At 64.4% G+C, this 114,005-nt stretch carries 102 protein-coding genes, 1 pseudogene and 1 riboswitch (2 of these 104 cut by a window edge); of the genes and pseudogenes, 48 read left to right on the top strand and 55 right to left on the bottom strand.

Translation table 11 applies throughout. The features are described 5' to 3' along the window. On the bottom strand, positions 1–705 hold the 5' portion of the coding sequence (locus tag G365_RS0113190; RefSeq protein ID WP_026345355.1) for a LysR family transcriptional regulator. The gene continues 198 nt to the left of window position 1, outside the view; only the first 705 of its 903 coding nucleotides appear in the window; it begins with the start codon at positions 703–705; its stop codon lies beyond the left edge, outside the window. Positions 706–847: 142 nt separating this feature from the next. Here G365_RS0113190 and G365_RS0113185 point away from each other — a divergent pair, with 142 nt between their 5' ends. Then, complete coding sequence (locus G365_RS0113185) at positions 848–2,056, top strand: MFS transporter (protein WP_169545146.1); 1,209 nt, start codon at positions 848–850, stop codon at positions 2,054–2,056. 58 nt (positions 2,057–2,114) lie between these two features. On the opposite strand, the gene G365_RS0113180 is transcribed toward G365_RS0113185, so the two are convergent. From G365_RS0113180 to G365_RS0113160, 5 genes are all read right to left on the bottom strand, one after another. Beyond that, positions 2,115–3,338 (bottom strand): MFS transporter, encoded by a 1,224-nt coding sequence (locus G365_RS0113180; RefSeq protein ID WP_019645996.1) that lies wholly within the window; start codon positions 3,336–3,338, stop codon positions 2,115–2,117. A gap of 122 nt (positions 3,339–3,460) precedes the next feature. After that, on the bottom strand, positions 3,461–6,712 hold the full coding sequence (locus G365_RS23040; protein ID WP_019645995.1) for an ATP-binding protein: 3,252 nt from the start codon (positions 6,710–6,712) through the stop codon (positions 3,461–3,463). Then, the gene (locus tag G365_RS21510; RefSeq protein WP_019645994.1) at positions 6,709–7,764 is read right to left on the bottom strand and encodes a COX15/CtaA family protein; all 1,056 of its coding nucleotides are present in this window, start codon (positions 7,762–7,764) and stop codon (positions 6,709–6,711) included. The genes G365_RS23040 and G365_RS21510 overlap by 4 nt, the downstream gene beginning before the upstream one ends. Positions 7,765–8,215: 451 nt before the next feature. Then, positions 8,216–8,908, bottom strand: coding sequence for a cytidylate kinase-like family protein (locus G365_RS0113165; protein WP_019645993.1), 693 nt, complete (start codon positions 8,906–8,908; stop codon positions 8,216–8,218). Between the two features lie 295 nt (positions 8,909–9,203). Continuing rightward, positions 9,204–9,977 carry a protein phosphatase CheZ gene (locus G365_RS0113160; protein ID WP_019645992.1) on the bottom strand — a complete coding sequence of 258 codons (774 nt, stop codon included), beginning with the start codon at positions 9,975–9,977 and terminating at the stop codon, positions 9,204–9,206. A 377-nt stretch (positions 9,978–10,354) separates the two neighbouring features. On the opposite strand from G365_RS0113160, the gene G365_RS21505 reads away from it, so the two are divergent. Beyond that, positions 10,355–13,039, top strand: coding sequence for a PAS domain S-box protein (locus tag G365_RS21505; protein WP_081628548.1), 2,685 nt, complete (start codon positions 10,355–10,357; stop codon positions 13,037–13,039). Between the two features lie 505 nt (positions 13,040–13,544). Further along, positions 13,545–15,239: a methyl-accepting chemotaxis protein gene (locus tag G365_RS21500; protein ID WP_019645990.1), complete on the top strand. Its 1,695-nt coding sequence runs from the start codon at positions 13,545–13,547 to the stop codon at positions 15,237–15,239. A 55-nt stretch (positions 15,240–15,294) separates the two neighbouring features. Here G365_RS21500 and G365_RS0113140 read toward each other — a convergent pair whose 3' ends face one another. After that, positions 15,295–17,295, bottom strand: coding sequence for a methyl-accepting chemotaxis protein (locus tag G365_RS0113140; protein ID WP_019645989.1), 2,001 nt, complete (start codon positions 17,293–17,295; stop codon positions 15,295–15,297). 316 nt (positions 17,296–17,611) lie between these two features. On the opposite strand from G365_RS0113140, the gene G365_RS0113135 reads away from it, so the two are divergent. Genes G365_RS0113135 through G365_RS0113120 form a run of 4 tightly spaced genes read left to right on the top strand, consistent with a single transcriptional unit; the run spans position 17,612 to position 22,309 of the window. Further along, entirely contained in the window at positions 17,612–19,147 is a 1,536-nt protein-coding gene (locus tag G365_RS0113135) for an ABC transporter substrate-binding protein (protein ID WP_019645988.1), read from the top strand. Next, a complete protein-coding gene (locus G365_RS0113130; protein WP_019645987.1) occupies positions 19,135–20,094 on the top strand; it encodes an ABC transporter permease in 960 nt (319 codons plus the stop codon). The genes G365_RS0113135 and G365_RS0113130 overlap by 13 nt, the downstream gene beginning before the upstream one ends. Further along, positions 20,091–20,885: an ABC transporter permease gene (locus G365_RS0113125; protein ID WP_019645986.1), complete on the top strand. Its 795-nt coding sequence runs from the start codon at positions 20,091–20,093 to the stop codon at positions 20,883–20,885. The genes G365_RS0113130 and G365_RS0113125 overlap by 4 nt, the downstream gene beginning before the upstream one ends. Continuing rightward, a complete protein-coding gene (locus tag G365_RS0113120; protein WP_019645985.1) occupies positions 20,882–22,309 on the top strand; it encodes an ABC transporter ATP-binding protein in 1,428 nt (475 codons plus the stop codon). Before G365_RS0113125 ends, G365_RS0113120 begins: the two co-directional genes overlap by 4 nt. 87 nt (positions 22,310–22,396) lie before the next feature. On the opposite strand, the gene G365_RS0113115 is transcribed toward G365_RS0113120, so the two are convergent. The 4 genes from G365_RS0113115 to G365_RS0113100 are packed head-to-tail and all read right to left on the bottom strand — an operon-like array spanning position 22,397 to position 26,496. Next, entirely contained in the window at positions 22,397–23,233 is an 837-nt protein-coding gene (locus G365_RS0113115; RefSeq protein WP_019645984.1) for a hypothetical protein, read from the bottom strand. 33 nt (positions 23,234–23,266) lie between these two features. Continuing rightward, entirely contained in the window at positions 23,267–24,103 is an 837-nt protein-coding gene (locus tag G365_RS0113110) for a transglutaminase family protein (RefSeq protein ID WP_019645983.1), read from the bottom strand. A gap of 22 nt (positions 24,104–24,125) precedes the next feature. After that, entirely contained in the window at positions 24,126–25,052 is a 927-nt protein-coding gene (locus G365_RS0113105; protein ID WP_019645982.1) for an alpha-E domain-containing protein, read from the bottom strand. Further along, complete coding sequence (locus G365_RS0113100; RefSeq protein ID WP_019645981.1) at positions 25,033–26,496, bottom strand: circularly permuted type 2 ATP-grasp protein; 1,464 nt, start codon at positions 26,494–26,496, stop codon at positions 25,033–25,035. The genes G365_RS0113105 and G365_RS0113100 overlap by 20 nt, the downstream gene beginning before the upstream one ends. Positions 26,497–26,742: 246 nt before the next feature. Here G365_RS0113100 and G365_RS0113095 point away from each other — a divergent pair, with 246 nt between their 5' ends. From G365_RS0113095 to G365_RS21490, 4 genes are all read left to right on the top strand, one after another. After that, entirely contained in the window at positions 26,743–27,705 is a 963-nt protein-coding gene (locus G365_RS0113095; RefSeq protein ID WP_019645980.1) for an MBL fold metallo-hydrolase, read from the top strand. A 174-nt stretch (positions 27,706–27,879) separates the two neighbouring features. Further along, entirely contained in the window at positions 27,880–28,869 is a 990-nt protein-coding gene (locus tag G365_RS21495; protein WP_019645979.1) for a hypothetical protein, read from the top strand. 165 nt (positions 28,870–29,034) lie between these two features. Continuing rightward, complete coding sequence (locus tag G365_RS0113085; protein WP_019645978.1) at positions 29,035–30,405, top strand: MBOAT family O-acyltransferase; 1,371 nt, start codon at positions 29,035–29,037, stop codon at positions 30,403–30,405. A gap of 10 nt (positions 30,406–30,415) precedes the next feature. Then, positions 30,416–31,486, top strand: coding sequence for a hypothetical protein (locus tag G365_RS21490; RefSeq protein WP_019645977.1), 1,071 nt, complete (start codon positions 30,416–30,418; stop codon positions 31,484–31,486). 16 nt (positions 31,487–31,502) lie between these two features. Here G365_RS21490 and cobJ read toward each other — a convergent pair whose 3' ends face one another. The 8 genes from cobJ to G365_RS0113025 all read right to left on the bottom strand — a co-directional run bounded on the left by cobJ (position 31,503) and on the right by G365_RS0113025 (position 41,321). Then, positions 31,503–33,212 (bottom strand): precorrin-3B C(17)-methyltransferase, encoded by a 1,710-nt coding sequence (gene cobJ / locus G365_RS0113075; RefSeq protein WP_019645976.1) that lies wholly within the window; start codon positions 33,210–33,212, stop codon positions 31,503–31,505. A gap of 4 nt (positions 33,213–33,216) precedes the next feature. Further along, the gene (locus tag G365_RS0113070; protein ID WP_245554753.1) at positions 33,217–33,957 is read right to left on the bottom strand and encodes a precorrin-2 C(20)-methyltransferase; all 741 of its coding nucleotides are present in this window, start codon (positions 33,955–33,957) and stop codon (positions 33,217–33,219) included. Next, positions 33,954–34,580 (bottom strand): precorrin-8X methylmutase, encoded by a 627-nt coding sequence (locus G365_RS0113065; RefSeq protein ID WP_019645974.1) that lies wholly within the window; start codon positions 34,578–34,580, stop codon positions 33,954–33,956. The genes G365_RS0113070 and G365_RS0113065 overlap by 4 nt, the downstream gene beginning before the upstream one ends. 149 nt (positions 34,581–34,729) lie before the next feature. Next, a riboswitch (cobalamin riboswitch) is annotated at positions 34,730–34,938 on the bottom strand. A 117-nt stretch (positions 34,939–35,055) separates the two neighbouring features. Next, positions 35,056–35,787 (bottom strand): phosphate signaling complex protein PhoU, encoded by a 732-nt coding sequence (gene phoU / locus G365_RS0113055; protein ID WP_019645972.1) that lies wholly within the window; start codon positions 35,785–35,787, stop codon positions 35,056–35,058. 148 nt (positions 35,788–35,935) lie between these two features. Beyond that, positions 35,936–37,348 carry a sensor histidine kinase gene (locus tag G365_RS21485; protein ID WP_019645971.1) on the bottom strand — a complete coding sequence of 471 codons (1,413 nt, stop codon included), beginning with the start codon at positions 37,346–37,348 and terminating at the stop codon, positions 35,936–35,938. 117 nt (positions 37,349–37,465) lie between these two features. Then, a complete protein-coding gene (locus G365_RS0113045; RefSeq protein WP_019645970.1) occupies positions 37,466–39,754 on the bottom strand; it encodes an NADP-dependent malic enzyme in 2,289 nt (762 codons plus the stop codon). A gap of 63 nt (positions 39,755–39,817) precedes the next feature. Continuing rightward, a complete protein-coding gene (locus tag G365_RS21480; protein ID WP_019645969.1) occupies positions 39,818–40,330 on the bottom strand; it encodes a hypothetical protein in 513 nt (170 codons plus the stop codon). Positions 40,331–40,526: 196 nt separating this feature from the next. After that, positions 40,527–41,321: a helix-turn-helix transcriptional regulator gene (locus tag G365_RS0113025; RefSeq protein ID WP_019645968.1), complete on the bottom strand. Its 795-nt coding sequence runs from the start codon at positions 41,319–41,321 to the stop codon at positions 40,527–40,529. A 140-nt stretch (positions 41,322–41,461) separates the two neighbouring features. On the opposite strand from G365_RS0113025, the gene G365_RS0113020 reads away from it, so the two are divergent. Next, entirely contained in the window at positions 41,462–41,830 is a 369-nt protein-coding gene (locus G365_RS0113020; RefSeq protein WP_019645967.1) for a DUF7709 family protein, read from the top strand. 104 nt (positions 41,831–41,934) lie between these two features. Then, the gene (gene mutS, locus G365_RS0113015) at positions 41,935–44,727 is read left to right on the top strand and encodes a DNA mismatch repair protein MutS (RefSeq protein WP_019645966.1); all 2,793 of its coding nucleotides are present in this window, start codon (positions 41,935–41,937) and stop codon (positions 44,725–44,727) included. On the opposite strand, the gene G365_RS0113010 is transcribed toward mutS, so the two are convergent. Beyond that, positions 44,724–45,677, bottom strand: a complete 954-nt coding sequence (locus G365_RS0113010) for a hypothetical protein (RefSeq protein ID WP_019645965.1) — start codon at positions 45,675–45,677, stop codon at positions 44,724–44,726. The genes mutS and G365_RS0113010 overlap by 4 nt on opposite strands. Before the next feature lie 180 nt (positions 45,678–45,857). After that, a complete protein-coding gene (locus G365_RS0113005; protein WP_019645964.1) occupies positions 45,858–46,649 on the bottom strand; it encodes a DUF2066 domain-containing protein in 792 nt (263 codons plus the stop codon). Positions 46,650–46,745: 96 nt separating this feature from the next. Between G365_RS0113005 and G365_RS24380 the strand changes: the two genes are divergently transcribed. The 3 genes from G365_RS24380 to G365_RS21465 are packed head-to-tail and all read left to right on the top strand — an operon-like array spanning position 46,746 to position 49,116. After that, positions 46,746–47,408 carry a CGNR zinc finger domain-containing protein gene (locus G365_RS24380; protein WP_169545144.1) on the top strand — a complete coding sequence of 221 codons (663 nt, stop codon included), beginning with the start codon at positions 46,746–46,748 and terminating at the stop codon, positions 47,406–47,408. Continuing rightward, on the top strand, positions 47,405–48,100 hold the full coding sequence (locus G365_RS23030) for a DUF1007 family protein (protein WP_019645962.1): 696 nt from the start codon (positions 47,405–47,407) through the stop codon (positions 48,098–48,100). The genes G365_RS24380 and G365_RS23030 overlap by 4 nt, the downstream gene beginning before the upstream one ends. After that, a complete protein-coding gene (locus G365_RS21465) occupies positions 48,097–49,116 on the top strand; it encodes a nickel/cobalt transporter (RefSeq protein WP_019645961.1) in 1,020 nt (339 codons plus the stop codon). Before G365_RS23030 ends, G365_RS21465 begins: the two co-directional genes overlap by 4 nt. A gap of 8 nt (positions 49,117–49,124) precedes the next feature. On the opposite strand, the gene G365_RS0112985 is transcribed toward G365_RS21465, so the two are convergent. The 4 genes and pseudogenes from G365_RS0112985 to thiS all read right to left on the bottom strand — a co-directional run bounded on the left by G365_RS0112985 (position 49,125) and on the right by thiS (position 53,504). Next, positions 49,125–49,706 carry a DUF924 family protein gene (locus G365_RS0112985; protein ID WP_019645960.1) on the bottom strand — a complete coding sequence of 194 codons (582 nt, stop codon included), beginning with the start codon at positions 49,704–49,706 and terminating at the stop codon, positions 49,125–49,127. Next, positions 49,706–50,902 carry a GNAT family N-acetyltransferase gene (locus G365_RS0112980; protein WP_019645959.1) on the bottom strand — a complete coding sequence of 399 codons (1,197 nt, stop codon included), beginning with the start codon at positions 50,900–50,902 and terminating at the stop codon, positions 49,706–49,708. The genes G365_RS0112985 and G365_RS0112980 overlap by 1 nt, the downstream gene beginning before the upstream one ends. Positions 50,903–51,017: 115 nt before the next feature. Next, entirely contained in the window at positions 51,018–52,310 is a 1,293-nt protein-coding gene (locus G365_RS0112975; RefSeq protein WP_019645958.1) for a flagellar hook protein FlgE, read from the bottom strand. A gap of 190 nt (positions 52,311–52,500) precedes the next feature. Beyond that, positions 52,501–53,504 (bottom strand): annotated as a pseudogene (thiS, locus tag G365_RS0112970) (sulfur carrier protein ThiS). Between the two features lie 234 nt (positions 53,505–53,738). On the opposite strand from thiS, the gene aroQ reads away from it, so the two are divergent. From aroQ to accC, 3 genes are read left to right on the top strand one after another with little or no spacing between them, the layout of a single operon-like run. Continuing rightward, complete coding sequence (aroQ, locus tag G365_RS0112960; RefSeq protein WP_043742369.1) at positions 53,739–54,197, top strand: type II 3-dehydroquinate dehydratase; 459 nt, start codon at positions 53,739–53,741, stop codon at positions 54,195–54,197. A 58-nt stretch (positions 54,198–54,255) separates the two neighbouring features. Further along, positions 54,256–54,702: an acetyl-CoA carboxylase biotin carboxyl carrier protein gene (locus tag G365_RS0112955; RefSeq protein WP_019645954.1), complete on the top strand. Its 447-nt coding sequence runs from the start codon at positions 54,256–54,258 to the stop codon at positions 54,700–54,702. 23 nt (positions 54,703–54,725) lie between these two features. Beyond that, the gene (gene accC / locus G365_RS0112950) at positions 54,726–56,066 is read left to right on the top strand and encodes an acetyl-CoA carboxylase biotin carboxylase subunit (protein WP_019645953.1); all 1,341 of its coding nucleotides are present in this window, start codon (positions 54,726–54,728) and stop codon (positions 56,064–56,066) included. Between the two features lie 82 nt (positions 56,067–56,148). On the opposite strand, the gene G365_RS0112945 is transcribed toward accC, so the two are convergent. Then, complete coding sequence (locus G365_RS0112945; RefSeq protein WP_019645952.1) at positions 56,149–57,060, bottom strand: LysR family transcriptional regulator; 912 nt, start codon at positions 57,058–57,060, stop codon at positions 56,149–56,151. A 183-nt stretch (positions 57,061–57,243) separates the two neighbouring features. On the opposite strand from G365_RS0112945, the gene bla reads away from it, so the two are divergent. Continuing rightward, on the top strand, positions 57,244–58,137 hold the full coding sequence (bla, locus tag G365_RS0112940; RefSeq protein ID WP_407635441.1) for a class A beta-lactamase: 894 nt from the start codon (positions 57,244–57,246) through the stop codon (positions 58,135–58,137). A gap of 33 nt (positions 58,138–58,170) precedes the next feature. Here the strand turns inward: bla and G365_RS0112935 are convergent, their stop codons facing one another. Continuing rightward, entirely contained in the window at positions 58,171–59,073 is a 903-nt protein-coding gene (locus G365_RS0112935) for a LysR family transcriptional regulator (RefSeq protein ID WP_019645950.1), read from the bottom strand. Positions 59,074–59,230: 157 nt separating this feature from the next. Between G365_RS0112935 and G365_RS0112930 the strand changes: the two genes are divergently transcribed. The 4 genes from G365_RS0112930 to G365_RS0112915 all read left to right on the top strand — a co-directional run bounded on the left by G365_RS0112930 (position 59,231) and on the right by G365_RS0112915 (position 63,284). Further along, complete coding sequence (locus G365_RS0112930; RefSeq protein ID WP_019645949.1) at positions 59,231–59,845, top strand: glutathione S-transferase family protein; 615 nt, start codon at positions 59,231–59,233, stop codon at positions 59,843–59,845. A gap of 33 nt (positions 59,846–59,878) precedes the next feature. Further along, a complete protein-coding gene (locus G365_RS0112925) occupies positions 59,879–60,850 on the top strand; it encodes a pyridoxamine 5'-phosphate oxidase family protein (RefSeq protein ID WP_019645948.1) in 972 nt (323 codons plus the stop codon). A 149-nt stretch (positions 60,851–60,999) separates the two neighbouring features. After that, the gene (gene aat, locus G365_RS21460) at positions 61,000–61,611 is read left to right on the top strand and encodes a leucyl/phenylalanyl-tRNA--protein transferase (RefSeq protein WP_019645947.1); all 612 of its coding nucleotides are present in this window, start codon (positions 61,000–61,002) and stop codon (positions 61,609–61,611) included. Then, entirely contained in the window at positions 61,608–63,284 is a 1,677-nt protein-coding gene (locus G365_RS0112915) for a glycosyltransferase family 4 protein (protein ID WP_019645946.1), read from the top strand. The genes aat and G365_RS0112915 overlap by 4 nt, the downstream gene beginning before the upstream one ends. On the opposite strand, the gene G365_RS0112910 is transcribed toward G365_RS0112915, so the two are convergent. Further along, the gene (locus G365_RS0112910; protein ID WP_019645945.1) at positions 63,275–65,203 is read right to left on the bottom strand and encodes a cation:proton antiporter domain-containing protein; all 1,929 of its coding nucleotides are present in this window, start codon (positions 65,201–65,203) and stop codon (positions 63,275–63,277) included. The two genes, G365_RS0112915 and G365_RS0112910, sit on opposite strands and share 10 nt — an antisense overlap. A 44-nt stretch (positions 65,204–65,247) precedes the next feature. Next, positions 65,248–66,081, bottom strand: a complete 834-nt coding sequence (locus G365_RS21455) for a universal stress protein (RefSeq protein WP_019645944.1) — start codon at positions 66,079–66,081, stop codon at positions 65,248–65,250. Positions 66,082–66,300: 219 nt separating this feature from the next. Here G365_RS21455 and G365_RS0112895 point away from each other — a divergent pair, with 219 nt between their 5' ends. Next, on the top strand, positions 66,301–67,965 hold the full coding sequence (locus G365_RS0112895; protein ID WP_081628543.1) for an ATP-binding protein: 1,665 nt from the start codon (positions 66,301–66,303) through the stop codon (positions 67,963–67,965). Continuing rightward, positions 67,962–68,573: a response regulator transcription factor gene (locus tag G365_RS0112890; RefSeq protein WP_019645943.1), complete on the top strand. Its 612-nt coding sequence runs from the start codon at positions 67,962–67,964 to the stop codon at positions 68,571–68,573. The genes G365_RS0112895 and G365_RS0112890 overlap by 4 nt, the downstream gene beginning before the upstream one ends. A gap of 93 nt (positions 68,574–68,666) precedes the next feature. Here the strand turns inward: G365_RS0112890 and G365_RS0112885 are convergent, their stop codons facing one another. Genes G365_RS0112885 through G365_RS21450 form a run of 7 tightly spaced genes read right to left on the bottom strand, consistent with a single transcriptional unit; the run spans position 68,667 to position 74,857 of the window. After that, a complete protein-coding gene (locus tag G365_RS0112885; protein WP_019645942.1) occupies positions 68,667–69,068 on the bottom strand; it encodes a HesB/IscA family protein in 402 nt (133 codons plus the stop codon). Positions 69,069–69,081: 13 nt separating this feature from the next. Further along, complete coding sequence (locus tag G365_RS0112880) at positions 69,082–69,474, bottom strand: SUF system Fe-S cluster assembly protein (RefSeq protein ID WP_026345343.1); 393 nt, start codon at positions 69,472–69,474, stop codon at positions 69,082–69,084. 38 nt (positions 69,475–69,512) lie between these two features. Beyond that, on the bottom strand, positions 69,513–70,769 hold the full coding sequence (locus tag G365_RS0112875; protein ID WP_019645940.1) for an aminotransferase class V-fold PLP-dependent enzyme: 1,257 nt from the start codon (positions 70,767–70,769) through the stop codon (positions 69,513–69,515). Continuing rightward, positions 70,766–72,076 carry a Fe-S cluster assembly protein SufD gene (gene sufD, locus G365_RS0112870; RefSeq protein WP_019645939.1) on the bottom strand — a complete coding sequence of 437 codons (1,311 nt, stop codon included), beginning with the start codon at positions 72,074–72,076 and terminating at the stop codon, positions 70,766–70,768. Before sufD ends, G365_RS0112875 begins: the two co-directional genes overlap by 4 nt. Positions 72,077–72,088: 12 nt before the next feature. Next, positions 72,089–72,844: a Fe-S cluster assembly ATPase SufC gene (gene sufC / locus G365_RS0112865; RefSeq protein ID WP_019645938.1), complete on the bottom strand. Its 756-nt coding sequence runs from the start codon at positions 72,842–72,844 to the stop codon at positions 72,089–72,091. Positions 72,845–72,896: 52 nt separating this feature from the next. Continuing rightward, the gene (sufB, locus tag G365_RS0112860) at positions 72,897–74,345 is read right to left on the bottom strand and encodes a Fe-S cluster assembly protein SufB (protein WP_019645937.1); all 1,449 of its coding nucleotides are present in this window, start codon (positions 74,343–74,345) and stop codon (positions 72,897–72,899) included. Between the two features lie 56 nt (positions 74,346–74,401). Further along, positions 74,402–74,857, bottom strand: a complete 456-nt coding sequence (locus tag G365_RS21450) for an SUF system Fe-S cluster assembly regulator (protein ID WP_019645936.1) — start codon at positions 74,855–74,857, stop codon at positions 74,402–74,404. Positions 74,858–75,053: 196 nt separating this feature from the next. Between G365_RS21450 and G365_RS0112850 the strand changes: the two genes are divergently transcribed. Continuing rightward, positions 75,054–76,358 carry a glycoside hydrolase family 2 TIM barrel-domain containing protein gene (locus tag G365_RS0112850; protein ID WP_019645935.1) on the top strand — a complete coding sequence of 435 codons (1,305 nt, stop codon included), beginning with the start codon at positions 75,054–75,056 and terminating at the stop codon, positions 76,356–76,358. A gap of 47 nt (positions 76,359–76,405) precedes the next feature. On the opposite strand, the gene G365_RS0112845 is transcribed toward G365_RS0112850, so the two are convergent. Further along, positions 76,406–78,325, bottom strand: coding sequence for a methyl-accepting chemotaxis protein (locus tag G365_RS0112845; RefSeq protein ID WP_026345341.1), 1,920 nt, complete (start codon positions 78,323–78,325; stop codon positions 76,406–76,408). 296 nt (positions 78,326–78,621) lie between these two features. Between G365_RS0112845 and G365_RS0112840 the strand changes: the two genes are divergently transcribed. Then, positions 78,622–79,506, top strand: a complete 885-nt coding sequence (locus G365_RS0112840) for a CbiX/SirB N-terminal domain-containing protein (RefSeq protein WP_169545142.1) — start codon at positions 78,622–78,624, stop codon at positions 79,504–79,506. 73 nt (positions 79,507–79,579) lie between these two features. Here the strand turns inward: G365_RS0112840 and G365_RS0112835 are convergent, their stop codons facing one another. The 4 genes from G365_RS0112835 to G365_RS0112820 are packed head-to-tail and all read right to left on the bottom strand — an operon-like array spanning position 79,580 to position 82,061. Next, a complete protein-coding gene (locus G365_RS0112835; protein WP_019645932.1) occupies positions 79,580–80,386 on the bottom strand; it encodes a DUF799 domain-containing protein in 807 nt (268 codons plus the stop codon). Beyond that, complete coding sequence (locus G365_RS21445) at positions 80,383–80,799, bottom strand: DUF4810 domain-containing protein (RefSeq protein ID WP_019645931.1); 417 nt, start codon at positions 80,797–80,799, stop codon at positions 80,383–80,385. The genes G365_RS0112835 and G365_RS21445 overlap by 4 nt, the downstream gene beginning before the upstream one ends. A gap of 15 nt (positions 80,800–80,814) precedes the next feature. Then, the gene (locus G365_RS21440; RefSeq protein WP_019645930.1) at positions 80,815–81,126 is read right to left on the bottom strand and encodes a hypothetical protein; all 312 of its coding nucleotides are present in this window, start codon (positions 81,124–81,126) and stop codon (positions 80,815–80,817) included. Next, the gene (locus tag G365_RS0112820) at positions 81,123–82,061 is read right to left on the bottom strand and encodes a CsgG/HfaB family protein (RefSeq protein WP_245554752.1); all 939 of its coding nucleotides are present in this window, start codon (positions 82,059–82,061) and stop codon (positions 81,123–81,125) included. The genes G365_RS21440 and G365_RS0112820 overlap by 4 nt, the downstream gene beginning before the upstream one ends. Before the next feature lie 312 nt (positions 82,062–82,373). Between G365_RS0112820 and G365_RS0112815 the strand changes: the two genes are divergently transcribed. From G365_RS0112815 to G365_RS0112800, 4 genes are all read left to right on the top strand, one after another. Then, complete coding sequence (locus G365_RS0112815; protein WP_019645928.1) at positions 82,374–82,916, top strand: hypothetical protein; 543 nt, start codon at positions 82,374–82,376, stop codon at positions 82,914–82,916. A 178-nt stretch (positions 82,917–83,094) separates the two neighbouring features. Then, entirely contained in the window at positions 83,095–83,958 is an 864-nt protein-coding gene (locus G365_RS0112810) for a hypothetical protein (protein WP_019645927.1), read from the top strand. 175 nt (positions 83,959–84,133) lie between these two features. After that, positions 84,134–84,442: a DUF2834 domain-containing protein gene (locus tag G365_RS0112805; protein ID WP_019645926.1), complete on the top strand. Its 309-nt coding sequence runs from the start codon at positions 84,134–84,136 to the stop codon at positions 84,440–84,442. Between the two features lie 113 nt (positions 84,443–84,555). Continuing rightward, a complete protein-coding gene (locus G365_RS0112800; RefSeq protein WP_019645925.1) occupies positions 84,556–85,584 on the top strand; it encodes a glycosyl transferase family protein in 1,029 nt (342 codons plus the stop codon). A 729-nt stretch (positions 85,585–86,313) separates the two neighbouring features. Here G365_RS0112800 and G365_RS0112790 read toward each other — a convergent pair. After that, positions 86,314–86,784, bottom strand: coding sequence for a RidA family protein (locus G365_RS0112790; RefSeq protein ID WP_019645923.1), 471 nt, complete (start codon positions 86,782–86,784; stop codon positions 86,314–86,316). A 194-nt stretch (positions 86,785–86,978) separates the two neighbouring features. Between G365_RS0112790 and serA the strand changes: the two genes are divergently transcribed. Beyond that, on the top strand, positions 86,979–88,214 hold the full coding sequence (gene serA / locus G365_RS0112785) for a phosphoglycerate dehydrogenase (protein ID WP_026345339.1): 1,236 nt from the start codon (positions 86,979–86,981) through the stop codon (positions 88,212–88,214). Positions 88,215–88,295: 81 nt separating this feature from the next. On the opposite strand, the gene G365_RS0112780 is transcribed toward serA, so the two are convergent. Next, positions 88,296–89,477, bottom strand: a complete 1,182-nt coding sequence (locus G365_RS0112780; RefSeq protein ID WP_019645921.1) for an acetyl-CoA C-acyltransferase family protein — start codon at positions 89,475–89,477, stop codon at positions 88,296–88,298. Positions 89,478–89,805: 328 nt separating this feature from the next. Here G365_RS0112780 and G365_RS23025 point away from each other — a divergent pair, with 328 nt between their 5' ends. Then, on the top strand, positions 89,806–92,007 hold the full coding sequence (locus G365_RS23025; RefSeq protein ID WP_019645919.1) for a methyl-accepting chemotaxis protein: 2,202 nt from the start codon (positions 89,806–89,808) through the stop codon (positions 92,005–92,007). 56 nt (positions 92,008–92,063) lie between these two features. On the opposite strand, the gene ppa is transcribed toward G365_RS23025, so the two are convergent. Next, positions 92,064–92,597 carry an inorganic diphosphatase gene (gene ppa, locus G365_RS0112765; protein WP_019645918.1) on the bottom strand — a complete coding sequence of 178 codons (534 nt, stop codon included), beginning with the start codon at positions 92,595–92,597 and terminating at the stop codon, positions 92,064–92,066. A 290-nt stretch (positions 92,598–92,887) separates the two neighbouring features. Between ppa and G365_RS0112760 the strand changes: the two genes are divergently transcribed. Together G365_RS0112760 and G365_RS0112755 are read left to right on the top strand one after the other, a co-directional pair. After that, positions 92,888–93,898, top strand: coding sequence for a glycosyltransferase family 9 protein (locus G365_RS0112760; protein WP_019645917.1), 1,011 nt, complete (start codon positions 92,888–92,890; stop codon positions 93,896–93,898). A 138-nt stretch (positions 93,899–94,036) separates the two neighbouring features. After that, a complete protein-coding gene (locus tag G365_RS0112755) occupies positions 94,037–94,423 on the top strand; it encodes a VOC family protein (RefSeq protein ID WP_019645916.1) in 387 nt (128 codons plus the stop codon). 2 nt (positions 94,424–94,425) lie between these two features. On the opposite strand, the gene G365_RS0112750 is transcribed toward G365_RS0112755, so the two are convergent. Continuing rightward, entirely contained in the window at positions 94,426–95,079 is a 654-nt protein-coding gene (locus G365_RS0112750; RefSeq protein WP_155976253.1) for an AraC family transcriptional regulator, read from the bottom strand. A gap of 7 nt (positions 95,080–95,086) precedes the next feature. Further along, positions 95,087–96,556: a penicillin-binding protein activator gene (locus tag G365_RS0112745; RefSeq protein ID WP_019645914.1), complete on the bottom strand. Its 1,470-nt coding sequence runs from the start codon at positions 96,554–96,556 to the stop codon at positions 95,087–95,089. 14 nt (positions 96,557–96,570) lie between these two features. Here G365_RS0112745 and rsmI point away from each other — a divergent pair, with 14 nt between their 5' ends. The 4 genes from rsmI (at position 96,571) to G365_RS0112725 (ending at position 99,545) form a co-directional block, all read left to right on the top strand. Next, on the top strand, positions 96,571–97,638 hold the full coding sequence (gene rsmI, locus G365_RS0112740) for a 16S rRNA (cytidine(1402)-2'-O)-methyltransferase (protein WP_019645913.1): 1,068 nt from the start codon (positions 96,571–96,573) through the stop codon (positions 97,636–97,638). 4 nt (positions 97,639–97,642) lie between these two features. After that, on the top strand, positions 97,643–98,014 hold the full coding sequence (locus tag G365_RS0112735) for a YraN family protein (protein ID WP_019645912.1): 372 nt from the start codon (positions 97,643–97,645) through the stop codon (positions 98,012–98,014). Positions 98,015–98,076: 62 nt separating this feature from the next. After that, on the top strand, positions 98,077–98,706 hold the full coding sequence (locus G365_RS21430) for a BON domain-containing protein (RefSeq protein ID WP_019645911.1): 630 nt from the start codon (positions 98,077–98,079) through the stop codon (positions 98,704–98,706). Further along, positions 98,703–99,545: a SirB1 family protein gene (locus G365_RS0112725; protein ID WP_019645910.1), complete on the top strand. Its 843-nt coding sequence runs from the start codon at positions 98,703–98,705 to the stop codon at positions 99,543–99,545. Before G365_RS21430 ends, G365_RS0112725 begins: the two co-directional genes overlap by 4 nt. A gap of 124 nt (positions 99,546–99,669) precedes the next feature. On the opposite strand, the gene G365_RS0112720 is transcribed toward G365_RS0112725, so the two are convergent. Next, a complete protein-coding gene (locus G365_RS0112720; RefSeq protein ID WP_019645909.1) occupies positions 99,670–100,017 on the bottom strand; it encodes a phasin family protein in 348 nt (115 codons plus the stop codon). 254 nt (positions 100,018–100,271) lie between these two features. Here G365_RS0112720 and G365_RS0112715 point away from each other — a divergent pair, with 254 nt between their 5' ends. Together G365_RS0112715 and G365_RS0112710 are read left to right on the top strand one after the other, a co-directional pair. Beyond that, entirely contained in the window at positions 100,272–100,730 is a 459-nt protein-coding gene (locus G365_RS0112715) for an Lrp/AsnC family transcriptional regulator (RefSeq protein ID WP_019645908.1), read from the top strand. Between the two features lie 3 nt (positions 100,731–100,733). Then, entirely contained in the window at positions 100,734–101,378 is a 645-nt protein-coding gene (locus tag G365_RS0112710; RefSeq protein WP_019645907.1) for a LysE family translocator, read from the top strand. A 6-nt stretch (positions 101,379–101,384) separates the two neighbouring features. On the opposite strand, the gene G365_RS0112705 is transcribed toward G365_RS0112710, so the two are convergent. Continuing rightward, complete coding sequence (locus tag G365_RS0112705) at positions 101,385–103,073, bottom strand: methyl-accepting chemotaxis protein (RefSeq protein WP_019645906.1); 1,689 nt, start codon at positions 103,071–103,073, stop codon at positions 101,385–101,387. A gap of 474 nt (positions 103,074–103,547) precedes the next feature. On the opposite strand from G365_RS0112705, the gene G365_RS0112700 reads away from it, so the two are divergent. From G365_RS0112700 to G365_RS0112680, 5 genes are read left to right on the top strand one after another with little or no spacing between them, the layout of a single operon-like run. Further along, entirely contained in the window at positions 103,548–105,140 is a 1,593-nt protein-coding gene (locus G365_RS0112700) for an ABC transporter substrate-binding protein (protein ID WP_019645905.1), read from the top strand. 11 nt (positions 105,141–105,151) lie between these two features. Further along, a complete protein-coding gene (locus tag G365_RS0112695) occupies positions 105,152–106,255 on the top strand; it encodes an ABC transporter permease (RefSeq protein ID WP_019645904.1) in 1,104 nt (367 codons plus the stop codon). 10 nt (positions 106,256–106,265) lie between these two features. Continuing rightward, the gene (nikC, locus tag G365_RS0112690) at positions 106,266–107,204 is read left to right on the top strand and encodes a nickel transporter permease (RefSeq protein WP_019645903.1); all 939 of its coding nucleotides are present in this window, start codon (positions 106,266–106,268) and stop codon (positions 107,202–107,204) included. Then, positions 107,204–108,079 (top strand): ABC transporter ATP-binding protein, encoded by an 876-nt coding sequence (locus tag G365_RS0112685; protein ID WP_019645902.1) that lies wholly within the window; start codon positions 107,204–107,206, stop codon positions 108,077–108,079. The genes nikC and G365_RS0112685 overlap by 1 nt, the downstream gene beginning before the upstream one ends. Beyond that, a complete protein-coding gene (locus tag G365_RS0112680; protein WP_019645901.1) occupies positions 108,076–108,876 on the top strand; it encodes an ABC transporter ATP-binding protein in 801 nt (266 codons plus the stop codon). The genes G365_RS0112685 and G365_RS0112680 overlap by 4 nt, the downstream gene beginning before the upstream one ends. 67 nt (positions 108,877–108,943) lie before the next feature. On the opposite strand, the gene cydX is transcribed toward G365_RS0112680, so the two are convergent. From cydX to G365_RS21425, 6 genes are all read right to left on the bottom strand, one after another. Beyond that, positions 108,944–109,054, bottom strand: coding sequence for a cytochrome bd-I oxidase subunit CydX (gene cydX / locus G365_RS0112675; protein WP_019645900.1), 111 nt, complete (start codon positions 109,052–109,054; stop codon positions 108,944–108,946). Positions 109,055–109,068: 14 nt separating this feature from the next. Then, positions 109,069–110,211 carry a cytochrome d ubiquinol oxidase subunit II gene (gene cydB, locus G365_RS0112670; protein ID WP_019645899.1) on the bottom strand — a complete coding sequence of 381 codons (1,143 nt, stop codon included), beginning with the start codon at positions 110,209–110,211 and terminating at the stop codon, positions 109,069–109,071. Between the two features lie 11 nt (positions 110,212–110,222). After that, positions 110,223–111,788: a cytochrome ubiquinol oxidase subunit I gene (locus G365_RS0112665; protein ID WP_019645898.1), complete on the bottom strand. Its 1,566-nt coding sequence runs from the start codon at positions 111,786–111,788 to the stop codon at positions 110,223–110,225. A 4-nt stretch (positions 111,789–111,792) separates the two neighbouring features. Further along, on the bottom strand, positions 111,793–112,017 hold the full coding sequence (locus G365_RS0112660) for a hypothetical protein (protein WP_019645897.1): 225 nt from the start codon (positions 112,015–112,017) through the stop codon (positions 111,793–111,795). Between the two features lie 189 nt (positions 112,018–112,206). After that, a complete protein-coding gene (locus G365_RS0112655) occupies positions 112,207–112,605 on the bottom strand; it encodes a DUF2946 family protein (protein ID WP_019645896.1) in 399 nt (132 codons plus the stop codon). A 152-nt stretch (positions 112,606–112,757) separates the two neighbouring features. Continuing rightward, complete coding sequence (locus G365_RS21425; RefSeq protein WP_019645895.1) at positions 112,758–113,207, bottom strand: MarR family winged helix-turn-helix transcriptional regulator; 450 nt, start codon at positions 113,205–113,207, stop codon at positions 112,758–112,760. A 79-nt stretch (positions 113,208–113,286) separates the two neighbouring features. On the opposite strand from G365_RS21425, the gene G365_RS0112645 reads away from it, so the two are divergent. After that, positions 113,287–113,562 (top strand): DUF3861 domain-containing protein, encoded by a 276-nt coding sequence (locus tag G365_RS0112645; RefSeq protein WP_019645894.1) that lies wholly within the window; start codon positions 113,287–113,289, stop codon positions 113,560–113,562. On the opposite strand, the gene G365_RS21420 is transcribed toward G365_RS0112645, so the two are convergent. Beyond that, positions 113,537–114,005, bottom strand: the 3' portion of a protein-coding gene (locus G365_RS21420; protein WP_019645893.1) for an AraC family transcriptional regulator. 407 nt of this gene lie beyond the right edge of the window; only the last 469 of its 876 coding nucleotides appear in the window; its start codon lies beyond the right edge, outside the window; the stop codon is at positions 113,537–113,539. The two genes, G365_RS0112645 and G365_RS21420, sit on opposite strands and share 26 nt — an antisense overlap.

Below are 114,005 nucleotides of genomic sequence, written 5' to 3'. Positions count from 1 at the left end.
CAGAGACAGAATGGATGCAATCTGCGGGGCTGGTTGCCCGAGGGATGCGGTGAACCCGGCGGCGGCGCAGGCATCCAGTGCTGCCTTGCGCAGACTTTCCCCCACTGTCGGCGGGGTCAGGATGATGGGCTGATCCCGCAGGCTGGTCAGGTCCAGTGGTCCGTCTTCACCCTCGGTCGGGGTGGTGTCCGGCAGGGCGGCGACCAGGGGTTCGGCATACAGCAGGTCAAGCTTCAGGTCGGGGGCATCGCCGCCGTTCGCGCGGATGATGGCGATATCAAGATCGCCGGATCTGATCTGATCGAGCAACACCATCGAGTTCTGCTCCTGTACCCGCAGGTCAACCCCCGGGCAGGCCCGTCGGTAGGTGCGGATGGTGCCGGTGGTGATCGGGTTCAGGGCGGCGGTGCCGGTAAAGCCCAGACGGAGTTGCCCGGTTTCGCCACGGGCAGCACGGCGGGCGGCCTCGGTTGCTTCAGCCACCCGGTCGGGCAGGGTCCGGACCAGATCATGGAAGGCTTTTCCGGCATCGGTCAGGTCTGCGCCGTGTGGCAGACGGTAGAACAGCCGGGCGCCGATCTCTTCTTCCAGATCCCGGATCTGGGTACTGAGGGGCGGCTGCCCGATGCCCATGCGTTCTGCGGCGCGGGTGAAGTTACGCTCTTCTGCCACCGCAAGAAAATAACGGATGTGGCGCAGATCCACCGCCATCTCCAAAACAGATGATGATTGCCAGTTCCATATATTAGACGCATTCGCTGATGCGGTATACACCGGAGAGACCAGCCGGTTTTCCTTCTGACCGGGCGGTCCCCGGTACAAAACGAGTCTTCAGATTATGGCAACGATGACGGCCCCAGCTCCCCAGACGTCTCAGGCCCTGTCCCCGCCCTCCGCTTCCTTCGGGCGGACACTGGTGGCGATGTTCTGCGCTGGATTTTCCACCTTTGCCACCCTGTACTGTGTGCAGCCGGTTCTGCCGGATATTGCGGCTGAGTTTCAGGTCAGCGCGGCCCAGAGTTCCCTTGCCCTGTCCCTGTCGACCAGTTTTCTGGCGCTGGCGATCATGGCGTCCAGCGTGGTGTCGCAGGCGCTGGGGCGGCGGGGATTGATGTTTGCGTCGATGCTGCTGGCGTCTGTGCTGAACACCGCGCTGGCGCTGGTGACAGACTGGCCGCTGCTGCTGGTGATCCGGGCCCTTGAAGGCTTTGTGCTGGGCGGTGTGCCCGCTGTGGCCATGGCCTATCTGGGCGAAGAGATTGATCCGGCCCGTCTGGGCAAGGCGATGGGGGTCTATGTCGGCGGGACGGCGCTGGGCGCGATGATCGGGCGGGTCGGGCTGGCGCAGCTGACGATGGTGATGAGCTGGCATCAGGCGCTGGGCGTGATCGGCGTGTTCTGCATTCTGTCGTCGCTGGCGTTCTGGGTGCTGCTGCCGCCGTCGCGCAATTTCACCCCGACCCGGGGGGCCGGGCTGCCGGTGCATCTGGGGCTTTGGGCCGGGCGGCTGAAAGACCCGTCGCTGCGGGGTCTGTATTTCCTCGGGTTTGTGCTGACCAGTGTGTTTGTATCGGTGTTTAACTACAGCACATTCCGTCTCAGCGGTGCCCCTTTCGGGCTGGGGCCGCGTGAGATCGGGCTGGTGTTTCTGGCGTATATCTTCGGGGTGTTTTCGTCCTCGCTGTCCGGTCAGGTGACGGCCCGGCTGGGGGTGATGCCGACCCTGCTGATCAGCTTCGCGATGATGGGGGGCGGGGCCCTGCTGACCCTGCCGGAGTCGCTGCCCCTGACCGTCACCGGCATTGTGCTGATTACCGCCGGGTTTTTCATCGGCCATTCGGTGGTCAGCAGCTGCGTCGGGCGTTGCTCCCCCACCCATAAAGGGCATGCCGCGTCGCTGTACCTGCTGTTTTATTACATGGGGGCCGGGATTTCCGGCACCGGGGCAGGCTGGCTGTGGCAGCACGGCGGCTGGAATGCCGTAGCGCTGACCACCCTGCTGTTTTCGCTGGCCGGGGCTGGGGTGGCGGTGTGGATGCGGCAGCGGTTTTCATGAAAGCAAAACGGGGGGAGGCGACGGCCTCCCCCCGTTGTCTTTGCTAGGGCGGGTATGGTCAGGCGGTGGCAGCCTGTTCCTGCCGTGCATCGGCGATCGGCAGATGCAGGAAGGCGGCGACAACCCCGAGTGCGATTGATCCCCACCAGACCAGGTCATAGGACCCGGTAGCATCAAACAGCAGCCCACCGGCCCATACCCCGGTGAAAGAGCCGATCTGGTGACTGAAGAAGACAATCCCGAACAGGGTGCCCATGTAACGGGTGCCGTACAGGGTGGCGATGATCTGGCTGGTCAGCGGTACGGTGCCCAGCCACAGCAGCCCCATGGTGGCTGCAAACAGGATCACGCTGACTTCTGTGGTCGGCAGGGTGATGAACAGCGCTACGGCAATACCGCGCAGCAGATAGATCAGGCTGAGGATCTTGCGCGGACGGCGGCTTTGCCCCAGAACACCGCATCCCCAGCTGCCGATGATGTTAAAGCCGCCGATGATCATCAGGGCGGTGGCCCCCAGAGCGGCGGGCATATGGCACAGGGCCAGATAGTTCGGCAGGTGTACGCCGACAAACGCCACCTGAAAGCCGCAGACAAAAAAGCCGAGTGACAGCAGCTGGAAGCTGCGGTCATTCCACGCGTCTTTGATGACCGCCCCCATCGACTGGGTCGGTCCGGCCTGCGGATGATTCAGGGATGGTTCAACCAGCGCCAGCGCCAGCGGCACCATCAGCAGGGCGATCACGGCAAGCACCAGCATGGCCTGCACCACCCCGACCGAGGCAATCAGCCCCGATGCCACCGGAATCACCGCCATCTGCCCGAAGGAGCCGCCGGCACTGGCGATACCAAGGGCCATCGAGCGTTTTTCCGGCGGGGCGGCCCGCCCGATCACCCCCAGCACGGTGCCGAAGGTGGTGCCGGACAGGGCCAGACCGATCAGAATGCCGGTTCCGGCAAAGGCGCCGCCCGCAGTGTTGGCCCACGCGGTCAGCCCCAGACCAACGGCATAGGTGATGCCGCCGAGAATTGCCACCCGGTGAGCGCCCCAGCGCTCCGCGAGGGCAGAGGCAAAGGGTTGGGCCGCGCCCCACAGCAGGTTCTGAATGGCAAGGGCAAAGGAAAATGTGGCGACCGGCCAGGCATTCTGTGCCGACAGCGGACCGATAATCAGCCCGAAGCTCTGACGGACACCCATGGCCAGACTGACCAGCAGGGCGCCGCACAGCAGGACGACAAGAAAAGAACGGGATGCGGCGCGGGGAGACGCGGCAGGCGTGGTCATGGCGGAATGCTCCGGCGGGTCACCCGGCAGGGCCGGATGGGGCAGTCAGGGGGAACTGTCACTATGCCCGGACTTCCAAGGGATTTCGACAAAACTCTCCGAATGCTTTGTATTATTAAATCTTATGCAGGGCTGTCCTGCTCCTGCCCCTGAGGCGGGCTGATCAGTCGCGATTCGGGGAACCAGACGGTCACCGTGGTACCCTGTCCCGGTGTGCTGTGGACCGACAGCACACCGTCATGCAGGGCGACAAGGGCCTTGGTCAGGGGCAGGCCAAGGCCGGTTCCCTCCTGCCGCCGGGCCAGTCCGCTGTCAACCTGCCGGAAGGGGGTCATGGCAATGGCGATCTCTTCCTCGGTCATGCCGATGCCGGTATCGGTGACCCGGAGGGACAGGCCATCGCCGGGTTTCCAGTCCACCGCCGTGGTGACTGATCCGCCGGGCAAGGTGAACTTGATGGCATTGGACAGCAGATTCAGCAGTACCTGTTTCAGCCGCCGCAGATCTGCCCGCAGCACCGGCAGGCCCGGCGGGCAGACCGCGACGATAGTGACCGATCCGGTAGCAGCCCGTTCCCGCACCAGCCGCAGCGAAGCCTGTAGCAGATCGCCCAGATCGACATCCTCCTCACTCAGCACCAGCTGTCCGGCTTCGATTTTTGAGACATCAAGGATGTCGTTGATGATATCCAGCAGATGGCGGCCTGATTCGTGGATGCTGCCTGCATAATCCTTGTATTTGGGGCTGCCGACCGGGCCGAACATCTCGCTGGCCATCACTTCAGAGAAGCCGATGATGGCGTTCAGCGGGGTTCGCAGTTCATGACTCATGTTGGCGAGGAATTCGGATTTGGTCCGGTTGGCGGCATCGGCATGGTCGCGGGCGGTCCGCAGTTCGGTTTCCACCTGCCAGTGGGCCAGTTCCGCGCCGGTCCACAGGGCCATCAGTTTGATGATCTCGGCATCGGTGGCGGAAAAAGGCCGGTCACGCGCTGTTTCGGCACAGAAACCAAGGACGCCGTGGACCGTGTTGCGGACCATCACCCGCATCCCGATGTAGCTGCCGATCTGCAGGGGGATGCCGTCAGACGGGCTGGGGCAGGGTGGCATCTGGGCCTGCCAGAACGGATCCTGCGTATCCGGCACGGCAATCGGTTCCAGTGTCTCCACCGCATACTGGCACAGGGTATCGGCCATCGGCACCGCCATGCCCCGGGCCAGTGATCCGGCCGGGGCCATCACTTCATCAAACACCGCCATCTCGCCCTCGACCCGCATCAGGAAGGCGATGGTCATGCCAAAGCGCTGGTTCCCGAAGCGGAGCAGCGCCGCCAGTTTTTCATCCATGCCCCGGTTGGGGGCGCTGGTGATGCGGTGCAGGGTCCGCAGATCGGCTTCCGAGGCGGACAGGGCCATTTCCGCCTGTTTCCGCTCGGTGATGTCGGTGTAAACGCTGACGGTCAGGCCATCATGGGTGCGGCGTTCGGTGGCGAGTACGGCGGCTTCATCCGGGAAGGAGAGTTCGCGCACGATCAACCCGTCGGTCGCGTGTTGTGACAGCCAGCGGCTTTCCAGCGCGCTGCGTTCGGTCAGCGAGAATTCATCCGTCTCGGGCAGCAGCGCGGCGCTGAGGTGTTGCAGAAAATCGGTATAGGGCAGGCCGGGATGACACTGATCGGTCAGGAATGGGAACAGATCCAGCAGCGCACGGTTATGCAGGATCAGCCGGTCATCCTCGCCCCACAGCAGAAAACCTTCGGAAATGCTGTCGATTGCGGTCAGCAGGCGGTTTTCCGCCGCCGAGGCCCGCAGTTTGCTCTCTTCCTGCTCCGTGATTTCAATCGCGATGCCGCGATAGCCGAGAAAGTGCCCGGTATCGCTGTAAAACGGCCTGCCGCTGGTACGGATCCAGCGGCGGCGGTTGGTCGGGTCGAACAGGAAGAACGTCAGGTCACGGAAGGGTCTCTGGTTTTCCAGCGTTGTCAGGTGACCGGCGATCAGATCCGGCGGATTTCCGGCGGCGGCCATGATTTCCACCCGGGTCTGTCCCAGCGTCATGTGAGGGGTGAAGGCATCGGCCGGGGCTTCGCGGACTGAGAACCACGACAGGCGATGATTTTCGTCCGACTCCCAGAACCAGTCGGAGGTCGCCGTGGCCAGATCACGGAACCGCTGCTCGCTGTCACGCAACTGGTCGGTCCGGCTGGCGACCTCAAGCTCCATCCGGTCCCGGGCGGCCCGCAGATCCGTTTCCATCTGCCGCAGTACTGAAAGATCGGAAACCAGAAGATGGTGGCGCGCTCCCGGCGGCAGACCGTCGGCAGGGGGCAAGGGGGTCAGCTCCAGCCGCAGATGGCGGGGTGTCCCAGAGTGGCTGTCGGTCAGCTCGACGGTGGCGGGCTTGCCGCCCTGCGCCAGAGCCAGACACCGGCTGACCGCACTGGCGTTGCCGGGGAAGTGGTCATGCAGCAGCACCGGCCAGCGTGCCGTGCTGTCGTCTCCCGAGGACGGGGACAGGAAGCGCCGGTAGGCGGCATTGGCCCACAGGCAGGCTCCCCCGCCGTCAACAACGGCCTGTAACGTCGGCTGGGTGTCGAGCAGATCCCACGGCGACAGGGGTGGGGTCAGGCCGCTCAGGGTCGCCGGGGAGGCTGGGTCCGGCAGGGTCCTCGGTTCAGCGGCCCGGACCGCCGCTGAGGAGACCGGCCCCCGTTTCCGCAGGGAAAACGCCGCTGCCAGCAGGCACAGGGTGCCAAGCATCAGGAACAGGCTGACGCGGGAGCCGGGGCCGAAGCTTTCCATCAGTGGCGCGAGGGCCGGTGCGGTCAGGGTCAGGGACAGGACGGCGACCGTCCGTCCGTTGCTGGTCAGCGGGATCATCACCAGAACCGAAGGGGTGCCCCCGGCGGCGGGAGAGAGCAGCAGCGGGCTTCGGTCCGGCAGGTCAGCAATGATACTTCCGGACAGGGCCCGCTCCAGCAGGTCGATCCGCGGTTCACGCTGGCCGGTGCGCCCGGGCAGGGTGGCCGCGCCGACGCTGCCGTCCGGCAGCAGCAGGGCGGCGTCCGTGATGTCCAGCAGGACCGGGGGGCGGGTCAGCTGGCGCAGGGTCTCTGCCAGCAGATCCGGCGGCAGGGTGGTGGGATACCCATCGGCACCGCGCGGGACAGTCTTCAGGGCCGTGCTGACCAGCGTGTCGCCGGTTGAAGACAGCCGCGAGACCGCCGTGTGGGCGATGGCCTCGCCATACCGGCCAACCGCGCTGCGGACCTGCTGGGCCCATTGCCATTGCGCCAGCAGGGCGAGGATGCCCAGCAGGGCTGACAGCGTCAGCAGGGTCACCGGCACCAGACGGCGCATCCGCTGGATGATCATGACGGTTCCCCCTGGGTCGCAGGTGTCTGGCCCGGCCGGCCCGAGCAGTGAAGCAGGATGATAAGAAGCGTGACAGTCAGCATGCCGCCACTTTGATGGGCCACCCCCAGCGGGACAGGGACGGCCTGCAGCAGGGTGACGATGCCCAACCCGGCCTGACCCAGCCCGGCCGCTGCGGTTGCCAGCCCGGCCTGCCGCACGGATGCGCGGCGATGGCGGCGCCACACCAGCAGCCAGCCGGTGAGCAGGGCTGCGACGGTCAGGATGGCAAGAGCGCGGTGGGTGAACTGGACGGTTGCCGGATCACTGACCAGCAGGGTCAGCACCGGGCCGGGGGGCCACAGGGCGGCGGCGGACAGGTCCGGCGGCAGCAGTGCATCCCCCATCAGGGGGAAGGTATTGTAAAACAGTCCGGCATCCAGCCCGGCGGTAAAGGCCCCCCAGGTCAGGGTCAGGGCGGTCAGCGCTGTCAGGGCCACGGCGGCCGGATGGGGGCGGCGTGCCGGGATCAGGCTGACGCGTCCTTCCGTCGTGTGGGTCAGGGTCAGGGCGGTGTGCAGCAGCAGGCCATAGACAAGGACTGCCATCAGGAAGTGTGCCGCCAGCCGGTAATGGCTGACATCGGGCCGGTCCACCAGACCGCTGGCCACCATCAGCCAGCCGAGTCCCCCCTGTGCTCCGCCGAGCAGGAACAACACCCCCATCCGCTGGATCAGCGGCGGGGCAAGGCTGCGGCGCAGGGTCAGCAGCAGCAGCGGGCATAGAACCAGAACACCGATTGCCCGGCCCCACAGGCGATGGATGTATTCCAGCCAGAAAATGCCTTTGTATTCCTGAAGGGTCATCCCGGTGGTGCGATGCCTGTATTCCGGGCTCAGCCGGTATTTCTCAAAGTCGGCCATCCACTGCGGTTCCGTCAGGGGGGGCAGAACGGTCAGGGGCTTCCATTCCACCATCGACAGGCCGGACTCCGTCAGCCGGGTGGCTCCGCCAAGGGCAACCATGATCAGAAGGGCCGCGCACAGCGACCACAGCCACAGCCGCACCCACATCAGCCACCGCAGTCCGGCAGGGGAGCTGACGGTAGGGGTCCCCTCCGGCGGCAAGGGACAAGGGGCGGGTAAGGGTGTGTCGGGCGGCGGCATTGCGGCGGGCACACTCCGGGGGCTGGAGCATTTTCCGGTTACGTGGACCTCGGCAAACCGGCAAATTCTCTTTTGCAACGATCGGACGTCAGAGCGCTTTCAGCCGTAAAACCGGTGTCCACTTCCGCTGAGAACGCCTTCGGGCGGGATTTGTTCCTACCTGAAAAAGGATGCCATGCTTCGCCGGGATGGCGAACAGGAACTTTCCGGTAAGACACAGCAGAGACCCAATTTTTTCCGGTTGTTCCGGTTCCGGTCACAGGGGCGGTATCAGACGGACCGGGGCCGGATGGTGAGATCCGGCCCCGGAGAAACGGGATATCGTTACGGAATGAAAATGAGAGCCCCGGTCTGTGCTTCATCCGCCTTTCAGGCGGGCGGAGGAGGTGTCTGCAAGGGCATTGTAGGCGGCGGCGATGCATTCCACCGCCCGCTCGGGGTCATCAAGGCGGTCCGTGTTCAGGATCATGTCAAAGGTCGAGGCATCGCTGTTGCGGGCATGGAACAGTTCCCACACAAAGCGACCACGATTGTGGTTGATGGCCTCAATCTGGACCCGGGCCTCGTCCATCGACAGGGAATACCGCGCCGCGACCCGGCGAGCACAGACATCGGGCGATGCGGTGATCCGCAGCCGCAGGGCGCAGGAGGTGGACAGGATGACGTTCGATCCCCGGCCAAGAATGATGCCACCGACGCGGGCCAGACTCAGCACCACATCAACGAGACACCGGCGGTAGGCGTCTTCCGACAGGTCTTTGCCGGTGAACAGACGCATCAGCCACATATCCCGGGCCCGGGCATTGGATTCATCCAGCTGCTTCAGGGTGGCGGGGTCGGTTTCCAGCCGCTTTGCGATGTGGTCGAGGATTTCGCGGTCATAAACCGGCAGATCCAGCCGTTTCGACAGGGCAACGGCGATCTGACGTCCAAGGGCACCGTGATCGCGGGAGATGGAGATGACCGGCTTGGGCGGGCGGTGCAATGCGCCGTCCGCCGGGGTGCCGGATGCCATCATCAGGGCCTGCATGGCAGAATGAAGGGTGGTCATGGGTCCCTCCCGCGACTGTGGCTCCCTGTCGCCTGTACCGGGGTGGCGGCAGTGTCTGTCGTGCAGGCCATGGGCGGTCGTTGTGACCTCCGGGGGTGTCCCGGTGCCCCCTCTGGGGGGCGGGTCTGCTCCATGGTCCGGAGCCTGTTACCTGAGGATCAGTATACCACAGGCCGGGGCGTGTCGGTATCACCAACCTGCGGATGGTCTATTTCTGCCGGGGCGTGCCCCCAGATGCCGACAGCCCCGCTTTTGGGCGGGGCTGTCGGGGAAAGGTCTGGCAGGGACAGGCGGATTATCCGAACAGTTTGTCGATTTCGTCCTGCGAGATGCCGTTGTTTTCCAGCTGCGGGCCATTCAGCAGGCGGCGTTCGTCGTCCTGCGCGAATTCGTCCGGCAGTTCGGAAATCAGCTCCTGGAAGGTCTCCTGACCCCAGATGCTGATCATCCGGTCCACGCGGTCTTCGACAAACTTCAGGGTATTGACCACCTTGGTGATGCGCTGGCCGGTGATGTCCTGGAAGTTGCTGTGTTCGTAGATTGACATGATGTGGTCGCTCAGCTCTTCGGCCTGCTGCCGGACATACACATCGACGCTGGCCCGCAGGGCGTGGGCGATGGTGTCAATCTTTTCCGCAGCTTCCAGAATACCGTGCGTGGCGTTTTCGGTCGCCCCGACGACGGCATCCAGTTCACCGGCGACCACTTCCAGCCGGTCGGCGTCCCGGGCCCGCAGATGGGCAATTTCGCGCTTGGTTTCCTGAATCGAATTGGCGAGGGCGCGCAGCTCCATTTTCAGCACCCGGACCTCGGCCCGCTGGCGTTCGTATTCCACCAGCAGCGGGTCTTTCGTCTCTTCCTCTGCCTGCGGGGTCTCTTCCGGCGGAAGGACGTGATTGCGCAGCAGGTGCGACAGGACCCGGACTTCATCCCGCAGGGCCTCAACTTCGTTCAGGACGCGCGGATCCCCCCGCAGGCCCTGTCCGTCACCGCCACTTTCCAGCCCCAGCTTATGCAGCCTCTGGAGTTCGGCGGTATAGGTCTTGCGCGACTGTGACGTATTGGTCATGCCCGAACCTCTTTCTATCCCCTTGTCTTCCGCCACAGTGGCCGGTCCGGTCTCTCAAAGCCGTCAGCCGGGGCCGGGCGGAACGCTCTCCCTCCGGGTGTCTGCAGACACCCGGGTCATCTTCCCTTAAAGCATACGTATCAGAATATACCGCTGTTGCGGAGGCGGATGGCGGCAGGGCCGTGAATTCACCTTCCGGAACAGGGACTATATCAAGACCGGTCCGGGCGGCAAGGCGCAGTTGATGTCCGTCGCAGGTTTCCGTGCTGCGAAGACTCTGCTTTTTGCTTCAATGCCCGGGGAAAGTGTGCTGATCTGTCCGGCGCAGGAGGCCCGGAGCGTTTCTGTGGCGTGACAATTGCACGAACCCGGATGGGATGATGACATCGGACAGTCTGCCTGAGGCACCGGCCGCTGTGCCTTCTGTTTCCGGCGATCTGATCGCGGTCCTGCTGGAGTCGGCTGCAGCCCCTGCCGGTGCGGCGCTTGCCTTTACGCCTGACGGGGCATTGCTGGCGGCATCATCCCGGACCGATGGGCTGTGGGCGCAGGGCGGTTTGCCCCCGGTCCCCCTTGCCGCCCCCCTGTCTCAGCGGCTGGCCGCCTTGCCACCCCCGGTCCGGGATGGGCTGCTGGCTATCGGTGCCGCTGATGTGACCGGTGTGACCCTGCGGTATCGGCCCGGCCCGGATGGGTCCTGCCTGCTGACTCTGCATCCCCCGGTGCCCCGGTCCGATATCAGCCAGACCCTGAACGAAGTGCGTCAGCACGCCCGCACGCAGGAAGACCGGCTGCTGCAGGCGATTGAGGTGATGAATGACGGGTTCGCCCTGTTTGACGGGCAGGACCGTCTTGTGGTCAGCAACCGCCCGTACCGCAGGTTACTGAAGCGGGTCGAGGCATGGATCCGGCCCGGTGCCGGTTTCCGCGAGATCATGCAGGCGGTTCTGGATTCAGGTCTGGTGGATCTTGAGGGAAAATCTGCGCAGACGTGGATGGAGGCCCGTATTCTCGCCCATCGCAATCCGCGGGGTGTGCTGGAGGTCCGGCTGACCGACGGGCGGGTTCTGGCCATCCGGGAAGGCAGAACCCCCAGGGGTGAGACAGTGATGATCCTGTCCGACATCACCCTGCGCCGCCGGGCAGAGCGTGCCGTGGCCCAGAGTGAGGTGCGCTACCGGCAGCTGGCCGAGGTTTCCCCGAACCTGATCGCGGTCACGGTCGGCGGCTTTCTGCGGTACATCAATCCGGCGGGTCTGGCGATTCTGGGCCGGACGGAGGGCAGTGTTCTGGGCTATCCGCTGACCGACTTTACCGATCCGCAGTCGGTTCCGGTGGTGAAGACCCTGACCGAAGACCGAGAGCGGGATGGGCTGGAATCCGATGCCGCCCAGCTTGCCGCCCTGACCGCCGGGGTTACCTGGGTGACAGTGCCGGTGCTGCGCCCGACGGGGGATACCGCATATGTCGAGCTGGCCGGGGTGCCGTTTCATGACGGATCGCGGTGCGGGGTGATGCTGGTCGGGCGGGACCTGACGGCGGAACGGCAGGCCCATGAAGCGGCCCTGCAACGCCAGCAGCGGCTGGAAACCATCATGGAGGCCGTGGTTGACGGGATTGTCACCACCGATGAATCCGGACGGATTGAGCATCTGAACCGCGCGGCGGAGCAGATGTTCGGCTATGCCTCGGCAGAGGTTGCGGGGCGGTCGCTCTCTGATCTGGTTGACGGTATTCCGATCGGCAGCGGTGACTGGATGGCCGGTGTGATTGAGGAAACCATGGGGCGGCGTTCCACCGGAACCACGTTCCCGGTGGAGCTGTCGGTGTCCGGGGTGCAGGTTGGCGGACAGGTTCTGTACACCGTGGTGGTGCGTGATATCAGTGAGCGCCAGCGGGCGGAACGGGCCCTGCGCGCCAGCGAGGCCCGCTATGCCCTGGCGGTTGGCGGCACCAACGAGGCGATCTGGGACTGGGATATCCTGAGTGACCGGGTGTATTTCAGTCCCCATGCCCGTGATCTTCTGGGGGTGGATGTCAGCCGGATCCCCTGTGCCGGTGACTGGCCATCGGTGATCCATGCGGATGACCGCCCGTATTTCCGGGACCAGATGATCCGGCATCTCCGTGGTGAGGAGCCCTATTTTTCCTGTGAATACCGGCTGATCGGCAATCTCGATGGCCGGGAGCGCTGGGTCCGTCACCGCGGTCTGGCCCTGCGTGACGGCAATGGCCGCGCCTGGCGCATGGCCGGGTCGGTCGGAGATACGACAGCCTACCATGCCGCTTTGCAGGAGCTGCGGGAGGCGAAGGAACAGGCTGAGCTGGCCAGCCGCTCCAAGACCGAGTTCCTCGCCAATATCGGGCACGAGCTGCGGACGCCGCTGAACGCCATTATCGGGTTCTCCGATGTCATCCGCTCCGGCCTGTTTGGTCCGGTCCAGCCGCCGCAGTATGGAGAGTATGCGCAGGATATCATGGACAGTGGCCGGCATCTGCTGGATGTCATCAATGATATTCTCGATGTGTCCCGGATTGATGTCGGGATGATGGTGTTGCAGCCGGAGAGTGTCGATCTGGCACAGATCGCCGACAGTGCCCTGCGGCTGATTTCGGTCCGGGCGCTGTCAGCCGGGGTCCGGCTGGAGCGGGAGATTGCCGTCGGTCTGCCTCCATACTGGGGAGAAGGCCGCCGTCTGAAGCAGGTTCTGGTCAACCTTCTGGGCAATGCGGTGAAATTTACCCCCGAAGGAGGGGTCGTCTCTCTGCGGCTCTGGCAGGACGAGGCCGTCGGGGATCTGTGCCTGTCGGTCCGGGATACGGGGATCGGGATGAGGCCGGAAGATATTCCGGTGGCCCTGACGCCGTTCCGGCAGGTTGATAACCGGCTGGCCCGGCGCTTCGAGGGGACCGGGCTGGGCTTGCCGCTGTCGAAAGCCTTCGTGGAACTGCATGGCGGTACCCTGACACTGCTGAGTGCCCCGGATCAGGGGACAGAGGCGATTGTGCGGTTGCCGCAGCGCGCCCCGGACGACGCCCCGGCAGGCCTTCCGGCGGTGTAACTCTTTAGAATGCCTCCAGTTGCCGGTTTTACCCTTAATGGTGATATAGTAAATTTGAATTGGTTTTACCTGTAACAGTCGGGCACGATATCAGTGTCCATATCGGATACAGGGGTTTCTGATCTGTACGTACCGTCCCCGCCGCTGACCGCAAGGTCTGTGGCGCGGTGCCCGCTGGCACAGGCGGGTTCCGGGGTCATGACCGGGCCGGTGTGCGGAGCAGAAAAACAGGGGCAGAATGCCAGCCTGACAGCAGGCGGAAGAAACCGGCCCGGGAAACCGGGAGGACGGTCTTTTGCCGCATAGCCACCCGCAGATGCGGGGCTGTGGCCTGTCTGAAAAAGCGATCGGGACAACACGGGTGTATAAGACCGGCTGCCGCCGACAGGGATAACCCTGCGGGTCAATCAGGCTGTCCGGGTGTGACGGATCAACGCTTCAACATCTGTCGGACCTGCATCGGATGCAGGGGGCGGGTCAAGCCAACTCCGTACAGGGGGAAACAATGCAGCTGTCCAACCTGCGGATCGCCACACGCGTATCCGCCAGTCTGGTTCTCTTTGCCGTCTCTATGTTTGTTCTGGGCGGTTTTGCCGTGTGGATGGACTACCGTACCCAGATGGCGGAACGGCAGGCGCTGGTCCGTACCGTGGTCGAAATGGCTGGTAATCTGACCAGAGACCTGATCCGGAAACATACCGTCAACGGTACCGTTGACAGGGCGGCGGTCCTGACCGATCTGCGCGGCTATGTGCACGGTGCCTGGGCGAACGGACGTCAGGATTATGTGTTTGTCTATGACTATGATGGCGTCGCACAGGCGGTCGGCGCGGATCCGTCCAAGGTCGGTGGCCGCATGCTGGACTATCAGGATCCCAATGGAAAGTATCTGTTCCGTGAGATGATCGCGCTGGCGAAGTCTGCCGGGGCGGGGGAGGTCAACTATGTCTTCCTGCATCCGGGGCGGAAGGTTGTGGCCGACAAAATTTCGTGGATTCAGGGCTTCCCGGAGCTTGAAGTGTTCGTCGGCTCGGGGGTTTATGTCGATGACGTTTATGATGCGGTGCGGATTTTTGCGCTGAAATTCGGGGCGGTGTCGCTGGGGTTGCTGCTGGTGGCCGGGGGCTTTTCGATCGTTCTGTCTCGGTCGATCACCCTGCCGGTCCGGCGGCTGGCCGATGATCTGCAGCAGATGGCGGCCCAGAACTATGACCATCCCGTACATGGGCAGCGGCGTGGTGACGAGATCGGCGTGATGGCCCGTGCGGTCGAGGTTCTGCGCCTGCAGGGGATTAAGGCCCGCGAGCTGGAAGCTGAGAAGCAGGCCCTGCAGGCCCGGCAGGATGAAGAACGCCGCCAGCAGCAGCTGCAGATGGCGGCAACCTTCGAGGCCCGGGTGCAGGGGATTGCCAATGGCGTTGCCGATGCGGCCAGCAGTGTCAACACCGTGGCGGCAGATCTGACCCGGTCAGCGGAAGATGCCTCTGAGCGGTCCGGCAATGTGGTTGCCCTGTCTGACCAGTCACAGGCGTCGGTTCAGACGGTGTCAGCGGCGGCGGAAGAACTGTCCGCCTCGACCCGGGAAATTGCCAGCCGGGTGCAGCAGGCCGCTTCTCTTGCCCACGAGGGCACCCGCAAAGCGGCGGAAACGGTGCGGGAAATGCAGGGGCTTGCCGAGGCTGCCGGGCGGATCGGGCAGGTGGTGGAACTGATTGCCGCCATCAACGCCCAGACCAACCTTCTGGCCCTGAATGCCACCATCGAGGCTGCCCGCGCCGGGGAAGCCGGAAAGGGGTTCGCCGTGGTTGCCAATGAGGTGAAAAGTCTGGCGACACAGACCGCCCGGGCGACCGCCGAGATCGCCACCCAGATTGATGTTGTGCAGCAGTTTGCCACCGCCACCACCGCAGCGGTGTCAACCCTGTCTGAGATCGTCACCCGGGTGGATACCATCTCTGGCTCCATCGCTGCCTCGGTGGAGCAACAGGATGGGGCCACCCATGAAATCGCCGAAAGCATGCAGCTGATTGCCCGCACCTTTGTCTCTCTGCACGAGGATATGACCGTGCTGAATCAGGCGTCGGAGCGGACGGGAGAGGCGGCGATGGCGGTCAGCGACTCCTCGCTGATGCTGCGGCAGCAGTCGCATGATCTGTCGGCGGCGGTGGAAACGCTGGTGCGCGATATGCGGTCGGCCTGACGGGGGTCCTCAGCCCGCCCCGGACACGGATCTGTGTCCGGGGCAGGCTGATGCATTACAGGGCGCGGATCCGGTCAAAGAATGCGCTGACCTCGCCACGCATCTGCTCTGACTGACGCGCCAGCTCGGCGGCAGCGGCAAGAAGCTGTGTGGCGCTGTGCCCGGTCTCCTGCGCCCCGGCGGTCACGCTGGTCACGCTGCGGGCAACATCCTGCGTCCCCTGTGCCGCTTCACTGACATTGCGGGCGATTTCCCGGGTGGCGTGACTTTGCTGGTCCACCGTGCCGGAGATGTCATCGCTCAGGGTGCCGACGTCCCCGATCACCGTGACGATGGTGCCGATAGCAACGGCAACCTGCGCCGAGATCTGCTGAATCGCCCCTGTCTGGGCCGCAATTTCACCGGTCGCCCGGGCGGTCTGATTCGCCAGATTTTTCACTTCGTTCGCGACGACGTTGAAGCCCTTGCCAGCTTCCCCGGCGCGGGCGGCCTCGATGGTCGCATTCAGGGCCAGCAGATTGGTCTGACTGGCGACATCGTTGATCAGGCTGACGATTTCGCTGATCCGGGTGGTTGCCTCGACCAGAGAGCGTACGGTCTCTTCCGTCTGCCGGGCGGTCTCCCGCGCCGTGGCGGCAACGGCCTGTGACCGGCCCGCCCGTTCCGCGATATGGGCAATGGAAGCCGCCAGCGCATCAGCGGCCCCGGCGACGCTGCGGACGTTGACCGATGCCTGTTCCGTCGCGGCTGCTGCTGTTGTCGCGTCTTCCGCCGACCGTTCCGCCGTGCCGGAGAGAACCCGGGCGGTGGCTTCCAGTTCCGTCGCGGCAGAGGTGACGGTCTCCAGCACGTGGACCATTTCCCGGTCAAAATCCAGCAACAGGCCTTCCAGCGCGGCTGCCCTTTGTTCCCGGGCGGCAAGGTCTGCCTGCTGCGCCTGTTCCAGCCGGTGCCGTTCCTGCGCATTATGGCGGAACACACCGACTGCGGCGGCCATGGCCCCGATTTCGTCTCGGCGGGACAGGCAGGGGATGTCCGTCTCCAGAAGACCGGCGGCCAGCCGCTTCATTGCGGCGGTCATCGACAGCAGGGGGCGTGCCACCAGCCGCAGCAGGGATTGCTGCATCACCATCACCAGCAGCAGGGCCGCGGCAATGCTGGCCGCAATCACAGACAGGCGGTAGTCGGTCAGCGGTGCGAAGACGACTTTCTTGTCAACGACGGCAACCACGTACCAGACGGCGCCCGGCAGATGAATCGGGAACAGCTCGACCAGATCTTCCCGGCTGCCGTTGCGGGCCTCCTGCACGGTGGTGGTCAGTACCGGGGTCTGGTCGGGGTAGGCGTCGGCGAGAGTTTTGTTCTGCAGGGCGGTGTCGGGGTGGAGGAGGATCTTTCCGGTCCCGTCGGTCAGAAAAGCCCGGCCACGACCGCCCAGAGTGAAATCCTCAAGCGTTTTTGACAGCACGGCGACAGGGAAGTTGGCGGCGACAACGCCGGTTGCCCTGCCATTCCGCAGGACCGGGGCCGCTGCGGTCATCACCAGTGTGCCGGATGACGTCTGGATGAACGGCGGTGTCAGGATCGCCGCCTTCTCTTTCATCGCCAGCAGATACCACGGGCGGGTCCGGGGATCGAAGTCTGCGGGCATAGTGATGTCCGGCCAGCGGATGAACCGCCTGTCCTCTTCGCCCAGATAGACGGCATCAAAATAGTTTTTCAGGCCGGGCATCGACAGGACCCGGTTGACATCCTCGCGGGCGGGGCCTGTTTGCTCCAGCCCGTTGGCAATGACGGTTGCCATCGTGGTGCGGGCATCAAGCCATGTCTGCAGGGTGGCGGCGACGGCCTGCCCGGAGACCTCAAGGTCTTTCCGCACATCGGCGTCTATGGCTGCGCGTTGATATCTGTCGGCGTAAATGGCAAAGGCAGCAAAAACCACCAGGACGGCAGCGGACAAAACCTGAAGAATCCGGGTCATCAGGCTGCGGGTGCTGGCTGTTGTCGCTGTCGGTATGGGGGAAAGAGGGATGATCTCAGGGGATGCGGTGGTCATTCTGTCCTCATGGCGGCCTTCTGGCTGCTGGCATACAGCTGTATATGGCGTAGAACGGGGGGAAACGGCTGTATGCACGTAAATTTGAATAAACAGAAGTGCTAAATTTGCAGGGGTGTTTTACAAATTCATGACTAATGCTTAAGGTTTACTCTTGAGGGGCTGGGTGTGAGGATATGCGAAGCGTTCGCATTTCGGGCTTGCGTTTAATATGTTATGTTATAACGTATGATTCATTCTGATGTCCCCGCTGAGGCCCCTGATGACTTATCCTGCTGTGCGTTTGCTTCCGTCCCGCCGTGGATGCTGGTCCGCGATGACCCTGCTGCGTGCCTCGGCCCTGTGTCTGGGGATAGGGGCTGTTTTGCCTGTACCGGACGCACAGGCAAATGCCGCCTCTGGCGTTCTGTCGGTGGTGGCCCCGTGGGAAGTGAGCAGTCTGGATCCGGCGCGGCATGGCTATGTCTTCACCCGCCTGCAGATTGCTGAGACGCTTGTTGACGCGGACCGGGCCGGGGCGTTGGCGCCCGGCCTGGCTGAGCGGTGGCAGGCTGATGCCGCCGGATTGGCCTGGACGCTGACGCTGCGGGCGGGTGTTGTGTTCCATGACGGCACGCCGATGACGGCTGACGCTGTGGTGAAGGCCTTGCGTATTGCCGCAGCCAAGCCCGGCCCACTGGCATCGGTCCCGCTGGAGTCGATCGCTGCGGATGGCCCGCAGACAGTCGTGATCCGGCTGAAGGAGCCGTTTTCTCCTCTGCTGGCCACTCTGGCGGGGACGGCAAATCAGATCCTGGCCCCGGCATCCTATGCGGCAGACGGGGCGGTCACGCAGGTGATCGGGACCGGTCCGTTCCGGCTGGAGGAGGTGAAGCCGCCACAGTCGCTGTCTGCTGTCCGGTTTGACCGGTACTGGGGCCGTCCGGCCGGCGTGGAGAAGCTGAGTTATCTGGCCGCCGGACGCGGTGAGACCCGGGCGATGATGGCCGAAAGCGGTGACGCCGATGTGGTGTATACGCTTGACCCGGCCAGCCGGCAGCGGCTGAGCCGCAATCCGGCGGTCACGGTGCAGGCCTTGCCGTTGCCGCGCACGGTGTCGGTGAAAGTGAACTCGGGGGATCCGGTGCTGTCGGATGTCCGGGTGCGGCGGGCGCTGGCTGTGGCCGTGGACCGGGGCAACATTGCCACCGGGCTGCTGCGTGAGCCGGGATCGGCCGCAGGGCAGATGTTCCCGCCCGGGACCGGTGACTGGACGCTGGCGGATGGACTGCCGTTGCGGGCGGATCCGGCGCAGGCATCCGCCCTGCTCGCGGAAGCAGGCTGGACCCGGGGGGGCGACGGCCTGCTGGTGCGTGACGGGCAGCCGCTGAAGCTGGCCCTGCGGACTTTCCCCGACCGGCCGGAATTGCCGGTGATTGCCACCGCCCTGCAGGCGCAGTGGCGCGAGATTGGGGTGGATGTGTCGGTGTCTGTGGGCAACTCCGGTGATGTGCCGGCCGGGCACCGGGATGGCACGCTGCAACTGGCCCTGATGGCCCGGTCTTTCGGTCTGGTGCCTGATCCGCTGGTGACCGCGCTGCAGGATTTTGGGCCCGGCGGCGGGGACTGGGGGGCAATGAACTGGTCGTCCCCGGCGATGGAACAGGCCCTGACCGCGCTGAAGCGTGGCACCGATACCGCTGCCCTGCCGGGATTGCGGCAGAGCGTTTCGAAGATCCTGCTGGCTGAGATGCCGGTGATCCCGGTCAGCTGGTACCAGCAGACGGTCGCGGTGTCGAAGCAGGTAACCGGCCTGACGTTGGACCCGTACGAGCGCAGCTATCGCCTGTCGGAGGTGTCATGGGTCCGCTGATCGGGTCACCGCTGGTCCGTCTGCTGCTGGCCCGGGTCGGGCAAGGGGTGTTGGTGGCGCTGATGGTCGGGCTGCTGACCTTCATTCTGGTCCGGGCTCTGCCGGGGGATATGGCCTACCGTATTGCCGCCGGGCGGTATGGGTTTGACTGGGTTTCCACGACGGCAGCCGACGCTGTCCGCCATGATCTGGGGCTCGATCAACCGGCCCCGCTGGCCCTTCTGGCATGGATCTGGGACCTGCTGCGCTTTGATCTGGGGCAGTCTTTGGTGACAGGGCGGACTGTGGCGGAGGAACTGTCCCATCAGTTTGGTCAGTCCGTGCTGCTGGCAGCCTGGGCCGCCGGTCTGTCACTGTTGATCGGGCCGCCGCTGGGGGTGCTGGCAGGGTTGCGGCCCGGCCGTCTGGTTGATCGGGGCCTGCTGCTTGTGGCGGTGCTGATGCGGTCGGTTCCCCCCTTTGCCATTGGTGCGGTGCTGATCCTCGTGCTGGCGGTTCAGGCCCGGCTGTTGCCTGCCGCCGGATACGGCACCCCTGCGCATGCTGTTCTGCCAGCTCTGACGCTGGCCCTGTGTCTGGCTGCGGTCTCGGCGCGGGTCAGCCGTGATGCGGTGATGACCGTCAGTGGCAGCGCTTATTACGGTTTTGGGCGGACCAAAGGGTTAGGCGGCAGTCTGCTGTTCTGGCGGCATGGTCTGCGGAATGCGGCAGTTCCGGTGCTGACCTACTTCGGGGTGCAGTTTGTCGCGCTGGTTGAAGGAATGGTGGTGATTGAGACGTTGTTTGCCTGGCCGGGCATCGGTCATGCGCTCGTTCATGCCATTGTTGCCCGCGATGTCCCGATGATACAGGGCGCAGCCCTGACAATGGGCCTGTTTGTGGTGGCGATGAATACGGTGATTGATGTGGTGTGCCATCTGCTGGACCCCCGGGGGGAGCCGTCATGACTCTGCAACGGTGGGTCGGGGTGTTCCTTTTGTTCAGCCTTCTGGCCTTTAGCTGGGGCGTTCCGCTGATATGGCCGCTGGATCCGGCCCGGCAGGATCTGATGGTGTTGCTGACCCCACCCGACTTTGACTGGTCGGTCGGGGTGACGGCGCTGGGCACCGATCACTTAGGCCGCAGTCTGTTGGCGCGTCTGGCGGCGGCCGTGCGCCTGTCGCTTGGTCTGGCCCTGATTGGGGTGGTGACGGCGGCGGTGCCGGGCGTGGTGCTGGGTGTGCTGGCCGGGTGGTGTGGCGGCTGGATTGACCGGGGCCTGTCGCTGCTGGCCGATGCGGTGTTTGCCCTGCCGGGGCTGTTGCTGGTGCTGCTGGTGCTGGCAATCGCGCCGGGCAGTTTTATCGCCCTTTATGTCGGGATTGCCCTGCTGCTGTGGCTGGAATTTTTCCGTGTGGTCCGGGCCCAGACCCGGCGGTTGCGGCAGGCCCCTGCTGTGCAGGCGTCGCGGTTGCTGGGCTTTGGGCCGGTCTTGTTGTTCCGCCGCCATCTGTGGCCGGAGCTGGCCCCGGTGGTGCTGACGCTGGCGGCTTTTGGGGCGGCGGCAACGGTGATGGCAACGGCGGCGCTGGGCTTTGTCAGTGTCGGTCTGCGCCCGCCGGTGGCAGAGCTGGGGCTGATGATGACGGAGCTGTTGCCCTATTACGATGAAGCGCCGTGGGCGTTACTGCAGCCGGTGGCGGTGATGGCCCTGCTGGGGCTGTCGCTGACCCTGCTGGCGGGGAAGGATCCGCGATGACATTTGTCTCTCTTGAAGCTCGCGCCCTGCGGGTCCGCTCCCGGGGTGTTAACCCGCAGACCGGTCAGCCCGACCAGCTGGTTGAGCCGGTCAGTCTGAGCCTGCGGCCCGGTCATGCCGTCACCCTGCTGGGGGAAACCGGGTCGGGAAAATCCCTTCTCGCGCAGGCCTTGATCGGTGCCCTGCCATCGGGTCTGGTCGCAGAGGGGGAGGTGCTGGTCAATAGTGTCCAGCAGCTCACCCGCACGGCGGCACAGCGGCGTGCCCTGTGGGGGAGGATGATTGCCGTTTTACCGCAGGAGCCATGGCTGGCACTCGATCCGACCATGCAGGCCGGGGCACAGGTGATGGAAACCCGCTGGCTGGTCGGTGGGCAACCCCGTCCGCAGGCGTGGCAGGGGGCGCGGGCTGCCCTGCGGCATCTGGAGGTTGAGGCGGCTGAAACCCGCCTGCCGGGGCAGCTTTCCGGCGGTATGGCGCAACGGGTGGCTTTTGCCGCCGCCCATACCGGCGACGCCCCGGTGCTGGTCGCGGATGAACCGACAAAGGGGCTGGATATCAGCCGCCGTGACAGCATTACCGCCCTGCTGCGTCGGCATGTGGAAGAGGGGGGCGCCCTGCTGACCATCACGCATGATCCGGCGGTGGCGCGCGCTCTGGGCGGAACGGTGCTGGTCATGCGGGAAGGGGCCGTGCAGGAACAGGGGGCCGCGGAAGAGGTTCTGATCCGGCCTCGCCATGCCTTCACCCGCGCCCTGCTGGCCGCTGATCCTGAAGGGTGGCCCCGTCAGGCCGGAGGGGGGCAGATCGGTGCCCCGGTGCTGATTGCGCGGGATGTCGGAAAGGTCCGGGGTGGGCGGAGACTGTTTTCCGGCGTGTCGCTGCATCTGGCCGCGGGCGAGGTCGTGGGACTGTCCGGCCCCAGCGGCTGCGGTAAAAGTACGTTCGGTGATCTTTGCCTTGGCCTTCTGTCGCCTGACAGCGGAACGGTAGAGCGCCCTGCCGCCGCCCCGCATCGCTGGCAGAAGCTGTATCAGGACCCTCCGGCGGCCTTTCCGCCGAAGGTAACCCTGCGGGCATCCCTGATGGATGTGGTGCGTCTGCATGGCTGCGATCCGGCGGAGATTGCCCGCCTGCTGCTGCGGCTGGGCCTGACAGAGGGGCTGCTTGACCGCTTGCCGTCGCAGGTGTCCGGCGGAGAGTTACAGCGGATTGCCCTGCTGAGGGTGTTGTTGCTGAAACCGCTGTTCCTGTTTGCCGACGAGCCGACCTCGCGGCTTGATCTTCTGACCCAGCAGGAGACCATTGGCCTTCTGACCGCCGCCGCGCGGGAGCAGGGCTGTGCCGTGCTGCTGGTCAGTCATGACCGGGCCCTGCTCGACCGCGTCTGTGATCGGGTGATGACGTTGCCGGCCGCAGCCTGAGGGGCGGACGGACAGAGCAGGAAAGCGCCGTGCCGGAGTGTCCCCGGCACGGCGTTTCTGTTGATTGTCCCGCAGTGAGGCGGATGGTTACGACCCGTTTTCAAGCCCGCCGACAACGGCAGCCGGGTCGGGCAGATCAACGAACAGCGAACGCAGTCCTTCGCCCCAGCGGCGGCGGATATCAAGGAAGTACGGGTCGTCTTCCGTGATCCGCCAGCGGACCTGCGCCTTCAGGCTGTCAATCGGCACAATCACCATATCCAGCGGCGGCGCGACGGACAGGTTGCTTTTGATGGTGGAGTCGAAGGAGACCAGCGCACATTTCGCCGCTTCCACCAGCGGGGTGTCCATGGTCACCACCCGTTCGATGATCGGCTTGCCGTATTTGGTTTCCCCGATCTGCAGGTACGGGGTGTCTTCTCCGGCCTCAATGAAGTTTCCGGCGGCGTAGACGTTGAACATCCGCATCCGCCGTCCGCGGATCTGGCCGCCGACGATCATGCTGGCATTGAATTCGGTGTTGTGCTGACGCAGGGACTCGGCGTCTTCGGCATGCACTTCGCGCAGGGTGTTGCCGATGATGCGGGCGACCTCAAACATCGACGGGGCGGCGTACAGGCTGCGTTTGGGGTCTCCACCTTCCGCGCGGTCTTCCAGCAGGCTGATCACCGACTGGGTGATCGCCAGATTTCCGGCGGTCAGGATGACGATGATGCGGTCGTCGGACTGGTCGAAGACAAAGCATTTGCGATAGGCGGAGATGAAATCCACCCCGGCATTGGTCCGGGAGTCGGAGACGAACACCATTCCGGCGTTCAGGCGCAGGCCAAGGCAATAGGTCATGATGCGGATACCGGACTCTGACAGAAACAGGGTGGAAGATACCGACACAGACGCGGCGGCATCCCCGGCAGCGAACGCCACCGGGGATGCCGTGCAGTGTACACGATAAAACGGTTACTGTTGGCCTGATTGCGTCCCTGACAGCGGGGCAATGGTGACCGAGACATCAAGGGCTTCGTCCCCGCCCCCGGCACGGACCCCGGTGACCGGGCAGGCATCGGCATAGTCGAAGCCGACGGCCAGCCGGACATAGGCATCCGTGGCCGACTGGCGGTTGGCCGGATCGAAACTGACCCACCCCAGTCCTTTGACCCATGATTCAGCCCAGGCATGGCTGGCCATTTCCGTATGATCCGACCACAGATAGCCGGAGACATAACGGGCCGGGATCCCCAGCGCCCGGCTGCAGGCGATGAACAGATGGGCGTGGTCCTGACAGACCCCGAATCCATGCTGTAACACCTCTGCCGCCGTGGTGCCGACATCGGTGTGACCGGCGCGGTAGGTGACACGGTCAGCCACCAGCCCCATCAGCCGGTGCAGGGTCGGCACCTCGTCCCCGGGGGCGATCACCGGCGGTTTCTCTGCCGATCCGGCAGCCTCACCGGCCAGAGCGATCACCGCGTCATCGGCGCGGGTGCGTGGTGTGTCGCGCAGAAACATCATCGGCGGCAGACCATCATCCAGCGGCAGGATGCCGCAGGTATCCATGGTCTCAATCTCACCATCGACGGTGAACAGAAGTTCGTCGTGGGCCTCGCCCTCACTGGCGACATGGACCCGGTTGCCGAAGCCGTCCGTCCAGGGGGCAATGGTTTCCGGGCCGGTGATGGTCCAGCGCAGGACCTGCTGGCAGCGGTCCAGCCGCGGGGTCAGGCGCAGATACTGCACCGACCGCCGGGCCGGGTGGTCAAGGCGGTAACGGGTCTCGTGACGGATATGCAGACGCATTGTGGTTTCTCCCCCGCTTCCCTTACTGCACCAGCATGAACTGGCGTTGCAGACTGGTGGACAGCGCCGACAGCTGGGTTGTCATATCGTCGAGAAACCACGTCAGGCCGACACGGGTCAGGTCGGCGACCTGCACGGTATCCAGCCGGTGGCGCAGGGCCCGCACCTCGCGCAGCACCGCGCTGCCGGGATCCAGATCCGTTACGGTGTTCTCGATTTCCCGCACGCTGTAGGCCAGAGAGCGCGGCATATCCGGGCGCAGCAGCAGCAGATCGGCGATCTTGTGCAGCTCCAGCCGGGCGGAATAGACCTCCCGGTAGGCCTTGAAGGCTGACAGGGCTTCCAGCAGCACGGTGGCGCGGTAATAATCCGGGCCGAGGCGGCTGTTCTGGTCTGCCGTCAGGCTGTCCCAGCGCGACCGCAGCAGGCGGGCGGTATTGTCGGCCCGTTCCATGGCGATGCCCAGCCGGGCAAAATGGAAGCCTTCCGACCGCAGCATGGAGCCCTGCAGGGCTCCCCGGAACAGGTGAGAGCGGAAGCGCACCCATTCCAGATGTTCGCTGACACCTTTTTTGGTCAGATCCGGCCATGTCAGGTCGGCAATGGTCAGCCAGCTCTGATTCAGGCTCTCCCACAGTTCACTGGTCAGCAGGTGGCGGGCGGCACGGGCGTTTTCCCGCGCTGAATACAGCGAGGTGCGGATGCTGGCGACGTTCTGCCGGTCGAGGATCATAAAGCTCAGCACCCGGCCATCGCTTAAGTCTTCGTAACAGCGGTAATAGTCGGCCAGCGTACCCGTCATTGCCAGCGGGATTTCCCACTCGTTGACGGTCTGGCTGTGCGGCAGCATGGCAGACCGCAGCGACACTTCCAGAACGCGGGCGGTCTGTTCGGCCCGTTCAACGTAACGGGCCATCCAGAACAGGGTATCAGCGGCGCGTGCGAGCATGACGGCCCCCCTGAGCAGAACGCGGGGTATCATCCAGCACCCAGGTATCCTTGGTGCCGCCCCCCTGCGAGGAGTTGACGACAAGCGAGCCTTCCCGCATCGCAACCCGGGTCAGGCCACCGGGGACCACCCGGGTTTCCCGCCCTGACAGCACAAAGGGCCGCAGATCGACGTGACGCGGGGCAATACCCTGATCAACATAGGTCGGGCAGGTGGACAGGCTTAAGGTCGGCTGGGCGATGAAGCGGGCGGGTTCGGCGATGATCCGTTCCCGGAAGGCCTCAATCTCTGCCTTGGTGGCGGCGGGGCCAACCAGCATGCCATAGCCGCCGGACCCGTGGACCTCCTTCACCACCAGTTCGGGCAGGTGTTCCAGCACATAGGCGCAGTCATCCGGGCGGCGCAGGTTCCAGGTCGGAACGTTGTTCAGGATCGGCTCCTGCCCCAGATAAAAGCGGATGATGTCCGGCATATAGGCATAGATCGCCTTATCGTCTGCCACCCCGCCGCCAATGGCGTTGCAGATGGTGACGTTGCCAAGCCGGTAGGCCGCCAGAAGACCGGGCACGCCCAGCATACTGTCGGGGTGGAAGGCCAGCGGATCAAGGAAGTCGTCGTCGATACGCCGGTAAATCACATGCACCGGGCGCGGGCCCCGGGTGGTGCGCATATAGACTTTGCCACCATCCACAAACAGGTCCTGCCCTTCGACCAGCTCAATGCCCATCTGCTGGGCAAGGAAGGCATGTTCGAAAAAGGCGCTGTTGTACTGGCCCGGTGTCAGCAGCACCACGCAGGGGTCATCCACCCCACGGGGGGCGACGGAGCGCAGGGTTTCCAGCAGCAGTTCGGGATAGTGTTCAACCGGGGCAATGGCGTTGCTGGCGAACAGCTCCGGGAACAGCCGCATCATCGTCTGGCGGTTTTCCAGCATGTAGGACACACCGGACGGGGTGCGGGCATTGTCTTCCAGCACATAGAACGTGTCTTCATCGACCCGCACGATGTCGATGCCGGAGACGTGGGCATACACATCCTGCGGCACCCGCAGGCCCAGCATCTGCGGGCGGAAGGCGGCATTGGTCAGCACCATATCGGCGGGGACCACCCCGGCCTTCAGGATGTCCTGATCATTATAGACGTCATTGAGAAAGGCATTCAGCGCATCAACCCGCTGAATCACACCGCGCTCCAGCGTTCGCCATTCGCTGGCGGAAAGGATGCGCGGTACCACGTCGAAGGGTATCAGGCGTTCGACCCCGCCTTCATCGCCGTACACGTTAAAGGTGATCCCCATACGGCGGAATATCACGTCGGCTGCTTTGTGGCGGCGCCCCAGCTCGCTGATATCAAGCGAGTGCAGCCAGGCACCGTAACTGGAGTATGGCTCGCGGATGCTCTTGCCGCTGCCATGCATTTCGTCAAAGGCACGTTTTGACCCCATAGTGCCTCCCTTGTTTCTGTTTCCCCAGATCATCCTACGCAAGCCTTGGGCCAAATGGGAACCCTTTAAAAATCAGGGTGTTGCATATCAGTGTTTGCTGCTTTTGCTGCAAAAAGGGGCTTGGGGCGGAAATGTGTTTAAAAAGAAGGCAGAAGAATTCGTTTCATATGAAACTAAAAGCGCGCTACTCTGGACTCATACTCAGAAAAAACTGCCTGCGGGCTGTAACCACTGGAGAGGACCGTCATGACCAAGGCTGCACCCACCTTTGCCTCAACCGGCGATCTGGGCGAAAAGAAGATCACCTTCGCCAAGCTGGGCGAAGGGGCTTACGCCTTTACGGCTGAAGGGGACCCCAACACCGGCGTGATCATCGGGGATGACGGGGTGATGGTGATTGATACGCAGGCGACCCCGCTGATGGCCCAGCAGGTGCTGGCGTTCATCCGCGAGATCACCGACAAGCCGGTGAAGTATGTGCTGCTGTCGCACTATCATGCGGTGCGGGTTCTCGGGGCTGCGGCATATGAGCCGGAACACATCATCGCCTCGCAGCTGACCTACGAAATGATCGTTGAACGTGGCCAGCAGGACTGGGAGAGTGAGTTTGGCCGCTTCCCGCGTCTGTTCCGGGGGCACGAGAGCATTCCCGGCCTGACGTGGCCGACCATCGTGGTCGATGGCAAACTGACCGTTGATCTGGGGAACCGGAAAGTCGAAATCTGGTCGCCGGGCAAAGGCCATACGCAGGGTGACACCATCGCGTGGCTGCCGGATCAGAAAATTCTGTATGCCGGGGATCTGGTGGAATACCACGCCACCCCGTACACCGGGGATGCCCATCTGCGTGACTGGCCGGCCACCCTGCAGGCCCTGCGCGACCTGCAGCCGGAAAAGATGGTGCCGGGCCGGGGCGATGCCCTGACCTCCGCCGCGGCCTGTGAAGAGGCCCTGAAGATGACTCAGGCTTTCATCACCGACCTTTATACCACCGCACAGGAAGGCGTGGAAAAGGGGCTGGACCTGAAGGCAATCTTTGCCCTGTGTAAGGAACGGATGGACCCGAAATACGGCCAGTGGGTGATCTACGAACACTGCATGCCCTTCGACGTTGCCCGCGCTGTTGATGAGGCCAAGGGGCTGGTCCGCCCGCAGATCTGGACGGCGGACCGTGACCGCGAGATGTGGGGGGCCCTGAACAACGGCTGATCACGCTGCTGTCTGTCCTTCTGTGTTTCTGAGGCTGGCGGGGCTGTCCGGAGAGGATGGCCCCGCCCTTTTCTTACGGGTCTCCCGGTTCTGCCGTCTTGGCAGCACCGGAGGGCCGGGGCATGGTATGTAAAACAGCCGCGCTGTCCGTCGGCGGTTTACCGGGAGAACTCCATGCCAAGGCCGGCCCGCCAGATTTTTCTGAGGGGGCTTCTCTGCTGTCTGCTGGCGGTGGTGGGGCTGTCCTGTCTTGCCGGATCAGCCCTGCGGGCGGAGGAGGCGGTCTTCTCGTACCGTTCCCGCCCGGTGCCGGATGGCATGACGATGGACTTTGAAGAAGCCCTGATGCGGCTGGCGCTGGATCATACCGTTGCCGCAGAAGGGCCGTATCGTCTGCAGCCAGCCCCCGGCCGGGCGACCACGCTGCGGGTGGTGCAGGATCTGCGGTTGCGGACGTATCCCGGTCAGATGGTGATCCAGACCGTTACCCCTGAACTGGTGCGGGATCTGGCTTATATCCGCTTTCCTGTCGACTCCGGCATGACCGGGCTGCGGGTGGCGCTGGCCTCTGCCGGGGCGGCTCAGGCCACGGCGGATGTCCGGACTTTTGCCGATCTGACGCGCTTTTCTGCCGTGCAGGGGCTGGGCTGGCGGGATGTCGGGATTTTGCAGGCCCATGGGCTGCCGGTTCAGGAAATCTCCTCGCGGGAAAGTATGTCCCTGATGGTGGCGCGCGGGCGGGCTGACCTGTACTGGCGGGGCGTGAACGAGGTGGACCGGGATATCCGTCTGGCCCGGACCGGCAGCGGGGTGACCCTGTCGGTTGCCCCCGGTGTCGCCCTGTATTATCCGCTGCCGAAGTTCTTCTTTGCCCATCCGGCAGATGAACCCGCCCTGCGGCGGCTGGAACGCGGCCTGCTGGCGGCATGGGGGGATGGCAGTTTCCATGCCCTGTGGCGGGAGTACTTCGCCGCTGCCCTTTCGGGCGTTTCTTTCGAAGGGCGCCGTGTTTTTGTGCTGGAGAATCCCGATGCAGCGCCATTTCTGGCCGATCTGCAACGGTATGAGCTGCCCGAGGTGCAGGCCCTGCGGATGCAGGGGCAGTGGATACCCGTGCAGCCCCTGAACGCGCAGACCGGGCCGCCGCAGCCTCCGCCTGACTGACGGTTCTTGACCGTCCCGGCGCGGGCCGAGCCGCTTAGGCTTGTCTTACACCGGGGCTTCCGGTAAGTCTGCCCGGTCCCCCCCGAAGACAGCCGGGCCGGTGCCTGTGCTGGCCGGTGCCTGTGCTGGGCGGTGCCTGTCAGATTGCGGCCATGAGGTTTATCCGTGCTTTTCAACAGCCAGATTTTCATCGCCTTTCTGTTGCCGCTGTCTCTGGCTACCTGGTACGCCTTCCGGCAGACCGCGTTGCGGGAATGGGTGATGATCGGTCTGTCTCTGGCGTTTTACGCCTATGGCGATGTCCGCTTCCTGCCACTGCTGATCACCACCATTCTGCTTAACTGGGGGTTGGGGCTGGTGCTGCACGCAGACCGGCGGGCAGTATGGATGTGGCTGGGGGTTCTGGCCAATCTCGGCGTGCTTGGGTATTTCAAATACCGCAACTTCTTCATGGATACGCTGATGGCGGTGGTCGGTCAGGATTATCAGCCGTTGCCGCTGGTGCTGCCGATCGGGGTCAGCTTCTTTACCTTTCAGCACATCAGTTTTCTGGTGGATACCTACCGGGGTGAAGCGCCGCGTTATCCGCTGCGTCGTTACGCCCTGTATGTGTCGTTCTTTCCGCATCTGATCGCCGGGCCGATTGTGCGGCACAACGAGTTTATCCCACAGTTTGATCTGCCGCCGCACCGCCCGGAATGGGCCGAGAACATGGTGCGCGGGCTGGCAATGTTCGTGATGGGGCTGGGCAAGAAACTGCTGCTGGCTGACCAGATGGCCCCTTATTCTAACGCGGTCTTTGCGCAGGCGAAAACCGGCGTGCCGGATCTGATGGCGGCATGGGGAGGGGCGCTGGCCTACACCCTGCAGATTTACTTCGATTTTTCAGCCTATACCGATATGGCGATCGGGGTGGCGTTGATGATGGGGGTGATGTTGCCGGTCAACTTCCTGTCGCCGTACCGGGCGGTGACCCTGCAGGATTTCTGGCGGCGCTGGCATGCGTCCCTGTCCCGCTTTCTGCGTGATTATCTGTATTTCTCCATGGGCGGCAGCCGCCATGGCCCGGTGCGGCTGGTGCTGGCGACGCTGATCCTGATGGTGGTCTGCGGCCTGTGGCACGGGGCGTCATGGACGTTTCTGGCCTGGGGTCTGCTGCATGGGGTGGGGCTGGTGCTGTTCCGGGCGTGGAAGGCGCTGGGCGGCAGGCTGCCGCTGCCGTTGGCATGGCTGCTGACCATGCTGTTCGTCATGGCGGGCTGGATTCTGTTCCGGGCCGAGACCTTCACCGCTGCCCTGCATATCTATCAGGGGATGCTCGGTCTGGGCGCGGTGGATGTGGCGGCTGAGTTTAAAGAAAAGGTTGCCCTGCTGGGGATTGCGGTGATCCTGCTGCTGCCGCCCAGTCAGGATATCATGACCCGCTGGGTCCGTCCGTGGCGCCCGCTGGCGGTACTGCTGGCGATCGCCCTGCTGGCCCTGCTGCTGGAAATCGGCAAGGACCGGGCGGTTGAATTCATCTATTTCCAGTTCTGAGGGGCCGATCATGACCTCTGATTCTTCCCTCCGGCCGTGGACGCGTTTTCTGCTGTGGTTCTGCGGGGCGACCCTGCTGCTGGGCTGTGTTCTGGTGGGCCTGATCGTCTGGGCCAATCCATACCGGAATATTCCGTTTGCCAGCAGCGACCGCCCGTTGATGGATGTTAACCAGCGCTACCTTTATCCGGCGGTTGCCCGTGACCCGCGTTTTGACAGTGCGGTGTTTGGGAATTCGACGATCCGCCTGCTGCGTCCGGAACTGCTGAACCAGACGCTGGGCGGGCAGTTTGCCCAGCTGGCGATGAACAGCGGAACGGCGTGGGAAGAGTGGCGGATGGCCCGGTTCTTTCTGTCACAGCGTGCGCAGCCGCGCACTGTGATCCTCGGGCTTGACAGCCTGTGGTGCTCGCAGAACCCTGATGACCGGCTGATCACCGAGCGGGGCTTTCCCGAGTGGATGTATGATGACAACCCTTGGAACGATCTGCTCAATCTGTTCAATGGTAAGGTGATTGAGATTGCCGGACGGATTTTAACCCGGACGGTGACCGGCGAGGGTAAGGTGCACTTTGATCAGACCGGGTACGGCAATTTTCTGCCGCCCCGGACTGACTATGATCTGACCCGGGCCCGCGAGCATATCTATGGGCAGGCAATGCCGGTTCTGAAAGCGCCGGTGGTTCCGCCGGTGGTGCTGAGTGAGGCCGAGCGGCAGGCGCTGGTATTTCCGACCCATGCCCTGATGCAGGAGTTTCTGACCGGCAGCCCGGCGCAAACTCAGGTCATTCTGATGTGGGTGCCTTATCATGCGGTTGGCTTGCCCGCCACCGGCAGCCGGGAAGAGGGGGTGCTGGAGACCTGCAAGCAGCGGGTGACGGCCCTTGCCAAGGCCCGGCCACACACGATGGTGGTCGACTTCATGATCCGGTCTGACATCACCACCCGCGACGAGAATTACTGGGATTCCCTGCATTACGATACCGCCATTGCTGACCGCGTGGTCAGCGGGCTGGGGCAGGCCCTGCGCGGTGAAAGCTCTGCGGCAGGGGATTACCGGCTTCTGGATGCGATGGAGTGAGCGGAGGAGACGCCGGTCATTTCACCGGCTTCTCTCCGTACCAGCGCGGGGCATACAGCCAGACTTTGCCATCGGCCCGCGGAAAGGTCCGGCTATGGGATGACCCGATGATGACCACGGTGCGCATATCCACCTGATCGGGGCAGACCTCCCCCAGTGTGGTAATGGTGACGCGTTCCGCCGGGCGGCCGATATCCCGGCCCAGCAGCACCGGTGTTTCCGGCGCGCGGTGCCGCCGGACGGTGTCAAAGGCTTCCGCCAGCTGCCACGGGCGGGCTTTGGAAATCGGGTTGTAGAATGCCATCACCAGATCGGCGGCGGCGGCGTGGTCCAGCCGGTTGACGATCACCGGCCACGGCTTGAGATTATCTGACAGCGAGATCACGCAGAAATCATGGCCCAGCGCCGCCCCGGACCGGGCGGCGGCGGCCTGTGCCGCCGTCACGCCGGGCTCCACCCGCAGGGCCACGGCATGCCACACCGGGTCGGCGCTGTCTTCCAGCGCCTCCAGAACCGCAGCCGCCATGGCAAAGATACCGCCATCACCGGAAGAGACCACCACCACCTGACGTCCCTCTGCCGCCAGCCGGAAGGCGTGGCGGGCGCGGTCCAGTTCCACCCGGTTATCGGAGGTGTGCAGCACCTGATCCGGCCGGTATGGCCCGGCCAGATCGACATAAAACTGATAGCCGATCACGTCGGTTGCGGCGGTCAGGGCGGCCTTGACCGCCGGTGTCATCCACTCGCGGTTGCCGGGACCGGTGCCGATTACGGTGACGCTGCCGCGCGGCTGGCCGAGAGCACGGACGGCGCCGGGTGTGGCCCCGACCAGCAGGGTCACGCCATCAGTCTGATAACGGGTCAGGTCTGGGGGCAGATCCGCAAAACCGGCCCCGCCCGGAGTAACCCGCTGTGGGCAGTCCAGTGCCGTGGCCAGAGCAAGGACGGCGGCAGCGCCTGCATCCTCCACCGGGGTCAGCACACAGGCGACAGCCTGTTCGGAGAACCCGTGCCGGGCCAGCACCGACCGGGCTTTGTCCGCACTGGCCGCGGTGACGGCCACTGCCACCACCTGCGGGCGGATCAGCAGTTCATCCGGTGTGGCGTCCCGGGCTTCCGGGCTGATGGTCAGGCGCAGCGGGCCATCGGGATCATCGGTCAGGCGGCTGTCTGTCAGCCAGTCGGCTCCCCAGTCGCTATGCCCGTTAAGGCGCACCCCGACCCCGGCCAGAAGATCGGACATGAAGCGCTTGCTGTCCTGCGGGTTGGCGGCCCGGAAGCCGGGGGGCAGCTGTTCCAGAGTCAGGGTAAAGCGCAGTTCTCCGCTGGTGGTGATCGCTGCCGGGCAGCCCAGCGCTGCGGCCATCTGTCGGGCCAGAGTGTTGACACCGCGCAGACCGCCCAGCAGGGGAACCACGGTGCTGCCGTCCTCAGCCACCGCCAGCACCGGCGGCTCTGCCCGTTTGTTCCCCAGCAGAGGGGCGAGGGCGCGGATGATGATTCCGGCGGCACACAGGGCCACCACTGGCCGGTCGCGGCCAAACAGCAGGCGCAGGGTGTCGCCGAACGAGTCGCAGGGGATGACATCGTCCGCCTCCACCCGCCCGCGCAGGCCGAAGATTTCCGCCCCCGGCAGAATCTCCCGCAGGCGACGGGCGACGGGCAGGCTGCCGGTCCCGAGGATCAGTAGGGCCGGGGCGGCAGGCAGGGCGGAGGAGGTCATCATGGGGTCAACCTTCCCAGCGGGCGCCGGGCAGCAGCACCATCGCAAAATAGGGGACGGTGGCGGGGTCGACCTCGGCAAAGGGGGCGGTGCGCTGGTTGGCCATTGTCGCCCGTTCCACATAGACGGCGCGGTCGGTCTGGCCGAGGGCTTCGATCACCCGCTTCACTTTGGCGAAATTGCTGCCGAGTTTCATCACGGCGGCAGCCTCGCAGCCGCGCAGCCGTTCCAGCAGCTCTTCTTCCGGCAGTACCCCGGACAGCACGGTCAGGCTCTGGTTCCGGTAGACCAGCGGTGCCCCGGCGACGGAGGCGCAGGCGACGATGGAGCAGACACCGGGCACCACCTCGGTCGGGAAATCGTCGGCCAGACGGTCATGCAGATACATGAAGGAGCCGTAGAACATCGGGTCCCCTTCACAGACCACGGCGACATCGCGTCCGGCCTTCAGGTGCCCGGCAACGTCAACCGCGCAGCCGTCGTAAAAATCACGGAGGACGGTTTCATAATCAAACGGCGGCGGCAGCTTTTCCGTCGTCACCGGATAAATCAGCGGCAGCAGGGTCTGATCCGGCTTCAGGTATGATTCGATGATGCTGAAGGCATTGCCTTTCTTGCCCTTGGCGGCCAGATAGGCGACCACCGGGGCATTCTGCAGCAGGCGCAGGGCTTTCAGAGTCACCAGTTCCGGGTCACCGGGACCAACGCCCAGACCGTACAGGCGACCGGTTGCGGGGGCCAGCATCATTCTTTCTCCGTTCCCAGTGCATTGACAGCGGCGGCGGTCATGGCGCTGCCGCCCCGGCGACCGCGCACGGCAACAAACGACACCCCGCGCGGATTGGCTGCCAGTTCGTCCTTTGATTCCGCTGCCCCGACGAAACCGACCGGAAAGCCGAGGATCAGGGCCGGTTTCGGTGCCCCGGCGTCCAGCAGCTCCAGCAGGCGGAACAGGGCGGTCGGGGCGTTGCCGATCGCCACCACCGACCCTTCAAGGCGGGGCAGCCACCAATCCAGCGCCGCTGCCGTACGGGTGTTGCCGATCTCCTGCGCCCGCTCCGGCACGCCGGGTTCCGGCAGGGTGCAGATAATATCGTTTCCGGCAGGCAGGCGGGCCCGGGTCAGCCCTTCTGAAACCATCCGGCAATCGCAGAAAATCGGGGCCCCGGCTGCCAGTGCGGCCCGCCCGGCGGCTCCGGCCCCATCAGAAAACATCAGGTCATCCACCACATCGGGCATGCCGCAGGCATGGGCAACCCGGACCGCCAGTTTTTCCAGATCGGCGGGGATCCGGGCCAGATTGGCCTCGGACCGGATGATGGCGAAGGATCGCCGGTAAATTTCCTGGCCGTCGCGGATATAGTCCAGCATCCGGTCTCGTCCTCCCGTCAGGGCCTGTTCTTTTGACGGAACCGGGGAAGGGAAACCTCCGGGCGGCGGATGCATGGCGCAGTCCTGCTGGGTCTGCCGGTACGCCCCGCCCGGTATGGCCCGCCGCCGGTGGGTCCCTTGTCCGGGCACGTCACCGTGGACCGACGGCCGGTCTCCTGGCTGGCGGGTCACGGGCAATACCGGCCTTCCCGGGGTATCCCAGTGGCACAATGGTATCGCCTCGCCGCCTACAGTTGCGGGGGCAGCCACGGTTGGCAGGTATCGGCGGATGCCGGAAAGACTGCTCCGTGTTCCCGTCTTGCGGCCCGGTATGGGCACCGTCGGTCAGACCGTTTCTTACACCATGATGACCGTCAGCGAAAGAACGGAACCGCAGATTTTTGCAGGTGCGAAAAAGCAACAGCCCGCCATCCGGTGAGACTGACGGGCTGTTGCGGCAACACGACCGGATTGCTCAGGCGTCCGTATCCGGTGAGCCGGTGCCGATGGCATAGGTGTCATCAGATTTCGGGCGGCCGGATTTTAGCTGGCTGCCCTTAACCACAAACCAGGTCACCTCTGCCAGATTGGTGGCGTGGTCCCCGACCCGTTCCAGATTTTTGGCGATGAACATCAGGTGGGTGCAGGGGGTGATATGGCGGGGGTCTTCCATCATGTAGGTCAGCAGTTCGCGGAATAGCGAGGAGTAGAGGTCATCCACTTCCTGATCGCGCTGCCAGACCTTCAGGGCGCGGTCACTGTCGCGGTGCAGATAGGCATCCAGCGATTCCTTCAGCAGGGACAGCACCAGCGCGCCCAGACGGCCGACGGTCTTCACCGCCGGGACGGCGGCGGACTTGTTCAGAATCTCCACCCGGTGCGCGGTCGAGGCAGCATGGTCGGCCACCCGTTCCAGCGCGCTGGCAATCTTCAGGGATGACATGATGACGCGCAGGTCTTCCCCCATCGGCTGGCGCAGGGCCAGCAGGCGGACCACCTGCTCGTTGATGTTGTTTTCAACGCTGTCGACGACCTCGTCACCGACCACCACCTGCGAGGCCAGTTCCAGATCCCGCTGGGTCAGGGCCTGCAGGGCCGAGGCCAGCTGCGACTCCGCCAGTCCCCCCATGCGGCCGATGGTCTGGCTCAGGCGGTCCAGTTCAGCATCGAAGGAACGGACGATGTGCATATCCTCGTGCGGGGCCATTGCAATCTCTCTGGCTGCTGCGCCCGCCGCAGAGCAGCGGGGGCGGTAGGGGGGCGGGCTGAAGGAACACGTTGATCCGCTAAACCGCAACGGACGGCAAGGGAAAAAATGATGAAAAAGCGACAGGCGGGAGCGACAGGTGGGCCGGTTATGGGGCTGGCCGGTCAAAACGGGGCAGAAACACGCTGAAGGCGGACCCTTCCCCGACCGCGCTGTCAATGGCCAGCGCGCCGCGGTGGCGGTTGACGATGTGCTTGACGATCGCCAGCCCCAGCCCGGTACCGCCCAGCTGGCGGGAGCGGGCGGTATCGACCCGGTAAAAGCGTTCCGTCAGTCGGGGCAGGTGTTCCTTGGCAATCCCTTCACCCTGATCGCGCACCGTCAGCATCACGCAGTCGGCCCGCGTTGACTGAGGCATGGAGGCGGGGCCCCGCTCCGCTTGCCGGGCGGTGATGGTGACCGTGGTGCCGTCCAGACCATACTTGACGGCATTGGTCAGCAGGTTCTGTACCACCTGTGCCAGTTCATCGGGGTCCCCCAGCACCGGGGGCAGGGTTTCCGGGATATCGGTGATCAGCGTCATCGCCTTGTTCTGGATCTGCAGCAGCATGCCTTCCGTGATCGCCTGCACCACGTCGGCCAGATCGACACTGTCGGTCGGCTGGGTATGTTCGTGCAGTTCGATCCGGGACAGGGACAGCAGATCTTCGATCAGGCGCTTCATCCGCACCGCCTGCTGGTACATGATGCCGAGAAAGCGTTCGTGCGCTTCGGTGTCATCCCGGGCCGGTCCGCGCAGGGTCTCGATGAAGCCCAGCACGCTGGTCAGCGGGGTCCGCAGCTCATGGCTGGCGTTGGCGACAAAATCGGCCCGCATCTGCTCCGCCCGGACCAGCGGCGTCACATCATGCAGCAGAATCATGGCCTGACGGCCTTCGCCGGTGTCGGGCAAGGGTTCGACTGTGACATCAAAGGCCCGTTCCACCGTGCCGCCAAGGGTCAGGTGTACGGTCTGGCGCTGCCCACCCTCCAGCACCCGGTCAACGGCTTCCAGCGCGCCGGGATCACGGATGATGGTCGCCAGAGCCTTGGTTTCGGGTTCGCGCCCCATCACGGCGGCGGCGGCGGCATTGGCCCGCAGCACCACCCGGTCGGGGGAAACGATCAGCAGCGGGATTGGCAGGTTGCGGGCCACGGCCCCATGGAAGTCGGCCTGTGTTTCCGCCTGCGCCAGACGGCGGCGCAGCCTGGCCCGCAGGGTATAGGCCGCGACCACCACATCACGTCCGGTTTCAGAAAAGCGGATCTCCGGCGGGCGGGCCTGAAGGTCATCGTCGGCTTCGCTGCGCAGATAGAAGGCAACCCCCATCAGGTCTCCCATCAGGGGGCGTAGCAGCAGCAGCAGGGCCAGATAGGTGATGAGAAAAGCACAGAGCGCGGGGGCAACCCCCAGCCAGCCACCCAGCACCAGACCGATCAGAACGGCGGCATACGGGGCGGAGACAACGACGCCCAGCCGCATCACCCGGGGCAGAGGAACATGGCGGCGCAGATCAGCCATGACTGACCCCCGCCGGAGAGGAGGGGACTGGAGCAGGCCGGACCCCGGGGGAGCCGCAGGAAACAGGGCGCATGGAACCTCCCGTTGCCCGCTGTCTCCCCCGGGGGTGCCGGTGGATCAGCGGGTCTTGATGGCGTCGTGGGCGGCGAGAACCGCCATGGTCACCAGATTGCTGACGTTGGCGTCCAGATGCACGATCTGCACCGGGGCCTCCAGACCGATCAGCATCGGGCCGATGACGGTCGCACCACCCAGCTTATCCATCAGTTTATAGCTGATGTTGGCTGAATGCTGACCCGGCATGATGAGGATATTGGCCGGGCCGGACAAGCGACAGAACGGATAAACTTTCAGGAATTCAGCATCAAGGGCAACGTTGGCCCCCATTTCACCGTCGTATTCAAAGTCGACGTTCCGGCCATCCAGAATCTTTACCGCTTCCCGGGGGGTGGTGGTTTCCATCGCCATCGGGCTGCCGAAGGTCGAATAGGACAGGAAGGCGACGCGCGGCTCATGCCCCATCTGACGGACCTTGGCAGCGGCCCCGACCGCAATGTCAGCCAGCTGCTCGGCGGTCGGCAGTTCGTGGATGGTGGTGTCGGCGATGAACACGGTCCGGCCCCGGGCCAGCAGCATGGTCATGCCGAACACCCGTTCACCGGGGCGGGCATCGACCACTTTCTGGATGTCGCTGACCACCACCGCATGGGTCCGGGTCAGGCCGGAGACCATGGCATCGGCCTGACCGTGGCTGACCATGCTGGCGGCAAAGACGTTGCGGTCCTGATTCACCAGCCGCTGACAGTCACGGTACAGATGGCCCTTCCGGCCCAGACGGGCATACAGGGCATCGGTATAGTCTTTGGTGTGCAGGGACTTGGCGGCATTGTGGATCTCAACCCCGTCGAGGGAGCCGAGGCCCAGTGACCGTGCGGTGCTGGAGATACGCTCTTCGCGGCCCACCAGAATCGGCTGGCCGTAGCCGGAGTTGCGGAAGGCGATGGCGGCGCGGATGGCCTTTTCCTCTTCGCCTTCGGCAAACACCACCCGCTGCGGGTTGGCGGCGACATCATCGAAGATGGTCTGCATCGATGCGGCCATCGGATCCAGACGTGCCGCCAGCTCGTGGCGGTAGGCGTCCATGTCGATGATGGGGCGGCGGGCGACGCCGGTTTCCATCGCCGCCTTGGCGACCGCGACGGGGATGGTGGCAATCAGGCGCGGATCGAACGGCACCGGGATGATGTATTCCGGCCCGAAGCGCAGGCGGCGGCCCGAATAGGCGGCTGCCACCTCATCGGGAACGTCTTCGCGGGCCAGTGCGGCCAGTGCCTTGGCGCAGGCCACCTTCATCTCTTCGTTGATCGTGCGGGCCCGCACGTCCAGCGCGCCGCGGAAGATGTAGGGGAAGCCGAGGACGTTGTTGACCTGATTGGGATAATCCGACCGGCCGGTAGCAACGATGGCGTCCTTGCGCACGGCATGGACCTCTTCCGGGGTGATTTCCGGGTCCGGGTTGGCCATGGCGAAAATGATCGGGTTGGGGGCCATGGCGGCCACCATCTCGGGCGTCACCGCCCCTTTCACCGACAGGCCGAAGAAGGCATCGGCACCGGTCATCGCCTCTTCCAGCGACCGGGCCGGGGTATCCACCGCGTGGGCGGACTTCCACTGGTTCATCCCCTCGGTGCGGCCCTTGTAGATCACGCCCTTGGTATCGCACAGGATGACGTTCTCATGGCGCACGCCCATTGCCTTGACCAGCTCAAGGCAGGCGATGCCCGCCGCTCCGGCCCCGTTGACCACCACCTTGACGTCGGCAAGGTTGCGTCCGGTCAGCTCGCAGGCGTTGATCAGCCCGGCGGCGGCAATGATGGCGGTGCCGTGCTGATCGTCGTGGAACACCGGAATGTCCATGATCTCGCGCAGCTGCTGCTCGATGATGAAGCATTCCGGGGCCTTGATGTCTTCCAGATTGATCCCGCCGAAGCTGGGGCCGAGGAAGCGCACGCAGTTGACGAATTCACTCACCTCGCGGGTATCGACCTCAAGGTCGATGGAATCGACGTCGGCGAACTTTTTGAACAGAACCGCCTTGCCTTCCATCACCGGCTTGCCGGCCAGCGCCCCCAGATCCCCCAGACCAAGCACCGCAGTCCCGTTGGAGATGACTGCCACCAGATTGCCTTTGGCGGTGTAGTCATAGGCCAGCGACGGGTCACGGGCGATTTCCATGCAGGGGGCGGCCACACCCGGGCTGTAAGCCAGCGACAGGTCGCGCTGGGTGGTCAGGGGTTTGGTCGGGACGATTTCGATCTTTCCCGGACGGCCGCTGGCGTGCATCAGCAGCGATTCGTGTTCCAGGGAAATCTTGGGCGACTCGTCGGAAGGGGTGTGGCTGGACATAGAGGTTGGTATCCGCAAGACAGGGACTGAAAAAGGCAATACGGAAGGGAGGGCGCCGGGGCGTCACTCCTCGCCGTGGTGAACGTGGATGTTGCGGGCCCCGTGCTGGGCCAGCAGGCCGCGGGCGGCGGTTTCGCCTTCCGGCGAGTCGACAGACACCCACAGGATGATTTCACCGTTGGAAACCGCCCGGGCGAAAGCGCCGGTATCGGGGTGTGACACCACCTCGGAGACGATTTCTTTCAGGGCGGCGGCCCCGACCCCGGCGGCAGCCAGACCGGCGATCAGCGCCCCGGTCGGGCCGGTGGCCAGCGCGATCAGGGTACCGGCCACCAGCGGCACGTCGTACCGGGTTTCGGTCAGCAGCGGCAGCAGGCGGTCGCGCCAGCTCTCCCCTTCCGGGGCGGCGACTTCAATAGCCTGATGGCTGGACAGCAGCGACAGGTCGTCGTGATCGAAGCCGACATCAAGCAGGTCATGAATGCAGGCCTCCAGCGGGGCCGGGCTTTCGAACAGACCGACCAGCTCACGCGGAGCGAACGGATCCTTGGCGGAGGAGGAACGAGATTTAGACACGGGGATGCTCCCGGTTGCGGGTATGACCCAAAGGGACAAAAGGCAGAGAGGGGAAATGATACTGCCGCAGCCTTGCCCGTCTGCCTAGAGGCTTTGTTTGAAAATTGCGCGAAACCCCGATGATTTTGAATGATTCGGTCTTTGGTCAGGCCGGGAAGGGAGCCCCGGCGCTTTAGGTCAGACCAAAAACTGCCGGTTATCCGGTCGGACCGGATGCCCCTGCCAGTCTGAACCGTCCGGGGGATTGCCCGAACTGCCGGCGGAAGGCCGCCCCGAAAGCACTGAGACTGTCGTATCCGACGCTGAGGGCGACGGACAGCACCGGCTGCCCTTCGGCCAGCAGCTCCAGCGCCTTAAACAGGCGGGCCTGCTGCCGCCACTGGCCACAGGTCAGGCCGGTTTCGGCGGTAAAGCGGCGGGCCAGCGTCCGTTCCGTCATAGCCAGCCGGGCGGCCCAGTCTGCCAGCGGGGCTTTGTCGTCCGGGGCATCCAGCAGGGCCTGAGCAAAGCGCATCAGCCGGGGTTCCAACGGCAGGGGCAGGCCATTCGGCAGCATCGGTGCCTGAGGGAGCTCATCGACCAGAACCTGCAACAGCCGTTGCCGGGCGGGGTTGCTCACCGGGCCGGACGGCCAGCCGGAAATGCGCTCGAGCAGGGCGGCGGTCAAGGTGGTCTGGGCCACGATGCGGGCGGTTTCCGGCAGTCTTGCGCTGAGGTCAGGCGGCAGATGCAGGCCGAAACCCCGCACCGGGCCGTGGGCGACCGCAGCATGAACCACGTGGGGCGGCATCCAGCCGATCTGCCCCGGCATCAGGCTCCAGTTTCCTGATGGGTGCAGGTACTCCGCAGTGCCCTCCGGCGGGGCGGACGGGGACAGGGCCATGGTCCGGATCAGGCCCTGCTCGATCACAAAGATCTGCCCGGTGATGTGGGCATGGGGATACAGTTCTATGCTGGCGTCCTTATCAAGACGGTAAATGTCGATCTCCATGGTGTGCCCCGCCGCCTGAACTGCTGATCCGTCCTGTCTGTTTTGCGATATTGTATGTCACTTTAGCGCAAGATCGACAATGGGAGATCGGATAGGGTCGGTGCTGTCTTCAAGATGCCATCTCAACACGGAGCGGCCCGATGTCTCAGTCCCTGCGTCCCGGTTTTTCCCCTGCCGGAACCGAAGCCCTTGCCGATATTAACCGCAGTGTGGTGGCCACCGGGCAGGTGCTGCCGGTGGTGACGCTGGCGGACGGAACCCGGGTGCAGACCGGTACCGTTGCCACACTGTTGCGGACCGTTGCTGCCTATGATGCCGCTGTTGCTGCCTCTGCGGCCCCGGCCATGCTGGAAGACCTTGAAAGCCGTCTGGCGGCTGCGGTGCCGACCCTGCTGCACATCGGCATGTTCGATCTGTTTTCCCCGGCGGAATGGCAGGCGGGATCTTCTGCCGGGCGGCGCTGGGTCGGGGATGTGGCCGCAGCCCTGCTGACGGAGGCGGCGGAATGACCCCGGACGGAGCCGGGCGGCGCGATGGGGTGACAGCAGCGGTCAACCGTTGGTATGGTCCGGGCCGTGTCGTTGTCATTTCATGATTCCCCTGAGGCCCGTCCGTGACCGAACCTGCCGATCTGACCGATCTTCCCGAAGTGCCCGAGGCTGTTGAGGCCGCCGGTCTGACCCCTGCCGCCAGCGGCGAGGTGACGCCGATGATGCAGCAGTATCTGGGCATCAAGGCCGAGCATCCGGATTGCCTGCTGTTTTACCGGATGGGGGACTTTTACGAGCTGTTCTTTGACGATGCGGTCAAGGCGGCGGCGGCGCTGGATATCGCCCTGACCAAGCGGGGTACCCATCTGGGCGAGCCGATCGCGATGTGTGGCGTGCCGGTCCACAGTCATGAGGCCTATCTGTCCAAGCTGATCCGCAAGGGGTTTAAGGTCGCCCTGTGCGAGCAGATGGAAGACCCGGCAGAAGCCCGCAAGCGCGGCGGGAAAACGTTGGTCCGGCGCGAGGCGGTGCGGATCATCACCCCCGGTACCCTGACTGAAGACACCCTGCTGGATGCCCGCCGCCACAATTTTCTGGCGGCGGTTGCTGATGTCGGCGGCGAGTACGGACTGGCATGGGTTGATGTTTCGACCGGCGATTTCTGGGTGCAGCCCTGTACGGACCGGGGGCTGGCGGCGGCGCTGGCCCGGCTGTCACCCGGCGAGGTGCTGTTACCCGACCGCCTGACCCAGAAGCCGGAACTGTTCGACCTGTGGGCGGAATGGCGTGACTGCCTGTCGCCGCTGCCCTCGTCCCGGTTTGACAGTGTCAACGCCCGTAAGCGGCTGGAAGCGCTGTATGGGGTGCGGGATCTGGATGGATTCGGCAGTTTTGGCCGGGCGGAGGTCGCCGCCGCCGGGGCACTGGTCGATTACGTTGAGCTGACCCAGAAGGGCCGTCTGCCGCGTCTTGAGGCCCTGAAACGGCTGGCGGACGGGGCAACGATGGAGATCGACGCCGCCACCCGCCGGAATCTGGAGCTGTTGCAGACCCTGTCCGGGGAACGGCGCGGCAGCCTGCTGGCGGCGATTGACCGCACTGTCACCGGGGCCGGTGCCCGCCTGCTGTCGTCATGGCTGTCCGCCCCGTTGACCGAGCCCGCTGCGATTGATGCCCGGCTTGATGCGGTGGAGGCTCTGGTGGCCGACGATGGCTTGCGGACCGATCTGCGCGAGGCCCTGCGCCGCTGCCCGGATATTGAGCGGGCCCTGTCGCGGCTGTCGCTGGGCCGGGGCGGCCCCCGCGATCTGGCGGTGATCCGCGATGCCCTGCGGGAAGGGCCATCGCTACGGCTGCTGGTGCTGCGGGCGACAGGTGGCGGGCTGGGGGTGCCCCCGGCCTTGTTGGCAGGGCAGGCACAGGCCTTGGGGGATCACGGGATTCTGGTGGATCAGCTAACCCGGGCTCTGGCCCCGGAGCTGCCGCTGCTGGCCCGTGACGGGGGCTTTATTGCCACCGGCTTCCATGCCGCGCTGGATGAGCTGAAGGCCCTGCGGGACGAAAGCCGCCGTCTGATCATTGGTTTGCAGACCCGGTACTGTCAGGATACCGGCATCGACAGCCTTAAGGTCAAACACAACAACATCCTCGGCTATTTCATCGAGGTGCCCGCCAAGCGGGCCGATGCGATGATGGCGGCCCGTAAGGACGGCGAGAGCCCCTACATCCATCGTCAGACCATGGCCAATGCGGTGCGGTTCACCACCGTTGAGCTGTCCGAGCTGGAAGACCGGATCCGGGGGGCCGGTGATAAGGCGCTGGCGCTTGAGCTTGAGCTGTTTGCGGCGCTGGTCACTGACACGCTGGCGCAGGCCACGGAGATCGCCCGTGCCGCGCAGGCGCTTGCGGTGCTGGATGTGCTGTCCGGTCTGGCCGAACTGGCGGCGGAGCGGCAGTACAGCCGCCCGGTGCTGACCGCTGATACCCGGTTCGTGATCACCGACGGGCGGCATCCGGTGGTCGAGGAGGCCCTGCAGCGCACCGGAGGCGGGCCGTTTGTCGCCAATGGCTGCGACCTGTCAGACAGTCAGCGGCTGTGGCTGCTGACCGGCCCCAATATGGCCGGTAAATCGACCTTCCTGCGGCAGAATGCACTGATTGTTCTGCTGGCGCAGATGGGCAGCTTCGTTCCCGCCCGTTCGGCGGAAATCGGGGTGGTGGACCGTCTGTTCAGCCGGGTCGGGGCTGCTGATGATCTGGCCCGGGGCCGGTCAACCTTTATGGTCGAGATGGTGGAAACCGCCGCTATCCTCAATCAGGCAACCGAACGGTCGCTGGTGATCCTTGATGAAATCGGGCGGGGCACCGCCACTTTCGACGGCCTGTCGATCGCGTGGGCAACGGTGGAGAATCTGCATGAGGTCAACCGCTGCCGGGCCCTGTTCGCCACCCATTATCACGAGCTGACCGCGCTGGCGGCCAAGCTGCCGCAGGTGTCCTGCCATTCGATGAAGGTTAAGGAGTGGAAAGGGTCAATCATCTTCCTGCATGAGGTAATCGCCGGGGCTGCTGACCGGTCTTACGGTATTCACGTCGCGCGTCTGGCCGGGTTGCCGGCGGCAGTGATTCACCGGGCGGAAGAGGTGCTGAAAACGCTGGAAAGCGGGGAGCAGGGCAGCGCGGTCACCCGTCTGGCCGATGATCTGCCGCTGTTCGCCGTGGCCCTGAAGCGGGCGAAGGAGACGCCCGTGGCGGCGGAACCGGCCGCGACGGTGCTGTCAGGGCCGGAGGCTGAAGCGCTGGCCACGCTGCGGGCTATCAATCCCGATGATCTGTCCCCCCGGGCGGCGCTGGAGCAGCTGTATACCCTGAAAGCGGCGCTGGCGGCGCAGTCTGCGGCAGGACAGGCGGATTAACGGAACGGCCACCAGCGTCGCCACCGTCCGGCGGTCCGGTCGGTCCGGTCAAAAACCGGCTCCCGATTGGCGGCATACAGAACGGCCTGAATCAGGCCCTGACGCAGGGCATGATGCAGGGCGGCCCAGTTCGCCCACTCTTCGCCTGTCATGGTGGCGGGGGGCTCCGCTGGCAGCGGGTCGCGGGCGGTATCCCACAGCATCTGGGCGCAGGCCAGAAGACGCCGGACAGGCAGGGTGTCTGCCTCCGGTGCCGATGGCGGCAGAAGGTCGGGGTATGTCAGTCCGGCTTCCGGGGTCTGGGATGTCAGTTTTCTCAGGGCCAGATCAAACAGGGTGACGGCCCGGAGGTGATCGTGGCGACGGGCCAGTGCCAGACAGCCCTGTACGGTATCAGACAGGCTGTCATGCAGGCGGACCGGGTGGATCAGATCGACCGGCGGGGGGCGGAACCCTTGGGCGATCCGTCCATAGGTTGCCGACCAGATCCGGTCTGTCCACAGATGCTCCGGCAGGGCTGCGGTGGCCTCTCCCGGGCCACGGTGCCAGCGGCCCTGCCAGATATCCGACCCACCGGGGTGGGCGGCTTCGATCAGCCAGCGTTCGCCCCGGGGCTGGCTGTCTGGTGCTGCGCCCGGCTGTGGGGTGCCGTGGGGTGCCCCGGTGCCGGTATCCGGCGGGGGGCTGAGATAATGCAGACGCAGGCGGGTGACCCCTTCTGACCGAAGGCGGGTCAGCCATTGTTCCGGCGTGTCGGCATAGACCTGCTCCTGCCAGCGTCTGCCGTCGGGATGCAGGGTCACGAACCGGATGGAGGCACAGTCCCGCCGCGTACTGTGGTCGGCAGGCAGCACAGACCCGATGGGGGTCAGTCCGCCCCGGTCTGCGGACAGCAGCACCGCGTTCCCCCAGAGTGTCAGGGCAACGCTTTGAAAGATAGGGCCTTGCATGGAAGGTCCGTAAACAGAAGGTGGATGTCTTTTTTGGTGGTTTGTTCTGAATGTAACCCGCTCTGGTTGTGATAATAGGCCGGATGGCTCAGACCGCAAGCGGGAAATCGCCTGTGGGAGAAAAGGGCAGGGTATCTATCTGAAAAGGCGATGAAAAATTAATGATGGCTGCGGAAGGGGTCAGCGGGGGAGGACGGCTGAGGCCATGGGGCTGAGGGCGCGAGATGTCTCTTCCAGACCGTCGGCGAGGGCGCGGTCAAAGGTGCCGGGCGGGCTTGACCATGTCACCGGGCGGGGCAGGCTGGCGGCGACAAGGGTCCAGACTGTGGTCCAGCCTCCCTCCGGGCGGATCACCATCTCCCCGGTCAGAATCGCCGGGGTTGGCGGGGGCAGGCTGCCATCGTCCGGCAGGATCACCGGCAGGCCGATCCGGCGGGCGACATCGGTGATGACCTCCCTCTGCCCGGTGCCGCGCGGGCTGTCGGTGGTCAGCAGGAAGGGGCCGACCGTATCGGTGATGCGCAGCGACACCCGCACCGTGGGCCGGGGCTCTGGCCATGGCTGCCGTCCGGCTGCCCGGATCAGCCGGTCGACGGCTGCCGGATCAAACCGGACGGTCATCAGAAAGCTGCGTTCCCGTGTGCCCTGTTCGTCCATCAGCTTCTTTTTCGCCAGGCGGTCGATAAAGCTGGCGTCCCGGACCATGCTGTCCGCCTGGCCAAGGGCGGCCTGCACCGCCGGGCTGGCGGCCAGATGGCTGTCGCCGGAGACTTTGGCAACCACCTGTGGCAGAGCGATCTGATAGCCGCGCAGCCGCTCTGAAGGGATGTCGCGGCCGGTGATAATGGCTTCTCCGGTATAAAATGCCGGATCTGCGGACACCGGGCGGGCAACGGCGGGGGCCGGGGCCGTAAGAACAGGGATGGCAAGGCCAAGGCCCACTGTCAGGGCCTGACACAGGCGGGTGATCATGGTGGGCTCTCCCTCGGGTAACGGTAATGGTGACAGTGTAAGAGGATTCGGGTAACTGTTAAAATGCTTTTTAATGGTTACTCTTGGGCGGAGGGGATGATGGAAACGGATCAATGCGGGGGGTGCGGGCCGATCGAGCATCCCTCACGGGCAGCGACGTTGCATCTGCTCGGGAATCATCCGGTACTGGATTTCACCAATACCAGCAGTGGCCGGGGGAGTGCCCAGTGGCTTGACCATTTGCAGCAACCGGCTGATCTGGCCGCATGGGCCGTACACGCCGGGGTGATTGCCCCTGACCTGCCGGTCGGGGTGGTCAGCGGCAAGGATCTAAGGCGGGCGATTGCCCTGCGCGAGGCCCTGTACCGGACGCTGCTGTGCGCGGCCCGGCGGCAGACGCCGGACCCGGCGGATGTCAGGGTGATTGCTGCCGAGCATGGGCGCTGTCTGGAGGTTGCGGCATTGCGGGGGGTGTCCGGCAGCCCGGCAGCCCCGGCGCTGGGCTGGCACTGGCCGCAGGGCGGCGGGGCGGCTATTCTCGGTCCGCTGGTGACGGCAGCGCTGCCGCTGTTGACCGCTGTCCCGCCGGACCGGTTGCGGTGCTGCCCGGGCAAGGACTGTGGCTGGCTGTTTCTGGATACCACCCGCAATGGCCGCCGCCGCTGGTGTGATATGGCTGTTTGCGGAAACCGGGCCAAGGCCGGGCGGCACCGTGCCATCCGTCGCCTGAGGCCGGAGCAGGAGGAATGTGGAGAATGATGGTCCGCCAATGGGCTTGGGGGCTGGCGCTGGCTGCGGGGGTCTGGGGGGCACAGCCCGCACAGGCGCATCCCCATGTGTGGATTGATGCCCGCTACCAGATGCAGGTCGGACCGGACCGGACGGTGCGGGCGGTGGCGGTGGAATGGACGTTCGATGAGATCTATTCGCAGGCATCGGTTGATATCATCGACACCAATCAGGACCATACGCTGTCGCCTGATGAACTGCAGGAGCTGATCGACGGGGCCATCACCCGCCTGAGGGAGTGGCACTATTACCTTGATCTGCGGCAGGGCAGCGGGCGGGACCGCCGGGTTGCCGTCGGGGTGGTGACAGAGCGCCGGGCAACGATGGAAAAGGACCGTCTGGTTTTCCGGTTCACCGTGCCGCTGGTCAGGCCGGTGCCGCTGACGGACGGGCCGCTGCTGTTGCGCGGCTATGACCCGACGCTGTTCATCGGTGTTGATCCGGCGGATGGCCGTGCCCTGACCCTGTCCCCGCCGCAGCCGGATTGCCGGGTTGAAACCAGTCTGCCGCAGGAGCCGCCGAGTCGGCCCCTGATGGGGGGGCCGACACTGGTGCCGGATAAGAACGTACCGAAAGACATCAAGCCGGGGACTGAAGGCATCGGTTTTGCGTTTGCCCGGGTGATGACCCTGACCTGTGGCACGGAAGGAGCCGGACAATGAGGCGCATCTGTCGGTTTGTTGTGCCGGGCCTGCTGGCGGCGGTGGCGGTCAGCCGTCAGGCGTTGGCGTCGGAATCGGGGCTGACCGCGCTTGTGTTTGCCCTGTCTGATCTGCAACGGACGCTGCACAGTGATCTGGCTGCCGCCGTCCGCAGCCTGAACGATGGTGGCGGCGGTCTGGTGCCGACGCTGGTGCTGCTGGCGGTCAGTTTTGGCTACGGGGTGTTTCATGCGGTCGGGCCGGGGCATGGCAAGGCGGTGATCGCCACCTATGCCGCCGCATCCGGGGATGCCCTGCGGCGGTCGCTGTGGATGGCGATGCTGGCGGCGATGGTGCAGGGCACTTCAGCCGTGGTGCTGGTCGGCGGGGCGTTTCTGCTGCTGCAAAACGGGGCGCGCTGGGCTGCGCGTGAGGCGGAAGCCCTGATGGAGCCTGTCAGTGCCGCCGCCATTGCCGGGGTTGGTCTGCTGCTGCTGTGGCGCTGCTGGCGCAACCGTCCGGGTCAGCCGGTGGTGGCCTGTGGTCACCACCATCACCATCACCATCACCATCAGGGCCATCCGCAGGACTGCGGTCATGATCACCCTTCTCACGATCACCATCATGACCATGAGCATGATCCTGTGGCCGATCATGCCGCCTGCGGGCATAGCCACCTGCCTGCTCCTGACCTGACGTCATCACCGCTTCAGGCGGCGGTGACGGCGGTGGCGGTCGGGCTGCGGCCCTGCACCGGGGCGATTCTGGTTCTGGTTCTGGCGTTTGGGCTCAAGCTGTGGGGGGCGGGGATTGCGGCGGCGTATGCGATGGCACTGGGCACCGGCATCACCGTGGCCCTGCTGGCGGCACTGGCGCGCGGCTCGCGGCATCTGGCAGACCGTCTGGCGGCGGCCGGGGCAGGATCGGCGGCCCGCTGGGGCTGGGGTTTCGCCCTTGCCGGTGGGCTCCTGCTGCTGGTGATGGGCCTGAGCCTGCTGGCCGATATGCTGACTCGCCCGGCCCATCCGCTGTTGTAGGGACGGGGTTAAAAGGATGATCCGGGTTCCTGCAGGAACGCGTCTTCCTCCGGTGTGCTGACCCGGCCAAGGGCGGCGTTGCGGTGCGGGTAACGGCCAAAGCGGGCGATGATCTCGGCATGGCGGCGGGCATACAGCAGCAGCTCGGCATTGCCGAGGCTGGCGAACAGCCGCAGCGAGGCCTGCTGCACTGCCGGGTCTTCGCTGTGCTCATAGGGCAGGTACAGAAACATCCGCTGTGCCACCGGCATCGGGCGGTCAAAGCCATCGGCAACCGCCTGCCGGGCCACGGCCAGCGCTTTGGCATCGCAGCTAAAGGCCCGGGCGCTGCCCCGGTATAGATTGCGGGGAAACTGATCGAGCAGAATACACAGGGCAAGGGCCCCGTCCGGGTCGTTCATCAGGGCATCGGCTGCCCCGGCGGCAGCGGCGTCAACCGCAGCGCTGAACTGTCCGGCAATCAGGCGATCAAAAGCGGGGTCTTTGGTGAACCAGGCCGGATTGATCTGCTCCGGCTGGCCCTGAAACCAGAAGGTCAGGACGGCCTTCCGCAGGGCTCCCAGATCGGCGGCGGAAAGGGGGGATGGCATCAGGGGCTCTCCTCTGCGGTGGCGGTCTGCTCCTGCCGGAAGGGGCTGTCAGCCTCCATCTCCGCCAGTGTCCGGGTGATCTCGGCCCGCTCCTGCCGCAGGGCCCGGCTGACGGCACTTTCCAGACCGGGATGAGCGATCCAGTGCAGGGAATGGGTGAGGACCGGACGATAGCCGCGCAGCAGCTTATGGCCGCCCTGTGCCCCGGCTTCCACCCGCTTCAGGCCGTGGGCGATGGCATACTCAATGGCGCGGTAATAGCAGGTCTCAAAGTGCAGGAATTTCGCCTGTTCGGTGGCCCCCCAGTTGCGGCCATACAGGGTGTCGGCGCCCCGCAGGTTCAGGGCCCCGCAGACCAGCTCGCCGGTGCGTTCGTCTTCCCCCATCACCAGCACCACGCTGTCGGCCATCCGCTCTCCCAGCAGGGTGAAAAAGCGTTCGGTCAGATAGGCGTTTGACCATTTACGGTCCACGGTTGCCAGATAGAAGCCGTAGAAGGCCTGCCAGTGGCGGGGGGTGATGTCCTTTCCGCTCAGGGTCAGGAAGCGGACCCCCTGCGCATTGGCCTTCTCCCGCTCTTTCCGCAGGGTTTTGCGCTTGCGGGAATTCAGGGCGGCAAGGAAGCCGTCGAAACTGTCGTACCCCTCATTGATCCAGTGGAACTGGATGCCGGTACGGTGCCGCAGCCGGTTATGCCCGCTCAGGGCTGCCACCTCACCGTCTGTCGGGAATGTGATATGGACCGAGGAGGCCTCATTGGCCCCTGCGAGTGCGATCATACCGTCAGCCAGCGTCTGTTGCAGGATCCGCCGCCGTTCTCCGGTCGCGGCGCCGGTCAGCAGGCGCGGCCCGGTGGCCGGGGTAAAGGGCACCGCACACTGAAACTTGGGGTAATACGCGCCTCCCGCCCGCTGGAAGGCATCGGCCCACGACCAGTCGAAGACATATTCGCCGTAGGAATGGCTTTTCAGGTATAGCGGGGCACAGGCCACCACCGTCCCGTCCACGTCGGTCAGGGTCAGGGGGCAGGGCTGCCATCCGGTTTCGGCACAGGCGGAGCCGGAGTCTTCGAGGATTGACAGAAAGGCGTGGCTGACGAAGGGGTTATCCCCTCCGGCGCAGGCATCCCATGCCGCAGCGGGAATAGCCCGGATCGACGGGTGGACGGAGAGGGTCAGCGGTGCGCCATCGGTCATCTGTCAGGTCCGGGATCCACAAAGCGAAACGGCCCCACCAAGGTGGGGCAGTCTGCGGAAACCGGCAAGGGGGCAGCAGAAGGGCGCCTGAAAAAGCGCCCCTGCCGTCAACCGCTTAACCCATCAGATCGCGGGCGGCCTGACTCATTTCGTCACTGGTGCGGAACACGGTGGCGGCAGAGCTGTAGGCCCGCTGGGTAATGATCATCTTGCTGAACTGATCTTCAAGATCGACGTTCGACATTTCCAGACTGGATCCGATCACTTCAGCCCGGGTATCCCCGGCCTTCAGAGAGATCAGCGTTGCCTCTCCGGCTTCCTGACTGCCCCGGAAGCTGTTGCCCGACAGGGCTTCCAGCTTTTCCGGGTTGACGAAGGTGGCCAGCGGCAACTGATACAGCGGCTTTTCGATGTTGTTGGAAAAGCGCCCGACCATCATGCCGGTCTTGGTGAAGTAGGTGCCCTGCAGCGTGCCGGAGGTGATGCCGTCGTTTTCCATCCGGCGGATCGACACATCGGTGTCGCCGCTGTACTGGGTGAAGTCGGCCATATTGACCTGCACCGACTGCGAGGTGCCGTCGGCGTAGTTGACAGTCACCCCGATGGTATCGGTACCGGTGCCGGTGGCTGAGGTATCCAGCTTGCCCTGACCGTTGAACACCAGCGTCGCGGGTGTGGTGGTGACCGAGGCAATGTTGTTCGCGCCGCTGGGGGTCAGGGTCCAGCTGCCTGCGGTGCCGACCACCGGATTGAAGGTCAGGTTGACGCTGTTGGTCTGGGTATACGGCACCCCTGCGGTGTCGGTCATGGTACGGACCACCGGCAGGTTCATCTGATAGGTCTTGGTTGACCCGTTCGCCGACGGCAGGTTGCCGTGCATGACGATCTTCGAGGTGGACCGCCCGGGGTCGACTGCGTTGTTGGCATAGTCAACCGATGACAGGCTGGTGGCGAGGGTGCCGTCATCCCCGACCTTGTACCCCATCACGTAATCGCCGTTCAGGGTCACCAGACGGGTGCCCTGATCGGCGCTGCCGCTGCCGTTGGTGCTGGTGCCGAGCGTATACGACTCGCCGGTGAAGGTCCCGGCGCGGGTGTAACGGGTTTCCCCGCTGCCGTCGGCCTGAGTGTTGGTGACGAAAAAGCCCTGCCCGTTGATGGCGGCATCCATCGCCCGCCCGCTGGAGACGATTGACCCCTGCTGGGTGGTGCGGCGCACGTCGACGGTGTTGACGGCGAAGAAGCTGTAGCGCGGGGAGACGTGGTTCTTCAGCGTCTGATACATGGTCTCCACCTCTTTATAAGAGGTGGTGTTGACGTTGGCGATGTTGGTGCCAATGGACCCGATGGTGTGGCTATGCGCATTCATAGCCAGGGCGGAGGTGTTCATTGCGCCGAAAATTGCCATGGTCACTCTCAGGGCGGAAAAAATGACAGGTGCTCTGGTAATGCGAATGGCGTGCCAGTTTCTAAAATGTTTATTTTCAGAGAGTTAAAAGAAAAATCCCCCGGCTGGGCGGCAGGAATCGCCGGGGCCGGGGGAGGTGATACGGCAAAAATTGCCTGACCAGGCGCTGTTTTTCAGGTCAGGCTGATTTTTAAATCAGCCCGGCCAGCGGCGAGGACGGATCGGCATACATCTTTTTCGGCATCCGCCCGGCAAGGTAGGACAGGCGCCCGGCCTCGACCGCCAGCTTCATGGCACGGGCCATGGCGATCGGGTCTTTGGCTCCGGCGATGGCGGTGTTCATCAGCACGCCATCGCAGCCCAGTTCCATCGCCACGGCGGCGTCAGAGGCTGCGCCGAGCCCGGCATCGACCAGAACCGGCACGCTGGACTGTTCCTTGATCAGCCGGATGGTGACCGGGTTGAGGACCCCATGGCCTGACCCGATCAGCGACCCCAGCGGCATGATGGCGACGCAGCCCATGTCTTCCAGCATTTTGGCCTGAATCGGATCATCCGAGCAGTAGACCATCACCTTGAAGCCGTCGCGGATCAGCGCTTCGGCAGCTTTCAGGGTTTCCGGCATGTTGGGGTACAGGGTTTTCTGGTCGCCCAGCACTTCCAGCTTCACCAGATCCCAGCCCCCGGCCTCGCGGGCCAGACGCAGGGTGCGGACCGCGTCATCGGCGGTGAAGCATCCGGCGGTGTTGGGCAGGTAGGTATACTTTTTCGGGCTGACGTAATCGACCAGCATCGGCTGGCTGGGGTCGGAGACATTGACCCGCCGTACCGCGACAGTGACGATTTCCGCTCCCGACACCTCAATGGCCCGGGCGGTTTCCTCAAAGTCCTTATACTTCCCGGTGCCGACCAGCAGGCGGGAGGAGAAGGTCTTTCCGGCAACGGTGAAGGTATCCGCCACGGCGGCGGGCACGGTCGTTTCGGTCATGGCTTTCAGCCGCCCCCGATGAAGTGAACGATTTCAATAACATCCCCTGCCGCCAGCACGGTGGTGGCGAAGGTGGACTTGGGTACGATTTCCCGGTTGCGCTCCACCGCCACCTTGCGCGGATCCAGCCCGATGGAGGTCAGCAGACCTTCCACCGTCTGGCCGTCATCACAGGTGCGCGGCTCGCCATTCACGGTCAGTTGCATGGATCAATCCGACAGCATTGTTCAACGGGCGGGAGTATGGGGCGACCCCGACGCGACGACAACCCTAATGTCTGTCTGTCGGTCCGCTGACAGGTGCCCGGCGGGCAGGGGTTGTGAAAAGGCCGTTAAAACACAGAAGGTTATCGCGTGGTGCTCAGGCAATGTTGCACCCACCCCCTGTTTGCGCTATGGGTAGGCCACATTTCGCCCGTCAACTACCGTAACGGCAGGTTCGTGCACACCTCGATCCTCATCCTCAACGGCCCCAACCTCAATATGCTCGGCACGCGCCAGCCCGAGGTCTACGGCCGGGAAACCCTGAGTGATATTGAGCATGCCTGCCGGGCCCATGCCTCCTGGCGCGGGCTGGAGATGGACTTCCGACAGTCCAACTCCGAGGGCGAGCTTGTCACCTGGATTCAGGACGCCAAGGGGCGCTACGCCGGCATCATCATCAATGCCGCCGCCTATACCCACACCTCCGTCGCCATCCTCGATGCCCTGCTGGCGGTCGAGCTGCCGACGGTGGAGGTACACCTGTCCAACATTCATCAGCGTGATGCTTTCCGCCACCACTCCTATGTGGCGAAGGCGGCACGCGGCATGATCTGCGGCTTTGGCAGCCATGGCTACATTCTGGCCATTGATGCCCTCAGCCGTCTGCTCGGAGACCCCGGCGTCGCCTCCGCCTGATGGCGGAGTGACCGGATAAGGGCCCAGATCAAGGGCTAGGAAAGAGATACGGAAAACCATGACCAAGACCTCCATCGACAGCGACGCGATCCGCCAACTGGCCACCCTGCTGGGTGAAACCGGTCTCAATGAAATCGAGTATGAGACCGAATCCCTGCGCATCCGCGTCGCCAAGGGTGCCCCGGTGGCCCATGTTGCCGCCGCCCCGGCTGCTGTTGCCGCTGCTCCGGCCGTGGCCGCCCCGGCTGCCCCGGCGGATGCCGCCAAGCACCCCGGTGCCGTGAAGGCCCCGATGGTCGGCGTGGTCTATATGTCGCCGGAACCCGGTGCCGCTGCCTTCATCACCGTCGGGGCGACCGTTGCGGAAGGCCAGACCCTGCTGCTGATCGAAGCGATGAAGACCTTCAACCCGGTCAAGGCGCCGCGCAGCGGTAAGATTGCCGCCATTCTGGTGGACGATTCCCAGCCGGTGGAATATGGCGAGCCGATGGTCGTCATTGAGTAAGCCAGCGACCACCGGAGACGCCGATGTTTGAAAAAGTCCTGATCGCCAACCGAGGCGAAATCGCGCTGCGTATTCACCGTGCCTGCCGCGAAATGGGCATTAAGACCGTTGCGGTGCATTCCACCGCCGATGCCGAAGCCATGCATGTGCGGCTGGCGGATGAGGCCGTGTGCATCGGCCCGGCTCCGGCGCGGGAAAGCTATCTGAACAAGGCGGCGATCATCTCTGCCGCCACCATCACCGGGGCGGATGCGATTCATCCCGGCTACGGCTTCCTGTCGGAAAATGCCGACTTTGCCGAAATGGTGGAAGACCACGGCATCGTCTTCATCGGCCCGACCCCGGCGCACATCCGCATGATGGGCGACAAGGTGACGGCGAAGAAGGCGGCGATCGAATCCGGTCTGCCGGTGGTTCCCGGTTCGCCCGGTGCCGTCAATTCGCTGGACGAGGCGGAAGAAGTCGCTGAGAAGGCCGGATATCCGGTGCTGATCAAGGCGTCCGCCGGTGGTGGTGGCCGTGGGATGAAGGTTGCCCGGTCGCGTGCGGAACTGGCGGAAGCCTGGTCCACCGCCCGGACTGAGGCCCAGAACGCGTTCGGCAATCCCGAAGTGTATATGGAAAAGTACCTCGGCAACCCGCGGCACATCGAAATCCAGATTCTGGCCGACAATCACGGCAACGTGGTGCATCTGGGCGAGCGTGACTGCTCCCTCCAGCGCCGTCACCAGAAGGTGCTGGAAGAAGCCCCGTCACCGATTCTGACCGCCGAACAGCGGGCGGAAATCGGCGAGGTTGCGACCACTGCCATGCGGAAGATCGGCTACCGCAATGCCGGGACCATCGAGTTCCTGTACGAAAACGGTCAGTTCTTCTTCATCGAGATGAACACCCGCCTGCAGGTCGAACATCCGGTGACCGAAGCGGTGACCGGGCTTGATCTGGTGCGGGAGCAGCTGCGCATCGCTGCCGGTCAGGAGCTGGGCTACAGCCAGAAGGATATCACCTTCTCCGGCCATGCCATCGAATGCCGTATCAATGCGGAAGACCCGGAAACCTTCCGTCCGTGCCCCGGCACGGTGGTGGATTACCATCCGCCGGGCGGTCTGGGCGTGCGTGTCGACTCCGGCCTGTTTGCCGGGGCCAAGGTGCCGCCGCATTACGACAGCATGATTGCCAAGCTGATCGTTCACGGCCCGAGCCGCGCGGAATGCCTGAACCGCCTGCGCCGTTCGCTGGGTGAGTTTGTGGTCGGTGGTGTGGACAGCACCATTCCGCTGCACAAGCTGCTGGTGGAAAACCCGGACTTCCAGACCGGGAATTACGATATCCGCTGGCTGGAACAGTTCCTTGCCAAGGACTGATCCGCGACAGGACTAAGGACAGCAGGGCCGCCGGTCATCATGACCGGCGGCCTTTTTTCTGCCCGTCGCCGATGGTATGGCGTTAGCCGGTGGGGAGGGGAGCTTCTGTCTGCCCGTCCGCGCTGTCGATGTCTACCGCCCGCAGAAGCCAGTGACGGAAGGCCAGCATGGCCGGGGTCTCCGCCCGCGATTTCAGCCATGTCAGCCAGTACCGGCCTGTACTGACACTCAAGGCAAAGGGCTGCACGATCCGCCCGCTGACAAGGTCGTGGGTAAACATCCGGACCGGGACCAGCCCGACGCCCGCCCCCTGCGCGACAGCCGCCACCATGGCGACAGACGAATCAAACATCCAGCCGCGCGGGGGCGGTGCCGTCAGACCGGCAGCCTGAAACCACAGGCCCCATTCATCGGTCCGGTAGGATCGCAGCAGCGGTTCTGCCAGCAGATCGGCCGGGCCTGACAGACGTGCGGCGGACCGGGGCGGGCAGACCGGCGACAGCGGAGCCTCGAGGAGGGGAACGGCTGTGGTGCCGTGCCAGGCGCCATCGCCAAAGCGGATGAAATAGTCCAGCCCGTCGGTCACGCTGTCGGCCCGGTTGTTGTTGGTCTTCACCCGCAGATCAATACCGGGATGACTGGCGGTGAACCCGGCCAGCCGGGGCAGCAGCCAGCCGGTGAGGAACGTTCCGACCACCCCGATGGTCAGGACATCGCGGTAGGTCCCATCCTGAAACCGGGACAGAACAGTGCTGATCTGCCGGAAGGCCTGACTGAGAACCGGCAGCAGCGCCTGCCCTTCATCGGTCAGGACCACGCCGCGCGGCAGACGGGTGAACAGGGTGACCCCCAACAGATCTTCCAGCAGCCGCACCTGATGGCTGATGGCTGTCTGCGAGACGCACAGTTCCATTCCGGCGCGGGTGAAGCTGTTCAGCCGGGCAGAGGCTTCAAACGCCCGCAGGGCGGTCAGAGGCAGCTGAGAGATATCCATGACAGGCCCTTTTACCGCTTATGCCCAATATTGATTCATGTCTAATCGCAGAATTGAGCGTTTGTCGAGGGGGCTCCGGCCCGGCATGGTGGGGCCACGGACAGACCGGAAGCCGGGTGGCCAACGGTCCGGCTGATCCGTCTTCTGATGGTTTCCATTCTTCAAGGATAAACGATGATGCGGATGAAGCGCGGCGGACTGCTGGCGTTGGCCGTGGCCATGGCCGGAATGATGATGGCGGGTGTGACCGGGCGCGGTCAGGCGGCGGGGCTCAACTTTGCCCCGCTCGGGACCAAGGCGGCTGAGATTGAGCGCACGCTGGGGGCGCGGGTCGGTGTGGCGGTGATTGATACGGCCAGCGGTCAGATCTGGGAATACCGGGGCAACGAGCGTTTTCCGCTGAACAGCACCTTCAAGGCGCTGGCCTGCGGTACCCTGTTGCAGATGGCCCAGCGGCAGGAGCTGGATCTGAGCCAGTCAGTGCCGGTGGAGGCCGGGGCGATCGTCTCCTATTCCCCGGTGACGGAAAAACGGGTCGGCTCGGCGATGACCCTGTCCGATCTGTGTGCCGCGACGATGACATACAGCGATAACACCGCCGCCAATCTGGTGCTGCGGGCGGTCGGCGGTCCGGTGGCGCTGACAGAGGCCCTGCGGCGGATCGGGGACCCGGTCACCCGGATTGACCGCTGGGAGCCGGACATGAACGAGGCCACGCCGGGAGATCTGCGCGATACCACCACCCCGCTGGCAATGGCCCGCACCCTGCAGTCACTGGCGCTTGGCACGGTGCTGCCGGGGGAGTCCGGGGATCTGTTCCGGCAGTGGCTGAAGGATAATCAGGTCAGCGGACCGCTGTTGCGGGCCGGGCTTCCCGGGGGCTGGACTGTGGGGGACCGCACCGGGGCCGGAGGACACGGTTCGCGGTCGGTGGTCGCGGTGGTATGGCCGCCGCAGCGTAAACCGCTGGTGGTGACGGCCTATCTGACCCAGACCAAGGCGTCGATGGACCAGCGTAACGCTGCGCTGGCCAGTCTGGGGCGTGAGGTGGCAAAGGCGGTCAGTGCCCGTCCCTGACGGTTTTCCGGATTGTCTTGCCTGACCGGCGGCTTATACCGCTGGCAGCGGGTGTACGGAAAAATGGTGACGGCAGGCATCGACAAAGGCGCGGACGGCGGGGGAAACCCGCCCCCCGCCCTGAAACATCAGGCTGACCGGGGTTGGTGGCGGGCTGGTGCCGGGCAGCACCGGCACCAGCCGCCCGGCGGCCAGTTCTGTGGCAACCTGATAAGACAGCACGCGGGCAATCCCCAGTCCGTCGAGGGCTGCCGTGATGGCGGCATCCAGACTGTTGACGCTCAGGCGGGGGGTGATGTGCAGCAGGGTGCTGGCCCCGGTCTCAAACCGCCAGTCCCGTGCCGGGCCGCTGGCCCCTTCGCTGGCGATCAGCCGGTGGTGATGCAGGTCTGCCGGGGTCTGGGGTGTTCCGGCTGCGGCCAGATAGGCCGGGCTGGCGACCAGCAGGCGGCGCACGGCCCCCAGCGGCACGGCCCGTAGCGAACTGTCGGGCAGCGGGGCGATACGGATGGCAATATCAATGCCTTCATCAACCATCCGCACCACCCGGTCCAGCAGCAGCAGCCGGATTGTCAGGTCGGGGTAGGCCGTCAGCAGGGCCTCCACCACCGGCAGGATATGCAGCCGTCCGAACATCACCGGGGCGGTCACCACCAGTTGCCCGCGTGGCGAGGCCAGATGGCCGCGGACCTGCGCGTCGGCGTCATCCAGATCGGACAGGATGCTCCGGCAGCGGTCCAGATACAGGCCACCTTCTTCCGTCAGCCGGACCGACCGGGTGGTCCGGCGCAGCAGACTGACGCCCAGCGTGTTTTCCAGCGTGGCAATCGCCCGGGTAACCCGGCTGGGGGACAATGACAGGCGGCGCCCGGCTTCGGCAAAACTGGCTGCTTCGGCGACAGCACAAAAAACGCGGAGGAGGTCGAGGCGGTCCATGGCTGCTCCGGGCGGGGAAGGACGTAGATTATTGCCTAAAATCGCAAGAGTGAACTGCAAACTCTGAAGATTATCGCGGAAAGCAGGCTGTGGGACAGTCTGCGGGATCTCAACAGCCGGTCTGTCCGGCCAGCCCCCCCCGTCAGGAGAGTCTGCGATGAAACTCTATCATCACCCCTTGTCCGGCCATGCCCACCGGGCGCACCTGTTCCTGTCTCTGGCGGGGATCCCGCATGAGATTGTGCCGATTGACCTGAGCATCAAAGAGCAGAAGTCAGACTGGTTTCTGGCGTTGAATGCCTTTGGGGAAATCCCGGTTCTTGATGACAACGGGGTGATTGTTGCCGACTCGACCGCCATCATGATCTATGCCGCCCGACGGGTCGGGCCGTCGCACTGGCTGCCGGAGGACCCGACGCAGGAAGCCGAGGTCCAGCGCTGGCTGGCGGTGGCGGCAGGTAAAATCGCCTTTGGTCCGGCTGCTGCCCGTATTGCCGTGCTGTTTAACCGCACGGTCGATATGACCGAGCTGCATAGCCGTTCGCATGCCGTTCTGGCGGTGATTGATCAGGTGCTGTCCGGCTGCCGCTGGATTGCCGGAACCGATCAGCCGACGGTCGCCGATGTCGGTCTGTACAGCTATATCGCCCGGTGCCCGGAAGGCTTTGTCGACCGATCCGCCTACACGGCGATCACCGCGTGGCTGGAGCGGGTGGAGGCCCTGCCGGGGTTTGTCCCCTTTGTGGAAACCCCGGTCGGCCTGAGCGCGTAACGGCCCGAGATGGACAGACGGCAGGAGAACAGCATGAGCGGAAACCGGTCCCCATGGCATCCGGGGGAGCTGCGGATGCAGCGCACGGTTGATGCGGTGGCGGAGATGGACGCGGTCGGGCGGCGGGTGATCCGCGATCATCTGACCGATCAGCATCGTGACTTTTATCCGCTGCTGCCGTTCGTCCTGCTGGGGGCGGTCGATGCACAGGGGGGGCCGTGGGCGACCCTGCGGTCGGGGCGACCCGGTTTTCTGGGAACGCCCGACCGATATCACCTGACCATCCGTGCCCCGCAGGACCGTGACGACCCGGCTGACGCGGGGCTGGTGCCGGGGGCAGCGGTCGGCGTGCTGGGCCTTCAGTCCGAAACCCGGCGGCGGAACCGCCTGAACGGAACGGTGGCCGGGGCGGACGGCGGGGCTTTGCGGATTGCCCTGCACGAATCCTTCGGCAACTGTCCCAAATACATCCACCGGCGGGTGCCGGTGTTCAACCGGGATCCGGCATTGCCGCCGGTTGCCCCGCCGGAACATCTGCCGGTGCTGGATGCCGCCGCGCGGACCCTGATCCGGGCGGCAGAGACCTTCTTCGTCGCCAGTTATTATCAGGGCCCGGCCGGACGGCGGGCCGATGTCTCTCACCGGGGCGGAGACCCCGGTTTTGTCCGGGTCGATGCTGATGGGACTCTGACGGTCCCCGATTTCGCCGGGAACCGCTTTTTCAACACGTTTGGCAATATTCTGGAAACCGGGCGTGCCGGACTGCTGTTTGTTGACTGGGGCCGGGGTGACACCCTGCAGATCAGCGGCGAGGCGGCGGTGTTAACACATGTCCCGGATGATCAGGCCCTGCCCGGGGCCGAGCGGTACTGGCAGGTACGGCCCTGCCGGATCATCCGGCGCCGGGGCGTGGTGCCGCTGCGCTGGCAGGATACGGAAGAGGCCCGGTCCCCGTTTCTTGCGGGCACCGGCGTCTGGCCGGAAAGACCGGCGCCGTCCCGCTGACAGCGCGGCTCCCGGCGCAGGGGGCGGTCACTTCGGTCCGGCCAGCGCCCGCGATGGCGGCGGAGGAGACCGTCCTGCTGTGCAGCAGTGTCCCGACAGCAGGTTTCTCCCTCTTTTCCGGGGGGCTACCCTGTGCCACTGTCTGCGGTATGACTGAGCGCATCACCCCTGATCTGCTGTTGCGGGCCTATGCCTGCGGGCTGTTTCCGATGGCCCGCACCCGTGACGATCCGCAGCTGCACTGGATAGACCCCGATCAGCGGGGCATCCTGCCGCTGGAGACGTTCCACGTTCCCCGATCGCTGCAGAAAACCTTGCGGCGGGGGGAGTTCACCATGACGGTGGATCAGGCTTTCCCGGCGGTGATGGAAGGCTGCGCCGCCCCGGCCCCGGGGCGGGATGAAACGTGGATCAATCCGCAGATCACTGCTCTGTTTACCGCCCTGCACCGGTCCGGTCATGCCCACTCGGTGGAGGCGTGGCGCGATGGTCAGCTGGTCGGGGGGCTCTACGGGCTGGCGCTGGGGGGGGCCTTCTTCGGGGAGAGTATGTTCTCACGCTGCACTGATGCCTCGAAAGTTGCCCTCTGTGCGCTGGTGGAGCGGTTGCGCGACGGTGGCTTTGTGCTGCTGGATACCCAGTTCATTACCGCGCATCTGGCCCGGTTCGGTGCGGTGGAGATCCCCCGGGCGCAGTATCATGCCCGGCTGCGGGCTGCGCTTTCGGTTCCGGCGCGCTGGCACGGGCAGACCGTGCCGTGACGGCGGCGATCCATTATGCGGCGGATGGGTATGTGACGGCCCGGCAGGATCTGAAAGGCCGCCATGCCGCCGGAAACGGTTTTCTGCGCGGGATGGCCCGCTGGTCGTCCGGCCCGCTGGTGCTTGCCTCGAAAACCGCAGACGAGGCGCGGCAGGCGGCGGATCTGGTGCGGGCGGATTATGGTGACCGGCCGGTCGGCTGGGTTCCGCTGGACCGGATGCAGGGGCTGCGCCCGCCGGAGGGCCCGGGGTGTCTGTTTTCACCGGGACCGGTGCTGGCCCCACTGGCCCGGACGCGGCAGCGGCTGGATGGCGGGGCCGGGTGGTCGCTGTGTGGGGTGACCCACACCACCGCCTCGGCCCGGGCGATGGATGCCCTGTCTCTGTCGCTGCTGACGGCCCCGCTGGAGCCGTGGGATGCTCTGGTCTGTACCTCGTCCGTCGTCAGGGCGACCGTGGGGCGGATGCTGGAGGGGCAGGCACAGGAGCTGGCGCGCCGGTTCGGGGCGACCCGCATCCCCCTGCCACAGCTGCCGGTGATCCCGCTGGGGGTCCATTGTGATGATTTTGCCGCCGGACCCCAGCGGCGGGCACAGGCGCGGGCGGTGCTGGGCGTCGGGCCGCAGGATGTGGTGCTGCTGTTCGTCGGGCGGATGTCCTTTCACAGCAAGGCCAATCCGGTTCCGTTTTATCTGGCGGCGCAGCGGGTGGCGGACACCCTGCCGCCGGGGCAGACCCTGCATGTGGTCGAGGCCGGATGGTATGGCGGAGACCTGCAGCGGACCGGCTTTGCGCAGGCTGCACAGACCCTGATGCCGGGGGTTCGCCGGCATGAGGTTGACGGGCGCCTTCCGGGGGTGATGCCGCCGGTCTGGGCTGCGGCGGATATCTTCGTTTCCCTGTCTGATAATGTGCAGGAAACCTTCGGCCTGACCCCGGTGGAGGCGATGGCCGCCGGGCTGCCGGTGGTGGTCAGTGACTGGGATGGATACCGCGATACCGTCCGGGATGGTATCGACGGCATCCGTGTGCCGACCCTGATGCTGCCGGGCGGACTGGGGGAAGCCTTCGCCCTGCGCCATGATCTCGAGCTGGATGGATATGACCTGTACTGCGGCACCATCAGCCAGTGCACGGCGGTGGATACCGGGGGGGTGGAGCAGGCGCTCCACGCGCTGGTCCATTCCCCCGCCCTGCGCCACCGCATGGGGCAGGCCGGGCAACAGCGGGCCCGGACGGTGTTTGACTGGAAGACGGTGATCGGACAGTACGAAAGTCTGTGGGCCGCTCTGGCCGGGCGACGGGCGGCGGAGGCCGCGCCCCGCCCGCCGCTGCCGCCGCCGTCACGGCTGGATCCGTTCGCCCTGTTCGCTGACTATCCGACCCTGTCGCTGCGGGATGGTCTGCTGGTTTCTCTGGGGGCGGATGCCGATCCGGTGACCGCATTCCGGCAGCGGCGGCAGCTGACGGTTGCGGGGGTCGACAGCGGTTTGCACCCAACGGAGGAAGAGGCCGAGGCCCTGTTCGCCCGGCTGCGTGACGGGCCTTTGACGGTCCGGGCGGTGCTGGCGGCCCTGCCGGGGGAGCGGCAGGGCGCGATGGCCCGGGCCCTGCTGTGGATGATGAAGATGGATCTGATCCGCATCCGGCCCCCTGCCGCCGGTCAGGGATGATCGGCGGCGGGGCTGTCGCCGGGCGCGGCATCCTGCGGCTCGGGTTTCGGGGCCGGGGGCGGTAATGCCCGCCGGTCTGTCGCCGCCGGGGTGGGGAACAGATGGCCGACGATGCCGCGGGCGATTTCCCGTTCCCCCATGATCACCGTGTCAGCCCCCAGCCCGGTCAGATGATCGACCTGCGCATCGGAATGGGCCCGGGCGATGATCGGCAGGCCGGGGTTGAGCAGGCGGGCCTGCCGGATCACCTGACCGGCCTCAATCGCGTTGGGGATGGCGACGACCATGCAGCGGGCGGAGTCCAGATTGGCGGCCCGCAGCACGTCGGCCTTGGCGGCATTTCCGGCGATCACTTCCAGCCCATGGCCGCGCAGGTCATCGACGACCGTATCAATGTCTTCAATGACCAGAAAGGCGCTGTCACGTTCCCGCAGGCTGCGGGCGACCAGACTGCCGACCCGGCCATGACCGACCAGCACCACGTGCCCGGACAGGCCGGTTGACTGGGGCGGGGACTCGGGGTCAGCCGGTTCGGCTGTTGTGCTGGCTCCCGGCAGGGGGGCGCAGTCAACATCGCCGGGCACGGCCAGACGTCCGACCGTGGCCGGGGCAATGACGGTCGCCGGGGGAGCGTCCGCCGTCGCTTCCGTCACGGTGGCCGGGGCGGTTGAGGTCGGGGCGGCGCTGTCCGTTCCGGCCCGCTGATCCAGATACCGCAGGACCCGGTCGGCGATGGCAAACATCACCGGGTTGAGCAGGATCGAGACGATTGCCCCGGCCAGCACCAGCCCACGGGCCCGCTCCGGCACCAGATCAAGGCCGATCCCCAGTTCCATCAGGATGAAGGAGAACTCGCCGATCTGGGCCAGACTGGCGGAAATGGTCAGGGCGGTCCGGACCGGGTAGCGGAAGGCCCGCACGATCACGAAGGCGGCAATCGACTTGCCGACCAGAATAATGAACAGGGTGATCAGCAGGGGCAGCGGCTCGCGCAGCAGGATGCCGGGGTCAAACAGCATGCCGACCGATACGAAGAACAGCACCGCGAAGGCATCCCGCAGCGGCAGCGATTCCTGTGCCGCTTCGTGGCTGAGGTCGGATTCGCTCAACACCATCCCGGCAAAGAATGCCCCAAGGGCCAGCGACACCCCAAACAGCTTGGCTGCCCCGAACGCCACCCCCAGCGCAATGGCCAGCACTGCCAGCCGGAACAGCTCCCGCGAGCCGAGGCGGGCCACCGCCTGCAGCATCCACGGGATCACCCGCCGCCCGACAATCAGCATCACCGCCACAAAAGCCGCCACTTTCAGGAAGGTGATCAGCAGGGCCCCGGCCAGACCGGGGTTGAACTTGGCGGTCAGCCAGTCATGGGCGACCACCGCACCGTCACCGTTGGTCAGGCTGGCCAGTGCCGGCAGCAGCACCAGTGCCAGCACCATGGCCAGATCTTCGACAATCAGCCAGCCGACGGCAATCCGCCCCCGGCGGGTGTCAATCTCGCGCCGGTCCTGCAGGGCGCGCAGCAGCACCACGGTGCTGGCCACGGACAGGGCCAGACCGAACACCAGACCCGATGTCAGCGACCACCCCAGCCCGAGCGCCAGCAGCACCCCCAGCGCTGTTGCCACCGAAATCTGAACGATTGCCCCGGGGATGGCGATGCTGGCCACCGATAACAGATCTTTCAGCGAAAAATGCAGCCCCACCCCGAACATCAGCAGGATCACCCCGATTTCCGCCAGCTGCGGGGCCAGCGTCTGGTCGGCGACAAAGCCGGGGGTGAACGGCCCGGCGATGATCCCGGCGATCAGATAGCCGACCAGCGGCGGCACCCGCAGCCGGGCGGCAATCGCCCCGAAGATGAACGCCAGCACGATGCCGGCGACAATGGTGGAAATCAGGGGGGTGGCGTGGGGCATCGGCAGCGTCCTCCGGGGGGCGAGGGGGCGGAACGGTCAGGGTCTCAGGTCGGGTCGGATTCTTTCACCAGAAGGATATCCCGGGCCGGGGTATCAGCCGGGGCGCGTTCCAGTACGTCATGGGCAATGCTGCCCAGCAGGGCCCGTCCGACACCGCTGCGGGCCGAAGTAGCCATGACGATCACCTGCGTCTGGTCGCTGGTGCGGGCGGTCTGCAGAATGGTCGGTACCGGCGAGCCTGACAGGGCAAGCCGTGTGACCAGATGGTTGCCGGTCGGGACGCCGGACAGCAGACGGTCAAAATCATCTTTCAGGCTGTCGGCATCCACCGGGTGGCTGCGGTCGAGGCCCGGCAGGTCACAGACGTGCAACAGATCCAGCGTGCCGTCGGGAATCAGGGTGAGGGCGGTGGTGACTGCCGTGCGGGAGGCCGGGGTGAAATCCACCGCCACCAGAGCCCCGGCATACCGCCCGAACGGGCGGGCGGCAACCGCCAGCAGGGGGACCGGGCTGGCGACGTTGATCTTTTCCACCGTCGTCACGGTAAAGGGGCCTTCCGGCGGTGCGGTGTGACCGACGACCAGCAGATCGGCCCCGGTCAGGGCAGCCTGATCGGCAACGGCTTCCTCCACCGGGCCGCGCACCGCCACGGTGGCGGCGGTGATCCCGGTACCGCCGGGGACCTGATCCAGATGGCGGCGGATTTCGGCCTCGATATGGTGGGGGGGCAAGTTGTCCAGCATGCCTTTTTCCGGGCCGCTGCGGATGGCGTAGAGTGCGGTCAGGGTAGCCCCGAACTGGGCACACAGCTGTACCGCCCGCGCCATAGCGCGGTCAGAGCGGGGGGCCAAATCCGTTGCCAGCAGGATCCGTTTCATGTCCGGTCCTCTTCAGGGGAGACAAAGGGATCGGTGAGAGTCACCTGATCCTGTTCAAAATGGGCGACCGGGGCCCGCTCCGCCATCCGCAAGACTACGGATGCAGGGAGAGGCAAAAAGACAACTCATTGAAAATAAACATAGTGTCTGTCGCCGGTCCGTAACCGTACGGAGGGGGGCGATACTGGCCCGGGGCGGCAGTCATGGTATGCTGCGGTCATGATTTTTGCCGCCCCCGCGCCCCGCATCCCGTTGTCACCGGCCCGCCTGACCCTGCTGTCGGCGGCGTATCTGGTTGCGCATCTGTTTCTTGACTGGGTCAGCTTTTTCCATGAAGTGCCCCCCCTGAACATCACCCCGTGGAATCCGCCGTCCGGGCTGATCCTGACGGTGGTGCTGATTGGCGGGGCCCGGCTGTTGCCTGCCGTCTGGCTGGCGCTGACGCTGGCGGATGCGCTGGTCCGGGGTATGCCGGTCGGGCTGGGGACGGTGCTGCTGTCCAACGCGGGGATCACGCTGATTTATGGTGGCGCGGCCCTGTTCTTGCGCGACCGCTTCCGGATCGGTCCGGGGCTGGGGCGGCGGGGCGATGTTGCCCGTCTGCTTGGTGTCACCGCCGTGGCGGCGGCCGTGGTCGGGGCGGTGTATATCGGCCTGTTCGTGGCGTTGGGGCTGTTTCCGCTGCATCAGTTGCCGGTGATGCTGCTGCGCCATTGGACCGGCGAGGTGATCGGCATTGCGGTGGTGACACCGTTCCTGCTGGTGTGGGGGGGGCGGATCATGCCCCTGCTGCGGGGGCGACGGCTGCCGCCGCTGCGGCGGGCGATCGAGGTCGGGCTGCAATCCGCTGCGGTGGCGCTGGCCCTGTGGGCCGATTTCGGGCCACTGGCGTCGGATCAGTACGAGTATTTCTATATTCTGTTCCTGCCGCTGGTCTGGATTGCCTCTCGCCATGGGTTGCCGGGAGCGACGCTGGGGGCGCTGGCAACCCAGATCGGTCTGATTATTGCGATGCAGGAAGTTGGCGTCGATGCCGACCGGATGATGCATTTTCAGATGCTGATGCTGGCCCTGACCGTTACCGCCCTGTTGCTGGGGGCGGTGGTCAGTGACCGCTGGCGGTCAGAGGCGTGGGTGCAGGCCCGGCAGACCGAATTCGCCCACGCGTCCCGCCTGACCGAAGCGGGGGAGATGACCGCCGCGCTGGCTCATGAACTCAACCAGCCCCTGACCGCGACCATGAGCTACACCCGGGCAGCCCGTAAAATTGCCCAGCGCGACGGGGTCTCGGCACAGCTGGCCGAAACGCTGGATAAAGCCGTGGCGCAGGCTGAGCGCGCTGACCGGGTGATGCGCAGCCTGCGGGATTTTGTCCGTAAAGGGGAAAGCAGCCGTCAGCCGCTGGCCGTCGCCGGGCTGATCGCTGACAGCCTTGATCTGGCCGGGCCAGTGCTGCGGCAGAAGGATGTCACCGCCGCCACCGAGGTTGCCGTCGGGTTGCCCGCAGTGAGTGCCGATGCGATTCAGGTGCAGCAGGTTTTGCTTAATCTGCTGCGCAACGCGGCGGAGGCGGTCAGCACCACCGGGGCGACGGGGAAGGAGCCGCAGGTGGTGGTCTCCGCCGTTGTGGCTGAGCCGGGGTTTGTCGCCGTCACCGTGCGCGACCGTGGGCCGGGTCTGTCAGAGATTGTTGAACGTCATCTGTTCTCCCCCTTCATCACCACCAAAGACACCGGGATGGGGCTGGGGCTGTCGATTGCCCGCTCCATCATTGATGCCCATGGTGGTACGCTGACGGCGCACCGCTTGCCGGAAGGGGGGACGGCGTTCCGGTTCACGCTGCCGGTGGCTGTCGGGGCAGAGGATCAGGAGGAGAAGGAATGACTGCCGGGCCAACGGTTTACGTGGTTGATGATGATGAAGGGGTGCGCGATGCGCTGGCCCTGCATCTGGATCTTGCCGGGCTGCGGGTGCAGACCTTTGCGTCTGCCGATGCCTTTCTGGCCGCTGTCGGGCCGGAAGAGGCCGGGTGCGCGGTGCTGGATATCCGTATGCCGGGCATGGACGGCCTGACCCTGCAGAAAGAGATGGCGCGGCGCGGGATTCCGCTGCCGGTGATTATCATCACCGGACATGGGGACGTCCCGGCGGCGGTTTCGGCCTTCCGGGCCGGTGCCGTGGATTTTCTGCAGAAGCCCTTTGATGAGGACCGGCTGATTGACCGGGTCCGTGAGGCGATGGAACGGGATGCCCGCGACCGCCGCCAGCGGCAGGAGGAGGAAGACGCCCGGCGGCGGGCCGATAGCCTCAGCCCGCGGGAACGCGAGGTGATGCTGCTGATTGCTGAGGGGTTGTCCAACAAGCACGTGGCCCTGCGGCTGGACATCGGAGTGCGGACCGTGGAAACCCACCGCGCCCGGGTGATGGAAAAAATGGGAGTCGGCAGCGTGTCGGAACTGGCCCGGCTGGCTCTGCTGCTGGGGGAGGAATGAAAAACCCCCTGCCACAGGATCGGGGCCACCAGAACAGGGCCAGCAGATCAGGGCAGGGGGAGAGGAATAGCGGTGCAGTGCCGTTCGTGTGGGTTATGCCTGCACGGTCGGATCGATCGAGAAGCTTTCGCCGCAGCCGCAGCGGCCGGTTTCGTTCGGGTTTTCGAACACGAAGCTGGCGGCAAACTTATCGACCCGGTAATCCATGGTCGAGCCGAGGAGATACATGAAGGCGGCGGGATCAATCAGGATGGTGACCCCCTTATCTTCGACCGCGTCTTCAAACGGCAGCTTTTCCTCGGCGTATTCCACCACATACGACAGTCCCGAGCAGCCACGGGTGCGGACGCCGACCCGCAGGCCGATCACCGGCTTGTCGGATTTGGCGATCAGGTCCTTCACCCGGTCAGCGGCGGCGTCGGTCAGGGTCAGGATCTTCGGGGCCTGCCGGGCCGGTTTTGCCGGGCTGGCAGGGGTGACAGAGGCGCTTGCCATGACAGGATCCTCCTCAGAACATATCCAGCGCGACGCGGGCGACTTCGCTCATCCGCTCCGGGGTCCAGGGCGGCTCCCACGTCAGCGAAACGCGGACCCGCCCGACGCCCTCAACCCGGGCGACGGCATGGGCCACTTCGTCGGGCATCTCCCCAGCCACCGGGCAGGCCGGGGCGGTCAGGGTCATGGTGACGGCAACATCACCGTTTTCGGCGATTTTCAGCTCGTAGATCAGGCCGAGGTCGTAGATGTTGACCGGAATTTCCGGGTCGTGAACGGACCGCAGGGCCGTCACGATATCTTCTTCGGCAGCGATCGGCAGGCCGGGATCCAGCGGTGATCCGGCTTCAGCTTCCATTTCCTCGGCGGGCGGCGGCGGTTCGTAGGCGTACATCGGGGGGCGCATCGTCATGGTTGGGGGAGCCTCTTCACTCTCGTCACGGGTCAGCCGAACAGCGTCTGCACGCTGCGCAGGGCTTTGACCAGCGCGTCAATGTCGGCGGTGTTGGTGTACATGCCAAAGCTGGCGCGGGCGGTGGCGGGCACGCCAAGGCGGTCCATCAGCGGCTGGGCGCAGTGGTGCCCGGCACGGACGCAGACCCCCTGGCGGTCCAGTACGGTGGCAATGTCGTGCGGATGGGCATAGGCCATCGAGAACGAGATGATCCCGCTTTTGCCCGGGGCGGTGCCATGCACGGTCAGGCCGTCGATATCGGCCAGACGCTCCATGGCGTAGCTCAGCATCGCGTTTTCGTGGGTATGAATCTCGTCGGCATCAAACTGCGCGAGGTAATCCAGTGCCGCTGCCAGACCGATCGCGGAGACGATCGGCGGGGTTCCGGCCTCGAATTTAGCAGGCACGGCGGCCCATTCGCTTTTCTCGAAGGTAACGGAGGAGATCATGTCCCCGCCGCCCATCCACGGCGGCATCCGTTCCAGCACATCCAGCTTGCCGTACAGCACGCCGATCCCGGTGGGGGCGTACAGTTTGTGCGGGGCAAAGACGTAGAAGTCACAGCCGATCGCCTGCACGTCCACCGGGCGGTGAACAACGCCCTGACAGCCATCGACCAGAACCACCGCCCCGGCGGCGTGGGCTTTGGCGGTGATCTCGGCCACCGGCAGCACCGTGCCCAGCACGTTGGAGACATGGGCCACCGCGACCAGCCGGGTGCGGTCGGTCAGCAGGGCCTCAAACCCGGCCATGTCGAACGAGCCGTCATCGGTGATCGGGGCGATTTTGAGGACCAGTCCCTTCTCGTCGCGCAGCATCTGCCACGGCACGATGTTGGAGTGGTGTTCCAGCGCCGAGATGATGATTTCATCCCCGGGCTGGAGAAAGGCACGGCCATAGGTCTGAGCGACAAGGTTGAAGGCCTCGGTCGCACCGTGGGTCAGCACGATTTCCCGTTCATCCGCCGCATTCAGGCGGGCCCGGATTTTACCGCGCACCGACTCGTAATTGGCGGTGGACCGTTCTGACAGCCAGTAGGCTCCACGATGGACGTTGGCATATTCTTCCGAATAGGCCCGCATCACCGCATCCAGCACCATCTGCGGCTTCTGGGCCGACGCCCCGGAGTCGAGATAGGCCAGCGGCTTACCGTGTACGGTCCGTGACAGGATCGGGAAATCCCGGCGGACGGCCTCAACGTCAAACGGGCGGTGATTCAGCAGGGGGGCGGCGACGGATACGGTCATGACCGGGACTCCAGCCACTGGTGGATCTTGGCGGTCAGGGCGTCCCGCAGGGGTTCGTCGGCGACCAGTTCGACCACGTCGTCAAGAAAGCCCTCGATCAGCAGTGACCGGGCGGTGTCGGCATCCAGACCACGGGCCCGCAGGTAGAACAGGGCGTCTTCGTCCAGCTCCCCGGTGGCGGCGCCATGGCTGCACTTAACGTCATCGGCGAAGATGGTCAGTTCCGGCTTGGTGTCCACTTCCGCCCCGCGTGACAGCAGCAGCGCTTTATGAAGCTGATGGCCGTCGGTCTTCTGGGCCACACGCCGGACATTGACCCGGCCCTGAAACACCCCGCGCCCGGTGCCATCAAGAACCCCTTTCAGGGTCTGGGCAGAGGTGCAGTGGGGGGCGGCATGGTCAATGAAGCTGGTGGTGTCGACATGCTGGCCGGTTCCGGCCGCGTAGGCCCCGTTCAGACGGGCCTCGGCACCGGGGCCAAGCAGTTCCACCCGCAGGTCGGCGCGCACCAGCGCCCCGCCAAGGGTCAGGGCGAAGCCGTCATACACCGCGCCGCGCTGGATCCGCGCCTGCAGGGCGGTCAGCAGGCGGGCCTGACGGCTGTCATTGTGCAGGCTGATGTGGGTCAGCCGGGCATCATCGGCCAGAGTGATGTCGCTGACGCGGTTGGTCAGGCTGTCACCGTCACGGCCGGTCTGGCTTTCGATCAGGGTCAGGGCCGCGCCCCGGCCAATCTCGACCAGCAGGCGCGGCTGCACCAGAACCGCGGCCCCGGCGGTGGGGGCGGTGATCCACAGCAGATGCAGCGGGGTGCTGGCCTGTGTGGTGGCCGCAACCCGGATCACCAGACCGTCCGACAGGGCGGCGGTGTTGAGGGCGACGAACGGATTGTCGGCCAGTGCCAGCGCCTGCCCCAGACCGGAGCGGACAGCGGCGGCATCGGCGGCGATGGCATCAGACAGGGTCTGTACGCTGATCCCGGCCTGTGTCAGGGCCGCGGCATCGGACAGATCGGTCCGCAGCCGTCCGTTGACCAGCACAAGGCGCAGGGCTCCGGGCACGTCCAGCGCCTGCCCTTCGGCAGTCCTGACGACGTCAGCATCTCCGGTAGCGGGGGCGGCAATGAAGGACACCTCTGCCAGCGGGCTGACCCGGGTGTACTTCCAGCGTTCATGAGTGCGGGTCGGCAGACCGTGGGCGGTGAAGGCGGTCAGGCCTTCGTTCCGCAGGGCGGTCAGGGCGGCATCCGTCAGCGGGGTGGCGGCCTGTGCCGCTTCCGTGACGGTGACGAGGGAAAGTGCGGTCATCGGAGTCCCTCCTTACGCCGCAGCGCCGGTATAATCGGCGTAACCCTTGGCTTCCAGTTCCTGGGCCAGCTCCGGCCCGCCGGTGCGGACAATCCGGCCCCCGGCGAAGACATGCACCACATCGGGGACAATGTAGGACAGCAGGCGCTGGTAGTGGGTGATGACAAGGAAGGACCGGTCCGGGCTGCGCAGGGCGTTGACGCCATCGGCAACCACCTTCAGGGCGTCGATGTCGAGGCCGGAGTCGGTCTCGTCGAGGATGGCGAAGCGCGGGTTCAGCAGGGCCATTTGCAGCACTTCGGCACGCTTCTTTTCCCCGCCGGAGAAGCCAACGTTGACCGGGCGCTTCAGCATGTCATCGCGCACGCCGAGTTCCTTGGCCTTGGCCTTGACCAGCTTCAGAAATTCCATGGCGTCGATTTCGCCGTCCCCGGCGGCCTTGCGGCGGGCGTTGATCGCCGCCTTCAGGAAGGTCGAGGTGGCGACCCCGGGGATTTCCACCGGATACTGGAACGACAGGAAAATCCCGGCCAGTGCCCGGTCCTGCGGTTCCATCTCCAGCAGGCTCTGGCCGTTCAGCAGGATATCGCCTTCGGTGATGGTGTAGCCGTCACGCCCGGCAATGATGTTGGACAGGGTGGACTTGCCGGTGCCGTTCGGCCCCATCAGGGCGTGAACCTTACCCGGCTCGATCACCAGATCGACCCCCTTCAGGATGTCCTTGCCTTCGACGGACGCATGCAGATTGCGGATTTCAATCAGGGCCATGGGAACTCTCTCTTTTTTATTCGGTGCGGCAGGCGGTCAGCGGGCGGGGGCCTCAGCCGACGCTGCCTTCCAGCGAAATGGCGACCAGCTTCTGGGCTTCGACGGCAAATTCCATCGGCAGCGTCTGCAGGACTTCCTTGCAGAAGCCGTTGACGATCAGGCCGACGGCATCTTCCGGGTTCAGGCCACGCTGCAGGCAGTAGAACAGCTGATCTTCGGAAATGCGGCTGGCGGTGGCCTCATGCTCGGTGCGGGCGGTCGGGTTCTTGGTCTCAATATAGGGCACGGTATGGGCCCCGCACTGATCGCCGATCAGCAGGCTGTCGCACTGGGTAAAGTTGCGGGCCCCGTCAGCCCCCGGCTGGATCCGAACCAGACCCCGGTAGGTCTGATCGGAATACCCGGCGGAAATACCCTTGGAGATGATCTTCGACCGGGTGTTTTTGCCGATATGGATCATCTTGGTGCCGGTGTCGGCCTGCTGACGGTTGTTGGTGATGGCAACCGAATAGAATTCGCCGACCGAATTTTCGCCCTGCAGGATGCAGGACGGATACTTCCAGGTGACGGCGGAGCCGGTTTCCACCTGCGTCCACATCACCTTGGAATTCCGGCCCCGGCAGGCGGCGCGCTTGGTGACAAAGTTATAGATACCGCCCTTGCCCTTGGCATCGCCGGGGTACCAGTTCTGAACGGTGGAATACTTGATTTCGGCGTCATCCAGCGCCACCAGCTCGACCACAGCGGCGTGCAGCTGGTTTTCGTCGCGCTGCGGGGCGGTGCAGCCTTCAAGGTAAGAGACATAGGCCCCGTCATCGCAGACGATCAGGGTGCGTTCAAACTGTCCGGTGTTCTTCTCATTGATACGGAAGTAGGTGGACAGTTCCATCGGGCAGCGCAGCCCCTTCGGCACATAGACGAAGGACCCGTCGGTGAAGACCGCCGAATTGAGGCAGGCATAGAAGTTATCGCCCGGCGGCACCACGGACCCGAGGTACCTGCGGACCAGATCCGGGTACTTCTTCACCGCTTCGGAAATGGCGCAGAAGATCACGCCCATTTCTTCCAGCCGCTTTTTATAGGTGGTGGCGACGGATACCGAGTCGAACACCGCATCCACCGCGACACCGGCCAGCGCTTCCTGTTCGCGCAGGGGGATGCCCAGCTTTTCGTAGGTCCGCAGCAGTTCGGGGTCCACTTCTTCCAGACTCTTCGGCGCGACCTTCTGGCGCGGGGCGGCATAGTAATGCGCATCCTGGAAGTCGATGGTCGGATAGTGGACGTTGGCCCAGGTCGGCTCTGTCATCGTCAGCCACTGACGGTAGGCTTTCAGCCGCCATTCCAGCAGCCACTCCGGCTCCTCCTTCTTGGCGGAGATGAAGCGGATGATGTCTTCGTTCAGGCCCTTGGGCGCCAGTTCGGTCTCGATGTTGGTCTCGAAGCCGTACTTGTAACGCTCCAGTTCCTTCACTGTCTGTGCGGTGCTGTCGGTGGCCGCCATCGGAAGGGTTCCTTTTTACCGTGCTCTCTCGTTTTTTTGCGAACGGGTGCGGTGTGTCATGCCGGGACCGGCGGGGTGGCCGGGGCGGTCACCGGCGGGCGGAACGGCAGCGGATCACGGACCATCTCCGCCAGCGTGACGCTGGACAGAGCGGCGTGGACCGCCCGGTTCACCCGGTTCCAGTGGCCGTGCATCGGGCACAGGCTTTCAATGCCGCAGTCATCTTCCGCCGACTCGACGCAGGATGTCAGGGCGATCGGCCCCTCCACTGCCTGAATCATATCGGCAACGGTGATCTGCAGCGCATCACGGCCAAGCCCGTAACCGCCGCCTGCCCCACGGGTGGAGACCACCAGCCCGTCACGGGCCAGCAGCTTCAGCACCTTGGCGACGGTGGGCATCGGCACCCCGGTGTCAGCCGCAATCTGCTGGGCAGACCGCTGGCCGCCGTGGCGGGCCATGTCGACCAGAAGAACGACTGCGTAGTCGGTGAGCTTGTTGATGCGGAACATTGACCTTACCTGTAAGCCCGGGTGCCCCTGTTTCAGGGCGCAGCAGTGATGCTGCGGCTGGACAGGGCGTCCGGTGCGGAATACCGTACCAATTCGGTACCCTTTTTAATAAGACCGAAATGGTCCTGTTTCAAGCTGCAATCCTTGGCGTCCCATGTGCTGTGTGGATGGGGCCCTGCAAATTTGGAATATCTCCATGCCCGACCGCCGTTCTGGCCTGCTGCCGCGCCGTCTGTCCGCCGCTTTTCTGTCCTGCCTGCTGTTATCGGCGGGACCGGCAGGGGCGGAAGAGCCATTGAAGCGGGGGGATGTCAGTGTCGACTCGGTCTCCCCGGCTTTCCGGCTGATCGCCAAGCGGATGATGCATGCCGGAGTCGCCTTTGAAGGGACCCGGGCCGATCTGATTGCCGCCGCCGCCGCCGGGGTGAAGGTGGTGCGGGTTTACCGCGAGGCGGATGTCTGGGTGCTGGATGCGGCGGACGCTTTGGGCCTGAAGGTGGTGATGGGCCTGTGGATGGCCCATCCGCGCCATGGTTTCGATATGAGCGACTCCAGGGCCGTGGCGGAGCAGGAACAACGCCTGCGGGCGTTTGTGCGGACCCATAAGGCGCATCCGGCCCTGCTGGCCTGGGGTGTCGGCAACGAAGTTGAGACAGAGGTGGCTGACCCCGGCCCGGTGTGGGCACTGGTGGACCGGATGGCGGAGCTGGTCAAGCAGGAAGACCCCGACCATCCGACGCTGATGGTGGTGGCTGATACCGGTATGGACCGGCTGAAGCTGCTGGCCGGGTGTTGCCGGTCGGTTGATCTGCTGGGGATCAATATCTATGCCGGGGCATACCGCGATTTGCCGGACCGCCTGACGGAAGCGGGAATCCGCAAGCCGGTGGTGATTGCCGAGCTGGGGCCGCTGGGCCAGTGGCAGGCCGGGCGCAAGCCGTGGGGGGCCCCGGTGGAGCTGACCAGCCGCCAGAAGGCTGATTTTTTTGCTGAAGCCCTGCCGTGGCTGCGGCAGCAGGCGCAGATTGTCGGGGTTTTCCCCTTCCTGTGGGGGGAAAAGCAGGAACAGACCGCCACATGGCACAGCCTGCTGATGCCGGATGGTGGCCTGACGGCGATGACCGATGCCCTGAGCCGCGAATGGCAGGTGATGGACGGGGGGCAGCCACCTGCTGCCCCGGCCCCGGACCTGACCGGGGTGGGAATCAATGCCGATGTCTTTGCGCCGGGGGCAGAGGTGTCTTCGACGCTGGCGGTCACCGATCCGCAGGGGCAAACCCTGACCACCGTGTGGGAGGTCCGGCAGGAAGCCACGGATCTGCGGAAAGGCGGGGATGCCGAAGCCGTGCCGCCGCCGGTGGCGGTAACGGTGCTGGAACAGGGCCCGGCGATCATCCGTTTCCGGGCCCCGCAGGCCCCGGGGGCCTACCGTCTGTTTGCCACGGTCCGCAATTCCACCGGGAAGGCGGCGACGGCCAATCTGCCGTTTCTGGTCCGCTGATCTGGTCCACTGATCTGGCCCACTGATCTGTGCGGGGGGGCGCAGGATCAGGCTGAGCGCACGGACCGGAGGAAGGCCCCGATCCGGTCCTGCAGATCGCTGGTCCGGCGGCGCAGGTCGCTGATGGACTGGTTCAGGCTGCCGGTGGCGTCACTGGTGGTATTGGCCAGAACCGCCACGTCGTTGACGGCGTTGGAAACCCCACGGGTTGCTTCTGCGGCATGGTGGACGTTGCGGGCAATCTCCTGTGTTGCCGCCCCCTGCTGTTCGACGGAGGCGGCAATGGCCGCCATGTTCTCGTCGATGCGGTGAATGTTCCCGGCGATCGCCGAGATAGCCCCGGAGGCATCTGCCGTTGCGGCCTGAACGGCATTGACTTGCCGGGCAATGTCCTCGGTGGCGCGGGCTGTCTGGCCAGCCAGCGTCTTCACTTCGTTGGCGACCACGGCGAAGCCTTTGCCAGCATCTCCGGCACGGGCGGCCTCGATGGTGGCATTCAGGGCCAGCAGGTTGGTCTGGTCGGCGATGGCGGTGATCAGCGACACCACTTCCCCGATCCGCCCGGCGGCCTGTGACAGGCTATCCACCCGTTGCAGGGTGTCCCGGGTGACTTCGGCGGTCTGGCGGGACAGCCGGGCTGACCGTTCAACCTGCCCGGAGATCTCCCCGATGGCCGCCGACAGCTCCTCGGCGGCGGCGGCAACGGCTTCGACATTGGTGGTGGCGGTATCGGCTGAAGCGGCAGAGGCCCCGGCCTTGCCCAGAACCTCGCGCGCGTCACGGGCAACGCCGCCGACCTGCCGGTCCAGTGCGGCGGAGACCTCGACCAGGGCTTCGGTCACGGCGCCGGTTGCCTGCTCAAAGTCTTCGGCAAGTCTGTTCATCATGGCCGTCCGGTCGGCAGCCGCTTTTTCCCGTGCGGCTTCGGCTTCCCGGTTCAGGCGTTCCACCGTTTCGGCATTGGTTTTGAATACGGCAACGGTGGCGGCCATCTGACCGATGGCATTTTTCCAGCCCTGTGCCGGAATGGTGACCCGCAGGTTGCCGTCGGCCAGTTGCTGCATGGTGCGGGTCATTGCCGCCAGCGGGCGGGTCAGGCCAAGGGCAATCACCACCACCACGGCAATCATGACCACCAGCACCGCGGCCAGCACCCCATTGGTCACCCGGGCCGCCGTTATCCGCACGCTGCGCATGTTGTCATCGGCGGCTGCCAGATCGCGGGTGGCGGTGTCCTGCAGGGCGGTCAGCAGCGGTTCTGTCTGCGCGAACAGCAGGGACAGGGCCTCGGTGCGGGCAGGCATTGCCATCCGGACCTCGGCATAGCGCTGAAAGGCTTTTTTATATTCGCCCATGTACTGGCGGATGCTGTCTTTGTCCGCTGCGGAAAGCTCTGACGCCTCGACGGCGGCTGTCAGGCGGTCGCCTATTTTGGGCAGGCGCTCCATATCCTGTTCGCGCGGGGACAGCATGAAGTCGCGTTCCAGCACCCGCATGGTCAGGAACATAGCTTCGATCCGGGCTTCCTGCTGGGCCTTGACGATGCCCTGCACCACGGCGACGGCATTGCGCAGGGTCCCGCGCAGTCCGTCCGAATCGGTCAGGCCCAGTTCTTTCCAGTTGCTGACAAGGGCCCGGAAGGTGTCGTCGTAGCGCCGGGTCAGGGCTTTGATTTCTTCAGCCTGCGGCCGGTCATGGTCGGCCAGCTGCTCCTGCAGGCGGGTCAGGGTGGCCGCAAGCCCGGCCATGCTGGCGGCATGACGGTCGGCTGTCGCAGCCGCCGGGCGCAGCAGAAATTCCTTTTCATGGATCCGGGCGGTGATGAACTGGAGGTGGATCTCTTCCAGCGTTGCCTGAATGCCACTGGCACGGTCTTTCAGGGCAACTGCCGCGTTACTGGTGGTGTCCTGCCACTGCGACACCCCCCACACCGGCAGGAAGCCGAGGATCATCACGATAACAATCAAAGAGAGTTGAAATTCTATTTTTGCCCGTTTTAGTAACATTGTCGTCTTGTCCTGGATTGTCCCGACCGCCCCAGGGGTTCTGCGCGACTGACGCCCCTCAGCCGCACGGTGGCTTAACTATTGGGACACTTTTTCCAAGGCAACAAGATATACCGATTATTCATTACCCCCCGCTCATCCCGGGCTTGACACCGGGGATTGCGCACCGCAGGTGCATCCCGTGATCTGCCGGGTATGATCTGTTACAGTGAACAGGGAATGCCCCCGTCCCCCGTCCCCCGTCCCGGAGAATGGCGATGCCCCACATCCCTGAGTCCCCTGCTTCTTCTGTGGCCGGTCCGGCCCCGGTGCCGGGCCGGGACGGGGTGGACCACCGGGTGCATGGGCCGCTGCCGATGGCCGATGACGGTCCGGCCCTGCTGTTGATCGGGCATGGATCGGCCAGAACTGACCGCGCCCGCCTGCCGACGCTGGCGCTGGCCGAACGTCTGCGCCAGCGGGGCCCGTGGTCTCAGGTGGCGGTGGCGTTCTGGAAAGAGCCGCCGTCCATCCGCGAGGCGCTGGGCCAGCTGACGGCATCCCGGGTGATCGTGGTCCCCAATTTTGCCTCTGACGGCATTTTCACCCGGGAAAAAATACCGGCTGAACTGGCGGCGGCAACCTATCCCGGACAGGTGATTCTGACCGGGGCGGTCGGGGCACATCCTTTGATCGAACAGATTATGGTCCGCCGGATTGAGGCGGCATTGGCCCGGATCCGTGAGGCGGGCTGGCCTGCGGATCAGGTCGCGGTGATTGTGATCGGGCATGGATCCCGCCGTCCCGGCGGATCGTCGGTGACGATTACCCAGCTGGCGGAGCGGCTGGCAGCGGCGGTGCATGGCCCGCGTGTGCATGCCTGTTTTATCGAAGAGGCACCCTTGGTGACCGACTGGCGCAGCCTGACTCCGGCGCCGGTGGTGATTGCCATCCCGATGCTGATCGCCGAAGGCATGCATGGCAGTGACGATGTGCCGCCCCAGTTTGGCCTGACGGCAGAAGATGTTGCCCCGTCTGCCCCGGATCTGACCGGGCCGGTTGCCTGCGGCGACCGGCAGGTCTGGTATTGGCGAGGGATTGGCAGTTCCCCTGATCTCATTGATATTATTGAAGACATGGCTCTGCCGCACCTGACGCGATAGGGGGCGGATATGAGACAGGCCACCCGGTTGAGGGTGGCCTGTCATCAGGGCTGTCTGGCGGCTGGTCAGGTGGTCAGGATGTCGGGGGTGCTGCCCCCTGTTTTCCGTCCGTCTTGTTGTCTTCGGCTTTGGTGCCGTCGTTCTTTTTTGTGTCCGGTTTGGCGTCTTCGGCCTTTTTCTCTGTGGCCGGGCGGGACGGGAACATATCGCCGTCTTTGTTGTAATTTGCGGCATATGGCCCTGCGGGCAGGCCCCGGCCGGGCGTATAAACCGCGAAGGCGTTAGCCTGATGTGCCAGCGGAATGTAGTTGGGCGCGGCCCTTTCGATCGCGGCGACGATCGCATCGGCGAGAAGACCGGCCAGTCCGCCCCCGCCGGATTTGGGGGCGTAGATCATGGTCTGGGTTTCTGACCACAGTGTCTCGCCGGTTTCACCGTGTTTCAGGGCATAGTCAATGGTGACCCGGGTTTCCGTGGCCAGAACCGCATAGGTTGACTGCCATTCCTGAATGGTCACATACAGCACCGCATCGGCGCCGAACATCTCTGCCACCCGCTCCACCGGGGCAGCATGGACCATGTCGGCATCAGACAGGCCGTCATCTTCCATCACCCGCTTCATCAGATGAACCGGGAAGACATAATAGCCCCGCTCTGCCAGCGGGATGGAGATGGTGGACAGGTAATAGTCGGGGGCGGTGACCTCCAGACTTTTATTGACCGCCGGGACCACAGCGATGCTGCGGGGGGCGGCTTCGCGGAAGCGGCTGTAATCTTTGGTTTCCGGCGGGACGGCACAGGCGCTGACCAGCAGGGGCAGGGCGATGGCCAGTCCCAGACGGACGGCCAGTTGCCGCAGCGGCATCAGGCGGAAGATCATTTCGGGGTCTCCTGCGGGATCTGCGATGTCTGGGCGGCGGTCGGCTTCTGCCCCCGTCCGGCCCGGGCATAGGCGATCATCGACTCCATGAACTGGGTGGATTCCGGCCATGCCGCTTTTTCGGCGTTAAAAGCGGCGACGGCCTCGTCAGGCTTGCCCATTTCCAGCAGCTGATATCCGTATTCGGCGTGGATACCCGGCGGAACCGGTGTTCCCGCAGATTTGCTGGCAGCGATGATGTTGGCCAGTGTTTCGCGGAACTCGCTCTGTTTGGTGGTGTCTTTGGCGTATTGGTACATGGAGGCGTCATAGCCCCCCCATGTGTACATCTGCTGCTGCTGGACGCAGCCAGCCAGCAGCAGCGCGGCGGCAACCGTCAGGCCGGACGGCAGCAGGGAACGGAGGTGCGGCATGTTTCGTTCCCCCTTTTATTGCACGGGCACCGGCAGCGAGATCCGCCGGATCATCGCGCCGCTGACAAAAATGGTTTCCTGATGGACAACCGCGCCATTTTCCGCACGGATGCTGATCACATGGCGGCCCGGTTCCACCAGACTGGCCCGGGTGACAAAGTCGTTGGCCTTGCCGACCACGATCCCATCGACCAGCAGGTCAGAAAAAGCAGGGGCGTTGGCAACGGTCAGGCCCGGACGGGAGTCAACCGCCCGGACCTGCTCTTCCGGGTTAGAGCAGGCGGCAGCCAGCAGCAGCAGGGCAGCCGGAAAGAAGCGGCGGATCATTTGGAGGCCTCGGCAACATAGAGGGATGCAGTGGTGGCGGGCAGGGTGCCGGAGCTGACCTGACACAGCGAGCCTTCGTCCGTTTCGTTGGTGCCGAAGGAACTGAGGACGGTCAGAGTCGCCACCGGGGTGGAGGGCAGGGCGATGCCGAAGCCGGTTTGCCCGCTTTTTACCGTTTCGCCGGGGCTCATCACTGTCAGCGTATCTCCCGGTTTGATTCCCTGACGGGGACCGCCGCTGATGAAGACCTGCTGTCCGGAGACCTTCAGGATGTCGGTCCGCCACGGGCGTTCGGTCAGTTTGGTGACCAGACTGTTCATTACGTCGGAAACAGCGGCACCGATGGCTTTGTCGTTCAGCGTGCCATCATAGTCAGCCTGAGAGCCGAACCCCATGACGTCAGAGGCTTCGCTGGTGGCTTCCCCCTGTCCGGTGGCGGCAAAGAAGACATGGCCGGTCCGGGGATCGGCGAGCCGGATTTCGACTTTGGCATGGGCGATCTGCTTCTTGGTGCCGCTGAAAAAGCCGGACTGCCCGACCGTATTCCGCCCGAATTCGGTCACCGACCCGAGAATCAGCGTATCAACCCCGATCAGATCCCCCCGTCCGGAGAAAGTCTGCTCTTTCTGGATCTTGTCGATGTCCGGGCGCTCGAAGACCAGAAAGGCACCGGATTCGATCAGCCGGTTGGTCAGCATGTCTGACGCCTGTTTGCCCAGCGGATCGCCGTCTTCAGTCCGCAGGAACGTCCGCCCGTAGCGGGTTTCATTTGAGAAGCGGCCGATGGCGACTTTTCTCTTCAGCACTTTAGCTTGCGGGGCGAGGGCCGCTGCCTGAGCCGCCGCCGCCTGCGGGCGGGAAACCGGGGCCTCAACCGGCTTGGGGGCCGGCGTCGGGCTGGCGCAGGCCGCCAGCAGAGTTGCGGAAAAAACCACCGGAAGTAATCGGGAAATGGTCACTAAAAATCCCCCCATACGTGTTTTCAGGCGGATATTCGAAAACAAATCTCCTTTTTTCAAGGGGTTTAGTTGTCTTCTTTGTCCCTTTATGCCAACCGGAGGGGAGAGTTGAGTGCGCTTTTTGCCTGTGTTCATCCGGGTTTTGTGTCTGCCCGGTATACCAAGGAACATGGCTGATATGCTGCGGAGCAGATGGCAGCGGGCTAATCAGCGCTTATTGTGGGATCTCTCAGGGATTAAGGCCGGAAACGGGTTCCGGTCATAGTCCAACGGCAAGGGCAGGACGGCATGGCGATCCTTGGTCCCGATTTCGGCGGTCTGCCGTTTCGTCCGCAGATGGCGTCCGGTTCTGCGCCGCGCCGGATCTGTGATCTGGGCGGGGCCGTGCAGGCGGTGGCTGACCGGTTGCGGCATAGGAACCGCTACACGTCCGGTGCCGGGGTCTCCTGTATCGTGGATGGCGCATTTCCGATTCTCGACCCTTTCGGCGATGTCGAGCGGGTGCTGGAAACCCTGTTGTCAGGGCTTCTGTTCTGCCGCAGTTCACTCAATCCTGAATTTGGCCCCCGGGCCGGTACGGTGCCGCCGATCTACCTTGAGGTACTGTCCCATCCGGATGGTCGCGGCGGTGATATCGGCCGGGTGATGGTGGTGTTGGAGTCTCCCAGTGCTGCGGCACTGGCACAGCTGACGCGGGGCCATCTGATTGAAACCAGCCTGCCGGAGCGGATTGATGCCCTGCGGGGTGGCCTGAGCATTTCCGACCTGCGGGGACGGATGATTGTCCGCCTCGATTTCCCGCTCTGTCCAGTGCAGGACGCCTCCCTCTGAGGGAGTACGGCTTCAGGGGTGGTGTTTTAGAGGGTCGTAATTTTTTCTGATGAGAAATATGGCTTTGCGAAAATCCTTCTAAATGCTATTCGCGGTATCAGCGTGCGTGCGTTTTTCTAAAAATAGAATAATAATAAAGTAGTCCTCATGGGGGAGGCGTTTAATGGGAGCTGTTCCGATGATGACCGTCGAGAAAGGGCAGGTTCTGGCTGTGAAGACGCCGGCGCTGATTACTGGTGCCGGTTCTGGGGCCGGGGCCGGAATGTCCTCTGGCATGGTCTCCGGGGGGGCGCTGGTGCAGGCCATCAGTCACCGCCTGCCTGATGATCTTAAGACTCGGCACTGGTATTGCGACATTCATCACGCGATGTTCCTGATTTTGCTGGAACGCGGATCGACCGCTGCCGCACAGGGGAATATGGAGCTTGCGCGGTACTTCGTGGATACGATCACCGTCTACTGGCTGGTCCATTGCATGGTGGAGGAAGAGGGCATGGCGCTGGAGCTGTCGCTTGGCCTGATCTCCGCAGAGACTGCCCGTTCCCATGCGGAAAGCCATGTCGGTATTGCCAAATGGTGGAATGCCAATGTCTTCACGCCGCTGGTGGAAGGCCGTATTTCCGGCGGGGATCTGTCTGCAATTCTTAAAAAATTCCTCGGTTTTGTGATCAAGCATATCACCGAAGTCGATCAGAACAGTTACGGAACCGGGGCCGGTCTGGGGGAAGAGGCCATGATCCATGAGATGGCTCATCTGGGCCTCTCCGGTCTGCCGCTGTCGCCCCAGATGGGGGGCTGTGCGGCACTGGCGCGTGATCTGGCCCCCTTCATGTCGCAGCATATCAGCGCCGCATCGTTGCCGCCGTCTGCGCAGGGGCCGCTGAAGACCCTGCAACTGGCGGCATGGCCTGAGCCGTTGTGGACCGGCGGCAAGGGGGCATTCCGGGACGTGTTTGTGGCCAAGAATGGGGTGGGGACCGGGCGCAGCGGCGTGATCCGCTCCGGCACGGCCAGCCGTCCGGGTGTTGAGCGCGCGGCCTGAAGGTTGAGGCCCTGAGCGTGGCAGATCGGTTGATACAAAGCCCCCCGGATGCCGCCTCAGGCCTCCGGGGGGCTTCTGCTTTTTCTGGCGAGGTCTTTGCCGTATGGTTTGTGCCCTGCGGACGCCAGCCGCAGACGTCTGACACTGACTGGCTTTTGTGACGGGGGAGAGGCAGATGACCATCCGGCATTTCTATTTAGCGATGGCGGTGGTCGGGACGGTTGTCCCCTGGGGACTGTTCGGGTCCTTTTTCATGAAAAATGGACCCGATGTTCCGCTCTTTCTGCATGCGTTGTTCGTTAATGGCGCTGCCGGTGGGTTTTCCGCTGATGTGGTGATCTCTCTTGTCGTGTTTCTGGTCTGGGCCTGGCGTGATGCGGCCAGCCGGAACGTCGTGCGCTGGTGGCTGATTTTCCCCGCGAGCTTTCTCGTCGGCTTGTCGCTGGCGCTGCCTCTTTATTTGTATCTGCGGGAACGGGGTTAGGGTCTGCATCCGGTCCGATAAGGGGGTAAAGATCCGCAGCGTTGTGCGGCGGGGCAAAATGGGCGAATGATGCCGTTGCTTTTTCTGCCCGTCTCTGCCCGGAGTGATTGCCGATGACGACCAGCCTTGTTCCCGTTTCCGGTGGGCCGGAACATCCGTTTTCTGTTTTCGTCCGCGCGCTGGGGAAAGGGCCGAATCTGTCGCGTCCCTTGACGGAGGCGGAGGCGGAACAGGCTTTTGCGATGATCCTTGACGGTCAGGTCGATCCGGTTCAGCTCGGGGCTTTTCTCTGCCTCCTGCGGGTGAAGACAGAAACCCCGGAAGAACTGGCGGGGATGATCCGGGCGATCCGGTCCCGGCTGGTCAACCTGCCCTCTCCGGTGCCCAGGGTGGAACTGGACTGGGCCAGCTGGGCGGGGAAAGCCCGGCAGGAGCCCTGGTACGTGCTGGCGGCCCTTTTGCTGGCGGCCAACGGGATCAGGATTTTCATGCATGGGGCCGAGGGGCATACCGCGGGCCGGACCTATACCTCGCAGGCGCTTGAGGCGCTGGGGGTGCCGGTCAGCCGCACACTGGGGCATGTCGCGGTAGATCTGGAAGCCCGTAATTTTGCCTATGCCCCCTTGCCGGTGATTGATTCCCGTCTGGATGCGATTATGGCTCTGCGTCATCTGCTGGGGGTGCGGTCCCCGTTGCACACCGCAGGCCGGGCCCTGAACATTTTTTCGGCCCCACATCAGTTACTTTCAGTATCGCACCCACCCTATCTGCCGTTGCACCGCGAAACAGGGCGCCTGTTGGGCCAGCCTGCGCTGGCCGTGTTTAAGGGCGAGGGGGGAGAGGCCGAGCGTCGGCCGACCAAACCCTGTGTGGTCCATGGCCTTGAGGGAGGGGACCTGACCGAGACGGAATGGCCTGCGCTGCTGCCCGGCGTGGTACAGGCAAAGGCCGACAGCCTCGACCTCAGCCGTCTCTCTGCGTTGTGGTCCGGGATGTGGGATGATGACTATGCACGGCTATCAGTGACCGGAACTGTGGCTATCGTTATAAAACTTACTGGTCGTGCGGAGACAGTTGTTGCGGCGCAGGAAATGGCTGACCTCTGGTGGCTTAATAGGGATAAATCTCTCTATGGGGGTTAAGAAACTGATACTGAATCTGGTTTAGAGGCTTGTTTATAAATAGGTTTCTAGAAAGCGTCAGATATTTTTCAGATGGATGCGGTTTGTGGTTTGACAACATGTGTCAGATTTGAGAAATCTCTTTCCACAGACAAACGCTGTGGCAACGCAGCAAACCTGAAAGCCGACACCCCGATGGTCCGGGTAAGACCAAAGGGTTTCTTAAAGAAAGTCGGTCCGGACAGCGAAAGGTGTAAGCCTGATGCAGAACCGGCAGGATAAAAAATACGGGAGGTCCAAGGGCGCAGGCCTGAGGAATGTGGTTTGATCCCCGGCGGTTTCGCCGGTTCATCGCAAGGGGCCGGATGGTCTGGCCCGCCGCACCGAATGGGAGATGTGGAATGCTCGGTCCCAGCGACCTCGAGGAGTTCTTCGAAGAGCAGGACCGTCGTAACGGCGAAGGGTAACGCCACTGCGACGGTTGCGGGTCAGTCCCGCACCTGCTGATAAAGAACGGCCCCCGGCCCCGCTGACTGCCCTCGGGCAACAGCGGTTTCGGAAAGGGTAAAAGCCACCCGGACACGGTGGCCCCTGACGACCGGGCATTTCGATCCTGCTGCCGAAACCGCAGTCTCCGCAAGAGGCTGCGGTTTCTGCTTTTGGGCCCGATTCCGTTTTGGGATCCAGTCCGGTCAATAAAAAAGGAGAAGCCGCAGCCTCTCCTTTTTACCGGGTGTCAGCGGTACAGGATCAGTCGCGGATCTCGACCAGCGCATCCACTTCCACCGCTGCGTTCAGCGGCAGCGACGGGCAGCCGACGGCGGCGCGGGCATGGCGCCCGGCATCGCCGAACACTTCAACCATCAGGTCAGAGGCGCCGTTGATCACCTTCGGGTGGTCGGTGAAGTCCGGGGTGCAGGCGACGAAGCCGCCCAGACGCACAACGCGGGCAACCTTATCCAGATCGCCACCGCAGGCGGCGCGCAGCTGGGCAATGATGTTGATGCCGGACTGACGGGCGGCGACGGCGGCGTCTTCAACGCTGACATCGCGGCCGAGAAGGCCCGTGGTGGTGACCTTGCCATCCTTCAGCGGCAGCTGGCCGGAGATGACGACCAGATTGCCGGTGCGGACCCAGCCGACGTAATTGGCAACCGGAGCGGCGGCCTGCGGCACGGTGATGCCGAGTTCGGTAAGGCGGGAGTCGATCTGACCACTCATAGTGTGAAGCTCCGAGTTTGTTGGTTATTGCGCCAGCCATGTGTTTCAGGCGCGGGATGTATACCGTCATGCCGAAAGATAATGCTCCCGGCTGCGGCGTCGGTGTGCTAATGCTGCCACCACATCGGCCCACCTGTGCAGCCTTTCCCGGACTGGGTCCGGCCACGCTGCCTGTTTTCGACCAAGAGGCGCCCGTGAGCAAGCTTTCGATGCCGAAGGACAAGATTAAAGTCCTGCTGCTGGAGAACATTCACCCCAACGCCATCGCTCATTTCTCCAATCATGGCTATGTGACGCTGGAAACCCACAAGGGTGCTCTGGATTCCGATGCCCTGAAGGAAGCGATCCGTGACGTGCATATGATCGGTATCCGGTCCCGCACCAAGCTGACCGCCGAGGTGCTGGACTGTGCCCAGAAGCTGATGGCGATCGGCTGCTTCTGCATCGGGACCAATCAGGTGGATCTGTCCGCCGCCCAGAAGCTGGGGATTCCGGTGTTCAACGCGCCGTACTCCAACACCCGCTCGGTGGCGGAGCTGGTGCTGGGCGAGGTCATCATGCTGGCCCGCCGGATCCCGGAAAAGAGCTGGTCCACGCATGAAGGCGGCTGGCTGAAGGCTGTTGACGGGGCCTGTGAGGTCCGTGGCAAGACCCTTGGTATCGTCGGCTACGGCCATATCGGCACCCAGCTGTCGATTCTGGCTGAAGCGATCGGGATGCGGGTCCGCTACTACGATATCGTCGAGAAGCTGGCGCTGGGGAATGCCCAGTCCTGCGCGACGCTGGATGAGTTGCTGGCCGAGTCTGATTTTGTCAGCCTGCATGTGCCCCAGACCCCGAAAACCCGCAATATGATGGGGGCGGAGCAGTTCGCCCGGATGAAGCCGGGGGCGCTGTTCATCAACGCCGCGCGCGGCACGGTGGTGGATATTGATGCGCTGGCGGCGGCGCTGTCGTCGGGCCATCTGGCCGGGGCGGCGGTTGATGTGTTCCCGAAGGAACCGGCAGCCAACGGCGATGAATTCCTCAGCCCGCTGCGCGGCCTGCGTAATGTGATCCTGACCCCGCACATCGGCGGTTCGACCCTTGAGGCGCAGGCCAATATCGGGACCGAAGTGGCCGAAAAGCTGGTCAAGTATTCCGACAACGGGTCGACCCTCGGGGCGGTCAACTTCCCCGAAGTGCAGTTGCCGTTGCAGGAAGTGGGGTCGCGCTTTATGCACATCCACCACAACCAGCCGGGTATCCTCAGCCGTATCAACGAAGTGCTGTCGGAGCGGAACTGCAACATCACCGGCCAGTACCTGCGGACCGAAGGGGACGTCGGGTATGTGGTGGTCGATGTCCAGCAGTCTCTGGAAGAAGGGCTGGGCGTGCGCCGGGCGCTGGAAGCGATTCCGGGCACCATCCGCACCCGTTTCCTGCTCTGACCGCGTCTATGTGCCTCTGACTGTAAAAAACCCCCGCCGGATCACTCCGGCGGGGGTTTTCTTATGGGAGTGCCGGGCGGATTACAGCCGCTCAACAATCAGGGCGATGCCCTGCCCGCCGCCGATGCACATGGTGATCAGGCCATAGCGACCACCGGTCCGGTGCAGTTCGTACAGCGCCTTCAGCACCAGAATTGCCCCGGTGGCACCGACCGGGTGGCCGAGTGCAATCGCCCCGCCATTGGGGTTGACCTTGTCGGCAGGCAGGCCGAGGTCACGCGACACCGCGCAGGCCTGCACGGCGAAGGCTTCGTTGGATTCGATCACATCCAGATCAGCGACGCTCAGCCCGGCGCGGCTCAGGGCATTCCGGACTGCCGGAATCGGGCCGATGCCCATCACGGCCGGATCAACCCCGGCATGGCCATAGGCGACAATCCGGCCCATCGGCTTCAGGCCGCGCTGGGTGGCGGTGGATTCGGCCATCAGCACCACGGCGGCGGCCCCGTCGTTGATGCCGGAGGCATTGCCAGCGGTCACGCTGCCATCTTTTTTGAAGGCCGGGCGCAGCTTGGCGAGGGTGTCAGTGGTGGTGTCGGCCTTGACGTGTTCGTCGGTGTCGAACACCACCTCGCCTTTCCGGGTCTTCATCACCACCGGAACGATCTGGTCCTTGAAGCGACCGGCGGCAATGGCGGCGGCGGCGCGGCGCTGGCTTTCCACCGCAAAGGCATCCTGCTCGTCACGGGTGAGGCCGTAACGGTCTGCGACGTTCTCGGCGGTGATCCCCATGTGGCCGCCGCCAAACGGGTCAGACAGGGCCCCCAGCATCATATCGACAACGGTGGTATCGCCCATGCGGGCCCCCCAGCGGGCGGCGGGCATCAGGTATCCGGCGCGGCTCATCACTTCGGTTCCGCCGCCGATGGCAGCGGTGCAGTCGCCAAGCATGATGGTCTGGGCGGCGGAGATGATGGCCTGCAGGCCGGAGCCGCACAGGCGGTTGACTGTCAGCGCCGGGGCTTCCTGCGGGATACCGGCGTTGATGGCGGCAACGCGTGAGACGTACATATCGCGGGCTTCGGTATGGATGATGTTGCCCATCACCACATGACCGATATCAGCCCCGGTGACGCCGGACCGCTTCAGGGCCTCGGCGATCACCAGCGCGCCCAGATCAGACGGGGTCTGATCCTTCAGGCTGCCGCCAAAGGTGCCGATGGCGGTGCGGGCCCCCCCAAGGATAACGACGGATTCGGTCATGACAGACTCCTGTGAAGCCGGTTTGGCTGTGGCGTCGCAAAGCGACAGGGCGAAATGAACGTTAAAGTGAACTATAACCAGCGGCAGTATGCAGGATTGTCGGCGGCGATGCAATTCCGCGCCGGGTTGATCGCGGAGGACTGCCGCATAAACAGGCAGCAGAAGGGGCCGTCACGGGTCGGATGCGGCTGGCACGGGGATTGCAAAAATTTGAGCTAATCGCGGCAGAAAAGGCCGCCTCATAAATCAGAAAAACAGTGCTCAGTGACGGCCATGACCCGTCGGATCAAAAGGCGGGATCCGTTGCTCTTGTAGGGGACGCAAGAGTATGAATTTGCTCAGAAAACTGTCGGTGTCGGCGCAGATTGCGCTGCTGTGTGCCGCTTTTGTGGTGCCACTGGTGGTCAGTGTGGTGGCCTTGATTGATAAGTATCAGGAACAGTTGGATTTTACGGTTTCTGAGAGCGAGGGGCTGACCGCCATCACCCCCTTGCGGCAGATGGCCGTCCGGGCTTTGGCCGGGCAGGACCCGGGGGCTGAGGCCGGTCTGAAGGCCGTGCGGGCGTCTGTTGGGGCGAAGTATCTGACGGAGAAGGCTTATTCTGACTTGAAGGCAGGACTGTCCCGCCCTGATCCGGCGGAGCAGGCCGCCGCGCTGGCCACGGCAATTCTGGCGGTCTCGGATGCCTCAAATTTGACCTTGGATCCAGAAGTGCCAACTTTTTACGCAATGGATCTGACCGTCAATGCTCTGATATCGATGGGGCGGAACACGCAGGCCCTGCAAACTGCGGCTGCCGCTTTACTGCGGGATAATTCCGAAGCGAACAGGATGGCTGTTGCGATGGCCAAAGGGGCGTTGCAGGCGGATGCGATCCGGATTGAAACCGCGCTGACCAATGGCCGCACCCCGGCCAGCGCCATCCATTTCGACCGGGCCCTGACCCCGGCGCTGGCGCCGTTGGTCACTGCGTCTGGCAGTCTGCTGACCCGCCTGAGTGCCGGGGTTGATGGTGCTGTGATGGCTGATCTGGCCCGGCATGGGCAGGCTGTGGCCGCCGGGTGGCAGGTGGCGGAGCAGGCGTTGGCGGTGATGCTGGAAGAGCGGACCCGGTCCCTGCAGGCGGAATACCGCCTGACGGTCGGGTTCTGCATTGCTCTTGCCGTTCTGGCGATGCTGGTGGCGGCAGTGATCGCCCGGGGGATCGGCAGCTTTCTGCGGCAGATCCGGCAGTGGATGGGGCTGGTGGCATCCGGGCAGCCGGTCTTGCTGCAGGGGTGGCCGCGGGACCGCAGTGAGGTCGGGCAGGTGGTACGGATGGTGGAAAAGCTGGATGGGGATGTCCAGCGTGCCTTTCGTTTGATGCAGATGGTGGAAGACATGACCAGCCCGGTGATGACGGTTGATCCGGTCAGTCTGCGTCTGGCCTATGTCAATACAGCCGCCCGGGCCATGATGGCGGATCACGGGGTTGTTCCCGCCGGTCAGGATGCCGGGGGCCGCGATCTGGCTGCCCTGTTCCCCTTCACCGGGGCTGATCTGGCCTTGCTGGCCGATCCGGCGGAGCTGCCGCTGGAACGGCGGGTTGCTGTCGGCTCGGATGTTTTTGTGGTCCGGGTCTCGGCGGTGCATACCGCCGGGGGCGCGTATGATAAGGCGATGCTGATCTGGCAGGCGGTGACCCGGCAGGTCCGGTTGGCCACTCATTTTGAGGAGACCGTCAAGCGGGTGGTGGAAACCGTTGCCGACAGTGTCGGCGCCGTGGATACCGGGGCCGGAAGACTGTCTGAAACCGCCGGTCAGGCGCTTGACCGCAGCACCGCAGCGCTGGCGACCACCGAACAGGTGAATGCTGCCGTACAGACGGTGGCGGCGGCGGTCGAGGAACTGTCTGCCTCGACGCAGAGTATTTCCAGCCGGGTGCATCATGCGGCATCGGTGGCGGCGGATGCAACGCGCGAGGCGGCGGCCACCGTTGAGGTGATTGCTTCAATGGAAGGCGTGGTGCAGCGGATCGGAGCGGTGGCGGAGCTGATTTCGGGGATTGCCGACCAGACCAATCTTCTTGCCCTGAATGCCACCATTGAAGCCGCCCGTGCCGGGGAGGCCGGAAAAGGCTTCGCCGTGGTCGCCGGGGCCGTGAAAAGTCTGGCCACCCAGACCGGGCGGGCCACCAGTGATATTTCCCGCCAGCTGCTGGAGATGGAGCAGGCAACGCAGGCTTCTGTCCGCTCGGTGGCATCAATCCGTACGGTGATTGCGGCACTGGATACCGTGACGGCTGAAATCGCAGCGGCAGTGATCCAGCAGACGGCGGCAACCGGCGAAATCGCCCGTACCATGACCGGGGTGGCGCAGGGCAGTCAGGTGACAGCCAGTCACGTCAGCGGGTTGCAGGCAGCGGCAGGCAGCACCAGTGGCGAGGCATCCGCCCTGAAAGCGGTCTCGCAGACCCTGACCCAGCAGGCGCGGACCCTGTCGCAGGAGGTGGATGTCTTCTTGAAGTCGGTCCGGCAGGACGGGGCCTGACGGGCTGTAGAAAAAAGGCCGGTCTCTGGTGAGACCGGCCTTTTTGCGGAAGGGGATCAGCCTTCAGCCTGAGCGCGGGCGATCGCTTCTTCAATCGCCTTTTCAGCCGCGGCGGCATCGCCCCAGCCGGACACCTTGGCCCACTTGCCTTCTTCCAGATCCTTGTAGTGGACGAAGAAGTGCTCGATCTGACGGATCAGAACGTCACGCAGGTCGGTGTAGTTCTTCACGTTGTCGTGGTACGGGTGCAGCTTGGAATGCGGCACGGCCAGGATCTTTTCATCCCCGCCGGATTCGTCTTCCATGTACATCACGCCGACCGGGCGGACGCGCATCACCGAGCCCACGGCCACCGGCATGTTGCCGACCACCATCACGTCGACCGGATCACCGTCGTCAGACAGGGTGTGGGGGATAAAGCCGTAGTTGCACGGGTAGTGCATGGCGGTGTGCAGGAAGCGGTCAACGTACATGGCGCCGCTTTCTTTATCGACTTCGTACTTCACCGGATCGCTGCGCAGCGGGATCTCGATGATGACGTTCACGTCGCGCGGAGCATCCTTCCCGATCGGGATCTTCTTGATATCCATGGACATAGCCCTCTAGACAGGTGCATCCCGGGCACCGACGGGCCGGGAGTGCCTTGGTTGGCTGCCTTTAATTGGCAGCGGCGCCGGGGGTGGGAGACGGGTCCGCCCCGGTTCGGCGGGCGTATCCTAACGATATCGCCCGCCGGATGCGACGGCGAATTTACAGCCTTTGCAAAATTGGCGGCGCCGGAAAAATGCATCCTGCTCCGCCGCTGCCTGTGGTAGGGGAGTAGCGGACGGAAACCGTGGGCGGTCCGATGGAGAGACCGGCTCAGCAGGAGGGAGATCAGATGCAGGCAGCAGGATTTCAGCCAGAGACCGTTCTGGTGCATGTCGGACTGGATCTGATCGGCGACGGTTTGCTGAAACTGCCTTTTCTGCGGGCGATGCGGGCATTGTGGCCGCAGGCACGGGTGACGTGGGCGGCCAGTCAGGGCCGTTCTGTGTTCGCCGGGCTTCTCGCCCCGGCGGTAGAAGGTCTGATTGATGAAGTGATTGAGGATGCGGCGGTGCCGACCCGGTGGGGGGAGATGCTGCGGCGTCGCCCGCTGGACGGGCGCGGTTTTGATCTCATCATTGATACCCAGCGCGGCCCGGCGGCGACGCTGGCGCTGAAGCGTCTGCCGCACCGGCGGCTGGTGTCACCGGCCCTGCGCGGGGCGCTGTCGTCCTGGGGGTGTCGCCCGTCGGGCAAGCGCCCTGCCGGGATGCTGCGGCAGATGCTGGATCTTCTGGAGCAGGCCTCCGGGGTGCCGGTGCCGACCCCGGAGGACTCTCTGGTGCCGGTTCCGGAGGATCTGCTGGCGGCAACGGCGGCGGTTCTTCCCTCCGGCAGGCCACTGGTCGGTCTGGCCCCGGGGGCTGGCGGGCGTCATAAATGCTGGCCGCAGGATTCCTTTGTGGCGCTGGCGCGTCAGCAGGGGGACGCGGGGCGGGTGCCGGTGTTTCTGCTGGGCCCGGCGGAACTGGAGTGGCGGGCCCCGCTGGCGGAGCTGGTGCCCGATGCCCTGTTTCCGTTGCAGGATGAACGGCTGATCGGCGGGCGCGGGCTGACCCCGTTCGTCACCATCGCTCTGGCCCGGCATCTGGGGGCTGTGGTGTGCAATGATGCGGGGGTCGGGCATCTGGCGGCGGCGTCGGGTACCCCGGTGGTGGTGCTGTATGGCCCGACCAGCCCGAAGAAGTTTGCCCCGCTGACGCGGCGGGGCTGCATCATCACGGCTCAGGACTGCGGTGGCAGTGCGATGGCAGATATTCCGGTGGCGGTGGTGGCGGAGCGGGTCAACGCCCTGCTGGGCTGATGGTTCCCCCCTTGTGCTGTCGCCTTTCTTCAAGACCGGATCCGTAGAGACCGGGAATGCTGGGCCCTGTCCAGAGCACTTTCTGCCGGTAAACCGGAGTTTCCCGCCGCAGAGAGTGCCCCCGCACAGGAGCCTGACATGCTGTTCCGTTATACGATCCTTTTTGTCGAGGATGTTGCCGCCTCTCTGGCGTTTTATGAACGGGCCTTTGGCCTGACCCGCCGCTTTCTGCACGACGGGGGCGATTACGGGGAGCTGGCGACTGGGGAAACCCGGCTGGCGTTTTCGTCGGTGCGGCTGATGCAGCAGCTGGGGAAGTCCCCCAGCCGTCCCCGCCCGGAGGCCCCGGTGTTTGAGATCGCCTTTGAAACTGACGATGTGGCAGCGGCGCTGGCACAGGCTATGGTTGCCGGTGCGGTGCTGGTGCAGCCGGTGCGGCAGGAAGACTGGGGGCAGACCACGGCCTACGTCCGCGATCCTGACGGTTATCTGGTGGAACTGTGTTCCCCGGTGCCCGGAGCCTGATCTTAGGCCCTGAGCTCCCAGTTTCCGAATCCCGGTTCTCTCAGAACCGCCAGCATGGCGGCATTCTGGCGCAGCGCGGCGGGGGAGGAGCCAAACCAGCGGGTCAGGTCGCGCGTCATGTGGGCCTGATCGCTGTATCCACACAGTCCGGCCAGATCGGCGAGGGGGATGTGGGGCTCCGTCCCCAGCAGGCGGGCGGTGTGGCGGGCGCGACCGAGTTGCCGCCAGATCCCCGGTGGCGGCAGGCCGAGGGCGAGGAAGCGGCGCTGCACCGTGCGTTTGCTGCGGTCAGTGCGGGCCCGCAGCCGGTCTCCGCCGGGGAGAAGCCCGTCAAGGTCGGGCAGGAATCGGGCCTGATCGGCCAGTGCCTGCTCCACCGCACAGGTGCCGGTGCGGTGGAGGTCGGCGGTCAGAACCGCCAGCAGGGACGGGGGAACGCTGACGCCGGGGCGCAGCCGGTGGCCGGTCACCCGGGTTCCGGCCTCCAGCCGCACCGGGCGTGGGCCGAAATCCCAGTCGGTCAGGGTCACGCTGGCCTGCCCCTGCGGGGTCAGGCGGATCAGGATGTCGCGGCAGCCATCAGGCAGGACCATGACGGTATGATCCTGCCCGACAGTATGGCTCCAGCGGACGGACAGGCAGGAGGGCACCGTCATCCACCGGTCAGAACGCCGGTTTGGCGGCATCGGTGGCGGTGAAGCTGGCGGCGGCCTCGCCGGAAACCACCGGCCCGTTGGCGGTATTCTCCATCACCGCCAGCGCCCGTTCGTTGCTTCCGTCCGGACGGAAGCGGAACAGGCCGTTGGCCCCGGCAAAGCCGGTGGACTGGGTCAGCACAGAATCGACATAGGCGCGGCCACCGCTCTGGCGGGCAAGCACCGAGGCCAGTGCCGTCAGGTCATACCCAAGGGCCGACAGCACCGTCGGCTGGTCGCCGAAGGCCTGCTGATACCGTTGGGCGAAGGACTTATACGGCCCCTGCGGCACGGCGGGGAACCAGGCACGGGTCAGGCTGGGGTCACGCAGCAGCGCCGGATCATTCCACAGCATTGGGCCCATCAGGCGCACCGCCCGGCCATCGGCGTTAAATGCCGACAGCACGGCCAGCTCTTCCTTCAGCGGGGTGCCGCTGGCGGTCATCAGCAGGGCTTCGAACGGCAGCGGGCCGGTGGCGTCCTGCGTCTGCAGGCGGGCCAGAGCCTCCAGCGAGGCCGGGTCAGTCTTGCCTTCCAGCGTCTTCTTCTGGGCGGCCAGTGTGGCAGCCCGGGTGTCAAAATCGGTGAACGCCCGCAGTTTGGTCTGCAGGTCGTCGTTCGGGCCGTGGAACAGGGTTTTCACCATGGTCCCGCCGGAGGCGATCACCGCCTGCTCATAGGCTGCGACCATGGACCGGCCAAAGGCCCCTTCCGGCGACAGGGCCGCAAAGCGGAGAATCCCCTGTGCCCGGGCATGGGCGACCAGTCGCCGGGCCTGCTCGCTGGCCAGAATGCCGCTGACATAGATGCCGGGGCTGGCCACCTGAGCGTCAGTGGAAAAGGCCAGTGCCCGGACATGAGCAGCCTTCAGGGTCGGGCTGACCGCCGTGACCGACGAGGCAAACAGCGGCCCAAGCACCAGAACCGCCCCGTCGTTGACGGCAGCGCTGGCGGCGGCGGCGGCCCCGTCGGCAGAGCCACGGGTGTCATAGGGCTTCAGGGTGACAGCCGTGTTTCCGGCGTCAAACAGGGCCAGCTGGGCGGCATTCAGCAGAGACTGGCCGGTGGCGGCGCTGGGGCCGGACAGCGGGGCCAGCAGGGCGATTTTCACCGCAGTCGGGTCAGCGGCCGGGTCAGTGGACAGGGTGACCGGCAGCAGTTCCCCGGTGGATGTCATGGCAGGCTGTGGCGGCACCGGGGCCTGTGCCGGGGGCTGCGCCACCGGCGGCTGGATCGGAGCGGTCTGGGCCGGGGTCTGCGGCGCGGGCTGGGCGGGCGGCGCGCTTTCGCTCTTCCCTCCGTTCATCCAGGATGGTAGCGAATTGGTGGTCTGGCAGCCGCTTGCCAGCAGGCAGGCTGTCAGGGCCGCTGCCAGCGCGGCCTTGCCGGTGATCCGGCCCCGGCGTCCGCCGGGAACCGCTGTGTTTTGCCCTGTCATAAGGATCTTTGCCCGTGACTCATCCCAACCAGCCCGATCCGGGGCCGTCGCATCCTGTTTCCGGTCAGCAGAACCGGGACGACGGGACGGAACTGAACGATCAGCGGCAGATGTCACGGGAACTCTCCGATACAGACTTCGGGTCTTACGGCGAAAACGACGCCGGGGACGATGCTACCGTTGACGGTGACGCAAGTAAACCTCAGCCCTCATCCCTGCCTGCCGGGCTGTATGTGGTGGCAACCCCGATCGGCAACATGGGGGATATCACCCGCCGGGCCTGTCAGGTGCTGGGCGCGGCCTCGGTGGTGGCCTGCGAGGATACCCGGGTCACCGGCGCGATGCTGCGGCGGCTGGGAATCAAGACCCCGATGCTGCCGTATCATGAACACAATGCCGAGCGGATGCGCCCGCAGGTTCTGTCGCGGGTCGCAGCGGGGGAGGCCGTGGCGCTGGTGTCTGACGCCGGGACGCCGCTGGTGTCTGATCCCGGCTTCAAGCTGGTGCGTGAGGCGCGGGATCAGGGCCTGACCGTGGTGCCGGTGCCGGGGGCATCGGCCCTGCTGACCGCGTTGATGGTGGCCGGCCTGCCGACGGACCGTTTTATGTTTGCCGGGTTCCCGCCATCGAAGGAGAAGGCCCGTCAGGACTTTCTGGCCAGCCTGCGCGCGGTTCCGGCCACGCTGGTGCTGTATGAGTCGGTGCATCGCCTGCCGGAAAGTCTGGCGTCGATGGCTGCCGTTTTCGGCCCGAGGGAGGCCGCGGTCTGCCGCGAGCTGACCAAGCTGCATGAAGAGGTCCGCCGGGCTCCGTTGACCGATCTGGCGGCGCATTATGCCGCTGCCGGAGCCCCCAGAGGGGAGGCGGTGGTGGTGATCGCCCCGCCGGAGGTGGTTGAGGAAACGGCGGAAACCCTTGATCTTGATGGCCTGCTGCGAGCCGCGCTGACCCGGCTGTCGGTGCGCGATGCCACGGCGGAAGTGGTGTCAGTGACCGGTCTGAAAAAGCGTGAGGTTTATAACCGGGCGCTGGAACTGGCAGCGGAGCGGGACCGCAACGGGTCGACGGTGGAAGAGGCATAACGGAATGGCGTCTCTGTCTGCTGATGCGGCCGGTCGCCGGGCGGAAACGGTTGCTGCCCTGACCCTGCGTTTTCTGGGGTGGGCGATTCTGGCCCGTCGTTTTACCTCTGGCCGGGGAACCGGGGCCGGAGAGGTGGATCTGATCGTGGCCCGTGGCCCGCTGCTGGTCTTTGCCGAGGTGAAAGCCCGGCCGACGGTGGAGGCGGCGCTGGAGTCGGTCACGCCGGAGCAGCGGCGGCGGATTGAGCGGGGGGCACAGGCCTGGCTGGCCCTGAATCCACAGTATGCGGACCGTCAGATCCGTTTTGATGTGATTGCCGTTCCGGCTTTCGGGCGGCCCCGCCATTTGCCTGATGCGTGGCGACCGGGGGACTGAGCACATCTGTTGCGATTGCAATTAAGGCTGGCGGCTACCGGAAAACGCTTTATTGTTCTGGTATGAAGGGATCCACCGCTTTCCTGCTGCTGCGTCTTTTGTCTGTGCTGCCGCTTGTGCCGGTCAGCGCCTGCACGCCGCTTGGTGTTGCTGTTTCGGCGGTGACGACCGTGGGGTCCGCCGCCATTGAAGAGCGTGGCGTCGACGGCACCGCCAATGATGCGGCGATCAAGGCCGGAATCACGGGCCGTTTCTTCCAGACAGATTCGCGTCTGCTGAGCGATGTCGATGTCACGGTCTTTGAGCGGCGCGTGCTGTTGATGGGGATTGTCAGTGACCCTGAGATGAAAAGCACGGCGGTCCGGCTGAGCCGGGAAGACCCCGATGTCACCCTGATTCACGATTATATTAAAGTCCGGGCCGACTCTTCGGTTGATCTGGCCCGCGACGTGTCGATCGCCAGTGAACTGCGGTCATCCCTTATGTTCGACAGCCGTGTTTTTGCCCTGAACTATAATATCGACGTGGTTGACCGGACCGTCTATGTCATCGGTCTGGCGCAGACCGCCGAAGAACGGGAACGGGTGCTGGACTGGTGCCGCTCCACGGAGTACGTCCGTCAGGTTGTTGACCTGATCTGGATGAAGAATGATCCGAGGCGGCGTAAGCCGTCCGACAGGAGGCCCCTATGACACAACACCGCGAAACGGGGTGGATACTGGATCAGCTGGCCGACTGTGAGGATGCTGGGATTGATCTGGCCCTGACGGCGCTGGCGCTGGCCGATGCGGCCCGGCCGGGTCGGAACCTGAAGGCGGCACAGGATCACCTTGACGCTCTGCTTGCCACCCTGCGGGAGCGGGTGACGTCGGAGGAGGACTGTTCCTCGGCAATCCGGCGGGGTGATCTGCTGCGCGAGGTGATGGTCGGGGTGTATGGCTATCATGGCGACGCCGAGACCTATGAGGACCCTGATAATGCGGATCTGATCCGGGTGATGGAACGGCGGCGCGGGTTGCCGGTCAGTCTGGGGATTCTGTACCTGACGCTGGCCCGTTCGGTCGGCTGGACGGCGGAGGGGCTGAATTTTCCCGGGCACTTCATCATCCGCGTTGATGGCGAGGATGGGGAGCGGGTGATCCTTGATCCATTCCATGACGGGGCTGATCTGTCGGTTGCCGATCTGCGCGGGTTGGTCAAGGCGATCGAAGGGCCGGAGGCTGAACTGAGCCCGGCCATCTATGCTGCCGTCAGTAACCGGGAAGTGCTGATCCGCCTTCAGGCGAATATCAAGCTGCGGGCCTTGCAGGCCGGGGATTATGAAGCGGCGCTGGCGACGGTGGAGCGCATGTTGCTGGTGACCCCCGATGACCATTGGCTGTGGCGTGAAAGCGGGCTGATGCACATGCGGCTGGGGGATCTGGACGGGGCGCTGGCCGCGCTGGACGTGTATCTGTCGCTGGCCCCGGACGGGGCGGACCGTGAGCGGATCGCCAAGGTGGTGCAGGAGCTGGGGCAGGGCCGACCCTGAGCGCAGGGGCTGCCCGGCTCTGTCTTAAATCCGGTGCTGATCTAAAATGAAAACCCCCCATCCGGTCTGACCGGATGGGGGGTTTTCTGTCTGGCGTCAGACGACCGGATCAACCGGCCGGGTCTTACTTGCCGGAGAAGTTGTCAAAGGCGGCCTTGTAACGGGCCTGCACCGGCTCGAACGCCGACTTGGTCACCACGGTGGCCATTTCAGCCAGCTTGGTGCCTTCAGCGACGGCGGCATCCCAGTTGTCCTTGGCCAGCTTCTGGTTCAGCTGGGCGACTTCGACCGGGGTCTTGCAGGACGAGAAAGCCTTGGAGGTCTCGACGGCGCCTTCAAAGGCCTTGCCGGTGTAGCCAAACACTTCCTTGGCGATTTCTTCAGCGCCGGTGGCAAACTTGGTGCCAGCCTGAACGAAAGCGTCAACGTTGGCTTTGTTGAAGGCGACGACGTCATCAAAAGTCTTGAGCATGGCAGAACTCCTCATCAGGGCGGTGGGGAGCAGCCTGAACTGTCCGGCGGATCGTTCCGCCTGTCAGCCACTCCGGGGGACGCACCGGCAGATTTTGCGGTGCAACATGAGGGTAAGATAGCGCGTTCGGGGATAGAGTCAATCCCTTTTTGTGCAGCGCACAAAAATGTCATTGCTCTCAGGCCAGAGTGGACGTCGTCAGAGAATCGTGAGAAAAATTACAGAGAAAATAAATTAAGACAGGAAAAATTACGATGGATGACATGGATCGTCGTTTGCTTGCCCTGCTGCAGGAGCAGGGACGGTCATCGTATGCCGACCTTGGGGCCGCCGTCGGGCTGTCTGTTTCCGGGGTGGCGGACCGGGTGCGCCGTCTGGAGGCTTCGGGGATTCTGCAGGGGTGGACTGTCCGGGTTGATCCGGTGAAGGCCGGTCTGGATATTCTGGCGTTCATTTTTGTCGCGATTGAGCGCCCGGAATGGGAGCCGGGGTTTCTGAACCGGATGCGCCAGCGGCCTGAGGTGCTGGAGTGTCACCATGTCACCGGCGACTGGTCGTATCTGCTGAAGGTCCGGGTCGGATCCGTGGCCGCTTTGGAAGGCTTTCTGGCCACCGGCCTGAAGGATCTGCCGGGGGTTGGCCGGACCCACACCCAGCTTGCACTGTCATCACCGAAAGAAACGGGGGCCCTGCCCCTGCTGGGGGAGGGATAAGCCATGACCGCGTCGTTTGATCTTGCCGTTATGCTGTTGAAGGGAATGGGGCTGGGCCTGTCGATTGCCGCCCCGGTCGGGCCGATCGGCATCCTGTGTATGCGCCGCACGCTGGAAGGTGGGGTTCTGGCCGGGGTGGCGGGCGGGCTTGGCACCGCACTGGCCGATGGCGTTTATGCCGCCGTTGCTGCGTTTGGTGTGGCCGGAGTGGCGGCGCTGTTGCAGGAGCATGCGATTCTGCTGAATGGCGGCGGGGCGCTGGTGCTGCTGTGGTTGGCGGTGAAAACCCTGCGTTCGGCTCCGGCCTCGGGGGATGGGGCCTCCGCCGGGGGGCGGCGCGGGGTTCTGGGGCTGTGTGCCGCCACCTTTGCGCTGACCATTGCCAATCCGCCGACGATCGCCCTGTTCGCGGCTCTCTTCGCCGGTCTTGGGCTGGGGGCGGGGGCCGATGCGGCAACCGCGCTGGCGCTGGTGGCCGGGGTGTTCTGCGGGTCAATGCTGTGGTGGGTGATCCTGAGTACCGGGGTATCGCTGATGCGGCACCGGCTGTCTCCGCCGGTGCTGCTGTGGATCAACAGGGGGGCCGGGATGGTCCTGCTGGGCTTTGCCGCCGCCATGCTGATGGCTGTGGCGGCGGCTCTGCCGTAAGGCGGATCAGGCGGTACGGACCTCGCTCAGGAAGCGGTCGACCAGTGCCTTCAGGTCATCGGCATGGGCCGTCAGTTCGGTGGCCGCGGTCAGAACATCGGCGGAAACAGCGCCGGTCTTCTGAGCGGCGGCGGTGACGCCATGGATGTTGCCGGTCACATCCTGCGTTCCGGCAGAAGCCTGCTCGACGCTGTGGGCAATCTCGCGGGTGGCGTGGTCCTGCTCTCCCACCGCTTCGGCAATGGCGCTGGAAACGGCACTGACGTTTTCAATCGCGGTGCCGGTTCTGGCGATGGCGTCCACCGCAAGTCTGGTCTGGGCCTGCACGTTATCGATCTGGGCGCGGATTTCTTCGGTGGCGCGCGATGTCTGATTGGCCAGTGTCTTCACTTCATTGGCGACAACGGCAAAGCCCTTGCCGGCATCCCCGGCCCGGGCGGCCTCGATGGTGGCGTTCAGGGCCAGAAGGTTGGTCTGGTCAGCAATGGCGGTAATCAGGGAGACCACCTCACCGATGCTTTGGGTTGCCTGCTGCAGGCGGTTGATCTGTCCGGTGCTCAGGCTGACCTGCTCCGCAGCCTGACGGGCGAGGTCAGAGGCCGTGCCGACCCGTTCGGTAATGGCGCGGATTGAGGCGGAGAGTTCTTCGGCGGCAGATGCGACCGTATGGACATTGGCGGATGCCTGTTCGGCAGCGGCGGCAACCGACGTGGCCTGTGCCGAGGTCTGGCGCGAGATGCCGGTCATGTCTTCTGCCGTTGCTTCCAGCCGGGTGGCGGAGGTGGTGACGGCGGCGACCAGCCGTGCGACCTCGGCATCGAAGGCGGCTGTCAGGGCCTCAATCCGGCCTGCCCGTTCCGTTTTCAGGCGGTCTTCGGCGTCCTGTTGTTCCCGCAGGGCGCGGTTATGGATCATATTATCCCGGAACACCATGACCGCCCGCGACATGGCGCCGATTTCGTCGCGGCGCTCGCCGCCGCCGATATCAAGGTCGGTATTGCCTGCCGACAGGCTGTTCATTTCCCGGGTCAGGGTTGTGACCGCAGTGCTGGTATCCCGGGCGATCAGCACGGCGATGGCCCCCAGAGTGAGGATCACCAGCAGGGAGATCGTCCCGAGTTCCAGCGCTTTCCGGAAGAACAGGGTATCGACGTCATCAATATAGATGCCGGTGCCGATGCTCCATTGCCATTCGGGAATGCCGGTGACGTACGACAGTTTTGGCACCACGGCTTCGCTGTTGGGGCGCTTCCAGTGGTACAGGACAAAACCGGCCCCGGTCCTTCCGGTTTCCGAGATTTTCAGGAACGGGCGCTCTCCGCTGACGCTGGTCACCCCGCTCATGTCTGTGCCGTCCAGCTTCGGGTCGGCCCCGTGCATGATCGTCTGGGCGTTGAAGTCGAGGATAAAGAAGTAGTTGGAATTGCCGTCAAACCTCATCATCCGCAGCGATTCGGCGGCCCGTTTCTGGGCTTCGGCCTGTGGCATTTCGCCGGATCTGGCGCGGTCGACATACGTGCGGACAATGCTGGTCGATGTCTCGACCATCTGCCGCAGCATGTCTTCGCGGTCGTGCATCAGGGTGGATCGGATGTTCATCAGCGTCAGGGTGACGATCATGATGTAACCGAGCAGTGCGATTATCACGATAGTCCCCAGCTTACGACTGATGCTGAGTGATTTGATCAGGATCATTCCCGGGTTTTCTCCGCGTGTCATCGTTTTTCCGTCGTCTTTTCCCGGTGGGGCGACGGTTTTATGACGGGAGAGGCGTAATACCAGAGTCGGGATTTCGATCAAGGTATGGATTTCTCAATATACATAATAACTACACCCAAGAGTAGTCTGTGGGGTGGGCGGAGAGAATCGGGAACAGCGGTTTCCCCGGCCTGAAATCTATGTATAAAATATCCGGTCGTCCCGGGGGCGGTGAGGCCGTGCCGGGTGGTTTTTCGGATCAGTTTTCCGAAAGCATTAGAAATGTTGCACTTTCTTGTTATGCTCTGTGGGTGTGCGGGGCAAAACAGCCAAACCGGTGAGAAAGCGCGCCTGTGGCGTCATCGGTAAGAACGGGCTTCATCCCCGCCCGGAGGGCGTTTCGGGTCGTCTGCGGCAAACCTGTCGGCAGACAGACGGTTTGGTACTGAACGAAACAGGGAGCACATATTCATGCGTAACTATCTGGCCGGTGCGGCACTGGGAACGGTTCTGGCGATGACCCCGTATGGTCTGGCGCTGGCTGACACCCCGAAGGACACGCTGGTGATGGCTTTTGCCATCGACGACATCATCTCCCTCGATCCCGGTGAAGCGTTCGAGATTTCGACCGGCGAATACACCGGCAACACCTATGACCGTCTGGTCGCCTTTGACATCAAAGACGTCTCGAAACTGCGCGGTACGCTGGCCGAAAGCTGGACCGTCTCTGACGATGCCCTGACCTATACCTTCAAGATGCGCAAAGGGGTCAAGTTCGTCTCCGGTAACCCGGTGACGGCGGAAGATGCGGCGTTTTCGCTGCAGCGTGCTGTGATCCTCAACAAGTCCCCGGCCTTCATCCTGACCCAGTTCGGCCTGACCCCGGACAACGTGAAGGACAAGGTCAAGGCCGTCGATGCCGAGACTCTGGTGTTTCAGGTCGATAAGCCCTATGCCCCGTCTTTCGTGCTGAACTGCCTGACCGCCACCGTTGCCTCGGTGGTCGATAAGGTCGAAGTGCTGAAGCACGAAAAGAACGGCGATCTCGGCAATGAATGGCTGAAGACCAACTATGCCGGGTCCGGGGCCTATGCCCTGCGCCAGTGGAAGCCCGGCGAGTCGCTGTCGCTGGTTGCCAATGAAAACTATTGGGGCGAAAAGCCGAAACTGAAGCGGGTGCTGATCCGTCAGGTCAAGGAATCCGCCTCGCAGCAGCTGCTGCTGGAAAAGGGCGACGTTGATATTGCCCGTAATCTTGAAGCTGATCAGCTGAAGACCGCCAAGGGCAACGCGAACCTGCATCTGGTGTCTGCCCCCAAGGGCACGGTCTGGTATGTCGGCCTGAACCAGAAGAACCAGTACCTGCAGAAGCCGGAAGTCCGTAAGGCTCTGAAGTATCTGGTGGATTACGATGGCATTGCCAATGTCATCATGGCGGGCCGTGCCACCAAGCATCAGACGTTCCTGCCGAACGGCTTCCTCGGGGCGTCGAACGAGACCCCGTACTCTCTGGATGTCGCCAAGGCCAAGGATCTGCTGAAGCAGGCCGGGCTGGAAAATGGCTTTAAGGCCACCATTGACACCCGTAACGTCACCATGACCACCCAGATCGCCCAGTCGCTGCAGTCGACCTTCGCACAGGCCGGTGTGCAGCTGGAGATCATTCCCGGTGACGGCAAGCAGGTACTGACCAAGTACCGGGCCCGTAACCACGATATCACCATGTTCCAGTGGGGTGCTGACTATCAGGACCCGCATACCAATGCGGAAACCTTCGCCTCCAACCCGGATAACTCGGATGAAGGCAAGGTCAAGACGCTGGCGTGGCGTAATGCGTGGGATATCCCGGATCTGACCAAGACCACTGCCGCCAACCTGATGGAACGGGACGCTGCCAAGCGTGCCGCCGTCTATCAGGACCTGCAGAAGACGATCCTCGAGAACTCACCGTTCATCATCATGTTCCAGGAAACCGAAGTGGCGGTGGCCCGGAAGAATGTGAAGAATCTGGTGCTCGGGCCGTCGTTTGACACCAACCTTTACGCTGGCGTCAGCAAGGACTGAGACCCGATCTGATGACCGAACGGGCGGAACAGGGCGGGCCGGAAACGGCCAGCCCGTCCCGCTCCGGGGCGCGTCAGGCGTCACCGGGGCGGGTCAGGCTGAAGCGGGCGGGGCTGTTGCTGCTGCGGACTTTCGGGTCGCTGGCGGTGACGTTCCTCGGGCTTCTGATCATCACCTTCCTGATCGGCCGGGTGCTGCCGATTGATCCGGTTCTGGCGGCGGTCGGGGACCGGGCTCCGGCGGATGTGTATGACCGCGTTTATCACGAGATGGGTCTGCATCTGCCGCTGTATCAGCAGTTTTTTGACTATGTCGTGAAGATCTTTCAGGGCGATTTCGGCACCTCGGTGCTGACGTCACGCCCGGTTCTGGACGATATCGTCCGGGTGTTTCCGGCAACGCTGGAACTGGCCACCATCGCGACCATCCTCGGTGTGTTGCTGGGGGTGCCGATGGGGGTGCTGGCGGCGGTTCACCGCGGGCGCTGGCCGGATCACTGCGTCCGCGTTCTCGGGCTGTTCGGTTATTCGCTGCCGGTGTTCTGGCTGGGGCTGGTCGGGCTGCTGCTGTTTTATATGAAGCTCGACTGGGTCGGCGGACCGGGGCGGCTGGACGCGGCGATGGAAGATTTCTTCGAGCCCGTCACCGGCCTGATCCTTGTTGATGCCCTGCTGCAGGGGGATATGGAGGTGTTCTGGAACGCCGTCAGCCATATCACGCTGCCGGCGGCGTTGCTGGCCTATTTCTCGCTGGCCTACATCGCCCGGATGACCCGGTCTTTCATGCTGGAGCAGCTGGCGCAGGAATATGTGCTGACCGCCCGGGTGAAAGGCGTGTCGGAAGCGCGGGTGATCTGGCGCCATGCGCTGGGCAATGTGATGGTGCCGCTGATCACGGTGATCGCCCTGTCTTATGCCCACCTGCTGGAAGGGTCGGTGCTGACCGAGACCGTCTTTGCGTGGCCGGGGCTGGGCTCATACATCACCAGTTCGCTGCTGAATGCCGACATGAATGCGGTGCTGGGTGGCACTATCATTGTCGGGGGTGTCTTTATCGGGATCAATCTGCTGTCGGATCTGCTGTACCGGCTGTTTGATCCACGGGCACGGCGATAAGGGGGCGGCGATGAACAAACCAATGACAGGCACCGCCACCGCGCCGCAGGGTCTGCGCGGCTGGCTGAGGACTGATACCCCGCAGTCGCGGTTTCAGGCGCGGATGGGCCGGCTGTGGTTCGGCTGGCTGACCTTCCGCCGGAACCGGCTGGCGATGCTGGGGCTGAGTATTGTGCTGCTGCTGTGTGCGGTGGCGCTGTTCGCGCCGCTGCTGGCCCCCTATAACCCGGTGCAGGGTGTCCTGAATGACCGGCTGCAGGCCGGATCGGCGGCGCACTGGTTCGGGACTGACAATATGGGGCGCGATATCCTGTCCCGCCTGATTTACGGGGCGCGCTATACCCTGATGGTGGTGGTGCTGGTGGCGATCACCGCCGCACCGATCGGCCTGCTGGTCGGCACTGTCGCCGGATACTTCGGTGGCTGGGTGGATACCGCGCTGATGCGGGTCACTGACATTTTTCTGGCCTTCCCCAAGCTGATTCTGGCTCTTGCCTTTGTCGCCGCGCTGGGGCCGGGGCTGGAAAATGCCGTGCTGGCGATTGCCCTGACCTCGTGGCCGCCGTATGCCCGGCTGGCACGGGCGGAGACGCTGACGGTGCGCAAGGCTGACTATATTGCCGCCGCCCGCCTTCAGGGGCTGTCACATGCCCGGCTGATCGTCGGTCACATCATGCCGATGTGCACCAGCTCGCTGATCGTGCGGGTGACGCTGGATATGGCGGGGATCATCCTGACCGCTGCCGGGCTCGGCTTTCTGGGCCTCGGGGCTCAGCCGCCGCTGCCGGAATGGGGGGCAATGATCTCTGAGGGTCGTCAGTTCCTGCTGAATCAGTGGTGGGTGGCAACGGTGCCGGGTCTGGCGATTTTTGTCGTCAGTCTGGGGTTTAACCTGCTCGGTGACGGGTTGCGCGACGTTCTTGACCCGCGGGCCGGAGGGAATGGCTGATGGCTGATCTGAAGTCTGCCGCACCTCTGCTGGAGGTGGAGGATCTGCGGGTACACTTTCATACCCCGCGCGGTGAGGTCGAGGCCGTGCGCGGTCTGTCGTTCACGCTGGGGCGGGAACGGCTGGGGATCGTCGGGGAGTCCGGGTCAGGCAAATCCCAGACCGGGCGTGCCATCCTTGGCCTGACTGCCGGAAATGGCCGGATTACCGCGAAAACCCTGCGCTTTCAGGGGCAGGATCTTTTGTCGCTGAGCCCGAAGCAGTGGCGGGCGGTGCGGGGGGCCCGCATGTCGATGATCATGCAGGATCCCAAGTATTCCCTGAATCCGGTGATGACCGTCGGTGACCAGATTGTCGAGGCATACCGCCAGCACCACCGGGTGTCGGCGGCTGAGGCCCGGCAGCGGGCGCTGGCGATGCTGGCGCGGGTGAAGATCCGTGACCCGGAACGGGTGTTTGCCACCTATCCGCATGAGGTCTCGGGCGGGATGGGGCAGCGGATCATGATCGCGATGATGCTGATCCCCGAGCCGGACCTGATCATTGCGGACGAGCCGACCAGTGCACTGGATGTCACCGTGCGGCTTCAGGTGCTGGCGATTCTGGATGATCTGGTGCGGGAACGCGGGATGGCTCTGATCTTCATCAGCCATGATCTGCCGCTGGTGTCATCCTTCTGTGACCGGATTCTGGTGATGTATAAGGGCCGGGTGGTGGAAGACCTGAAGGCGTCAGACCTGCAGTCTGCCCGCCATCCCTACACGCAGGGGCTGCTCGGCTGCCTGCCCCGGCTGGACCACCGGCAGGAAACGTTGCCGGTGCTGCGCCGCGACCCGCGCTGGGAACACGGAACCCTTGAGGAGGTGATGCGATGAGCGCCGCTGTCTTGCAGGCGGTTCCGGGCACCGGAATTGATGTGTCGGGCCTGAATGTCTGGTTTGATGATCATCAGGTGCTGCACGGGGTCAGCTTCAGTGTGCCGGAAGGGGGGGCGCTGGGGCTGGTCGGGGAATCCGGGTCGGGAAAATCGACGGTACTGCGGGCCCTGTGCGGGCTGGTGGATCAGTGGTCGGGGGCCCTGCGCATTGATGGGGCCGATCTGGGGAAGACCCGTAGCCGGGGCTTTTACCGGGTGGTGCAGATGGTGTTTCAGGATCCCTTCGCCAGCCTGCATCCGCGCCATACCATTGACCGTACCCTGTCTGAACCGGCGCAGGTCCACGGGCTGGACCGGGTGGAGGACCGGGTGGTGACGGCACTGGAACAGGTGGGGCTGGACCGCTCTTTCCGGTTCCGGTTTCCGCATCAGCTGTCCGGCGGGCAGCGGCAGCGGGTGGCGATTGCCCGGGCCCTGATGCTGGAGCCACGGGTGCTGCTGCTGGATGAGCCGACCAGCGCGCTGGACGTGTCGATTCAGGCGGAAGTGCTGAATCTGCTGAAGGGGCTGCAACGCGATCTGGGCCTGACCACCCTGATGGTCAGCCACGATCTGGCGGTGGTGTCGCATATGTGCGACGCGGTGGCGATCATGAACCGCGGGCGGATTCTTGAAACCATCGCGGCGGAGGATCTGGCCGCCGGGCGGGTTGATCATCCCTACAGTCAGCAGTTGCTGCGGGCATCGTCCGGGTTTGACCGGGCGGTGATTGACAGTTTCGTCGACTGGGAATAAGCGGCCTGTCCAGATAAAAGCCGCCCGGTGGAGGATGCCCCCCACCGGGCGGGTATCGTTTCAGGCCTTATTCGTCGGCCCCGCCGGGATCCGGCAGATGCATTTCATGCCACAGGGCGTTGAGGATTCCGGCCCCGCAGGCCAGACCGATCCCCAGAATCCATGCGAAGTACCACATTGTGTCTGTCCCCCTCAGTAATGGGCGGTCGGGTTGCGCTCGATCTGTTCCGCCGTCACCCGGCCACGCAGGGTGCGGAAGACGAAGCTGGTGTAGGCCAGAATGATCGGCAGGAAGATCAGGGTGCAGATCAGCATGATGAACAGGGTGCGCTGGCTGGACGAGGCATCCCACACCGTCAGGCTCGACACCGGGTCCAGACTGGACGGCAACAGGAATGGGAACATGCTGACCCCGGCGGTGGCGATGATGCCGAACAGCCCGATGCCGCTGGCGATAAAGGCGGTGCCGGGGCGCCCGGCCCGCACCAGTGCCAGCGCCATAAGTTGCCCGGTCAGACCGAGAACCGGGGCAATCAGCATCCACGGATAGGTGGCATAGTTTTTCATCCAGGCCCCGGACTCAATTGCCACCTGCTTCAGCAGCGGGTTGGACGGGCCATCGGTGACCAGCGGCGAGGTGATGGTGTAGCCGGGCAGGCCATAGGCCACCCAGATCCCGGCCAGCCCGAACAGCAGGGCGGTCAGGGGGGCGGTGAGGCCCAGAATCCGTTCAGCCCGCTGGCGGACCGGCCCGTCAGCCTTCACCGACAGATAGACCGCGCCATGGGACAGCAGCATAAACAGCGACACCAGACCGGCCAGCAGGCCAAAAGGGTTGAGCAGTTCAAACAGGCCGGACCCTTCGTAGAAGATCCGCATGTCGGCATCAATGCGGAACGGGGCCCCCTGCAACAGGTTGCCGAAGGCGACGCCGAACACCAGCGACGGCACGATGCCACCGATGGTCAGCGCCCAGTCCCAGAACGACCGCCAGCGCGGATCGGTGATTTTGTTGCGGAACTCAAAGCCCACCGGGCGGATGATCAGGGCCGCCAGCACCAGAAACAGGGCGATGTAGAACCCGGAGAAGGCGGTGGCATAAATGGCTGGCCACGCGGCAAAGATTGCCCCGCCGCCAAGGATCAGCCACACCTGATTGCCGTCCCACACCGGGCCGATGGTGTTGATGGCCACCCGTCGTTCCACGTCGGTGCGGGCAACGGCGGGCAGCAGGGCGGCAACGCCCAGGTCGAAGCCGTCCATGATGGCCAGCCCGATCAGCAGGACCCCCAGAAACAGCCACCAGATAACGCGCAGAAGTTCGTAGTCAAGCATCGTGGTCCCCCTTATTCCGCAGGCTGGGCCACGGGGGTGCCCGGGGCCGGTTTCAGGTTGAGGGCGGCAACCGGGCCGAGGCGGATGGTCTTCCGCATCAGCAGGATATCGACCACCAGCAGCGACGAGTAGAAGACGACAAAGCCGCACAGGGTGAACAGCACCTTGGACAGCGACAGTGACGAAGAGCCGAGGAAGGTCGGCAGCATGCCATCCACCGCCCACGGCTGACGCCCGAACTCGGCGACGAACCAGCCGAATTCCGCCGCCAGCCACGGCAGCGGCAGCGACCACACACAGACCTTCAGGAACAGAGATCCCCCGAAATCCCGGCGGCAGGCTTTCCAGAAAGCGATGGCGAAAAAGACGATGAAGAACAGGCCAAGCCCGACCATGATCCGGAACCCCCAGAACAGCGGCCCGACGCCGGGCACCGTGTCAGCGGCGGCCCGGGCGATGGTGGCGTCATCGGCGGTACGGGGATCGGACACATACTTTTTCAGCAGCAGGGCATGGCCCAGATCACGGTCATGGGCCAGCAGGGTGGCCCGGGCTTCGGCATTGCTGCGGTCAGCACGCAGGCGTTCCAGCGCGTCGTACGCGATCAGACCGTTGCGCACGCGCTGTTCGGCGGTTTTTACCAGATCGTTGATGCCGGGCAGCTGGGTATCGGCGGAGCGGGTGGCGATCAGCCCCAGTGCCCACGGCACCTTCACTTCCAGATGGTTCTCGCGGTTGGCGGCATCGGGGATGGCAAAGACCGTAAACCCGGCGGGGGCCGGTTCGGTTTCCCACATTGCCTCAATCGCGGCCAGCTTCATCTTCTGGCTTTCGCTGACGGTGTAGCCGCTTTCATCGCCCAGAACCACCACCGACAGACTGGACAGCAGGCCGAAGGCGGAGGCAACCGTCATCGACCGCCGGGCAAACTGCACATGCCGCCCGCGCAGCAGGTACCACGCGCTGACCGCCATCACAAACATGGCCCCGGTGACATATCCGGCGCTGATGGTATGGACGAACTTTGACTGGGCTGCCGGATTGAACAGCAGCTCCCAGAACGAGGTCATCTCCATCCGCATGGTGTCAGGGTTGAAATGGGCGCCGACCGGGTTCTGCATCCAGCCATTGGCAATCAGGATCCACAGGGCCGACATGTTCGACCCGATCGCCACCAGCCAGGTCGCGGTCAGGTGGCCCAGCTTGCTCATGCGGTCCCAGCCGAAGAAGAACAGGCCGACGAAGGTTGATTCCAGGAAGAAGGCCATCAGCCCTTCAATCGCCAGCGGCGCGCCGAAGATGTCGCCGACGTAATGGGAGTAATAGGCCCAGTTGGTGCCAAACTGGAATTCCATGGTGATGCCGGTGGCAACCCCCATGGCAAAGTTGATGCCGAACAGCTTGCCCCAGAACTTGGTCATGTCGCGCCAGATGGTGCGTCCGGTCATGACATAGGTGGTTTCCATGATGGCCAGCAGAAAAGACAGGCCAAGGGTCAGCGGTACAAACAGAAAGTGATAGAGCGCGGTGGCGGCGAACTGGAGCCGCCCGACCGCAGTCGGATCAAGATCAAACATCAGGTCAGTTTCCTTTTGTGGCGGCGCGGGTAGAGGCCGGTATCAGGTGGTCGGTCATAATCGACTCGGTGACCGGGGCCCGGGATTCAGCGCCGAACAGGAAAAAGCGCATCGCCACCACAACCATCAGCTTGATGCACAGGGCGGCGGTGATACCGCGCGCCAAAGGGGTGCGGGGGCGGATTGCCGCTGACAGGAAGGCATGCAGAGAGGTCAGGACCGCGTGCATGGCACACTCCTTGACAACAGGGCCGGTGCGGGCACGCGGCCAGATTGCGGATGCATTCAGCCTGCTGCCGGTCTGACGGTGTCAGGGCAGAGGGTTGGCTGAATAAAAGATGCGGGACGAAACTGTCTGGGTGTCAGCCTGCACCGGCAGGAGCGGGCAGGGCAGGACACGGCTGACAGAAAAGGATGATCAGACCCGGGGCGGGCCGCGTGGGGCCGCAGTCAGATTCAGCCCCGCTGATCGCAGGGGCTGGGTGCTGAGGGGGGGATGGGGCAGGGGGGCCGGTGGATTTGACCGCAGAATGATCGTCTGCGGCACCGTTACGAATGCGGCCCCTTGCAGCATTGGCAGGCAGAACACGCACAGATCTGCCCCACCGGCTTGATCTGTGGTGTTGATGATGGTGCCGTCACGGTCCATCACCAGAATACCGCTTGAGGTACAGATGATGATCCGGTCACCTTCAAGGCCAGCGGCAAACCGGGCCGTATAGGGGGCCTGTGTGGCATTGGCGGGCCGGGTTGGCAGCAGGCCGCCCCCGGCAATGTTGAAGACCAGAACCAACAGGCCGATCCACGCGGCAGTCAACCGTCGGATCCGGGCGCAGGCCGGATTCGCTGCTGTGCTGTACTGCTTTTTGCGAGAATCCCTAATCATAGTATGGAGACTATCATCCTGCCGGTGGATGAAGTCAACCGGCTTGCGTTACCCCGGTGCCACAGATCAGGGCTGCGTCCGCTTCAGCCCTGACTGTGTTCTCCCGAAAGATTTCCGGCCATCCGCTCCAGCATATCCGCGATCAGCCTCTGCTCTTCCGCCGTCAGCCCCCGCATCATCTGTGAAGCCACCCGGGCGCGGTTGTCCTGAAGCCGGGTAAAAAGCTGTTCGCCTGTCTGCGTCAGGCTCAGGCAGTGGGTGCGGCGGTCGCTGGCATGGGCAGTGCGGGTGATCAGACCCTGATCTTCAAGGTCTTTCAGGACCCGTGCCACCTGTGCCTTGTCACGCCCGCTGTGCTCAACCAGCTGGCTGGGCTGCACACCCGGCATCCGCCCGATGGCGGACAGAGCTTTTGCCTGAAAAGGGGGGAGGCCAGGGGTTTCTGCGGCCAGACCGTCGCGCATCCGTGCTTTAAAGCGGTGGCTGAGATCCCACAGGCGGTCGGCGATATCTGGCTGGGCAGTGAGGGGCATAGCGGGTCCAAGAATATGTTGATAAAGTCAACTAATGTGATTATGTTGATAGTATCAACGAAATCGAAGGGGCAAAGCAATGGCCAATCATTATCGCATCACCGTCGAGCCGCTGTCTGCTGATCGCGCGGAGAAGGATGCGCCGCTGGTGTTTGAGGCGGAAAGCCATGATGACATCATCGCCATCGTCAGGCGGGTGAAGGAAAAAGGCATCCTGCCGGAAGAGCAGGTGCCCGCGTTTGTCACCGGATTAAAGCTGTTTGGGGGCGTGATGTTAAAAAACCGGGCTCTGCCGCTGTTTTCTGACTTTATGGGCGCGTTTGCCACCTTCATGAAGGCGTTGAAGGCAGCCTGACGCGGTCCCTCGATCCGGGTTGAAAAAAGGCCCGATATTGCCCCGGGGTCAGGGCCAGCCGTTGGCGGAAGTGGCGCTGAAAATGGGCCTGATCGGCAAAGCCCAGCGTGTGGGCAATTTCTGACAGGCTGTGCTGACCCCGCCGCAGCATCGGTTTGGCGCGCTTGATCCGTTCATCAAGCTGACAGGCATGCGGGGCCTGCCCCCAGGCCTGCCGGAAACGGTGGAGCAGTTGCGAACGGGTCAGCCCGACAGCGGTGCTGAGGTCTGCCAGCGGCAGCGGATCGCTGAGGTTATCAAGGATCATCTCCCGCACCCGCAGCATGGCCGGGTCGGCGCGTCGTCGTCGGGTGGTCGGCTCCGGGGCGGTCTCCAGCAGCGGGGTGAACAGGTCAATCACCGCCGTTTCCGTTTCCAGTGGATTTTCCCCGGTGGTCAGCAGG

The organism is Novispirillum itersonii subsp. itersonii ATCC 12639, from assembly GCF_000381985.1.
In the GTDB taxonomy this organism is placed as follows: Bacteria; Pseudomonadota; Alphaproteobacteria; order Rhodospirillales; family Rhodospirillaceae; genus Novispirillum; species Novispirillum itersonii.
This window is presented reverse-complemented; position numbering and strand designations above follow the sequence as displayed.

Coding starts and splice junctions, on each gene's coding strand:
- G365_RS21445 (WP_019645931.1), bottom strand. CDS start 80,799: ATGCCGCACCTCCGTTCCCTGCTGCCGTCCGGCCTGACGGTTGCCGCC.
- G365_RS21500 (WP_019645990.1), top strand. CDS start 13,545: ATGCAGCTGTCCAACCTGCGGATCGCCACACGCGTATCCGCCAGTCTG.
- accC (WP_019645953.1), top strand. CDS start 54,726: ATGTTTGAAAAAGTCCTGATCGCCAACCGAGGCGAAATCGCGCTGCGT.
- G365_RS0112680 (WP_019645901.1), top strand. CDS start 108,076: ATGAGCGCCGCTGTCTTGCAGGCGGTTCCGGGCACCGGAATTGATGTG.
- G365_RS0113105 (WP_019645982.1), bottom strand. CDS start 25,052: ATGCTCGCACGCGCCGCTGATACCCTGTTCTGGATGGCCCGTTACGTT.
- G365_RS0113125 (WP_019645986.1), top strand. CDS start 20,091: ATGACTCTGCAACGGTGGGTCGGGGTGTTCCTTTTGTTCAGCCTTCTG.
- sufC (WP_019645938.1), bottom strand. CDS start 72,844: ATGGCCCTGATTGAAATCCGCAATCTGCATGCGTCCGTCGAAGGCAAG.
- G365_RS21505 (WP_081628548.1), top strand. CDS start 10,355: ATGATGACATCGGACAGTCTGCCTGAGGCACCGGCCGCTGTGCCTTCT.
- G365_RS21495 (WP_019645979.1), top strand. CDS start 27,880: ATGCCAAGGCCGGCCCGCCAGATTTTTCTGAGGGGGCTTCTCTGCTGT.
- G365_RS0112805 (WP_019645926.1), top strand. CDS start 84,134: ATGACCATCCGGCATTTCTATTTAGCGATGGCGGTGGTCGGGACGGTT.
- G365_RS0113130 (WP_019645987.1), top strand. CDS start 19,135: ATGGGTCCGCTGATCGGGTCACCGCTGGTCCGTCTGCTGCTGGCCCGG.
- G365_RS0112980 (WP_019645959.1), bottom strand. CDS start 50,902: ATGACCGATGGCGCACCGCTGACCCTCTCCGTCCACCCGTCGATCCGG.
- G365_RS0112930 (WP_019645949.1), top strand. CDS start 59,231: ATGAAACTCTATCATCACCCCTTGTCCGGCCATGCCCACCGGGCGCAC.
- sufB (WP_019645937.1), bottom strand. CDS start 74,345: ATGGCGGCCACCGACAGCACCGCACAGACAGTGAAGGAACTGGAGCGT.
- G365_RS0112975 (WP_019645958.1), bottom strand. CDS start 52,310: ATGGCAATTTTCGGCGCAATGAACACCTCCGCCCTGGCTATGAATGCG.
- G365_RS0112880 (WP_026345343.1), bottom strand. CDS start 69,474: ATGCGCCCCCCGATGTACGCCTACGAACCGCCGCCGCCCGCCGAGGAA.
- G365_RS0112840 (WP_169545142.1), top strand. CDS start 78,622: ATGCCCCACATCCCTGAGTCCCCTGCTTCTTCTGTGGCCGGTCCGGCC.
- G365_RS0112695 (WP_019645904.1), top strand. CDS start 105,152: ATGACCGAACGGGCGGAACAGGGCGGGCCGGAAACGGCCAGCCCGTCC.
- G365_RS21490 (WP_019645977.1), top strand. CDS start 30,416: ATGACCTCTGATTCTTCCCTCCGGCCGTGGACGCGTTTTCTGCTGTGG.
- G365_RS0112660 (WP_019645897.1), bottom strand. CDS start 112,017: ATGCACGCGGTCCTGACCTCTCTGCATGCCTTCCTGTCAGCGGCAATC.
- G365_RS0112810 (WP_019645927.1), top strand. CDS start 83,095: ATGATGACCGTCGAGAAAGGGCAGGTTCTGGCTGTGAAGACGCCGGCG.
- cydX (WP_019645900.1), bottom strand. CDS start 109,054: ATGTGGTACTTCGCATGGATTCTGGGGATCGGTCTGGCCTGCGGGGCC.
- G365_RS0112850 (WP_019645935.1), top strand. CDS start 75,054: ATGCCCGACCGCCGTTCTGGCCTGCTGCCGCGCCGTCTGTCCGCCGCT.
- phoU (WP_019645972.1), bottom strand. CDS start 35,787: ATGGCCCCGCACGAGGATATGCACATCGTCCGTTCCTTCGATGCTGAA.
- G365_RS0112780 (WP_019645921.1), bottom strand. CDS start 89,477: ATGACCGAATCCGTCGTTATCCTTGGGGGGGCCCGCACCGCCATCGGC.
- G365_RS0112875 (WP_019645940.1), bottom strand. CDS start 70,769: ATGACCGTATCCGTCGCCGCCCCCCTGCTGAATCACCGCCCGTTTGAC.
- G365_RS0113100 (WP_019645981.1), bottom strand. CDS start 26,496: ATGGGGTCAAAACGTGCCTTTGACGAAATGCATGGCAGCGGCAAGAGC.
- G365_RS21425 (WP_019645895.1), bottom strand. CDS start 113,207: ATGCCCCTCACTGCCCAGCCAGATATCGCCGACCGCCTGTGGGATCTC.
- G365_RS0113005 (WP_019645964.1), bottom strand. CDS start 46,649: ATGATCACCCGCCTGTGTCAGGCCCTGACAGTGGGCCTTGGCCTTGCC.
- G365_RS0112790 (WP_019645923.1), bottom strand. CDS start 86,784: ATGAGTGGTCAGATCGACTCCCGCCTTACCGAACTCGGCATCACCGTG.
- G365_RS0112885 (WP_019645942.1), bottom strand. CDS start 69,068: ATGGCAAGCGCCTCTGTCACCCCTGCCAGCCCGGCAAAACCGGCCCGG.
- G365_RS21485 (WP_019645971.1), bottom strand. CDS start 37,348: ATGGCTGATCTGCGCCGCCATGTTCCTCTGCCCCGGGTGATGCGGCTG.
- G365_RS0112705 (WP_019645906.1), bottom strand. CDS start 103,073: ATGATCCTGATCAAATCACTCAGCATCAGTCGTAAGCTGGGGACTATC.
- G365_RS21465 (WP_019645961.1), top strand. CDS start 48,097: ATGAGGCGCATCTGTCGGTTTGTTGTGCCGGGCCTGCTGGCGGCGGTG.
- G365_RS0113165 (WP_019645993.1), bottom strand. CDS start 8,908: ATGACCACCCTTCATTCTGCCATGCAGGCCCTGATGATGGCATCCGGC.
- G365_RS21440 (WP_019645930.1), bottom strand. CDS start 81,126: ATGATCCGCCGCTTCTTTCCGGCTGCCCTGCTGCTGCTGGCTGCCGCC.
- G365_RS0112725 (WP_019645910.1), top strand. CDS start 98,703: ATGACACAACACCGCGAAACGGGGTGGATACTGGATCAGCTGGCCGAC.
- G365_RS0112755 (WP_019645916.1), top strand. CDS start 94,037: ATGCTGTTCCGTTATACGATCCTTTTTGTCGAGGATGTTGCCGCCTCT.
- G365_RS0112760 (WP_019645917.1), top strand. CDS start 92,888: ATGCAGGCAGCAGGATTTCAGCCAGAGACCGTTCTGGTGCATGTCGGA.
- G365_RS0112720 (WP_019645909.1), bottom strand. CDS start 100,017: ATGCTCAAGACTTTTGATGACGTCGTCGCCTTCAACAAAGCCAACGTT.
- G365_RS0112835 (WP_019645932.1), bottom strand. CDS start 80,386: ATGATCTTCCGCCTGATGCCGCTGCGGCAACTGGCCGTCCGTCTGGGA.
- G365_RS0112750 (WP_155976253.1), bottom strand. CDS start 95,079: ATGACGGTGCCCTCCTGCCTGTCCGTCCGCTGGAGCCATACTGTCGGG.
- G365_RS0112890 (WP_019645943.1), top strand. CDS start 67,962: ATGACTGCCGGGCCAACGGTTTACGTGGTTGATGATGATGAAGGGGTG.
- G365_RS0112955 (WP_019645954.1), top strand. CDS start 54,256: ATGACCAAGACCTCCATCGACAGCGACGCGATCCGCCAACTGGCCACC.
- G365_RS0112715 (WP_019645908.1), top strand. CDS start 100,272: ATGGATGACATGGATCGTCGTTTGCTTGCCCTGCTGCAGGAGCAGGGA.
- G365_RS23030 (WP_019645962.1), top strand. CDS start 47,405: ATGATGGTCCGCCAATGGGCTTGGGGGCTGGCGCTGGCTGCGGGGGTC.
- G365_RS0112945 (WP_019645952.1), bottom strand. CDS start 57,060: ATGGATATCTCTCAGCTGCCTCTGACCGCCCTGCGGGCGTTTGAAGCC.
- nikC (WP_019645903.1), top strand. CDS start 106,266: ATGAACAAACCAATGACAGGCACCGCCACCGCGCCGCAGGGTCTGCGC.
- aat (WP_019645947.1), top strand. CDS start 61,000: ATGACTGAGCGCATCACCCCTGATCTGCTGTTGCGGGCCTATGCCTGC.
- G365_RS0113020 (WP_019645967.1), top strand. CDS start 41,462: ATGTCTCAGTCCCTGCGTCCCGGTTTTTCCCCTGCCGGAACCGAAGCC.
- G365_RS21510 (WP_019645994.1), bottom strand. CDS start 7,764: ATGTGGGTGCGGCTGTGGCTGTGGTCGCTGTGCGCGGCCCTTCTGATC.
- G365_RS0112815 (WP_019645928.1), top strand. CDS start 82,374: ATGGCGATCCTTGGTCCCGATTTCGGCGGTCTGCCGTTTCGTCCGCAG.
- sufD (WP_019645939.1), bottom strand. CDS start 72,076: ATGACCGCACTTTCCCTCGTCACCGTCACGGAAGCGGCACAGGCCGCC.
- G365_RS0112700 (WP_019645905.1), top strand. CDS start 103,548: ATGCGTAACTATCTGGCCGGTGCGGCACTGGGAACGGTTCTGGCGATG.
- G365_RS0113160 (WP_019645992.1), bottom strand. CDS start 9,977: ATGACCAATACGTCACAGTCGCGCAAGACCTATACCGCCGAACTCCAG.
- G365_RS0112710 (WP_019645907.1), top strand. CDS start 100,734: ATGACCGCGTCGTTTGATCTTGCCGTTATGCTGTTGAAGGGAATGGGG.
- bla (WP_407635441.1), top strand. CDS start 57,244: ATGAAGCGCGGCGGACTGCTGGCGTTGGCCGTGGCCATGGCCGGAATG.
- G365_RS23025 (WP_019645919.1), top strand. CDS start 89,806: ATGAATTTGCTCAGAAAACTGTCGGTGTCGGCGCAGATTGCGCTGCTG.
- G365_RS0113110 (WP_019645983.1), bottom strand. CDS start 24,103: ATGCGTCTGCATATCCGTCACGAGACCCGTTACCGCCTTGACCACCCG.
- G365_RS0113135 (WP_019645988.1), top strand. CDS start 17,612: ATGACCCTGCTGCGTGCCTCGGCCCTGTGTCTGGGGATAGGGGCTGTT.
- G365_RS0112665 (WP_019645898.1), bottom strand. CDS start 111,788: ATGTTTGATCTTGATCCGACTGCGGTCGGGCGGCTCCAGTTCGCCGCC.
- G365_RS0112985 (WP_019645960.1), bottom strand. CDS start 49,706: ATGCCATCCCCCCTTTCCGCCGCCGATCTGGGAGCCCTGCGGAAGGCC.
- G365_RS0113140 (WP_019645989.1), bottom strand. CDS start 17,295: ATGACCACCGCATCCCCTGAGATCATCCCTCTTTCCCCCATACCGACA.
- G365_RS0112735 (WP_019645912.1), top strand. CDS start 97,643: ATGGCGTCTCTGTCTGCTGATGCGGCCGGTCGCCGGGCGGAAACGGTT.
- G365_RS21430 (WP_019645911.1), top strand. CDS start 98,077: ATGAAGGGATCCACCGCTTTCCTGCTGCTGCGTCTTTTGTCTGTGCTG.
- G365_RS0113095 (WP_019645980.1), top strand. CDS start 26,743: ATGACCAAGGCTGCACCCACCTTTGCCTCAACCGGCGATCTGGGCGAA.
- G365_RS0112925 (WP_019645948.1), top strand. CDS start 59,879: ATGAGCGGAAACCGGTCCCCATGGCATCCGGGGGAGCTGCGGATGCAG.
- G365_RS0112745 (WP_019645914.1), bottom strand. CDS start 96,556: ATGACAGGGCAAAACACAGCGGTTCCCGGCGGACGCCGGGGCCGGATC.
- ppa (WP_019645918.1), bottom strand. CDS start 92,597: ATGGATATCAAGAAGATCCCGATCGGGAAGGATGCTCCGCGCGACGTG.
- G365_RS0113045 (WP_019645970.1), bottom strand. CDS start 39,754: ATGTCCAGCCACACCCCTTCCGACGAGTCGCCCAAGATTTCCCTGGAA.
- cobJ (WP_019645976.1), bottom strand. CDS start 33,212: ATGATGACCTCCTCCGCCCTGCCTGCCGCCCCGGCCCTACTGATCCTC.
- G365_RS0112910 (WP_019645945.1), bottom strand. CDS start 65,203: ATGCCCCACGCCACCCCCCTGATTTCCACCATTGTCGCCGGCATCGTG.
- G365_RS21455 (WP_019645944.1), bottom strand. CDS start 66,081: ATGAAACGGATCCTGCTGGCAACGGATTTGGCCCCCCGCTCTGACCGC.
- G365_RS0112800 (WP_019645925.1), top strand. CDS start 84,556: ATGACGACCAGCCTTGTTCCCGTTTCCGGTGGGCCGGAACATCCGTTT.
- G365_RS0113065 (WP_019645974.1), bottom strand. CDS start 34,580: ATGCTGGACTATATCCGCGACGGCCAGGAAATTTACCGGCGATCCTTC.
- G365_RS0113010 (WP_019645965.1), bottom strand. CDS start 45,677: ATGCAAGGCCCTATCTTTCAAAGCGTTGCCCTGACACTCTGGGGGAAC.
- G365_RS0113180 (WP_019645996.1), bottom strand. CDS start 3,338: ATGACCACGCCTGCCGCGTCTCCCCGCGCCGCATCCCGTTCTTTTCTT.
- G365_RS24380 (WP_169545144.1), top strand. CDS start 46,746: ATGATGGAAACGGATCAATGCGGGGGGTGCGGGCCGATCGAGCATCCC.
- G365_RS23040 (WP_019645995.1), bottom strand. CDS start 6,712: ATGATCATCCAGCGGATGCGCCGTCTGGTGCCGGTGACCCTGCTGACG.
- G365_RS0113120 (WP_019645985.1), top strand. CDS start 20,882: ATGACATTTGTCTCTCTTGAAGCTCGCGCCCTGCGGGTCCGCTCCCGG.
- cydB (WP_019645899.1), bottom strand. CDS start 110,211: ATGCTTGACTACGAACTTCTGCGCGTTATCTGGTGGCTGTTTCTGGGG.
- G365_RS0112935 (WP_019645950.1), bottom strand. CDS start 59,073: ATGGACCGCCTCGACCTCCTCCGCGTTTTTTGTGCTGTCGCCGAAGCA.
- G365_RS0112895 (WP_081628543.1), top strand. CDS start 66,301: ATGATTTTTGCCGCCCCCGCGCCCCGCATCCCGTTGTCACCGGCCCGC.
- G365_RS21450 (WP_019645936.1), bottom strand. CDS start 74,857: ATGTTCCGCATCAACAAGCTCACCGACTACGCAGTCGTTCTTCTGGTC.
- G365_RS0113025 (WP_019645968.1), bottom strand. CDS start 41,321: ATGGAGATCGACATTTACCGTCTTGATAAGGACGCCAGCATAGAACTG.
- G365_RS0113070 (WP_245554753.1), bottom strand. CDS start 33,957: ATGATGCTGGCCCCCGCAACCGGTCGCCTGTACGGTCTGGGCGTTGGT.
- G365_RS0113185 (WP_169545146.1), top strand. CDS start 848: ATGACGGCCCCAGCTCCCCAGACGTCTCAGGCCCTGTCCCCGCCCTCC.
- G365_RS0112645 (WP_019645894.1), top strand. CDS start 113,287: ATGGCCAATCATTATCGCATCACCGTCGAGCCGCTGTCTGCTGATCGC.
- G365_RS0112685 (WP_019645902.1), top strand. CDS start 107,204: ATGGCTGATCTGAAGTCTGCCGCACCTCTGCTGGAGGTGGAGGATCTG.